Origin of the sequence: Pseudothauera rhizosphaerae, from assembly GCF_004801305.1 — a bacterium.
In the GTDB taxonomy this organism is placed as follows: domain Bacteria; phylum Pseudomonadota; class Gammaproteobacteria; order Burkholderiales; family Rhodocyclaceae; genus Pseudothauera; species Pseudothauera rhizosphaerae.
In genome coordinates, this window is record NZ_SSOD01000004.1 from 55,643 (window position 1) to 169,589 (window position 113,947).

The 113,947-nt window shown below is 68.4% G+C and carries 104 protein-coding genes, 1 tRNA gene and 1 pseudogene (2 of these 106 cut by a window edge); 72 read left to right on the forward strand and 34 right to left on the reverse strand.

The features are described from left to right. Positions 1–20, reverse strand: the start of a protein-coding gene (locus E6O51_RS05900; protein WP_136384055.1) for a glycosyltransferase family 2 protein. It extends 727 nt beyond the left edge of the window; only the first 20 of its 747 coding nucleotides appear in the window; its start codon is at positions 18–20; the stop codon falls past the left edge of the window. After that, positions 1–1,710 carry an AMP-binding protein gene (locus E6O51_RS05905; protein ID WP_136384056.1) on the reverse strand — a complete coding sequence of 570 codons (1,710 nt, stop codon included), beginning with the start codon at positions 1,708–1,710 and terminating at the stop codon, positions 1–3. The genes E6O51_RS05900 and E6O51_RS05905 overlap by 20 nt, the downstream gene beginning before the upstream one ends. Before the next feature lie 14 nt (positions 1,711–1,724). Then, positions 1,725–2,273 (reverse strand): COG4648 family protein, encoded by a 549-nt coding sequence (locus tag E6O51_RS05910; RefSeq protein WP_136384057.1) that lies wholly within the window; start codon positions 2,271–2,273, stop codon positions 1,725–1,727. Further along, complete coding sequence (locus E6O51_RS05915) at positions 2,270–2,524, reverse strand: acyl carrier protein (protein ID WP_136384058.1); 255 nt, start codon at positions 2,522–2,524, stop codon at positions 2,270–2,272. The genes E6O51_RS05910 and E6O51_RS05915 overlap by 4 nt, the downstream gene beginning before the upstream one ends. 16 nt (positions 2,525–2,540) lie before the next feature. Further along, positions 2,541–2,801: a phosphopantetheine-binding protein gene (locus E6O51_RS05920; RefSeq protein WP_136384059.1), complete on the reverse strand. Its 261-nt coding sequence runs from the start codon at positions 2,799–2,801 to the stop codon at positions 2,541–2,543. Further along, entirely contained in the window at positions 2,798–3,583 is a 786-nt protein-coding gene (locus E6O51_RS05925) for a lysophospholipid acyltransferase family protein (protein ID WP_136384060.1), read from the reverse strand. The genes E6O51_RS05920 and E6O51_RS05925 overlap by 4 nt, the downstream gene beginning before the upstream one ends. Then, complete coding sequence (locus E6O51_RS05930; protein ID WP_211091336.1) at positions 3,580–4,275, reverse strand: beta-ketoacyl synthase chain length factor; 696 nt, start codon at positions 4,273–4,275, stop codon at positions 3,580–3,582. The genes E6O51_RS05925 and E6O51_RS05930 overlap by 4 nt, the downstream gene beginning before the upstream one ends. 87 nt (positions 4,276–4,362) lie before the next feature. Between E6O51_RS05930 and E6O51_RS05935 the strand changes: the two genes are divergently transcribed. Further along, positions 4,363–5,058 carry a 4'-phosphopantetheinyl transferase family protein gene (locus tag E6O51_RS05935; protein ID WP_211091337.1) on the forward strand — a complete coding sequence of 232 codons (696 nt, stop codon included), beginning with the start codon at positions 4,363–4,365 and terminating at the stop codon, positions 5,056–5,058. Between the two features lie 16 nt (positions 5,059–5,074). Here E6O51_RS05935 and E6O51_RS05940 read toward each other — a convergent pair whose 3' ends face one another. The 5 genes from E6O51_RS05940 to E6O51_RS05960 are packed head-to-tail and all read right to left on the reverse strand — an operon-like array spanning position 5,075 to position 9,330. Then, positions 5,075–5,800 (reverse strand): UDP-2,3-diacylglucosamine diphosphatase, encoded by a 726-nt coding sequence (locus E6O51_RS05940; protein ID WP_136384062.1) that lies wholly within the window; start codon positions 5,798–5,800, stop codon positions 5,075–5,077. 29 nt (positions 5,801–5,829) lie between these two features. Then, positions 5,830–6,324: a peptidylprolyl isomerase gene (locus E6O51_RS05945; protein WP_136384063.1), complete on the reverse strand. Its 495-nt coding sequence runs from the start codon at positions 6,322–6,324 to the stop codon at positions 5,830–5,832. 48 nt (positions 6,325–6,372) lie between these two features. Further along, positions 6,373–6,933 carry a peptidylprolyl isomerase gene (locus tag E6O51_RS05950; RefSeq protein WP_136384064.1) on the reverse strand — a complete coding sequence of 187 codons (561 nt, stop codon included), beginning with the start codon at positions 6,931–6,933 and terminating at the stop codon, positions 6,373–6,375. 40 nt (positions 6,934–6,973) lie between these two features. After that, positions 6,974–8,191 carry a L,D-transpeptidase family protein gene (locus tag E6O51_RS05955; protein WP_230976709.1) on the reverse strand — a complete coding sequence of 406 codons (1,218 nt, stop codon included), beginning with the start codon at positions 8,189–8,191 and terminating at the stop codon, positions 6,974–6,976. Beyond that, the gene (locus E6O51_RS05960; protein ID WP_136384065.1) at positions 8,188–9,330 is read right to left on the reverse strand and encodes a nuclear transport factor 2 family protein; all 1,143 of its coding nucleotides are present in this window, start codon (positions 9,328–9,330) and stop codon (positions 8,188–8,190) included. The genes E6O51_RS05955 and E6O51_RS05960 overlap by 4 nt, the downstream gene beginning before the upstream one ends. A gap of 211 nt (positions 9,331–9,541) precedes the next feature. On the opposite strand from E6O51_RS05960, the gene cysS reads away from it, so the two are divergent. Continuing rightward, complete coding sequence (cysS, locus tag E6O51_RS05965) at positions 9,542–10,927, forward strand: cysteine--tRNA ligase (protein WP_136384066.1); 1,386 nt, start codon at positions 9,542–9,544, stop codon at positions 10,925–10,927. A gap of 46 nt (positions 10,928–10,973) precedes the next feature. Here cysS and E6O51_RS05970 read toward each other — a convergent pair whose 3' ends face one another. The 4 genes from E6O51_RS05970 to grpE all read right to left on the reverse strand — a co-directional run bounded on the left by E6O51_RS05970 (position 10,974) and on the right by grpE (position 16,170). Beyond that, positions 10,974–12,113, reverse strand: coding sequence for an ABC transporter substrate-binding protein (locus tag E6O51_RS05970; protein WP_168735197.1), 1,140 nt, complete (start codon positions 12,111–12,113; stop codon positions 10,974–10,976). Positions 12,114–12,339: 226 nt separating this feature from the next. Then, positions 12,340–13,464 carry a molecular chaperone DnaJ gene (dnaJ, locus tag E6O51_RS05975; protein ID WP_136384068.1) on the reverse strand — a complete coding sequence of 375 codons (1,125 nt, stop codon included), beginning with the start codon at positions 13,462–13,464 and terminating at the stop codon, positions 12,340–12,342. A gap of 98 nt (positions 13,465–13,562) precedes the next feature. Further along, on the reverse strand, positions 13,563–15,491 hold the full coding sequence (dnaK, locus tag E6O51_RS05980) for a molecular chaperone DnaK (protein ID WP_136384069.1): 1,929 nt from the start codon (positions 15,489–15,491) through the stop codon (positions 13,563–13,565). A gap of 103 nt (positions 15,492–15,594) precedes the next feature. Beyond that, the gene (gene grpE, locus E6O51_RS05985) at positions 15,595–16,170 is read right to left on the reverse strand and encodes a nucleotide exchange factor GrpE (RefSeq protein ID WP_136384314.1); all 576 of its coding nucleotides are present in this window, start codon (positions 16,168–16,170) and stop codon (positions 15,595–15,597) included. A 163-nt stretch (positions 16,171–16,333) separates the two neighbouring features. Between grpE and E6O51_RS05990 the strand changes: the two genes are divergently transcribed. Further along, the gene (locus E6O51_RS05990; RefSeq protein WP_136384070.1) at positions 16,334–17,698 is read left to right on the forward strand and encodes a protein kinase domain-containing protein; all 1,365 of its coding nucleotides are present in this window, start codon (positions 16,334–16,336) and stop codon (positions 17,696–17,698) included. A 14-nt stretch (positions 17,699–17,712) separates the two neighbouring features. Here the strand turns inward: E6O51_RS05990 and E6O51_RS05995 are convergent, their stop codons facing one another. From E6O51_RS05995 to hrcA, 3 genes are all read right to left on the reverse strand, one after another. After that, complete coding sequence (locus E6O51_RS05995; protein WP_136384071.1) at positions 17,713–18,753, reverse strand: hypothetical protein; 1,041 nt, start codon at positions 18,751–18,753, stop codon at positions 17,713–17,715. A gap of 81 nt (positions 18,754–18,834) precedes the next feature. Then, positions 18,835–19,920 (reverse strand): ferrochelatase, encoded by a 1,086-nt coding sequence (gene hemH / locus E6O51_RS06000; RefSeq protein WP_136384072.1) that lies wholly within the window; start codon positions 19,918–19,920, stop codon positions 18,835–18,837. Positions 19,921–19,953: 33 nt separating this feature from the next. Continuing rightward, positions 19,954–20,982, reverse strand: coding sequence for a heat-inducible transcriptional repressor HrcA (gene hrcA / locus E6O51_RS06005; RefSeq protein ID WP_136384073.1), 1,029 nt, complete (start codon positions 20,980–20,982; stop codon positions 19,954–19,956). An 80-nt stretch (positions 20,983–21,062) separates the two neighbouring features. Here hrcA and E6O51_RS06010 point away from each other — a divergent pair, with 80 nt between their 5' ends. Next, positions 21,063–21,947 (forward strand): NAD kinase, encoded by an 885-nt coding sequence (locus E6O51_RS06010; RefSeq protein WP_136384074.1) that lies wholly within the window; start codon positions 21,063–21,065, stop codon positions 21,945–21,947. A gap of 13 nt (positions 21,948–21,960) precedes the next feature. Continuing rightward, positions 21,961–23,619 carry a DNA repair protein RecN gene (recN, locus tag E6O51_RS06015; protein WP_136384075.1) on the forward strand — a complete coding sequence of 553 codons (1,659 nt, stop codon included), beginning with the start codon at positions 21,961–21,963 and terminating at the stop codon, positions 23,617–23,619. Positions 23,620–23,657: 38 nt separating this feature from the next. Here the strand turns inward: recN and fur are convergent, their stop codons facing one another. Then, a complete protein-coding gene (gene fur, locus E6O51_RS06020) occupies positions 23,658–24,092 on the reverse strand; it encodes a ferric iron uptake transcriptional regulator (RefSeq protein WP_136384076.1) in 435 nt (144 codons plus the stop codon). A 136-nt stretch (positions 24,093–24,228) separates the two neighbouring features. On the opposite strand from fur, the gene E6O51_RS06025 reads away from it, so the two are divergent. The 15 genes from E6O51_RS06025 (at position 24,229) to greA (ending at position 44,631) form a co-directional block, all read left to right on the forward strand. After that, positions 24,229–24,654: an outer membrane protein assembly factor BamE gene (locus E6O51_RS06025; protein ID WP_136384077.1), complete on the forward strand. Its 426-nt coding sequence runs from the start codon at positions 24,229–24,231 to the stop codon at positions 24,652–24,654. Between the two features lie 46 nt (positions 24,655–24,700). Next, entirely contained in the window at positions 24,701–25,507 is an 807-nt protein-coding gene (gene dapB / locus E6O51_RS06030) for a 4-hydroxy-tetrahydrodipicolinate reductase (protein ID WP_136384078.1), read from the forward strand. A 3-nt stretch (positions 25,508–25,510) separates the two neighbouring features. Then, complete coding sequence (locus E6O51_RS06035) at positions 25,511–28,054, forward strand: response regulator (RefSeq protein WP_136384079.1); 2,544 nt, start codon at positions 25,511–25,513, stop codon at positions 28,052–28,054. A 170-nt stretch (positions 28,055–28,224) separates the two neighbouring features. After that, complete coding sequence (locus tag E6O51_RS06040) at positions 28,225–28,779, forward strand: sigma-70 family RNA polymerase sigma factor (RefSeq protein WP_136384080.1); 555 nt, start codon at positions 28,225–28,227, stop codon at positions 28,777–28,779. 5 nt (positions 28,780–28,784) lie between these two features. Then, on the forward strand, positions 28,785–29,804 hold the full coding sequence (locus tag E6O51_RS06045; protein ID WP_211091338.1) for a FecR domain-containing protein: 1,020 nt from the start codon (positions 28,785–28,787) through the stop codon (positions 29,802–29,804). 305 nt (positions 29,805–30,109) lie between these two features. Further along, entirely contained in the window at positions 30,110–32,692 is a 2,583-nt protein-coding gene (locus E6O51_RS06050; RefSeq protein ID WP_168735198.1) for a TonB-dependent siderophore receptor, read from the forward strand. Positions 32,693–33,051: 359 nt separating this feature from the next. Next, positions 33,052–34,659 (forward strand): PepSY-associated TM helix domain-containing protein, encoded by a 1,608-nt coding sequence (locus tag E6O51_RS06055; RefSeq protein WP_136384082.1) that lies wholly within the window; start codon positions 33,052–33,054, stop codon positions 34,657–34,659. Further along, the gene (locus tag E6O51_RS06060; RefSeq protein WP_136384083.1) at positions 34,656–34,967 is read left to right on the forward strand and encodes an iron transporter; all 312 of its coding nucleotides are present in this window, start codon (positions 34,656–34,658) and stop codon (positions 34,965–34,967) included. Before E6O51_RS06055 ends, E6O51_RS06060 begins: the two co-directional genes overlap by 4 nt. Then, entirely contained in the window at positions 34,964–35,797 is an 834-nt protein-coding gene (locus tag E6O51_RS06065) for a DUF3325 domain-containing protein (protein ID WP_136384084.1), read from the forward strand. Before E6O51_RS06060 ends, E6O51_RS06065 begins: the two co-directional genes overlap by 4 nt. Continuing rightward, a complete protein-coding gene (locus tag E6O51_RS06070) occupies positions 35,794–36,153 on the forward strand; it encodes a hypothetical protein (RefSeq protein ID WP_136384085.1) in 360 nt (119 codons plus the stop codon). The genes E6O51_RS06065 and E6O51_RS06070 overlap by 4 nt, the downstream gene beginning before the upstream one ends. A 19-nt stretch (positions 36,154–36,172) precedes the next feature. Continuing rightward, entirely contained in the window at positions 36,173–37,357 is a 1,185-nt protein-coding gene (locus E6O51_RS06075) for an efflux RND transporter periplasmic adaptor subunit (protein ID WP_230976710.1), read from the forward strand. Next, complete coding sequence (locus E6O51_RS06080) at positions 37,351–39,342, forward strand: ABC transporter permease (RefSeq protein ID WP_136384087.1); 1,992 nt, start codon at positions 37,351–37,353, stop codon at positions 39,340–39,342. Before E6O51_RS06075 ends, E6O51_RS06080 begins: the two co-directional genes overlap by 7 nt. Positions 39,343–39,735: 393 nt before the next feature. Next, positions 39,736–40,878, forward strand: coding sequence for a glutamine-hydrolyzing carbamoyl-phosphate synthase small subunit (gene carA, locus E6O51_RS06085; RefSeq protein ID WP_136384088.1), 1,143 nt, complete (start codon positions 39,736–39,738; stop codon positions 40,876–40,878). A 52-nt stretch (positions 40,879–40,930) separates the two neighbouring features. Further along, positions 40,931–44,158, forward strand: coding sequence for a carbamoyl-phosphate synthase large subunit (carB, locus tag E6O51_RS06090; protein ID WP_136384089.1), 3,228 nt, complete (start codon positions 40,931–40,933; stop codon positions 44,156–44,158). Further along, positions 44,155–44,631, forward strand: coding sequence for a transcription elongation factor GreA (greA, locus tag E6O51_RS06095; RefSeq protein ID WP_136384090.1), 477 nt, complete (start codon positions 44,155–44,157; stop codon positions 44,629–44,631). The genes carB and greA overlap by 4 nt, the downstream gene beginning before the upstream one ends. A 35-nt stretch (positions 44,632–44,666) precedes the next feature. On the opposite strand, the gene E6O51_RS06100 is transcribed toward greA, so the two are convergent. Continuing rightward, complete coding sequence (locus E6O51_RS06100; RefSeq protein ID WP_136384091.1) at positions 44,667–45,137, reverse strand: YhbY family RNA-binding protein; 471 nt, start codon at positions 45,135–45,137, stop codon at positions 44,667–44,669. Between the two features lie 90 nt (positions 45,138–45,227). Here E6O51_RS06100 and rlmE point away from each other — a divergent pair, with 90 nt between their 5' ends. From rlmE to E6O51_RS06165, 13 genes are all read left to right on the forward strand, one after another. Continuing rightward, complete coding sequence (rlmE, locus tag E6O51_RS06105) at positions 45,228–45,845, forward strand: 23S rRNA (uridine(2552)-2'-O)-methyltransferase RlmE (protein WP_136384092.1); 618 nt, start codon at positions 45,228–45,230, stop codon at positions 45,843–45,845. 132 nt (positions 45,846–45,977) lie between these two features. Beyond that, positions 45,978–47,873 carry an ATP-dependent zinc metalloprotease FtsH gene (ftsH, locus tag E6O51_RS06110; RefSeq protein WP_136384093.1) on the forward strand — a complete coding sequence of 632 codons (1,896 nt, stop codon included), beginning with the start codon at positions 45,978–45,980 and terminating at the stop codon, positions 47,871–47,873. 67 nt (positions 47,874–47,940) lie between these two features. Beyond that, positions 47,941–48,768: a dihydropteroate synthase gene (gene folP, locus E6O51_RS06115; RefSeq protein ID WP_136384094.1), complete on the forward strand. Its 828-nt coding sequence runs from the start codon at positions 47,941–47,943 to the stop codon at positions 48,766–48,768. Between the two features lie 152 nt (positions 48,769–48,920). After that, complete coding sequence (gene glmM, locus E6O51_RS06120) at positions 48,921–50,273, forward strand: phosphoglucosamine mutase (protein WP_136384095.1); 1,353 nt, start codon at positions 48,921–48,923, stop codon at positions 50,271–50,273. A gap of 50 nt (positions 50,274–50,323) precedes the next feature. Beyond that, positions 50,324–51,325, forward strand: a complete 1,002-nt coding sequence (locus tag E6O51_RS06125) for a D-cysteine desulfhydrase (protein ID WP_136384096.1) — start codon at positions 50,324–50,326, stop codon at positions 51,323–51,325. 104 nt (positions 51,326–51,429) lie between these two features. Further along, positions 51,430–52,233 (forward strand): cystine ABC transporter substrate-binding protein, encoded by an 804-nt coding sequence (gene tcyJ, locus E6O51_RS06130; protein WP_136384097.1) that lies wholly within the window; start codon positions 51,430–51,432, stop codon positions 52,231–52,233. Continuing rightward, positions 52,230–52,892 carry a cystine ABC transporter permease gene (gene tcyL / locus E6O51_RS06135; protein WP_136384098.1) on the forward strand — a complete coding sequence of 221 codons (663 nt, stop codon included), beginning with the start codon at positions 52,230–52,232 and terminating at the stop codon, positions 52,890–52,892. The genes tcyJ and tcyL overlap by 4 nt, the downstream gene beginning before the upstream one ends. Then, entirely contained in the window at positions 52,892–53,647 is a 756-nt protein-coding gene (gene tcyN / locus E6O51_RS06140) for an L-cystine ABC transporter ATP-binding protein TcyN (protein ID WP_136384099.1), read from the forward strand. The genes tcyL and tcyN overlap by 1 nt, the downstream gene beginning before the upstream one ends. 168 nt (positions 53,648–53,815) lie before the next feature. Further along, positions 53,816–54,841 carry a substrate-binding domain-containing protein gene (locus tag E6O51_RS06145; protein ID WP_136384100.1) on the forward strand — a complete coding sequence of 342 codons (1,026 nt, stop codon included), beginning with the start codon at positions 53,816–53,818 and terminating at the stop codon, positions 54,839–54,841. Positions 54,842–54,957: 116 nt separating this feature from the next. Continuing rightward, positions 54,958–56,334, forward strand: a complete 1,377-nt coding sequence (gene pstC, locus E6O51_RS06150; RefSeq protein ID WP_136384101.1) for a phosphate ABC transporter permease subunit PstC — start codon at positions 54,958–54,960, stop codon at positions 56,332–56,334. 18 nt (positions 56,335–56,352) lie between these two features. Beyond that, entirely contained in the window at positions 56,353–57,723 is a 1,371-nt protein-coding gene (gene pstA, locus E6O51_RS06155) for a phosphate ABC transporter permease PstA (RefSeq protein WP_136384102.1), read from the forward strand. Positions 57,724–57,731: 8 nt separating this feature from the next. Beyond that, a complete protein-coding gene (gene pstB / locus E6O51_RS06160; protein WP_456238943.1) occupies positions 57,732–58,553 on the forward strand; it encodes a phosphate ABC transporter ATP-binding protein PstB in 822 nt (273 codons plus the stop codon). A gap of 102 nt (positions 58,554–58,655) precedes the next feature. Continuing rightward, entirely contained in the window at positions 58,656–59,183 is a 528-nt protein-coding gene (locus E6O51_RS06165) for an arsenate reductase ArsC (RefSeq protein ID WP_136384103.1), read from the forward strand. Positions 59,184–59,284: 101 nt separating this feature from the next. Here the strand turns inward: E6O51_RS06165 and E6O51_RS06170 are convergent, their stop codons facing one another. The 6 genes from E6O51_RS06170 to E6O51_RS06195 form a co-directional block, all read right to left on the reverse strand. Beyond that, complete coding sequence (locus tag E6O51_RS06170) at positions 59,285–60,493, reverse strand: MFS transporter (protein ID WP_168735200.1); 1,209 nt, start codon at positions 60,491–60,493, stop codon at positions 59,285–59,287. A 55-nt stretch (positions 60,494–60,548) separates the two neighbouring features. Beyond that, a complete protein-coding gene (locus tag E6O51_RS06175; protein WP_136384105.1) occupies positions 60,549–60,779 on the reverse strand; it encodes a DUF2789 domain-containing protein in 231 nt (76 codons plus the stop codon). An 82-nt stretch (positions 60,780–60,861) separates the two neighbouring features. Continuing rightward, positions 60,862–62,622: an arsenical pump-driving ATPase gene (gene arsA / locus E6O51_RS06180; protein ID WP_136384106.1), complete on the reverse strand. Its 1,761-nt coding sequence runs from the start codon at positions 62,620–62,622 to the stop codon at positions 60,862–60,864. An 18-nt stretch (positions 62,623–62,640) separates the two neighbouring features. After that, complete coding sequence (gene arsD, locus E6O51_RS06185; RefSeq protein ID WP_136384107.1) at positions 62,641–62,994, reverse strand: arsenite efflux transporter metallochaperone ArsD; 354 nt, start codon at positions 62,992–62,994, stop codon at positions 62,641–62,643. Between the two features lie 19 nt (positions 62,995–63,013). After that, positions 63,014–63,493 (reverse strand): arsenate reductase ArsC, encoded by a 480-nt coding sequence (locus E6O51_RS06190; protein WP_136384108.1) that lies wholly within the window; start codon positions 63,491–63,493, stop codon positions 63,014–63,016. Beyond that, on the reverse strand, positions 63,490–63,870 hold the full coding sequence (locus E6O51_RS06195) for an ArsR/SmtB family transcription factor (RefSeq protein WP_136384109.1): 381 nt from the start codon (positions 63,868–63,870) through the stop codon (positions 63,490–63,492). Before E6O51_RS06195 ends, E6O51_RS06190 begins: the two co-directional genes overlap by 4 nt. Before the next feature lie 240 nt (positions 63,871–64,110). Here E6O51_RS06195 and E6O51_RS06200 point away from each other — a divergent pair, with 240 nt between their 5' ends. The 22 genes from E6O51_RS06200 (at position 64,111) to E6O51_RS06305 (ending at position 82,855) form a co-directional block, all read left to right on the forward strand. Beyond that, a complete protein-coding gene (locus tag E6O51_RS06200) occupies positions 64,111–64,698 on the forward strand; it encodes an NAD(P)H-dependent oxidoreductase (protein ID WP_136384110.1) in 588 nt (195 codons plus the stop codon). Positions 64,699–64,765: 67 nt separating this feature from the next. Next, positions 64,766–65,521, forward strand: a complete 756-nt coding sequence (gene tpiA, locus E6O51_RS06205; RefSeq protein WP_136384111.1) for a triose-phosphate isomerase — start codon at positions 64,766–64,768, stop codon at positions 65,519–65,521. A gap of 21 nt (positions 65,522–65,542) precedes the next feature. Next, positions 65,543–65,905, forward strand: a complete 363-nt coding sequence (gene secG, locus E6O51_RS06210; RefSeq protein ID WP_136384112.1) for a preprotein translocase subunit SecG — start codon at positions 65,543–65,545, stop codon at positions 65,903–65,905. A 63-nt stretch (positions 65,906–65,968) separates the two neighbouring features. Next, positions 65,969–66,053, forward strand: a tRNA-Leu gene (locus E6O51_RS06215). A 92-nt stretch (positions 66,054–66,145) separates the two neighbouring features. Beyond that, the gene (gene ndhC / locus E6O51_RS06220) at positions 66,146–66,520 is read left to right on the forward strand and encodes an NADH-quinone oxidoreductase subunit A (protein ID WP_136384113.1); all 375 of its coding nucleotides are present in this window, start codon (positions 66,146–66,148) and stop codon (positions 66,518–66,520) included. A 3-nt stretch (positions 66,521–66,523) separates the two neighbouring features. After that, on the forward strand, positions 66,524–67,000 hold the full coding sequence (locus tag E6O51_RS06225) for a NuoB/complex I 20 kDa subunit family protein (RefSeq protein WP_136384114.1): 477 nt from the start codon (positions 66,524–66,526) through the stop codon (positions 66,998–67,000). 19 nt (positions 67,001–67,019) lie between these two features. Next, positions 67,020–67,631 (forward strand): NADH-quinone oxidoreductase subunit C, encoded by a 612-nt coding sequence (locus E6O51_RS06230; RefSeq protein WP_136384115.1) that lies wholly within the window; start codon positions 67,020–67,022, stop codon positions 67,629–67,631. Continuing rightward, positions 67,624–68,877, forward strand: a complete 1,254-nt coding sequence (locus E6O51_RS06235; RefSeq protein WP_136384116.1) for an NADH-quinone oxidoreductase subunit D — start codon at positions 67,624–67,626, stop codon at positions 68,875–68,877. The genes E6O51_RS06230 and E6O51_RS06235 overlap by 8 nt, the downstream gene beginning before the upstream one ends. An 86-nt stretch (positions 68,878–68,963) precedes the next feature. After that, complete coding sequence (nuoE, locus tag E6O51_RS06240; RefSeq protein ID WP_136384117.1) at positions 68,964–69,443, forward strand: NADH-quinone oxidoreductase subunit NuoE; 480 nt, start codon at positions 68,964–68,966, stop codon at positions 69,441–69,443. A gap of 11 nt (positions 69,444–69,454) precedes the next feature. Continuing rightward, positions 69,455–70,759, forward strand: coding sequence for an NADH-quinone oxidoreductase subunit NuoF (gene nuoF, locus E6O51_RS06245; protein WP_136384317.1), 1,305 nt, complete (start codon positions 69,455–69,457; stop codon positions 70,757–70,759). Next, entirely contained in the window at positions 70,753–73,089 is a 2,337-nt protein-coding gene (nuoG, locus tag E6O51_RS06250) for an NADH-quinone oxidoreductase subunit NuoG (RefSeq protein ID WP_136384118.1), read from the forward strand. The genes nuoF and nuoG overlap by 7 nt, the downstream gene beginning before the upstream one ends. Continuing rightward, positions 73,089–74,138 (forward strand): NADH-quinone oxidoreductase subunit NuoH, encoded by a 1,050-nt coding sequence (gene nuoH / locus E6O51_RS06255; RefSeq protein WP_136384119.1) that lies wholly within the window; start codon positions 73,089–73,091, stop codon positions 74,136–74,138. The genes nuoG and nuoH overlap by 1 nt, the downstream gene beginning before the upstream one ends. An 11-nt stretch (positions 74,139–74,149) precedes the next feature. Then, complete coding sequence (nuoI, locus tag E6O51_RS06260) at positions 74,150–74,635, forward strand: NADH-quinone oxidoreductase subunit NuoI (protein ID WP_136384120.1); 486 nt, start codon at positions 74,150–74,152, stop codon at positions 74,633–74,635. 39 nt (positions 74,636–74,674) lie between these two features. Beyond that, positions 74,675–75,277, forward strand: a complete 603-nt coding sequence (locus tag E6O51_RS06265; RefSeq protein ID WP_136384121.1) for an NADH-quinone oxidoreductase subunit J — start codon at positions 74,675–74,677, stop codon at positions 75,275–75,277. A gap of 4 nt (positions 75,278–75,281) precedes the next feature. Further along, positions 75,282–75,587, forward strand: coding sequence for an NADH-quinone oxidoreductase subunit NuoK (gene nuoK / locus E6O51_RS06270; protein ID WP_136384122.1), 306 nt, complete (start codon positions 75,282–75,284; stop codon positions 75,585–75,587). Between the two features lie 14 nt (positions 75,588–75,601). Further along, entirely contained in the window at positions 75,602–77,617 is a 2,016-nt protein-coding gene (gene nuoL, locus E6O51_RS06275) for an NADH-quinone oxidoreductase subunit L (RefSeq protein WP_136384123.1), read from the forward strand. A 70-nt stretch (positions 77,618–77,687) separates the two neighbouring features. Beyond that, complete coding sequence (locus tag E6O51_RS06280; RefSeq protein WP_136384124.1) at positions 77,688–79,169, forward strand: NADH-quinone oxidoreductase subunit M; 1,482 nt, start codon at positions 77,688–77,690, stop codon at positions 79,167–79,169. A gap of 37 nt (positions 79,170–79,206) precedes the next feature. Beyond that, on the forward strand, positions 79,207–80,679 hold the full coding sequence (gene nuoN / locus E6O51_RS06285) for an NADH-quinone oxidoreductase subunit NuoN (protein ID WP_136384125.1): 1,473 nt from the start codon (positions 79,207–79,209) through the stop codon (positions 80,677–80,679). Positions 80,680–80,713: 34 nt separating this feature from the next. Beyond that, a complete protein-coding gene (locus E6O51_RS06290; protein ID WP_136384126.1) occupies positions 80,714–81,046 on the forward strand; it encodes a DUF2818 family protein in 333 nt (110 codons plus the stop codon). Then, positions 81,043–81,600 carry an NUDIX domain-containing protein gene (locus E6O51_RS06295; RefSeq protein ID WP_136384127.1) on the forward strand — a complete coding sequence of 186 codons (558 nt, stop codon included), beginning with the start codon at positions 81,043–81,045 and terminating at the stop codon, positions 81,598–81,600. Before E6O51_RS06290 ends, E6O51_RS06295 begins: the two co-directional genes overlap by 4 nt. A 134-nt stretch (positions 81,601–81,734) precedes the next feature. Continuing rightward, positions 81,735–82,181 carry an HIT family protein gene (locus E6O51_RS06300; protein WP_136384128.1) on the forward strand — a complete coding sequence of 149 codons (447 nt, stop codon included), beginning with the start codon at positions 81,735–81,737 and terminating at the stop codon, positions 82,179–82,181. 2 nt (positions 82,182–82,183) lie between these two features. Next, positions 82,184–82,855, forward strand: a complete 672-nt coding sequence (locus E6O51_RS06305; protein WP_230976711.1) for a class I SAM-dependent methyltransferase — start codon at positions 82,184–82,186, stop codon at positions 82,853–82,855. Here the strand turns inward: E6O51_RS06305 and E6O51_RS06310 are convergent. The 5 genes from E6O51_RS06310 to E6O51_RS06330 form a co-directional block, all read right to left on the reverse strand. Next, on the reverse strand, positions 82,826–85,141 hold the full coding sequence (locus E6O51_RS06310) for an EAL domain-containing protein (protein WP_136384129.1): 2,316 nt from the start codon (positions 85,139–85,141) through the stop codon (positions 82,826–82,828). The genes E6O51_RS06305 and E6O51_RS06310 overlap by 30 nt on opposite strands. Then, positions 85,134–85,508, reverse strand: a complete 375-nt coding sequence (locus tag E6O51_RS06315; RefSeq protein WP_230976712.1) for a response regulator — start codon at positions 85,506–85,508, stop codon at positions 85,134–85,136. The genes E6O51_RS06310 and E6O51_RS06315 overlap by 8 nt, the downstream gene beginning before the upstream one ends. 20 nt (positions 85,509–85,528) lie before the next feature. Next, entirely contained in the window at positions 85,529–85,918 is a 390-nt protein-coding gene (locus tag E6O51_RS06320) for a response regulator (protein WP_136384131.1), read from the reverse strand. Continuing rightward, a complete protein-coding gene (locus E6O51_RS06325) occupies positions 85,915–88,467 on the reverse strand; it encodes a response regulator (RefSeq protein WP_136384132.1) in 2,553 nt (850 codons plus the stop codon). Before E6O51_RS06325 ends, E6O51_RS06320 begins: the two co-directional genes overlap by 4 nt. Before the next feature lie 288 nt (positions 88,468–88,755). Then, entirely contained in the window at positions 88,756–89,763 is a 1,008-nt protein-coding gene (locus E6O51_RS06330; RefSeq protein WP_136384133.1) for a LysR family transcriptional regulator, read from the reverse strand. Between the two features lie 152 nt (positions 89,764–89,915). Between E6O51_RS06330 and E6O51_RS06335 the strand changes: the two genes are divergently transcribed. From E6O51_RS06335 to E6O51_RS06345, 3 genes are read left to right on the forward strand one after another with little or no spacing between them, the layout of a single operon-like run. After that, a complete protein-coding gene (locus E6O51_RS06335; protein ID WP_330997910.1) occupies positions 89,916–91,157 on the forward strand; it encodes an efflux RND transporter periplasmic adaptor subunit in 1,242 nt (413 codons plus the stop codon). 10 nt (positions 91,158–91,167) lie between these two features. Continuing rightward, positions 91,168–94,362: an efflux RND transporter permease subunit gene (locus tag E6O51_RS06340; RefSeq protein WP_136384134.1), complete on the forward strand. Its 3,195-nt coding sequence runs from the start codon at positions 91,168–91,170 to the stop codon at positions 94,360–94,362. A gap of 16 nt (positions 94,363–94,378) precedes the next feature. Then, complete coding sequence (locus E6O51_RS06345) at positions 94,379–95,872, forward strand: efflux transporter outer membrane subunit (protein WP_136384135.1); 1,494 nt, start codon at positions 94,379–94,381, stop codon at positions 95,870–95,872. Positions 95,873–95,941: 69 nt separating this feature from the next. On the opposite strand, the gene E6O51_RS06350 is transcribed toward E6O51_RS06345, so the two are convergent. After that, entirely contained in the window at positions 95,942–98,806 is a 2,865-nt protein-coding gene (locus tag E6O51_RS06350) for an adenosylcobalamin-dependent ribonucleoside-diphosphate reductase (protein ID WP_136384136.1), read from the reverse strand. A 464-nt stretch (positions 98,807–99,270) separates the two neighbouring features. Between E6O51_RS06350 and E6O51_RS06355 the strand changes: the two genes are divergently transcribed. From E6O51_RS06355 to E6O51_RS22215, 14 genes are all read left to right on the forward strand, one after another. After that, entirely contained in the window at positions 99,271–101,295 is a 2,025-nt protein-coding gene (locus E6O51_RS06355; protein WP_211091339.1) for a TonB-dependent receptor plug domain-containing protein, read from the forward strand. A 13-nt stretch (positions 101,296–101,308) separates the two neighbouring features. After that, positions 101,309–102,151, forward strand: a complete 843-nt coding sequence (locus tag E6O51_RS21805; RefSeq protein ID WP_168735201.1) for a molybdopterin-dependent oxidoreductase — start codon at positions 101,309–101,311, stop codon at positions 102,149–102,151. 40 nt (positions 102,152–102,191) lie between these two features. Beyond that, positions 102,192–102,755 carry a DUF2478 domain-containing protein gene (locus tag E6O51_RS06365; protein ID WP_136384137.1) on the forward strand — a complete coding sequence of 188 codons (564 nt, stop codon included), beginning with the start codon at positions 102,192–102,194 and terminating at the stop codon, positions 102,753–102,755. Beyond that, complete coding sequence (locus tag E6O51_RS06370) at positions 102,752–103,486, forward strand: ABC transporter substrate-binding protein (protein WP_211091340.1); 735 nt, start codon at positions 102,752–102,754, stop codon at positions 103,484–103,486. Before E6O51_RS06365 ends, E6O51_RS06370 begins: the two co-directional genes overlap by 4 nt. Before the next feature lie 9 nt (positions 103,487–103,495). Then, positions 103,496–103,798, forward strand: a complete 303-nt coding sequence (locus E6O51_RS22045) for a TroA family protein (RefSeq protein WP_211091341.1) — start codon at positions 103,496–103,498, stop codon at positions 103,796–103,798. Beyond that, positions 103,795–104,811, forward strand: a complete 1,017-nt coding sequence (locus E6O51_RS06375; protein ID WP_211091342.1) for a FecCD family ABC transporter permease — start codon at positions 103,795–103,797, stop codon at positions 104,809–104,811. Before E6O51_RS22045 ends, E6O51_RS06375 begins: the two co-directional genes overlap by 4 nt. Beyond that, complete coding sequence (locus E6O51_RS06380) at positions 104,808–105,602, forward strand: ABC transporter ATP-binding protein (RefSeq protein ID WP_136384138.1); 795 nt, start codon at positions 104,808–104,810, stop codon at positions 105,600–105,602. The genes E6O51_RS06375 and E6O51_RS06380 overlap by 4 nt, the downstream gene beginning before the upstream one ends. Then, positions 105,599–106,390 carry a class I SAM-dependent methyltransferase gene (locus E6O51_RS06385; RefSeq protein ID WP_136384139.1) on the forward strand — a complete coding sequence of 264 codons (792 nt, stop codon included), beginning with the start codon at positions 105,599–105,601 and terminating at the stop codon, positions 106,388–106,390. Before E6O51_RS06380 ends, E6O51_RS06385 begins: the two co-directional genes overlap by 4 nt. Before the next feature lie 62 nt (positions 106,391–106,452). Next, positions 106,453–107,508 carry a FecCD family ABC transporter permease gene (locus tag E6O51_RS06390; RefSeq protein WP_211091343.1) on the forward strand — a complete coding sequence of 352 codons (1,056 nt, stop codon included), beginning with the start codon at positions 106,453–106,455 and terminating at the stop codon, positions 107,506–107,508. After that, the gene (locus tag E6O51_RS06395; RefSeq protein WP_136384140.1) at positions 107,505–108,290 is read left to right on the forward strand and encodes an ABC transporter ATP-binding protein; all 786 of its coding nucleotides are present in this window, start codon (positions 107,505–107,507) and stop codon (positions 108,288–108,290) included. Before E6O51_RS06390 ends, E6O51_RS06395 begins: the two co-directional genes overlap by 4 nt. Before the next feature lie 205 nt (positions 108,291–108,495). After that, entirely contained in the window at positions 108,496–110,649 is a 2,154-nt protein-coding gene (locus E6O51_RS06400; protein WP_136384141.1) for a TonB-dependent receptor, read from the forward strand. Positions 110,650–110,689: 40 nt separating this feature from the next. Beyond that, positions 110,690–111,766, forward strand: coding sequence for an ABC transporter substrate-binding protein (locus tag E6O51_RS06405; protein ID WP_136384142.1), 1,077 nt, complete (start codon positions 110,690–110,692; stop codon positions 111,764–111,766). Positions 111,767–111,844: 78 nt separating this feature from the next. Continuing rightward, positions 111,845–112,897 carry a hypothetical protein gene (locus tag E6O51_RS06410; RefSeq protein ID WP_136384143.1) on the forward strand — a complete coding sequence of 351 codons (1,053 nt, stop codon included), beginning with the start codon at positions 111,845–111,847 and terminating at the stop codon, positions 112,895–112,897. Continuing rightward, a complete protein-coding gene (locus tag E6O51_RS22215) occupies positions 112,894–113,820 on the forward strand; it encodes a DUF364 domain-containing protein (protein WP_136384144.1) in 927 nt (308 codons plus the stop codon). The genes E6O51_RS06410 and E6O51_RS22215 overlap by 4 nt, the downstream gene beginning before the upstream one ends. A 41-nt stretch (positions 113,821–113,861) precedes the next feature. Here the strand turns inward: E6O51_RS22215 and E6O51_RS06420 are convergent. After that, positions 113,862–113,947: pseudogene (locus tag E6O51_RS06420) on the reverse strand (putative bifunctional diguanylate cyclase/phosphodiesterase); its annotated part runs 2,293 nt beyond the window's last position; the annotation flags it as partial.

Genomic DNA, 113,947 nt, shown 5'->3' on the forward strand with positions numbered 1-113,947 from the left:
CTATGGGGCGGCGTGTTCATGGGCATGCACGATGCGGCCGGAGGAGCAGGGCTCGTCGGCCAGGCGATAGACGAAGCTGAGCTTGGCGCGCGCGGCGTCCCAGCGCAGGGTCAGGGTGGCGCGGTCGCCGGGGCGCATCAGGCGCTGGAACTTGAGGTTCTCGATGCCCCCGACGCGCAGTTCGGGGCGGATGTGGGCGCGCGCCACCTGCAGCGCCCAGCCGATCTGGGCCACGCCCGGCACCACGGGGGTGGCGGGGAAATGGCCGGAGAAGAACGCCAGGTCGGGCGGCACTTCGAATGCGGTCTGCCAACTGCCGTCTTCGAGCGCCACCGGCGCTTCGAACTGCGGCTGGCGCGGCCGCGGGCCGGCGAGCGCGGCGAACTGCTGCTGGTTGAGCTTGCCTTGCGCGTTCCACGGAATCTGGCGCAGCAGCCGCCACACGCGCGGAATGGCGAGGGGTTCGACGCGGCCGGCCAGATGCCTGCGCAGCGCGCCGATGAGCGCACGCCGGCCGCCGTTGCGCAGGGCGTGCAGGCCGCCGGCGGACAGGCCGAGCAGGGCGGCGAGGCGCGGCGTGCCAGCGCTCAGGCCCACGCGCGCCTCGGCCACGTAGGGATGCGCTTCCAGCGCGGCTTCCACGGTGGGCAGGCCGATGCGTTTTTCCTCCAGCTTGACCACGCGGTCCAGTCGCCCCAGCAGATGCAGGCCCTGCGGGCCCAGTTCGGCGGCATCGGCGGTCTGTTCGCGCGCGCCGGCGGTCCATGGCGAGGCCACCCACAGGGCGCCGGCCGCGTCCGTGCCGGCTTCGACGCCGTCGAACAACTGCCAGGCGCCGGCGCCCTGGCGCGTCGCCACGATGCCGGTCTCGGTGCTGCCGTAGATCTCGGTGGGACGGCAGCCGCAGGCCGAGGCGATGTGGTCGGAGATGGCGGCGGGCAGGGGGCTGCCCGCCGTGTAGAGGGCGCGCAGCCGGCCGCACAGGCCGGCCCAGTCGATGCGCTCGCCGACGCGGCGCAGCAGCGCCGGGCTGGCGATCCACACGAAGCGCTCGTGGGCCAGGCTGGTGCGTTCCAGTTCTTCGGGGTAGTGGCGCTGGCGGCGGTCGATGGCGTGGCCGGCGCACAGGGGCCACAGCACGCGGAACGGCAGGCCGAACATATGGTGCGCGCCCACGCTGCCCAGTACGCACAGGGCTTCGTCGGCGGGCCAGCGTGTTGCGAGCGTGCGCACTTCGCTGGCGAGCTGTTGCCAGCTCTTGCGGATCTGCTTGGGCCGGCCGCTCGAACCTGAGGTATAGAGCACGAGCCCCGCGGCCGCCTCGTCCAGCATGCCGGCGGCCAGCGGCGGCGCATCCATCAATGCCTGCGGCGCGTGGGTGCGGCCGGCGGGCAGGGGCAGGTCGGTGTCGGTCAGCCACAGGTCCACGTCGGCATCGACGAGGGCGCAGGTGGGCGGGAGCACGTCGTTGGGAATCACCGCGACCACGCCGGCGCGCCAGCACGCCAGCAGTGCCGCGGCCAGTTCGGCGGCGTCGTCGAACCACAGCGCGGCACGCCGGGCGCCACGCGCCGCCAGGCCGCCGGCCAGGCCCAGGCTGCGGGCAACGAAGGCGGCATGGTCGAGCGCCGGGTCGCAGGCGACCGGGCGTTCGGCCGAAGGGGTGCGCAGCAGTTCGGTGGGGTCGATCCAGAGGGCGGGATGGGGCATCGGGGATATTGCGGTCAGGCGCGCGCGGCAGCCGGGCGCAGCAGCCATTCGCCGCCCAGCAGCAGGCCCATCAGGGCGTAGCTGGCGGCGCCGTTGTACCAGGTCCAGGCGCTCCAGGAACCCCACAGCGCGAGCGCGGCGGCGATGCCGCCATTGACGAGGAAGAAGCCGCACCACACCTCGGTGACGCGGCGCGTGTAGCGCACGCCGGCTTCCGGCAGGTCGGGGTGGCGCAGGCGGGCGAGGCGTTCGATGACGGGGCGGCCGTGCATCAGGCTGGCGCCGAACACGGCGAGCAGCAGGGCATTGACCATGACCGGATACCAGCGCAGCGCAGCCTGGGTGTCGGCCAGCGCGATGGCGGTGCAGAAGGCCAGCGCCAGGCCGGGCAGCCAGCGGCCGCCGAACTGGCCGGCCTCCGGGCGGCACAGGGCGCGCGTCAGCCACAGCGCGGCGGCGGCAGCGGCCAGCCAGCCCGGACGCACGTGCTCGAGGCTGAAATACACCGCGAACGGGTAGGCCACGCCCAGCAATGCGAGCGCCGCGCCCAGCGCGCGCTTCATGGGGCGGAGCCGATCTTCTGCCACACGGCGTCCACGACGTCCTGCACGGTGCGTACCGCGCGGAAATCGTCGGCCGCCAGCTTGTGGCCGGTCTCGCGCTTGATGTGATCGATCAGGTCGATGGCGTCGATGCTGTCGATTTCCAGATCGGTGTAGAGATTGGCCGCGGGCGTGATGCGCTCGGGCTCCAGTTCGAAGAGTTCGATCAGCGCATCGCGCAACACGGCGAAAACGTCATCCCGGGTCTGCATGAGGGACTCCCCTGTGTCAGGCGGCACGCTGGGCGGCCACGAATTTGCTCAGGTTGGCGACCGTGGCGAAGTGGTCGCGCATGTTGCGGGTCTCCGGGTCGATGACCACGCCGTACTTCTTCTGCAGCGCCAGGCCGAGTTCCAGCGCGTCGACGGAGTCCAGGCCGAGGCCGTCGCCGAACAGGTTGGCATCGTTGTCGATGTCTTGCGGTGCAATGTCTTCCAGCCCCAGCGACTCGATGATCAGGGCTTTGATTTCGTTTTCCAGTGCGGTCATTGTCTTGCGAGTTCCCTCTCGAAATATGCGTGCAGATGATCGTTCATCCTGCGCCCGGCTATGGGCAGCGGATGCCGCGAGGTCCAGTCGGCGGGATCGATGTCCTCGCCCACCTGGATGCTGTATTGCATCCGCCTCCTGGGTATGCGGTACCACGGTTCACCCTTGGTGAGGCTGCGCGGACTCATGCGGATGACCACCGGGGTGATGATGCGTGCGCCGCGCATGGCGATGGCGCAGGCGCCGCGGTGGAAGCGCGGCAGGCTGTCGCGCGGCGTCCGCGTGCCTTCGGGAAAGACGATCAGCGTATCGCCCTCGCGCAGCGCCGCTGCGGCCTGGTCGAGCATGTCCGTGCTCTCGTTGTTGCTGATGTAGCCGGCGGCGGTGATGGGGCCGCGCGTGAACACGTTTTCCACCAGGCCGTGCCTGACGATGCAGCTGGCACCCGCCACGTGGCCGATCAGGAACACCACGTCCAGCAGGGAGGGGTGATTGGCGATGATCATCTGGCCGGGCCGGCCGAGGCGCTCGGCTCCCCTGAAATCGACGGTCAGGATGCCCACCCGCACCATGAAGCGGATGAAGCAGCGGAACGACCAGGTGATGGCGGCTCGCGACCGGCACCGGCGCAACGCGGCGTCGCCGCCCAGCAGCCGCATGGGCGGGAACACGATGAAACGCAGCACCAGCCCCCCCAGGCCGAACAGGCTGAAGGCCATGCCGGTGGCGCACAGGCGCCAGAGCCATGCGTCCTGGCGCGGTTCGGAAAGCTCGGCACTCATGCGCGGTGGCGGGTCCAGGTCCAGCGGCGGGCGGCACGGTCATGCCGCCAGGCGGGGGTCTCGTTGATGAGGTGGCGCAGCAGGTTCAGCGGATGGGGCCAGTCAGGCTCATCGTCCACCGCCGCTGCGGCGGGCGTGGCGTCCGGTTCGACGCGCCACTGGGGGGCATTGCCGACGCGGAATGCCGCCGCATAGGAGAAGGGAACGTCGGTGATCCAGTGCGCATAGTCGGCGGGCGGGCGCTCTTCGGCCGCCACCACCAGGACGCGCGGCGAGTCGGCACGCAGCAGGGCGCAAGCTTCGATGAAGGCGTGTTCGAGCATGTCGGCCTCGCCCGCCAGGGCCACGCCTTCGGCGGTTTCCTTGCGGATGATGGACCACTGGCCGACGATGGCGTTGTGCACCGACAGGCCGAACGCGGTGGGCGAGAGCGGTTCGCCCGCGGCGAGCGTCTGCAGTTGTGCGAAGTTGCGATTGGTTTCGCCATGGCGCGAGGCGAAGACGATGGGCATGGGGTCCAGCCCGTCCGCCAGCGGCCAGGCGCAGTCGAACACCATCCGGGCCAGCGGGCTCAGGCGGCGGCGTTGCAGGGGAGGCAGGAAAGAGGTACCGGGCAGATCGGCAGCGCTCGTCCGGCCGGCAGGGCAATAGGGGAAACGGGCCCAGTGGCGCCAGTTGTCTTCGTCATGCAAACCGGGTGCCCACGCCTGCCATTTCTCGATTGAGAACGTAAACATGGCGTGCGATTATAAAGAACATTTCAAGGAAGTAACCGGATTTTGCAGACCGTAGCCGAGGGTAATCACGATGCCGGCATCCGTATCGCCTTCGGCGGTCCGGAACTGGAAGCTGCGTACGATGTACAGGCATTGAGCCGGGCCGACAGGCTGCGCGCATCGATGCCGCGGGCGGCGCGCGCCGAGCGTGACTGGCGCGTGAGCCGGGCGCTGGCAGCATGGCTGCGCCGGCAGGCGGGCCTGGCGGCGGATGCGCCGGTCAGTCTGAGCCACAGCCGGGCGCATGCCCTGGCAGCCGATGCGCCGCAGGGATTTGCGCTGGGCGTGGATGTGGAGCTGTGCCGTCCGCGCGATGCGGGGGCGCTGGCGCAATGGGTGTGCACGCCGGCCGAGCGTGCCCTGCTCGATGGCGTGGCCGATGCGGCCGCGCGCCTGGAGTATTTCTACGTGCTGTGGACGCTGAAAGAGGCGCTGCTCAAGGCAGCCGGACTGGATTTCCCGGCCGGCATGGCGACGGTGGGGCTGCGCCCGGCCGGCGAGGGCTGCGCCGGCACGGTGCTGCGTGCGCCGCCGGGGGCATGGGAAGCGGCAGTGTGCGGCCTGCCGGACGGCTGGATCGCGGCGGTGGCCTGGCGCCTCCCACCCGGTTTGCCGCCGGCCGAGCCCGCCGCGAGGCTGCGCTGGCTTGTTCCGGCAACCGGGGTGCGGATGCTGGGTGCCTGGCGTGCGGGGGGATAGGGTGCTGCGTGCGGCATCAGACGGCCAGTTCGCCCGTACGAAAGCACTCGCCGTCGAAGGCGAGATAGCGCGCCGTGGCGTGCCAGTCGGCGAGCACCCAGCGCTGGCACGCGTGGCCGTCTACCAGGTGTTCGTGGCAGGCCGGCCGATGGGTGTGGCCGTGGATCAGGGTGGGGTAGCCGTGCTCGCGCAGCAGGGCTTCGACCGCGGCACGGTTCACGTCCATGATCGCCATCGCCTTTTCCCGTTTGCCCACTTCGCTGCGCCGGCGCAGGTCCTCGATGAAGGCCTTGCGCTCGGCCAGCGGCCGGGCGAGGAAGGCGGCCTGCCAGGCGGGGTCGCGCACCTGGCGGCGGTAGGCCTGGTAGGGCAGGTCGTCGGTGCACAGGATGTCGCCGTGGCTCAGCAGCATGCGGGTCTTGCCCAGCACGAGCGGGAAGGGGTCGGGCAGCAGGGCCATGCCGGCCTGCGCGGCATAGGCTTCGCCGAGCAGGAAGTCCCGGTTGCCGGCCATGAAATGCACCGGGGTGCCGCCCTGCGCCAGCGCGCGCAGGGTGTCGGCGATCCGTCGGTTGAGCGGGGCGTCGCCATCGTCGTCGCCGGCCCAGTATTCGAACAGGTCGCCGAGGATGTAGAGCGCTTCCGCCTTGCGCGCAGGACCGGCCAGGAAGGCGAGGAGGGCGGCGGTGGCTTCGGGGCGTTCCTCGGCCAGATGCAGATCGGCGACGAACAGCGCCCGCACCGGCCGCGCCTTCGATCCGGGTGGGGAGATCAGACGACTTCCGCGCGCTGGATCACCACGTCCTCCACGGGCACGTCCTGGTGGAAGCCCTTGGAGCCGGTCTTGACCGCGCGGATCTTGTCCACCACGTCCAGGCCTTCGCTGACGCGGCCGAACACGCAGTAGCCCCAGCCTTGCAGGTCCTGGGAGCGGAAGTTGAGGAAGTCGTTGTCGGCCACGTTGATGAAGAACTGGGCGGTGGCGGAGTGCGGCGCCTGGGTGCGCGCCATGGCGATGGTGCCGCGTGCGTTCTTGAGGCCGTTGTCGGCCTCGTTCTTGATCGGCTCGCGGGTCGGCTTCTGGTTCATGCCCGGCTCGAAGCCGCCGCCCTGGATCATGAAGCCGTCGATGACGCGGTGGAAGACGGTGTTGTCGTAGTGCCCCGCCTCGACGTAGGCGAGGAAGTTCTCCACCGTCGCCGGGGCCTTGTCGGCGTCCAGTTCCAGGGTGATGGTGCCGAGGCTGGTGTGCAGTTTGACGGCCATGGGGGTTCTCCTCCGGGGGTTTGTTGGATTTTGGATTGCGGCGCGCGTTCAGTGGGTTTCGAGCACGCGGGCGCGCTTGACGATCACGTGCTCGGCCGGGACGTTCTGGTGGAAGCCGACGTTGCGCACCGGCAGCTTGCCGATCTTCTGCACCACGTCTAAACCCTGGGTGACCTTGCCGAACACCGCGTAGCCCCAGCCGTCGAAGGAAGGGTAGTCGAGGGATTCGTTGTTCACCAGGTTGATGAAGAACTGCGAACTGGCCGAGTGCGGTGCCTGGGTGCGGGCCATGGCGATGGAGCCGGCAACGTTCTTGAGGCCATTCCTGGCCTCGTTCTCGATCGGCGCGCGGGTCGTCTTCTGGTTCATCTGCGCGTCGAAACCGCCGCCCTGGACCATGAAGCCGTCGATCACGCGGTGGAACACGGTGCCGTCGTAGTAGCCGCTGGAAACGTACTCCAGGAAGTTGGCCACGGTCTTGGGCGCCTTGTCGGGATAGAGCTCCAGCACGATGCGGCCCTGGGTGGTGTCGAGTTCCACCTGAGGATTGGCGGCGCCGGCGGTGGCGATGCAACCGAGCAGGGCGAACAGGGCGAGCAGCTTCTTCATCGGAAAGCCTCTTGCGGATTGCGGGGATTCGGGATGGGGCTCAGACGCCGCCTTCGTAGACGACGCGCCACTGGCCGTCTTCCTTGGTCCAGTACTGGCGCTTGCGCATGGTGTCGGTATAGCCGGCGCTGCGGTAGGTCTGTTCGAAGGTGACTTCCACCAGGGACTCTTCGCCGGGCTGGCGGAACATGCTCATCTTGCCGATCTCGACCTTGACCCAGTCGCGCGCGTTCGCGACCCGCCGCTTGCGTGCCACCCACTCGGCGTAGCCCAGCTTGTCGCTGCGGAAGTCGCGCGAGTAGTGGGCCAGGTAGCGCTCTACGTCCAGGCTTTCCCAATCGCTGCGCCAGGCCTCGATGGCGTCGTTGAGCGCGCTGCGTTCGGCCTGCCAGTCGTCGAGGGACAGCCATTCGATGTCGTTGCTGATGATCACCGGGGTCAGGCCGGGCCGCACGAAGTTGCTCAGGCTGCTGAAGTCCTGGTTGGCCAGCACCACGCAGCCCTCGGAGGCGCGCGGCGGGCGGGCGTAGGTGTCGCTGGGCGTGCCGTGCAGCCAGATGCCGTAGCCGGTGCGGCCGAGGCGGCGGTCCCAGGTGTTGGGGTAGTTGATCGGGAAGGCGCCGCGGCCGTAGAAATCGGGCAGCTTGGCCGGGTCGATGAAGGAGGTGACGTGATAGACGCCCACCGGCGTCTTGTTGTCGCCTTCGAACTGCTTGGCCGAGCCGGCCTTGCCGTGGCTGGCGTAGTAGTCGGCGACGAAGCGCGGCTTGCCGTCTTCGTTGCGGTACACGTACAGCCGGGCGCGCTGCGTATCGACCACCACCGCATACTCCTGCTCGGGGCCCATCTGCAGCAGATAGCGCGGCACGTAGTCGGTTGCGCCCGGCCGTTCGCGGTAGGCGCGCAGGCGGGCGCTAGCCTCGTCGCGCAGTTCCTGCAGGCGTTCGTCCGGCGCGCTGGCGTTGCCGAAGGTGGAGATCGGCTGGGAGCGGGCGAGCAGCAGGTCGCCGCGGATGAGGTGGGCGAGGCGGAAGTTCGGATAGGCCTGCAGCAGGACCTGGGTGCGGTCCAGCGCGGCGTCCAGGCGGTTGGCCTCGATCTCGGCGAAGATCTGCCGCAGCGCGGCTTCCGGTCCGGCATCGGAGATCCGCCGGTCCTCGGGAGCGGCACAGGCCAGGCCGGCGCCCACGGCGACGGCCAGCATGCCGACCACGTGCGCGAGGCGGCGACGGGCGCTATCGGCCTTGATCCGTTTCATTTTCCGACCGTCTCCCGGGCGATGCGCCAGCGGTCCCCACGGCGGACCAGTTCCAGAATCTTGATGGTGTTGGCCTTGTAGTTCGAAGCGCGATAGCGCTGCAGAAAGCGGACCTCGGCGCGCTCGCCGTCGATGCGGACCCGCGGATTATCGATTTCCACGCTGATGCTGGCTGGTCGGGCGATGCGCTGGCGGCGTTCGTTTTCCCAATCGCTGCGCGCCCGCCCGCCCGGCACCTCGAAATCCTTGTCGTAGGCGGCGAGATAGCGGTCCACTTCCTTGCCTGCCCAGGCCGCGGCCCAGGATTGGACGGCGGCGAGCACCGCGTCCGTCTGCCCGGTCTCGGCGGCGGGCTTTGCGGCCGCCGGCGTCTGGACCGCGGCGGCCGTAGCGGTGGGCGGAGGTGCGGCTGGCGCGGCGCTCGCAGGTTTGGCCGGCAGCGCGCTCGACGCGACCGGTTCGGCGGCTGCGGGCGCTTGCGCCGGGCGGGCAGCAGGCGCAGCGCCGGGGGCGGGAGAGGCCGCCGCGGCCGGTTTCGCGGGGGCGGGCTTGGCGGATACCGGCTGTGCGGGTGCCGGCGTGGCGCTGGCCACGCTGAGCGGGGGCGTGGCGGCGGGTTCCAGCGTGCGGATGAGCGCCAGTGGCGGTTGCGTGGACCATTGGCCGGTACCTTGTCCGGCATCCAGCTTCAGGGCGCGATCATAGGCCTCGCTGGCCAGCCGGGCGTAGAGGTCGCCCAGGTTGGCGTGGGCGGTGGCATAGCTCGGGTGGGTGCGGATCGCCTGTTCGAGCGCGGTGCGCGCCTTGTCGTAGTCGCGCTGGCGGGCGTAGAGCACGGCCAGGTTGTTGTACGGCTCGGGCAGGTTCGGGAAATCCTCGGTGAGCTTGCGGAACACGGCGATCGCCTCGGCCGGACGGTCGAGCTCGGCCAGCGCGATGCCGCGCAGGAAACGCGCTTCGGCGTTGCGCGGATCGGCGGCGATCAGGCGGTCGGCGATGACGAGCGCGCGTTCATGCTGGCCACGCTGCAGCAGGTCGCTGACTTCGCGGTTGTCGTTGGCGGCACGTGCGGTGGTCGAAAAACCGAGCGCCACCACGACGGCCAGTGCGCCCAGCGCGGCAGAGGCACGGATTCTCATGTACTATAATGCATTGATTTTCGGGGGGCATGTCCCTGCAACTCAGCGGGCGATTCTACCAATAACCCTCGATATCCCACAATCGAGCCGCAGCGGCCCCCGGGTCGCCCCGCGGCACAGGCGGGTCCGCGGTCGGACCCGCTTTTTTACGGCCAGTTCTCAAGCGGCCGGCGGTACTGCGGTGGTGCGGCCGGTTTTTTCGGAAGATGTCATGCTCTCGCTTCACAATTCACTGACGAAAAAGAAGGAAGGTTTCACTCCCATCGAACCCGGCAAGGTCCGCATGTACGTGTGCGGCATGACTGTCTACGACTACTGCCATCTCGGCCACGCGCGCGTGATGGTGGTGTTCGACATGGTGGCGCGCTGGCTGCGCGCGAGCGGCTACCAGGTCACCTACGTGCGCAACATCACCGACATCGACGACAAGATCATCCGCCGCGCGGCCGAGAAGGGCGAGTCCATCCGCAGCCTGACCGACTGCTTCATCGCCGCCATGCACGAGGACGCCGCCGCGCTGGGCGTGCTGCGGCCGGATTTCGAGCCCCGCGCCACCGATTACGTGGCGCAGATGCAGCAGATCATCGACAAGCTGCAGAAGAACGGCCTGGCCTACGTGGCCGCCAACCGCGACGTGTGCTACTCGGTGCGCAAGTTCCGCGGCTACGGCAAGCTTTCCGGCAAGTCGCTGGACGAACTGCGTGCCGGGGAGCGGGTGGACGTGGCGGCGGACAAGCACGATCCGCTCGACTTCGTGCTGTGGAAGCATGCGCGCGAGGACGAGCCGGCGGAGGCCAAGTGGGCCTCGCCCTGGGGGACGGGGCGGCCGGGCTGGCACATCGAGTGCTCGGCGATGAGCTCGGAGCTGCTGGGCGAGCACTTCGACATCCACGGCGGCGGCCAGGATCTGCAGTTCCCGCACCATGAGAACGAGATCGCCCAGTCCGAGGGTGCGCACGGCCACACTTTCGTGAACTACTGGATGCACAACGGCTTCGTGCGTGTGGACGACGAGAAGATGTCCAAGTCCCTGGGCAACTTCTTCACCATCCGCGAAGTTCTGAAGAAGTACGACCCGGAGGTGGTGCGCTTCTTCATCCTGCGTGCCCATTACCGCAGTCCGCTGAACTATTCCGACGCCCATCTCGACGACGCGCGGCAGGCGCTGACCCGCCTGTACACGGCCCTTAAGAACGTGCCGCCGACGCCAGCGACGGCGGTGGACTGGGATGAGTCCCATGCGCAGCGCTTCAAGGCGGCGATGGACGACGACTTCAACACGGCCGAGGCGGTGGCGGTGCTGTTCGAGTTGGCCAACGAGGTCAACCGGAGTGCGTCGGGCACGCTGGCCGGCCAGTTGAAGGCGCTGGGCGGCGTGCTTGGCCTGCTCGAACGCGACCCGGTGGCCTTCCTGCAGGGCGGTGGGGCGGGTGGTGACACCGGCGAGGCGGCCGCGATCGAGGCCCAGATCGCCGCCCGTGCGGCGGCGAAGAAGGCGAAGAACTATGCCGAGGCCGACCGCATCCGCGCCGAACTGGCGGCGCGCGGCATCGTGCTGGAGGATACGGCGCAGGGCACGACCTGGCGCCGTGCCTGACGCGTGAAGAGCGGGATGCCCGTGCAGGGCATCCCGCCGACGGGCCTCAGCGCGTGAAGCTGCCGCGGCTGATGATGCTCAGGTCCACGAAGTCGAGGGCGACGTGGCGGCGCGGCGAGAACTGCAGGCGCAGGCCGCCCGCGTCCCAGTTGCCCAGATCCTGCAGCGCGTCGATCAGCCGGTCGCGGTTCAGCTCGCGGCCGGCCCGGCGCAGGGCCTCGGCGAAGGTCTTGGCGGCGAGATAACCTTCCAGCGCGGTGTAGGAATAGGACTGGCCCGCCTGCTCGGCCGCGCGGCGATAGTCGCGCACCACGGCGTGGTCGATGCGGAAGGGCGAGGGCACGACCTGGGCAATCACCAGGCCGTGGGCGTCTTCGCCCAGTTCGCGGATCAGTTGCTGGGCGCTAATGACCGACAGGCCGTAGAGCATCGGGCGTGCTTCGGTCGTCTGCAGGGCACGCATGAAGGCGGCAGAGCTGTTGCCGGCCGTCACCAGGATCAGGGCCGCGGGGTTGGCGGCGACCACGCGGCGGGCCGACTCGCCGGCGTCCGCACCGCCGGAAGCGATGCTGGAAACCACGGCGGGCCTCAGCTTGTGCCGGGCGAGCGCCTTCTCGGCGGCGTCCAGGCCGGCCTGGCCGAAGGGGTCGGCGTGATGCACGACGCCGATCGACTGCACGCCGATGTTCACCAGGTGCGACACCATCGCCTCGATCTCCTGCCCGTAGGATGCGCGCAGGTGGAAGACGTAGGGGTTGAGCGGCTCGCGCAGCATGTCGGCGCCGGTGTAGGGCGCGAAGAAGGGCACCTTGGCGCGGGTGGCCACCGGAATCATCTGCAGGCTGGGGCCGGTGCCGAAGCAGCCGAAGAGGGCGAACACGCCCTCCTTGTCGATCAGCGCGGCGGCATTGGCGGCCGCTTTTTCCGGGCTGTATTCGTCGTCCAGGGTGAGCAGCGCGACGCGCCGCCCATTGACGCCGCCCTTGCCGTTCAGTTCGTCGAAGTACAGGGTGGCGCCGGACAGATACTCCCGGTTCAGTTCGGCCAGCGGGCCGCTGAGCGCACCGGAGTGGCCGAGCAGGATGGTGTCCGCGGTGACTCCCTGTTGCGCCATGGCCGGCGCGGTGGGGAGCAGGGCGGTCAGACCGATCAGGGCGGTCCATGCGAGGGTGCGCAGCGGGGTCATGCGGTCTCCGTGTCTCTTGTCCAATGGTGGGTGGAGCGGCGGTGCCCGGCATGGCGCCGAAAGCTTTGGCATATGCGGCGTCGGTCGCCGTCTGTACATCTCCACGTGGCCGCGAGTATACCCAAGAACCGGCGCATTGGCATTGCACCATGCCAGAAGAATGGGCCAGCGCTCCCGCCGGATGCGGAAGCGCCGGCCCACGGGGACCGGTCGGTGACGCCCCGGGTCAGGGCGTGAAGAACTCGCGCACCTTGTCCATCCACGACTTGGCCTTCGGGTTGTGCCGGTCGGCGTCCGAACGCGACAGTTCCTCGAACTCGCGCAGCAGATCGCGCTGGCGCTCGGTGAGGTCCACCGGGGTCTCGATCAGCACGTGGCACAGCAGGTCGCCGTGGGTGTGCGAACGCACGTTCTTGATGCCCTTGCCGCGCAGGCGGAAGACCTTGCCGGTCTGGGTCTCGGCCGGGATCTTCAGCCGCGCCACACCGTCCAGCGTGGGAATCTCGATCTCGCCGCCGAGCGCCGCAGTGGTGAAGCTGATCGGCATCTCGCAGTGCAGGTCGTCGTGGTCGCGTTCGAACACGGGGTGCCGGCGGATGTGGATTTCCACGTACAGGTCGCCCGGCGGGCCGCCGTTGACGCCCGGTTCGCCGTGGCCGGCGTGGCGCAGGCGCATGCCTTCGTCGATGCCGGCGGGAATCTTCACTTCCAGCGTCTTCTGCTTCTTCACCCGGCCGGCGCCGTGGCAGGCGGTGCAGGGGTCGGGGATGATGCGGCCGCTGCCGTGGCACTTGGGGCAGGTCTGCTGGATGGAGAAGAAGCCCTGCTGGATGCGCACCTGGCCCGCGCCACCGCAGGTGGGGCAGGTCTTGGGCTGGGTGCCGGGCTTGGCGCCACTGCCGTGGCAGGTCTCGCATTCTTCCACGGTGGGGATGCGGATGGTCTTTTCGGCGCCGCGGGCGGCCTCTTCCAGCGAGATTTCCAGGTTGTAGCGCAGGTCGGCGCCGCGATAGACGTTGGAGCGCCCGCCGCCGCGTCCGCCGCCGAAGATTTCGTCGAAGATGCCGCCGAAGGCGTCCGAAAAGCCCTCGAAGCCCGCGCCGCCCGGGCCCGCCCCCATGGACGGGTCGACGCCGGCGTGGCCGTAGCGGTCGTAGGCGGCCTTCTTCTGCTCGTCGGAGAGGATCTCGTAGGCCTCCTTGGCCTCCTTGAACTTCTCCTCGGCGTCCTTGTTGTCCGGATTGCGGTCCGGGTGGTACTTCATGGCCAGCTTGCGGTAGGCCTTCTTGATCTCGTCGTCGCCGGCATCCCGGTTGACGCCGAGGACCTCGTAGTAATCCCGTTTGGACATGGTGGCTCGTTCAGGCTGAATTCATGCAAAGGCCGAACCCGCGCCGGAGGGGCGCTCCGGCAGGGGTTCGGCCAGCGGGTTGCCGCCCGGCGGGGCGCTTACTTGTCGTCCTTGACCTCGGTGAACTCGGCATCCACCACGTCGGCATCGGCCGTCTTGCCGCCTGCCGCTTCCGCGCCGCCCGCCTGGGCAGCGCCGGCTTCGGCCTGCGCCTGGGCGTACATCTTCTCGCCCAGTTTCTGGCTGGCCTTGGCGAGCGCTTCGCTCTTGGCGTCGATGGTGTCCTTGTCGTTGCTCTTGAGCGCCTCTTCGGCCTCCTTGATGGCGGCTTCGATGGAGGACTTCTCGCCGGCGTCGAGCTGGTCGCCGTGCTCGGAGATCGCCTTCTTCACCGAGTGGATCAGCCCGTCGAGCTGGTTGCGCGCATCCACCAGTTCGTGCGCCTTCTTGTCTTCCTCGGCGTGGGCGGCGGCGTCCTGCACCATGCGTTCGATCTCGGAGTCCGACAGGCCGGAGTTGGCCTGGATCTTGATCTTGTTTTCCTTGCCGGTGGCCTTGTCCTTGGCCGACACGTGCAGGATGCCGTTGGCGTCGATGTCGAAGGTGACTTCGATCTGCGGCATGCCGCGCGGCGCCGGCGGGATGTCGGACAGGTTGAACTGGCCCAGGCTCTTGTTGCCGCTGGCCATTTCGCGCTCGCCCTGCAGCACGTGGATGGTCACGGCGCTCTGGTTGTCGTCGGCGGTGGAGAACACCTGGCTGGCCTTGGTCGGGATGGTGGTGTTCTTCTGGATCAGCTTGGTCATCACGCCGCCCAGGGTCTCGATGCCCAGCGACAGCGGGGTGACGTCGAGCAGCAGCACGTCCTTGACCTCGCCCTGCAGCACGCCGCCCTGGATGGAGGCGCCCACGGCCACGGCCTCGTCCGGGTTCACGTCCTTGCGCGGCTCCTTGCCGAAAAACTCCTTCACCTTCTCCTGCACCTTGGGCATGCGGGTCTGGCCGCCCACCAGGATCACGTCGTCGATGTCGGAGACCTTGACGCCGGCGTCCTTGAGCGCGATGCGGCAGGGCTCGATGGAGCGCTCGATCAGGTCTTCCACCAGGGATTCGAACTTGGCGCGGGTGATCTTGATCGCCAGGTGCTTCGGACCGGTGGCATCCGCGGTGATGTAGGGCAGGTTGACCTCGGTCTGCTGGCTGGAGGAGAGCTCGATCTTGGCCTTCTCGGCCGCTTCCTTCAGGCGTTGCAGCGCGAGCACGTCGTTCTTCAGGTCGACGCCCTGTTCCTTCTTGAACTCGGTGACGATGTAGTCGATCAGGCGCTGGTCGAAGTCCTCGCCGCCGAGGAAGGTGTCGCCGTTGGTGGCCAGCACTTCGAACTGGTGCTCGCCGTCGATGTCGGCGATCTCGATGATGGAGATGTCGAAGGTGCCGCCGCCCAGGTCATACACCGCGATCTTGGAATCGCCCGGCTTCTTGTCCATGCCGAAGGCGAGCGCGGCCGCGGTCGGCTCGTTGATGATGCGCTTGACTTCCAGGCCGGCGATGCGGCCGGCGTCCTTGGTGGCCTGGCGCTGCGAATCGTTGAAGTAGGCCGGCACGGTGATGACCGCCTCGGTGACTTCCTCGCCGAGGTAGTCCTCGGCGGTCTTCTTCATCTTGCGCAGCACTTCGGCGGAGACCTGCGGCGGCGCGATCTTCTTGCCGCGCACTTCCACCCAGGCGTCGCCGTTGTCGGCCTTGGCGATAGTGTAGGGCATCAGGTCGATGTCCTTCTGCACTTCCTTCTCTTCGAAGCGGCGGCCGATCAGGCGCTTGACCGCGAACAGGGTGTTCCTGGCGTTGGTGACCGCCTGGCGCTTGGCCGGTGCGCCGACCAGGATTTCGCTGTCGTCGGTGTAGGCGACCACCGACGGGGTGGTGCGAGCACCTTCGGAATTCTCGATGACCTTCGGCTTGCCGCCTTCCATCACGGAAACGCAGCTATTGGTGGTGCCGAGGTCGATGCCGATGATCTTGCCCATGTCTGATGTCCTTCAGGTTCCTGGATGTTGGCGGCCGCGGCGGCGGCCGACTTGTTCCGAATATGGGGTGCGCCCGCGGGCTTTCAAGCCCGGTGCGGCGCCGTTACTGGGCCTTGGCCACCATGACCAGCGCCGGGCGCAGCACGCGTTCGTGCAGCAGGTAGCCCTTCTGCAGCACGTTGATCACGGTGTTCGGCTCGGCATCCGATTCGAGGGCGCCGATGGCCTGGTGCTTGTTCGGGTCGAATTTCTGCCCGAGCGGGTTCTCCTCGGTCAGGCTGGCGCTTTCGAAGGCGCCGGCCAGTTGCTTGAGGGTGAGTTCAACCCCTTCGCGCAGCTTCTCCAGCGTCTGGTTCTCGGTGGCGAGCGCGGCTTCGAGGCTGTCCTTGACCGGCAGTATCGCACCGGCGAACTTTTCGGCGGCGAACTTGGAGGCCTTGGCGATGTCCTCCTGCGCGCGGCGGCGCACGTTCTCGGTCTCGGCCTTGGCACGCAGCCAGGCGTCGTGGTGTTCGGCGGCCTTCAGTTCGGCCTGGCGCAGGCTCTCCTCCAGGCTCGGCAAGGTGTCGGTGCGGCCCTCCGGCGTGCCGGCTGCGCCCTCCGCCGCCGTCTGTGCCGCGGCATCGGAATGGTTTTCGAGGGTTTCACCGGATTGCGGCACCTTGTTCTGCTCCTGCATCGTCATCGACTCCCTTTGCTCACGATGGAACGCAAGCTTGGGGCGAGGGGCGGTATTTCAAGAGGGCGGCGCGGCTTTTTTTCGATTTCCGCCACCAGTTGGCACGATCCGGCCCGCTCGTGCCAAAATGGATTAGATTCGGGGTGACGAGCCTGCGCCGCACATGAGCAACGTTCCGCAGAACATAGGGAAGTACCGCATCGTTCGCGAAATCGGGCGCGGCGCGACGGCCATCGTCTATCTCGCGGAGAACCCCGCCTATCCGGAGCCGGTGGCGCTCAAGCACGTGCAGTTCGCCGATAAGGCGAAGGACGAGGCCAAGTGGAACCGCCGCCTGGTCAAGCTGCTGAAGGCGGAGAAGGCGGTCGCCTCCCGCCTCGACCATCCGAACATCATCCGCATCTTCGAGGCGGTGATCGAGCCCGAGCAGGCCTTCGTGGTCATGGAGTATTTCCCCGGCTGGTCGCTGGAACGCTTCTGCTCCTTCGAACGCCTGCTGCCCGTGCATCGCACCATCAGCATCGTCTTCAAGTGCTGCATGGCGCTGGACTACGCCTACCGCAACGGCATCGTGCACCGGGACATCAAGCCGGCCAACATCCTGGTGGACGAGCACGATAACGTGAAGATCACCGACTTCGGCCTGGCGCTGAACGTGGACAAGAAGGTCGATACCGACTCGACCTTCATCATGGGCGTGGGCTCGCCGGCCTACATGAGCCCGGAGCAGATCAAGAACTACCCCCTCAACCAGAAGACCGACCTCTATTCCCTCGGCGTGGTCCTCTTCCACATGCTCACCGGGCGCCTGCCCTTCCGTGCCGGCAACCCGGCCCAGTTGATCTACAAGATCATCAACGCCGACCCGCCCTCGGTGTCGCAGATCAACCCGGATGTGCCCGAGCAGATGGACGCGGTGATCCGCAAGGCGCTGGAGAAGGACCTGTACTCGCGCTACAAGAACGGTGCCGAGTTCGCCAAGGATCTGTCCGCGGTGCGCTACAAGATTCTCGACGACAAGTACGTGCCGCCGGACACCAGCCGCTTCTCCATGCTGCGCCGGCAGGTTTTCTTTACCGAGTTCGACGACATCGAGGTGTGGGAGGTGCTGCGCATCTGCGCCTGGCGCAAGGTGGACGAATTCACCACGCTGATGCGCGAGGGCGACGCGGACCAGCGCTTCGGCCTTTTGCTGGAAGGCGAGATCGAACTGTCGGTGAAGGACCGCAAGCTGACCACGCTGGGGCCGGGCGAGGTCTTCGGCGAAACCGCGTGGATGGACCAGCGCGATCACCGCCAGCAACTGAGCGCGGTCGCCACCAAGCCCTGCACCTACCTGGAAATCAACCCCGCGGCGCTCGCACTGGCGACCGACGAAGTGCGCGAGCTGTTCCGCAACCAGTTGTCCACCGTCGCGGTGCAGCGCCTGGGTGAGCTGGCCAGGCGGCTGGCGGAAGGGGCCGAGCCGGCCACGCGCGGAAACTACACCGCCACCGGCGGGCTGGACCTGCAACTGGTCGAGGACTGAACGGTCTTCCCGTTTCAGACGCTCAGGTCGATCTGGCTGAGCGTGCCGGCGCTGCCGTCCTCGTTCAGATAGATGCCCGACGAGCGCATCACTCCCAGCGTGTCGTTGGCCGCGCCGCGGATGTCGAAGGGCGTGGCCACGCGGCCCAGGTAGAGCGCGCCCACGCCCGCTTCGGCGAGGGTCTGCAGGCTGCCGGAGCCGTCGGCTGCGGGCCGCCATACGTGCAGGCGGGCGAAAGCGGCATCCGCCTCGTCTATCCAGCCGTTGCCGTCGTCGTCCAGCGCCGCCAGTTCGGCGAAGCCGTCGCCGCTCGTGGGCCCGAACAACTCGTTGCCATCATCGATGAGGCCGTTGCCGTTACGGTCGAAGGCGAGGAAGCCGCGCCCGCCGTCGAGCAGCGGCACGTCGTCCGTGCGGCCGTCGGCATCCAGATCGAACTCGAAGCGCAGATCGGACAGGGCGCCGGCAGGGCCGCCGAAGTCGAACACCAGCGGGTCCTGCAGCCGCCGCTGGGCGTCGCCGGCGCGGAGGCTGAAACTGGTCGATTCCACGTAGCTGCGCTGCATCTCGAAGCCCAGCTCGAAGCGGATCTCCTTCCCGTCCGCGGTACGCACTGTGCCGGCGGCCTGGAAGGCGACCTGCTCGAACTCGGCGTGGGTGGCGCTGTAGTCGTACTCGATGCCGAAGCCGGCGCTCGTCTGCGCATTTGCGGACGACGTGTTGGCGCCGGCTGCGCGGGGCAATTCGTCCGCCTGGAACAGGCGCACCGGGCGGCCGGTGAGGAATTCGAGCATCCGTACCAGCACGCGCAGGCTCGGGTCCAGCGCATCCTGCTCGTCGTCGGCGGTGCGCGCGGCGTCCGCCTCCTGCGCGGCCAGGGCATCCGGGGACAGGCTGACCTGGCTGGCGGCGGACGCCAGTGCCGTCTGCAGCGGATTGCTCCGGCGCTCGGCGGGGCGCTCGCCCACCCACATGTTCAGGCGCTCGGAAGACTGGGAATGGGTCATCGACAGATGCGAGGACTGCATCTGGATGTCTGCTGCGGCGATCTTCATGCCCGTGTCCCCCGGAAGTTGAAACGGCCCGAAGGTATTAACGGCCGGCGGCGGAAGAACTTGAGCGGGCCGCGGGCGGGTTCAGCCGCCGCGCGTAGCGGCGACCGCTGTCCTGCGTTCTGGGGTATCGGACAGGGGCGCTTCCAGCCAGTTGCCCAGGTGCGCACGGACGATGCGGCTCAGGGCATCGATCCAGGGATGGTTCTCGTTCAGGCAGGGGATGTACTCGAACTGCCGGCCGCCGGCGCCGATGAAGGCGGTGCGGCATTCCATGGCGATCTCCTCCAGGGTCTCCAGGCAGTCCGCCACGAAGCCGGGGCACATCACGTCCACGCGCTGCAGGCCCTTGGCCGCCAGCGCTTCCAGCGTGGGCTGGGTATAGGGCTGCAGCCATTCGGCGCGGCCGAAGCGGGACTGGAAAGTGAGCAGCACCTGGTCGGCCGGAAGCCCGAGTTCGGCGGCCAGCAGATCGGCGGTGCGCCGGCACTCCTGCGGATAGGGGTCGCCCAGTTCGGCCGCGCGCCGGGGGATGCCGTGGAAGCTCAGCACCAGCTTGTCGCCGCGGCCGTGTTTCACCCAGTGCTCCCCCACGCTGCGAGCCAGGGCGGCGATGTAGCCCGGATCGTCGTGGAAGCTGCGTACGTAGCGAATCTCCGGCAGGTTGCGCCACTGCGGCAGGCAGTGCGCCACCTCGTCCATGACGCTGGCGGTGGTGCTGGCGGCGTATTGGGGGTACAGCGGCATCACCAGGATGCGGGTGCAGCCGGCCGCGCGCAGCCGTTCCAGCACGGCGGGGATGGACGGCTCGCCGTAGCGCATCGCCCAATCCACGTGGAGGCCGGCGAGGCCCGCGTGCCCGAGGTAGCCGGTCAGCAGCCTGGCCTGGCGTTCGGTGTGTACCTTGAGGGGCGAGCCCTCCGGCAGCCAGACGCTGGCGTACTTCTCCGCCGATTTCCGCGGTCGGGTGGTGAGGATGAAGCCGTTGAGGATGGGCCACCACAGGGCGCGCGGTATTTCCACCACGCGCGGATCGGACAGGAACTGGCGCAGATAGGGACGCAGCGCGGCGGCGGTGGGCGCGGTCGGGGTGCCGAGGTTTGCCAGCAGCACGGCAGTGCGGGGCACATTGCCCTCGACGGCGGGCGGTTCGGGCCGGTAGCGGGCCATGGGGGTCCTTGCGATGGGGAACTGTACGGAGAATCAGTCGCGCGCCGAGAGCGCGTTGGAGAGCAGGCGGGCGGTGATGTCCACGATGGGGATCACCCGGTCGTAGGCCATGCGGGTGGGGCCGATGACGCCCACCGAGCCGACCACCTGGCCGTCCACCTCGTAGGGCGCGGTGACCACGCTGCAGCCGTCGAGCTGGGCCAGGCCGGATTCGCCGCCGATGAAGATCTGTACGCCCTCGGCGCGGTTGGAGAGGTCCAGCAACTGGAGCAGGCCGGTGCGCTTTTCGAACAGCTTGAACAGCTCGCGCAGGCGCGCCATGTTGGACGACAGCTCCTCCACGTCGAGCAGATTGGTTTCGCCCGAGATCACGTAGCTGCCCGCGCTGTCCCGGGTGGCCTCGGAGCCCGCCTCGACCGCGGCGGCCATCAGCTCGCTCATGTCGCTGCGCAACTGCTTGAGTTCCTCCTGCACCCGGCCGCGGATCTCGGCGAAGGCCAGACCGGCGAAGTGTTCGTTGAGATAGCTGGCGGCGCTGGCGAGTTCGTTCGTGCTGTAGGGCCGGCGGGTGAGCAGGATGCGGTTCTGCACGTCGCCCGCGGTGGTGACGATGATGAGCAGGATGCGCGTTTCGGACAGGCTGATGAACTCGATCTGGCGGATGCGCACCGCCTCGCGGCGCGGCACCACGACCACGCCGGCGAACTGGGTGAGGTCGGAGAGCAGGTGCGAGGCCGAACTGATCAGGCGCTGCGGCTGGTCGGGCAGCAACTGGCCGCGCAGTTCGCTGATGCGGGTCCTGTCGAGCGGCTGCACGGTGAGCAGCGAGTCCACGAAGAAGCGGTAGCCGCGGGCGGTGGGCACGCGTCCGGCGGAGGTGTGCGGGCTGGCGATGAAGCCCGCCTCCTCCAGGTCGCTCATCACGTTGCGCACCGTGGCCGGCGACAGTTCAAGGCCGGAATAGCGCGACAGCGCCCGCGAGCCGACCGGCTGGCCTTCGGCGATGTAGCGTTCGATCAGCGTCTTGAGGAGGATCTGCGAGCGGGCGTCGAGCGTGTTCATGGCGGAGGCAAATATAGCGCGGATCGTTGCTCGCTGCAGCGCTGCCAAGCGGCGGGACGGATGTGGTTTAATCGCGTTCCATGACACAGCGCTTCCAGACCGTCGCCCTGATCGGCAAGTACCAGAGCCCCGACGTGGCCGAATCCGTGCTGCGCCTGGCCGAGTTCCTGCGCGGCCGCGGGCTGTCGGTGTTGATCGAGCAGGGCACGGCGAGTTCCATCGGCGCGGGCAGCGGCTTCCCGCCCGCCACCTACGACGAGGTCGGCGCCCGCGCCGACCTGGCGGTGGTGCTCGGCGGCGACGGCACCATGCTCAACACCGCGCGCCGCCTGGCCGAGCACGAGGTGCCGCTGGTGGGCGTCAACCAGGGCCGGCTCGGCTTTCTCACCGACGTCGCGCGCGATGACGCCCTGGAGCGCATCGGTGAGATCCTCGACGGGCGCTATACCGCCGAGTCGCGCTCCATGCTCGACGCCGAGGTGCTGCGCGGCGGCCAGCGCGTGTTCCAGACCCTGGCGCTCAACGACGTGGTGGTGAACAAGGGCGACCTGGGGCGCATGATCGAGTTCGACGTCGCCATCGACGGCGAATTCGTCTACACCCAGCGCTCGGACGGCATGATCGTGTGCACGCCCACCGGCTCCACCGCCTACGCCCTGTCGTCCAACGGCCCCATCCTGCATCCGAGCGTGGGCGGCATCGCCATCGTCCCCCTGTGCCCCCACGCGCTGACCGCCCGCCCGGTGACCCTGCCGGACTCCTGCCGCATCGACATCAACCTGCTGCCGCCCCACGACGCGCGCGTGCATTTCGACGGCCAGGCCCGCTTCGACGCGCGCGCCGGCGACTGCGTGCGCATCACCCGTTCCGCCCTGCAGGTGCGCCTGCTGCACCCGGAGGGCTACAGCTACTTCGCCATGCTGCGCGAGAAGCTGCACTGGAGCGCCATTCCGCGCCATTCCTGAGAACCTTTCCGCCATGCTGCGCCGCCTGACCATCCGCGACTTCGTCATCGTCGACCGGCTCGAGCTCGACTTCGGAGCCGGTTTCGGTGCCCTCACCGGCGAGACCGGCGCCGGCAAGTCCATCCTGCTCGACGCCCTCGGCCTCGCGCTGGGCGACCGTGCCGACGCCACGGCCGTGCGCAACGGCCGCGAGCGGGCGGAGGTCAGTGCCGAGTTCGACCTGCCGGTCGACGCCGGCCTGGCCGCCTGGCTTGCGGAGCAGGCGCTGGAGATCGAGGACGACGTCCTCATCCTGCGCCGCGTGGTCGAAGCCGGCGGACGTTCGCGCGCCTGGCTCAACGGCACGCCGGTCACGCTGGCCCAGTTGCGCGAGGCCGGCGAATGGCTGTGCGACATCCATGGCCAGCATGCCCACCATGCCTTGCTGCGCGCCGACGCCCAGCGTGGCCTGCTCGATACCCAGGCCGGTGCCGGCGCGCTGGCCGCCGAGGTGGCCGTACACCACCGCGCCTGGCGGCAGGCGGCGGAGCAGCGCCAACGCGCTGAAGCGGACACTGCGGCCTCCGCCCGCGAACGCGAACTGCTGGCCTGGCAGGTGCGGGAGCTGGAGGAACTGGCCTTCGATCCGGCCCAATGGGCCGAACTGAACCAGGAGCATTCCCGCCTCGCCCACGCCGCCGGGCTGATGGCCGGCGCCGACGAAGTGCTCGCCGCGCTGGGCGACAGCGATCTGGCGGCCGCTCCGTTGCTCGCCCGCCTGGGCAGCCGCGTCGGCGAGATGGCCGGCATCGACCCGGGCCTGGACGAGGTGCGCGGCCTGCTGGCCGATGCCGCCATCCAGGCCGACGAGGCCCTGCACGCGCTGCGCCGCTACCGCGACCGGCTGGACCTGGACCCGGAACGCCTGGCCGAAGTGGAGGCCCGCATCGGCGCGGTCACCGACCTCGCCCGCAAGCACCGGGCGACGCCGGAGGAACTCCCCGGTCTGCTGGACGACTGGCGTGCCCGCCTGGAGGCGCTCACCGCCAGCGCCGATCCGGCCCGCCTGGCCGAGCGGGAAACCGCCGCGCGCAAGGCCTACGAGGTCGCCGCGGCCCGCCTGTCGGCGGCGCGCCGGCCGGCCGCGGAGGCGCTGTCGGCCGAAGTCACCGAGGCGATGCAGACCCTGGCCATGGCCGGCGGCAGGTTCGAGGTCGCGCTGGTGCCAGTCGCCGGCGGCTCGGTGCATGGCGACGAGGAGGTGGAGTTCCTGGTCGCCGCCAATCCCAGCCAGCCCGTGCGTTCGCTCGCCAAGGTGGCTTCGGGCGGCGAACTGTCGCGCATCGGCCTGGCCATCCAGGTCATGGCCAGCCGCGCTTCGGCCACCCCCACGCTGATCTTCGACGAGGTGGACGTGGGCATCGGCGGCGGCGTGGCGGAAATCGTCGGCAAGCTGCTCCACCGCCTCGGGCGCGAGCGCCAGGTGTTGTGCGTGACCCATCTGCCGCAGGTGGCGGCGTGCGCGGACTGGCAGTGGAACATCGCCAAGGCCGAGCGCGACGGCGAGGTACTGAGCCGGGTTTCGGTGCTGGACGGTGAAGGCCGGGTGGAGGAGATCGCCCGCATGCTGGGCGGGGTGAACATCACCGATACCACCCGCCGGCACGCGGCGGAGATGCTCGGGCAGGGGTGAGTTCCGCGGCGCGGCACGCGCTCGCGGGTGCCCGGCGCCTATTCCCTGCCGCGGTTGGGGCAGTCCTTCCTGATGCAGTCGGCGTACAGGTAGAGCGCGTGGTCCTTCATCTTGAAGCCGCGCTCCTCGGCCACCGCGTTCTGCCGGCGTTCGATCTCGGGGTCGTAGAATTCCTCGACCTTGCCGCACTGCAGGCACACGAGGTGGTCGTGGTGGCCGCCTTCGTGCAACTCGAACACCGCCTTGCCGGATTCGAAGTAGTGGCGTTCGAGGAGCCCGGCCTGTTCGAACTGGGTGAGGACACGGTAGACCGTGGCCAGGCCGATATCCATGCCTTCACCCATCAGCAGGCGATAGACGTCTTCGGCCGTCAGGTGACGCTGCTCCGATGTCTGGAACAGATCGAGGATCTTCAGGCGCGGGTAGGTCGCCTTGAGGCCGATATTCTTCAGGTTCTGGGAGTTTTCGGACATGATCGCCTGGGGAAGATGGCAGGAATCGGCACGGAGGCGCTGCTTGAGGCTCGGTGGCCCGACCCGCATATGATATATTTTTTGCCCTGACCTGAGAACGATGCGCCGTTTCGGCGCGCCAGCCAAGACACCATTCATGCGCCTTTCGCACCTTACGGCATCACTTGCCGCGCTCGGCCTGTTGGCCGGCTGCTCCTTCGGGACCGTCACCGATCATATCAGTCCGTACCGCATCGACGTGCGCCAAGGCAATTACGTGGACCAGGAAATGGTCTCCCAGTTGCGTCGCGGCATGACGCGCGACCAGGTGCGCTTCGTGCTGGGCACGCCGCTGGTGGTGGACATGTTCCGCAACGACCGCTGGGATTACGTCTATCGCTACGCGCCGGGGCGCGGCGGTGCGGAGGAAGCCCAGCAGCGCGTGCTGTCGGTGTTCTTCGCCGGTGACACGCTGGACCGCGTGGAAGGCGACATCCAGGCCGGCGACCCGCAGATCGCGGTCGAGGCGGGGCAGGGCGAGCGCAGCCGGGTCATCGAGATCGAGGCGCCGGCCAAGAAATGAGGCGTCCGTCCAACCTGCGGGCGCCGGCGCATGCCGAGGAAGACTGATGACGCAAGTACGTATTGCCATTGCCGGGGCGTCCGGGCGCATGGGCCGGATGCTGATCGAAGCGGTGCTGAAGGACGGGGAGGCGCAGCTTGCCGCCGCCTTCGACCGTCCCGGCACGCCCTTCGTCGGCCGCGACGCCGGTGAGATGGCGGGCGTCGCCAGCGGGGTTGCGATCGGCGACGACCCGCGCGCGGCCATCGCCGCCGCCGACTGCCTGATCGACTTCACCCGCCCCGAGGGCACGCTGATCCACCTGGCGCTGGCGCGCGAACTGGGCAAGGCCATGGTGATCGGCACCACCGGCTTCGACGCCGCCGGCAAGGCGGCCATCGCCGAGGCCGCGCGGGACATTCCGGTGGTGTTCGCGCCCAACATGGCGGTGGGCGTCAATGCGATGTTCAAGCTGCTCGAACAGGCCGCGCGCATCCTCAACGAAGGCTACGACGTGGAGGTCATCGAGGCCCACCACCGCTTCAAGGTGGATGCGCCCTCCGGCACCGCGCTGCGCATGGGCGAGGTGATCGCGCGCGAACTCGGGCGCGACCTGGAAGCCTGCGCCATCTACGGGCGCGAAGGCGTCACCGGCGAGCGCAAGGCCGAGACCATCGGCTTTTCCACGATCCGCGGCGGCGACGTGGTCGGGGACCACACCGTGCTGTTCGCCGGCATCGGCGAGCGCATCGAAATCACCCACAAGTCCGGCAGCCGCATGCCCTACGCGCTCGGCTCGCTGCGCGCCGCGCGCTTCCTCGCCGGGCGCAGGTCCGGACTGTTCGACATGCAGGACGTGCTCGGCCTGCGCTAGCCGATGACGGAGCCGCCGGCCGCCACGGCGGCCCTGCCCGAGGACCCGGCCGCGTTCAGGGCGCTGGCCGAAGCGCTCGCGGCCGAGCGCGATCGGGCGCTGGCGGAACTGGCCGAGGCGCGCGAACGCCTCGACCTGGCCATGCACCACACCGGCAGCGGGCTGTGGGACTGGGAACTGGCCAGCAATGCGCTGCATCTGGATGCCCACTGGCGCGCGCTGTTCGGCTACGCCGAGGACGAGATCGGCGCCAGCTTCGACGACTGGATGCCGTTCCTCCACCCGGTCGACCTCAGTACCGTCCAGGCCCTGCTGCGCGGCCATCTGCGCGGCGATCTGCCCTCCTTCCAGTGCGAGTTCCGCGTGCGCGCCCGCGACGGCGAGTGGAAGTGGGTGCAGGTGCACGGCCGCGCCGCCGTGCGCGGCGCCGATGGCCGCTGGCAGCGCGTCGCCGGGGTGTGGCGGGACGTCTCCGACGGCAAGCGCAAGGAACTCGAACTGCTGCAGGCCAAGGAGGCGGCGGAGGCGGCCAATCGTGCCAAGGGCGATTTCCTCGCCAACATGAGCCACGAGATACGCACGCCGATGAACGGCATCCTCGGCATGACCGACCTGCTGCTCGACTCGGACCTGGACGCCGAGCAGCGCGACTACCTGCAGACGGTCAAGTCCTCGGCCGAGGCGCTGCTCACCATCATCAACGACGTCCTCGACTTCTCCAAGATCGAGGCCGGCAAGCTCGCCCTGGAACGCATCGACTTCGCGCCCGAGGCCCTGCTCGCCGAGACCGTGCGCGCGCTGGCGCTGAACGCCCACCGCAAGGGCCTGGAGTTGTACTTCCATGTGGCCGGTGACGTGCCCGCCGTGGTGCGCGGCGACCCCGGGCGAATCCGCCAGGTGCTGCTGAACCTCGTCGGCAATGCGATCAAGTTCACCGAAGCCGGCGAAATCGAGGTCGCCCTGTCGCTCGCCGAGCGCAGCGGGGCTTCGGTGTGCCTGCGGGTCGCGGTGCGCGACACCGGCATCGGCATCCCGCGCGACAAGCAGGAAGACATCTTCGCCGCCTTTTCCCAGGCCGACAGCTCGACCACGCGCAAGTACGGCGGCACCGGCCTGGGGCTGGCCATCTGTCGCCGTCTGGTGGAACTGATGAACGGCCAATTGGAGGTTTCCAGCCGGGAAGGCTACGGCAGCACCTTCAGCTTCACCGCGCGCCTGGACGCCGTGGCCGAGGCCGTTGCGCCCGAGGTGCCCGACCTGCGCGGCGCACGGGTGCTGGTGGCGGCGGTGAACGGCGCCTTTCGCCGCCATCTCGTCGAACGCCTGGGCCGCTGCGGCCTGCGCGCGCTGGAGGCGGCCGACGGCCAGGCGGCGCTCGCCGCGCTCGCCGCGGTGCGGGACGGCAGCGATCCGGTGGACTTCGTGCTGATGGACGCCGCCATGCCTGCGCCGGGCGGTTTCGCGCTCGCCGCCCAGTACCGCACGGACACCGAGTGGCTGGACCGCATCGTGCTGATGCTCGACAGCCACAACCTGCGCCGGGACCAGCAGCGTTGCCGCGAGCTGGGTCTGAATACCCGTCTGTCCAAGCCTTTTGCCTGGGCGGACCTGCTGGACGCGCTGCGGGTCGCCCGTGCCGGCAACGCCGCTGAGGATACGCTGGCCTTTCTCGCCTTCGATCCCCAGGCGAGCCTCACCGGCACCGCGCTCGAAGAGGCGGAGCCGTCCGAGGCGCTCGCCGTGCTGCTGGTGGAGGACAACCCCATCAATCAGACCGTGGCCTCGCGCATGCTGGAGCGTGCCGGCCACCACGTCACCGTCGCCGGCAACGGCGAGGAAGCGCTGGACGCGCTCGACCTCGGCCAGTTCGACGTGGTGCTGATGGACGTGCAGATGCCGGTGATGGGCGGTATCGAGGCCACCCAGGCCATCCGCGCCCGCGAGGCGCGGCGCAGTTGGGCGATGTCGGGGCGCTGGCAGTCGATTCCCATCATCGCCATGACCGCCCATGCCATGGAAGGCGACCGCGAGCGCTGCCTGGAGGCCGGCATGGACGACTACGTATCCAAGCCGGTGCGCCCGGACGAGCTTTTCGCCGCCATGCGGCGGGCCTGCGCGCGGCGCGACGCGATGGTGGCCGTGCTGGACGACAACGCCGCCGACGCCAGCCTGCTGGAGCCCGCCGACGCCGCCCCGCCCAGGGACGACGCGGTGGCGGACCTGGCCCATACCTACGAACTGCTGGGCGGCGACGACGAGGCGGTGGCGCAGTTGCTCCAGCTCTTCTTCCGCGACCTGGGCGGCAACCTGGACGCGCTGCGCCGCGCCGGCGAGGAGGGGGACACGGGCCGCCTGTGCGAACTGGCCCACGCGCTCAAGGGCTCGGTGGGCATCTTCGGCGCGGTGCGCGCCGAGAAGGCGGCGCGCCGGGTCGAGGAACTGGCCCGTGCCCAGGACCTGCCGGCGTGCGCCGAGTCGGTCACCGCGCTGATCCGCGAACTGAACCTGCTTGCCAACAACCTGCGCCAGCATCTGCGGCACAACTGACCGCAAATCGGGCGCCGCAGCGCCGGGGATCGCTGTCGCCAAGTGCCGCCGCCCGTGGTTTCAGCCTGCCGGTGTTGCGGGATGGTTCGCGTTGAGGGAAGATTAATAATGGTTCTCATTAATATTTCCACCCGCACGAAGCAGTCGGCGTGCGGCTCGGTGACCGGCCCGTGAACGCTTCCGATTATCCGTTTCCCCCTTCCGTCGAAATCCTCTACTGCGACCACCACGACTGGCTGCACGGCTGGCTGCGCCGCCGCCTGGGCAACGCCGCCGATGCGTCCGATCTGGCACACGACGCCTTCCTGCGCCTGATCCTCAAACCGGCCTCGCGCGGATTCGACAGCTTCGGCGAAGCGCGCGCCTATTTGCGCGCCATGGCGCAGGGCATGTGCATCAACCTGTGGCACCGGCGCGAAATCGAGCAGGCATGGCTCGATACCCTGGCTGCCCGTCCGGAGGAATACGCACCGTCCGCCGAGCATCAGGCCATCGTGCTCGAAGCCCTGCACGAAATCGGCGCCATGCTGCTCGATCTGCCGCCCAAGGCGGCCCGGGCTTTCCTGATGGCCGCCGCCTGCCAGATGACCGACAAGGAAGTCGCCGAGGAACTCGGCGTGTCCACCCGCATGGTGCGCAAGTACGTGGCCCAGGCCATGCTGTGCTGCCTGCGTTCGCAGGCCCGGCAGACGCTGGATGATCTGTCGGCCGGTGGCCGCGCCTGAACGGGATGATTTCCGGCTCCGCCATTCCCGATACCGCCCAATCCGACCCCCCGCACGAGGCGATGGAGGCGGCGGCCGAATGGTACGCCCTGCTGCGTTCCGGCGAAGCCACCGGCGGCGACCAGGCCCGCTGGCAGTCCTGGCTGGCCGCCAGTCCCGACCACCGTCGTGCCTGGGGCTACGTCGAGACCGTATCCCGCAGCTTCGCGCCCTTGCAGGCCACCCCCGACCCCCGGCGCACCGCCGACAACCTGTGGGCCGCCAACGGCCGCGTCATCCGGCGCCGCCGGGCGTTCGCCGGCATCGCCGTGCTCGCCGGCTCCGGCCTGCTCGGCTGGGCCGGCTGGCGCCATGCCGCGCTGCCGGGCGTGGTGCTCGCCGGTCTGGCCGACCACCGCACCGGCACCGGCGAACTGCGCGAAATCGTGCTGGCCGACGGCACCCGCGTCTGGCTCGGTGCCGTCACCGCCATCAACGAAGACTACCGGGCCGGCCTGCGCCGTCTGAAGGTAGTGGCGGGTGAAATCCTCATCGATACCGCTCCCGATCCGGCCCGGCCCTTCGTCGTCGATACACCGCACGGCCGCCTGCGCGCGCTGGGCACCCGCTTCACGGTGCGCCTCGAAGACGGCGGCAGCACTTTCCTCGCCGTTTACCAGGGCGCTGTCGAAGTCCAGACCGGTGCCGGAGATGCCGCCATCGTTTCGGCGGGGCGGCAGCTTCGCTTTGCCGCCACGCTGGGCAGCCAGGAAACCGCCGATGCGGCGCGCGAAGCCTGGTCGCGGGGCGTACTGGTCGCGCGGGACATTCCGTTGGAACAGGTCGTGAAGGAACTGCGCCCCTACCGCACCGGCCACCTGGGCGTGGCGCCCGAAGTCGCCGGCCTGCGCGTTTTCGGCAGCTTTCCGCTGCGCAATACCGACGAAACCCTGGCCATGCTCGAATCCGCCCTGCCCATCCGCATCCAGCGCACGCTGCCGTGGTGGGTCAGCATCGAGGCGAAGGGCGAGGCGGCATCGCGGTAGCCGATATCACCGGCTGTCGGCTCCGCGGCATTGTTGTCGGCCGTTCCGGCGAACAACCTTCCGCGCCCCACGATTGAAAAATGCTGCGGCCGGTTCCGCTTTTCCCCCGCTCGATTGATTTACCGGGTGGAAGAGCAACACATCCGACGATCAACCAGCCACCCACGCGACACCTCGTGGTGTTCGTTCCCCATGGCCGCAAGCGGGTTTGCCCAGCACAGACCCGCTTGCGGCCATGTCCAGGCAGCCCGTTCGAATCCGGTGATGGCGACGCTCACAACGTCAATCCAGCCAAGGACCAGCCCATGAGCCGTACCGGTTCGACCCGACTCGCGCGCCAGCCGGCGCGCACCCACACGTTTGCCCGCCACCCGCTTGCGCTGGCCCTGCAACTCGCGCTGACCGGCGGCCTGCTCGCCACCCTTGCCTGGCCCGCCGAGGCGCGGGCGCAAGGCACGGCCACCGAACAGGCCGTCGCACGCCGTTACGATATTCCGGCCGGCCCCCTCAGTGCCGTGCTGACCCAGTTCGCCACCGAGGCCGGCATCTTCCTCGCCGGTGCCAGCGAACTCGCCCAAGGCAGGCAAAGCTCCGGCGTGCACGGCACCTACGACGTGCAGGGCGCGCTGGATGCCCTGCTCGCCGGAACCGGCCTGGAAGCCTTCCGGCAGACGGACGGAAAGTACGGGCTGCGGCCGGCACCAGTGATCGATAAGCGCGGCGAGGCCGTGCTGGCACCGGTGGCAGTGACGGCGGAGCGCGTCCGGGATGCCGTATCGGAAGGTTCCGGTTCCTATGCCGCGCGCGCCGCCTCCATCGCCAAGGGCAACCAGCGGCTCAAGGACATTCCGCAGTCCGTGTCCGTGATGACGCGGCAGCGGATCGATGACCAGAATCTCGCGACGGTGAATGAAGTGTTGCTGGAGGCGACGGGGATCGCCTCGGTGCAAACAGGGAATCCGCAAGGTGAAGGGCGCAGCAGCACCTATTTTTCCCGGGGCTACCAGATCGAGAACTACATGATCAATGGTGCTCCTGTGAATACAGGACGGGGGGAATACGGTGACAGCATTGCCAACGGCAGTTCGGGTATTTACGACCGAGTAGAAATACTGCGCGGTGCGGCGGGCCTGCTGGTCGGCAACGGTCAGCCGGGCGCGGTCATCAACCTGGAGCGCAAACGCCCCTTGGCGCAAGACCAGACGGGATTGCTGTTCAGCGTGGCTTCCTGGGACAAATACCGTGTGGAGGGGGACGTCAGCCGCGTGCTGAACGAAAGCGGCAGCGTGCGCGGACGGTTGGTGGCTTCCTACGAGGACAGTGACCGTTTCTGGAAGCTGACCAACTCCAAGAGCCCGCTTCTGTACGGGGTGCTGGATATCGATTTGGGCAGCAGGACCACGCTGTCGATCGGCGGCCTGTACGAGAAATACAAGGAAACCGGGCGCTGGGCGACCATACTGCAGGGCGACAAGCCGCTGCCCAATTTTTCCCGTTCAGACAACCCGGCGGGGCGTGACTGGACGTACTACGACAAGGAAAGCAAGGAGTATTTCGCCACACTGGAACATCAGTTCAATGACGATTGGAAGGCCAGGGCCAATTTCACCCATCAGACATCCACGGTAGAGTTCAAGTCGCATACCATTTACGTGTCGGCCGGCACATGGCCCAACTACCAGTTGCGCCAGTCCAACGGTTTGCAGGTGCTTTATCGCCTGCCGAGCGACACCACCAACATCGCATTCGATGGCAACGTGGTCGGCAATTTCGAATTGTTCGGCCGGGCGCATGAACTGGTCGCCGGTGCCAACTGGTTCAATACAAAAAGCGAAAATTATACGAACTGGTTCTATCCATGGCAGGATCGGCATAACACTTTCATCGACGTGCGCGAAGGTCTGAACGACAGCGATTATCTGCCCGATCCAGCCATTCCCGACACAGTCCGCCGCGGCGATAAAGTCGATAGTTCCCGGTATGGCGCCTATTCCACCCTGCGTCTGAGTCTGGCCGATCCATTGAAGTTGATCCTGGGGGCAAGGCTGAGTTATTACGATCACGAAGTCAGGAACTGGCAAACCGGCGTATTGACGCAGGATCGCCACGTCGATGCCGAACTGACGCCTTTTGCCGGCATTGTTTATGAGTTGACCGATCAATGGTCGGCCTATGGCAGTTATGCCGATATCTTCAATCCGCAATTTGGCCAATACACGGCTTCCGGCGGCAGCCTGGACCCGGTGATCGGCGCCAACTACGAACTGGGCATCAAGGGCGAACTCTACGGCGGCGCCCTCAACCTGTCGGCGGCACTGTTCCGCATCGATGAAACCGGGCGCGCGCAGGTCGATCCACGCTGGCCGGATGCCAACGTCGAACCTTGCCCGGGCAATCCGACTGGCGGCGTGTGCCACTACAACGGCGGAGAACGGCGCAGCGAGGGGGTGGAAGTCGAGGTCAATGGCGAACTGCTGCCGGGCTGGCAAGCGGGTATTGGCTATACCTACAACACGACCAAGGTGGTCAAGGACAGAAACAATTTCGACCTGCCCACCAATGCCCAAGGAAAACCCTACAGCCAGCAAACACCCAGGCATTTGCTCAGAGCCTGGAGCACTTATCGCTTTTCCGGAGACTGGGCCAGATTGCGCGTGGGTGGCGGCGTTTCCGCCCAGAGCGAGACCGCGGACAACTGGAATTATCGCACCGAACCCGGGCGTTCCGTCTGGAGCCTGTTTGGCGCGTATGAAATCGACAGAATCTGGTCCGTGGCCGCCAATATCAACAATGTCTTCGACAAGGAATATTACCTGACGGGCAGTGCGGGAATCGGTCGCTGGGGTGAACCGCGCAGCATCAGCGTCAGCCTGCGCGGCAAGTTCTGAACTGCCATTGCCCGGACAGGACCGGCCGCATCGCCCCGATGAAAAACGGGTCGGCCGGCATTCCCGGAGTATTCGAACAGGGCTTCGGGAACGCGCAATGGATAGTTGGCCATGTCGATCCTCCTTTGCCGGAGACAGAATATGTCGTTGATAAGACTCGCCTGGCGTGAGCAAGGTCGGGCGGAAGCGTTTCGCCGCGCTGGCGAAATCCGCCGTGTCGTGCAATACCGCGAACGAAGCGCCCCCCCGGCTGCGGGTGGCGGAAACCCGTACGTTGGTGTCGAGAGCGATCCGTTTCATATCGAATACGGTCTTGCTCGAGGTGAGGGGCATCGAGCCTTCCGGGAAAAGAGGCGGTCATGAAGGAGCATTTCCGCCAGAGCATGGCCTGGCTGCACACCTGGGCCGGACTGGTCGCCGGCTGGGTGTTGTTCTTCGTTTTCGTGACCGGTTCGGCGGCCTACTTCCACATGGAAATCACGCGCTGGATGCAGCCGGAGATGCCGTTGCGCTCCCAAGCGCAACACCCTCCGGCCGCCACGATGGTCAAGACGGCCGTCGATTTCCTTGCCCGGCAGCCCGACGCGGCCCGCGCCTGGACCATCACCCTGCCGGCGAACGGAGAGCGGATCGGATGCGGTACGTCGTGCGGCGGCCTGTTGCGGGGCTATCCCTCGGACCTGAAGGTTTCCTGGGCGGACCGGAAGGAATGGCTGCACGGCGTCACCGGCCGCCTCTTGCCGCTGCCGCCGGTATCGCGCGCCACGGAAGGCGGCGATACCTTTCTTCACATGCATTACATGCTGCACTACGTGAACCAGGGCGAACTCATCGTCGCCCTTTGCACCATGCTGGCGTTGCTGGCCGTGATTACCGGCGTGATCGTGCACAAGAAGATCTTCAAGGATTTCTTCACCTTCCGTGCCGGCAAAGGCCAGCGCTCGTGGCTGGACGCGCACAACCTGACCGGGGTGATGGCCCTGCCGTTCTTCGTGATGGTTCTGTACAGCGGGCTGCTTCTGCAGGGCTACATGCCCAAGCCGCTGCTATCCCCACCCAAAGCGGAAAAGGCGGCAGCGCCCGAAGTGCTTGCGCCACCCCGGACGGTCGATCTGGCCGCCATACCGGCCACGCGCATCGTCGAGCAGGCGGAAAGCCGGCTGGGGCAGGGCGAGATTGGCAAGGTCGCCTTCAAACAGTCGGGTGGTGAAGTGCCGAGCGTCGTGGTCTCGCGGCACTGGGGCGTCGAGAACCCCTTCTCCAAGGAAGAGGCCCTTGCCAAGCGCCGGGCGGGGGAACTGCACTTCAATGCCGAGACGGGGGAGCTGTTGCCGAATGTTCTGGATGCGGCTCCTGCATGGGAAGGTCGCTGGTGGTTGGTGGCGGCACATTATGGTTGGTTCGCCAGTGCGCCTTTGCGCTGGCTGTATTTCCTCTCCGGCCTGCTCGGGTGCGCGATGATCGCCACCGGCATGGTGCTGTGGGCGGTCAAGCGCCGCGCCCGGCACGAGAAGGAAGGCAGCGTGCCGCCCTTCGGCCTGCGGCTGGTGGAGCGCTTGAACGTCGGTGTGCTAGTCGGCCTGCCGGTGGGCGTGGCGGCTTACTTCTGGGCCAACCGCCTGCTGCCGGTGACGATGTTCGAACGCGCCGACTGGGAGGTCCATGCGCTGTTCCTGACCTGGGCCTGGGTGTTGCTCTACGCGATGCTGCGTCCGACCGGAAAGGCGTGGACGGAAACCCTGTGGCTGGCAACGGCGGCCTTCGGGCTGATTCCGCTGCTCAACTGGCTGACCACCGACAAGCACCTGGGCGTGACGATCCCGCATGGCGATTGGGTGCTGGCGGGCGTCGATCTGACGATGCTGGCGCTGGCGGCGCTGTTCGGGGCGGTGGCGTGGAAACTGGGACGCAAATGGTCAACGCAGACCGGATCGAAAGCGTTCGCGCTTCAGGAGGCGAGCGCATGACGCTGCCCTTGCTCGACCATTCGGGTGCCCCTGTCCGCTACCGTCTGAGCGTGGCCTCGCGGGTACTGGCGGCGATCGTGGGCGGCTACGCGCTGGCCGCCGCGATCCAGTTGCTGCTGACGCTGGTTTCGCCGGTGGAGCCGGCCGCTATGGGCGCCAATCTGGTGATCTTCGCCATCCATGCGGCCATCCTGCTGTGGGTCTTCCATACCCGCAGCGCGACCCGCGCCTGGGTCTGGCCGATCGGCTGGACGGCGGTGGTGTATGGCGTGTGCTGGCTGCTGCTCCGGCTAGGCGGTGCCGCATGATGCCGATCCTCCCTTTCTGGTGGGATGCGCTTGGGCTGCTCCTTTGCCTGGGCGGTCTCGCGCTACTGGCGCTGGCGAGCGAACGGGAAGGCAAGGTGCTGCTGCACCGGCCAGCGACGGCGCGCGAGCGTTTTGTTTTCCGCCTGTCCGGCTGGCCCTTGCTGGTGGCCTCGCTGGCGCTGGCCGTGCAGGGCTGGTGCGGCAACTTCGGGCCTTTTCTGTGGTTCGGCTGGCTGACGGTGGCGGCGCTGGCGGTAGCGTTCTCCATTGCCTACTGGCCATGGCGCTCACAGCGCAAACCCCTTGGCGCCGGGCGAGCGGCTCCGCCGGTGCCGGCCGGGCCATCGACGGGCACGGTTGGGGCCCGGCATGTCGTGCTGGTATTCGGCCTGATCGTGCTGCCGGCTGGTTTCGGCTGGGCTTTGTGGCAGGCGCCGGTGCATCCGCTGCTGCGCGCCGATGCGGTACGGGGGCAGGTGGGACCGTGGTCCTTCACGCTGGTGGAGGAAGAACAGAAAGCGCCCGAGACGACGCCCAGCGGCGTGCCGGTGAAACATCTGATGCTGCGCTTCTGCGATGCCTGCGACGCGGAAATCCGTACCGCCTATCTGAAACTGCGCCCGCCGCGCCCGCCGTTGGCCCTCGGGACGCGCTTGGTCGGCGAACGCTGGGAGCGCGAGGCGACGCTGGCGATTCCACCGGGCCTCCAACCCCGGGATCGGCTTTGGCTGACGGTGGTCGGCAAGGATGGCCAGGTTAACCAGACCGCGCTGGACGTGGCACGGGTTTCGCCGGCCGCCGCGCGCTTCATCGGGGAGAAGACGCCATGAGACGTTCTTGCGTGTTTGCCGCCGCCTGGCTGCTCGCCCTGCCGGCGATGGCGCACAAACCGGACCAGTCGAACGTCCCGGTATGCCGTTGCTGGAACGAAGGCGCGGAGGTGAGTTGCCAAGCCGGCCGGGCCATGGCCGGCACCTGGGGCCATGTCCGCATCGAAGTGCGCGCCTACGACGGAACGCTCGTGCATACGACCAAAGCCGATGCCAGCGGAAAGGCGCGCTTCCGTCGCCCCGAGGGCGAGTTCTACCTGCTGGTGGGCGACAAGCCGGGAGAGGCGGTGGAAGTGGATTGGCGCGATGTGGACGCCGCACCGTCCCGAGCGGCGCTCGCCTCGACGGCGCCATGAGCGTCGAGGTCGAGCAGCGGTGAGCCGGCCCAAGGGACGTTCCGCCGGACGCTGGGGTATCGCCATCGGCGTGACCGGCCTTTTCGCGCTGGCGCTGTGGTGGGCTTTCTTCCGCACCGTGGAAACCATCGAAACCGTACCGGTGCGCCGGGCGGACATCGAGAACGCGGTGACGGCGCTCGGCGTGCTGCAGCCGCAGCGCTACGTGGATGTGGGCGCCCAGGTCTCCGGCCAGATCGAGCGCATCGCCGTGAAGCCGGGCGATCCGGTGAAACAGGGCGATCTGCTGGTGGAGATCGACCCTGCCCTGCAGCAGGCGACGGTGCGGACCAACCGCGCCACGCTGGCGAGCCTGCGCGCGCAACTGGCCGAGCAGGAGGCCCAGCGCGACTTCGCCTCGCAGCAGGCCGAGCGCCAGCAGCGGCTGCTGGCCGAGGATGCCACCACGCGAGAAGAGGTGTTGAGTGCGCTCACCGCGCTGCGCGTCACCGAAGCCCGCATCGCCAGTCTGGGCGCACAGATCGAAGGGGCGCAATCGACCCTGGAGGGCAACGAAGCCCTGCTCGGCTACACCCGTATCTACGCGCCGATGGACGGCACCGTCGTCACGCTGGATGCCCGCGAGGGGCAGACGCTGAACGCGACCTACCAGACGCCCAACCTGCTGCGCATTGCCGATCTGTCGCGGATGACGGTATGGACGGAAGTCTCCGAAGCCGACGTGGGCCGCATCCGTCCCGGCATGCCGGCCTATTTCACCACGCTGGGCCTGCAGGACGAGCGCGGCGAACCGCGCCGCTGGCAGGGCACGCTGCGCCAGGTACTGCCCGCACCGCCGGCCCAGGGAGGAACAAGCAACGCTCAGAACACCGTTCCGGCCGGCAAGGTGGTGCTCTACACCGCGCTGTTCGACGTGGATAACGCCGACGGCGCGCTGATGCCGCAGATGAGTGCGCAGGTCTTTTTCGTACAGGCCAGCGCAAGGAATGTGCTGGCTGCGCCCCTGGCGGCACTCCAGCCGGTGGCCGGGCAGGCCGACCTTTTTACCACCGGGATTCTGGCGGACGGCGACGTTCTGGAGCGCCGGGTCAGGATCGGGGTGCGCGACCGCCTGTACGGGGAAATCCTGGACGGACTTGCCGAAGGCGAGGTGCTGGTGACGGGCATCCAGCGCACCCGGGCCTCGCGGAGATTGCGATGGTAGCGGCGGCAGCGGAATCGGAACCCCCGCCGCTGATCGAACTCGCCGACATCCGCAAGTCCTACGGCGGGGAGGGCGGCGAGGCGAGCGTGGAAATCCTGCACGGCATCTCGCTGACCATCCGGGTCGGGGAGTTCGTCGCGCTGGTGGGCGCGTCCGGCTCGGGCAAGTCGACGCTGATGCACATCCTCGGCTGCCTGGACAAGCCGACCTCGGGCCGCTACCGCTTCGCCGGGCGGGACATCGCCGGGTTCGATGCCGACGAACTCGCCTGGCTGCGCCGGGAAGCCTTTGGCTTCGTGTTCCAGGGCTACCACCTGATCCGCACGCTCGATGCGCTGCACAACGTGCAGGTGCCGGCGGTCTATGCCGGCATGTCCGCCGCCGAGCGCGAGGCGAGGGCAGCAGTCCTGCTCGAACGCCTGGGCCTGGCCGGACGCGCCGGCCATCGGCCCAATCAACTGTCCGGCGGACAGCAGCAGCGGGTGTCCATCGCCCGTGCGCTGATGAACGGCGGCCACGTGATCCTGGCCGACGAGCCGACCGGGGCGCTCGACAGCAAGAGCGGCACCGAGGTCATGGCCCTGCTGCGCGAACTGGCCGACGCCGGGCATACGGTGATCGTGATCACCCACGATCCGCAGGTGGCGGCACAGGCACGGCGCGTGGTGCGCATCAGCGACGGGCACCTCGTCGGCGATACGATGAACGAGGGGGCGAACGGGGCGGTGGAAGCGGCTGCCGTGCCGCCCTCTCTCGACAGTGCGCACTTCATGGAACGCATGGCGCTGGGTGTGGCCCATGGCGCCTCGTGGGTGGCCGATGCGCGCGAGGCGGTCGCCGGCGCGTGGCGCACCTTGTGGGTGAGCCGCTTTCGCACCGTGCTGACGCTGCTGGGCATCGTCATCGGCGTGGCCTCCGTGATCGTGCTGATGGCGGTCGGACAGGGGGCGAGCGAGCAGATGCTGGAGAAGATGGCTGCCTTCGGCAATACGCACCGCATGTCCATCCGCCCCGGCACGGATAGTGCGCGCGGCGTGCGCGGCTTGTTGAGCGTGGTGGACGTGCAACTGGTGCGCGACGTGCCCAACGTGGACATCGCCATGCCGTTTCTGACCGGCAGCGCGATGCTGCGAGCGGGCAACGTGGATGCCTTCACGCAACTGTGGTCCACGAGCCACGAGGGCATGCGGCTGTTCAACTGGAGTCTGGCCCGGGGCATCTTCTTTTCCGCAGCGGACGAGGCGCAACTGGCAACCGTGGCCGTGCTCGGCAAACAGGCGAGCGAACGCCTCTTCGCGGACACGGACCCCGTCGGCCAATACGTGCTGGTCGACAACGCGCCTTTCCGCGTGATCGGCCAATTGGCGGAAACCGGCGATGCCGATGGCGACAACCTGGTGGTCATCCCGTTCTCGACGGCGAGCCGGCGGGTGCTGGGGACGCCGTATCCGGGGCTGATCCAGGTGAAGGTGCACGACCCGGACCGGATCGGTCAGACAGTCGAAGACATCACGGCCGTGCTGGAAAAGGCGCACCGCGTGCGCGACTTCAACATTGCGAACAATCCGGCCAGAGCCCGTGCGCAGAACGAGGCCACCCGTCAGCAGAACCTGCTGCTGGCGCTGATCGCGGGCATCTCGCTGGTGGTGGGCGGCATCGGCGTGATGAACATCATGCTGATGGCGGTCAAGGAGCGCACCAGGGAAATCGGCATCCGCATGGCGACCGGTGCGCGCCAGCGCGACATCCAGCGCCAGTTTCTGACCGAGGCAGTAATGGTGTCGCTGGTCGGCGGCGCGGCCGGGGTGGCGGCCGGCCTGGCCGTCGGCGTGGCGCTGATCCTGTGGGACGTGCCGGTGATCTTCTCGATCCGGGCGATGCTGCTGGCCTTCGGCTGCGCGGTGGCGACCGGGCTGGTCTTCGGCTTCATGCCGGCCCGGCAGGCCGCGCGGCTCGATCCGGTGGTGGCTCTGGCGGGGGAGTAGGGCGGAAATGAAGCGCTCGGCGGCAGCGCGCTCAGGCATCCTGCGAGTGCTCGAAGCGTCCCCGTCGCCCCTGTCGGCGAAAGACTTGTGCCGCATCCGGATGGCAGGGGTATGTACGTGGGCAGCGGCACGGTCCATCGGATACTCGGCGAACTGGTGGCTGCCGGTCTGGCCATTGACGCGCATCGGACGGGTATCCCCGAACGGCCCTCGACATACGGCAGCCTTCGCCGTCCGCGTTGCCTAAGGCGCCGAAAAACAATACAATCTCAAGCATTTGAAGCGGGATTGGCCGAGCGGCTCGTCCCGTTTTTTCACATATGGGCCGAACGGCGCCCGGTCCTGCCCGCGCCCGGCCAGCCCCGGTTTCCGGTTTCAATCCAGGAGTATCTCGTGACTGCTTTCCCGCCCGCCCTTCTTGCGCTTGCCGACGGGACGGTCTTCCACGGCAAGGGTATCGGCGCGGCAGGCAGCACGGTCGGCGAGGTGGTGTTCAACACCGCCATGTCGGGCTATCAGGAAATCCTGACCGACCCCAGCTATTGCCGCCAGATCGTAACGCTGACCTACCCGCACATCGGCAACACCGGTGTGAACCCTGAAGACGTCGAGGCCGGCCACGTGCATTTCGCCGGCCTGGTGATCCGCGACCTGCCCATCCTGGCTTCCAACTTCCGCATGGAGCGCACCCTCGACGCCTACCTGAAGGCGGAGAACGTGGTCGCCATCGCGGGCATCGACACCCGCAAGCTCACCCGCGTGCTGCGGGAAAAGGGCGCCCAGGCGGGCTGCATCGTCACCGCCGCGGCGGGCGAGGCGCTCAACGCCGAGGCGGCGGTGGCCCAGGCGCGCGCCTTCCCGGGGCTGGCCGGCATGGACCTGGCCAAGGTGGTGAGCGCAACCGAAACCTACCCCTGGAGTCAGGGCGAATGGGTGCTGGGGCAGGGCTACACCGCGCCGGACCAGACCCGCTTCCACGTGGTGGCCTACGACTTCGGCGTCAAGTACAACATCCTGCGCATGCTCGCCAGCCGCGGCTGCCGCCTGACCGTGGTGCCGGCGCAGACCCCGGCGAAGGACGTGCTGGCCCTCAAGCCCGACGGGGTGTTCCTGTCCAACGGCCCCGGCGACCCGGAACCCTGCGACTACGCCATCGAGGCGATCCGCGAGATCCTCGCCGCCCGCGTGCCCACCTTCGGCATCTGTCTGGGCCACCAGTTGCTCGCGCTGGCTTCGGGGGCGAAGACGCTGAAGATGAAGTTCGGCCACCACGGCGCCAACCATCCGGTGAAGGACGTGGATACCGGCCAGGTGCTGATCACCAGCCAGAACCACGGCTTCGCGGTGGACCCGGCCGGCCTGCCGGCGAACCTGCGGGTCACCCACGTGTCCCTCTTCGACGGCTCCAACCAGGGCATCGCCCGCACCGACGTGCCGGCCTTCTCCTTCCAGGGCCACCCGGAAGCCAGCCCCGGCCCGCACGACGTGGCCTACCTCTTCGACCGCTTCATCAAGCTCATCGAAGCGGCCAGGTAAGACAGCATTCCGGCGGGCCGCGGCCCGCCGTCACCGAATCCGAGACAAGGCAATGCCCAAGCGTACAGACATCCAGTCCATCCTGATCATCGGCGCCGGCCCGATCATCATCGGCCAGGCCTGCGAGTTCGACTACTCCGGCGCCCAGGCCTGCAAGGCGCTGCGCGAGGAAGGCTACAAGGTCGTGCTGGTGAACTCCAACCCGGCGACCATCATGACCGACCCGGGCACCGCCGACGTGACCTACATCGAGCCCATCACCTGGCAGGTGGTGGAGCGCATCATCGAGAAGGAACGCCCGGACGCCATCCTGCCCACCATGGGCGGCCAGACCGCGCTCAACTGTGCGTTGGACCTGGCCCGCAACGGCGTGCTGGCGAAATACGGCGTGGAACTGATCGGCGCCTCGGAAGAAGCCATCGACAAGGCTGAGGACCGCCTCAAGTTCAAGGATGCGATGACCCGCATCGGCCTGGGTTCAGCGCGTTCCGGCATCGCCCACAGCATGGAAGAGGCCTTGCAGGTGCAGGGCGGCATCGGCTTTCCGGTGATCATCCGCCCCAGCTTCACGCTGGGTGGCACCGGCGGCGGCATCGCCTACAACATGGAAGAGTTCCACGAGATATGCAAGCGCGGCCTGGAGGCGAGCCCGACCAACGAACTGCTGATCGAGGAATCCCTGCTGGGTTGGAAGGAATACGAGATGGAAGTCGTGCGCGACCGCGCCGACAACTGCATCATCGTGTGTTCCATCGAGAACCTGGACCCCATGGGCGTGCATACCGGCGACTCCATCACCGTCGCCCCGGCCCAGACCCTGACCGACAAGGAATACCAGATCCTGCGCAACGCCTCCATCGCGGTGCTGCGCGAGATCGGCGTGGATACCGGCGGCTCCAACGTGCAGTTCGCCATCAACCCGAAGGACGGTCGCATGATCGTCATCGAGATGAACCCGCGGGTGTCGCGTTCTTCCGCCCTGGCGTCCAAGGCCACCGGCTTCCCCATCGCCAAGATCGCCGCCAAGCTGGCCGTGGGCTACACCCTGGACGAACTCAAGAACGACATCACCGGCGGCGCCACGCCGGCTTCCTTCGAGCCCTCCATCGACTACGTGGTCACCAAGGTGCCGCGTTTCGCCTTCGAGAAGTTCCCCCAGGCCAACGACCGCCTGACCACGCAGATGAAGTCCGTGGGCGAGGTCATGGCCATGGGCCGCAGCTTCCAGGAATCCTTCCAGAAGGCCCTGCGCGGCCTGGAAGTGGGTGCCTACGGCCTGGACGAGGTGGAAACCGACCGGGAGGACCTGGAACACGAACTGGTCAATCCCGGCGCCCAGCGCATCTGGTACGTGGGCCAGGCCTTCCGCGAGGGTTACACGCTGGAGCAGGTGTTCGGTTTCACCAAGATCGATCCCTGGTTCCTCGCCCAGATCGAAGACATCGTGCTGACCGAAAAGGCCCTCGTCGGCCGTTCCCTGAAGGCGCTGCAGGCGGCCGAACTGCGCGCCCTCAAGCAGAAGGGCTTCTCCGATCGCCGGCTGGCGAAGCTGCTCGGCGCCGACGAAACCGCCGTGCGCCTGCACCGCCACACCCTGGGCGTGCGCCCGGTATTCAAGCGCGTGGATACCTGCGCGGCCGAGTTCGCCACCTCCACCGCCTATTTGTATTCCTCCTACGAGGAAGAGTGCGAGGCGCGCCCCACCGACAAGAAGAAGATCATGGTGCTGGGCGGCGGCCCCAACCGCATCGGCCAGGGCATCGAGTTCGACTACTGCTGCGTGCATGCGGCGTTGGCCCTGCGCGAGGACGGGTACGAGACCATCATGGTCAACTGCAACCCGGAAACCGTATCCACCGACTACGACACCTCGGACCGCCTGTACTTCGAGCCCATCACGCTGGAAGACATCCTGGAGATCGTGCATATCGAGAAGCCGGTGGGCGTGATCGTGCAGTTCGGCGGCCAGACCCCGTTGAAGCGCGCCCAGGCCCTGCAGGACAACGGCGTGCCCATCATCGGCACCACGCCGGACATGATCGACGCGGCCGAGGACCGGGAACGCTTCCAGAAGCTGCTCACCGACCTGGGCCTGCGCCAGCCGCCCAACCGCACCGCGCGCACGCCGGAAGAGGCGGTGCGTCTGGCGGCCGAGATCGGCTACCCGCTGGTGGTGCGTCCGTCCTACGTGCTGGGCGGCCGGGCCATGGAAATCGTCCATGAGCAGAAGGACCTGGAGCGCTACATGCGCGAGGCGGTCAAGGTCTCCAACGAATCCCCGGTGCTGCTGGACCGCTTCCTCAACGACGCCACCGAGGTGGACGTGGATGCCCTGTCCGACGGCCAGCAGGTCATCATCGGCGGCATCATGGAGCACATCGAGCAGGCCGGCGTGCACTCGGGCGACTCCGCCTGCTCCCTGCCGCCCTACACGCTCTCCGCCGCGCTGCAGGACGAGCTGCGCCGCCAGACCGAGGCCATGGCCCGCGCGCTGAACGTGGTCGGCCTGATGAACGTGCAGTTCGCCATCCAGGGCGAAGGCGACAACGCGCTGGTGTACGTGCTGGAAGTCAATCCGCGCGCCTCGCGCACCGTGCCTTTCGTCTCCAAGGCCTGCTCGCTGCCGCTGGCCAAGGTGGCCGCGCGCTGCATGGCCGGCCAGAGCCTGGCCAGCCAGGGCGTCACCGGCGAGATCGTGCCGCCGTACTACGCGGTCAAGGAGGCGGTGTTCCCCTTCGTCAAATTCCCCGGCGTGGATACCATCCTGGGGCCGGAGATGAAGTCCACCGGCGAGGTCATGGGCGCGGGGCGCAGCTTCGCCGAAGCCTTCGTCAAGAGCCAGCTCGCCGCCGGCATCCGCCTGCCCCAGGCCGGCACCGTGTTCATCAGCGTCAAGCCCACCGACCGCCCGGCGGCGGTGGAGGTGGCGCGGGAACTCCACGAGCTGGGCTTCCGCCTGGTCGCGACGCGCGGCACCGGCGGCGCCATCGAGGCCGCCGGCATCCCGGTGGCGGTGGTGAACAAGGTCACCGAAGGCCGTCCGCACATCGTGGACATGATCAAGAACGAGGAAATCGCCCTGGTCATCAACACGGTGGAGGAAAAGCGCCAGGCCATCACCGACTCGCGCTCCATCCGCACCAGCGCGCTGGCCGCCAAGGTCACCGTATACACCACCATCGAGGGCGCCCGCGCCGCCTGCATGGGCATGCGCCACCTGGCCGGCCTCGAGGTGTATTCCCTGCAGTCCCTGCATGCCGAACTGAAGCAAAGCCGATGAGCAAGACACCCCTGACCGTTGCCGGCGCCGAAAAGCTGCGCGCCGAACTGCACCGCATGAAGACCGTGGAACGCCCCAACGTGATCGCCGCGATCGCCGAGGCGCGCTCCCACGGCGACCTCTCCGAGAACGCCGAGTACGAGGCGGCCAAGGACCGCCAGGGCTTCATCGAGGGCCGCATCATGGAGCTGGAAGCCAAGCTCGCCACCGCCCAGATCATCGACCCCAAGCTGCTCGACGCCGACGGCCGCTGCGTGTTCGGCGCCACGGTGGAGCTGGAGGACATGGAGTCCGGCCAGGGCGTGACCTACCAGATCGTCGGCGACGACGAGGCGGACATCAAGGACAACAAGATCTCCATCAGCTCGCCCATCGCGCGCGCGCTGATCGGCAAGTACGCCGGGGACATCGCCGAGGTGCAGGCCCCGGGCGGCGTGCGCGAGTACGAGATCGTGGACGTGCGCTACGTCTGACCCGGGCCGTTGCGGCGCGTGGGGGAAGCGGGCGTCTACTTCTTGCGGCTCGGTCCCGCACTGCGCTTGAAGCGCGTGCCGGCGCCGCTGCGGGCAGGGTGCTTCTTCGCCTGCGCGGCCTGGGCCAGGGCTGCACGGCGCGCGGCGGCGGCAAAGCCGGCGGCCGACTTGGCGGTGGAGGGGCGGGCGGCGCGTCCGCTCTTGGGCGCGGCGGCAGTGGCGGCCGGGGCTTCCTCGCGGCGCTGGCGCCAGACGATCAGGATGTTGCCGATGTGCTGCACCGGCGCCGCGTCCAGCGCTGCGCACAGATCATTCAGCAGTGCGTCGCGCTGCGTGCGCTCGGTGCCGTATACGCGCACCTTGATCAGTTCGTGGGCCTGCAGTGCGCGCTCGATTTCGGCCAGCACCGCCGGGCTCAGGCCGTTGGCGGCGATGCTCGCCACCGGGCTGAGATGGTGGGCGCGGGCGCGCAGGTCGCGGCGCTGCGCAGGGGTGAGTTCAGTCATGGGTATTCTCGATTCAGGGCATCAGCGGCGAAGCCCCCGCCTGGCGGCCGGGGGCTTCGCAAGGCAGGGATTCTACTCCGATCTTCAAACATGAAGCGAACCAAGACCAGCAAGGCCTGGATGCGCGAACACGTGAACGACGCCTTCGTCCAGCAGGCGAAGGCGCAGGGCTACCGTTCGCGGGCGGCATTCAAGCTCGCCGAGATCGACGACCGCGACCGTCTGCTGCGCCCCGGCGCGGTGGTGGTGGACCTGGGTGCGGCGCCGGGTTCGTGGAGCCAGGTCGCAGTGCAGCGCATCGGGCCGCAGGGGCGGGTGTTCGCGCTCGATCTGCTGCCCGTGGAGCCGATCAAGGGCGTCGAGTTTCTGCAGGGCGACTTCACCGACGACGCGGTGGCGGCGTGCTTCGAAGAAAGTCTGCAGGGCGCGGCGGTGGACCTTGTAATGTCGGACATGGCCCCCAATATGTCGGGGGTGCCCACCGTGGACCAGGCGCGTTCCATCCACCTGTGCGAACTGGCGCTGGACTTCGCGGCGCGGCATCTCAAGCCGGGCGGCAACTTCCTGGTCAAGGTCTTCCAGGGCGAGGGCTTCGACGACCTGCGCCGGCAGATGCAGGAGGTCTTCCGCACCGTGCAGGTGCGCAAGCCCAAGGCGTCGCGCGACCGCAGCGCCGAGGTCTACCTGCTCGGAACGGGGCGGAAGTAGGGCACAAGCAGGGCTGTTGCGCGTCTTGCGATTGTTATTGTTGATGGTGGCGATTGGTTTGCGGGTGGGAACGTTCGCCACTAGAATGGGTCACTCTTGCGTCTGCCCCAACCGGGCTCTCGGGGAAATACGTTGAACAATCTCTTCAAGAATCTCGCCATCTGGATGGTGATTGGCATCGTGCTGATGACGGTCTTCAACCAGTTCAACGAACGCCAGGTGGCGCCGAACACCATGGAGTACTCCCAGTTCATGGAGGAGGCCAAGGCCGGGCGCGTCTCCAAGGTCACGGTGGATGGGCGCACGCTGCGCGCCAGCACCCAGGACGGGCGCTCGATCACGGTGTATACCCCCGGCGTGCAGGACATCTGGATGGTCTCCGACCTGATGCGCTACGGCGTCACGGTCAATGCCTCCAAGCCCGAGGAGGAACAGTCCTTCCTCGCCAGCATCTTCATCTCCTGGTTCCCCATGCTGCTCCTGATCGGCGTGTGGATCTTCTTCATGCGCCAGATGCAGGGCGGCGGCAAGGGCGGCGCGTTCTCGTTCGGCAAGAGCAAGGCGCGCATGCTCGACGAATCCGCCAACTCCATCACCTTCGCCGACGTCGCCGGCTGCGACGAGGCCAAGGAGGAAGTGGGCGAACTGGTGGAATTCCTGCGCGATCCTTCCAAGTTCCAGAAGCTCGGCGGGCGCATCCCCAAGGGCGTGCTGATGGTCGGCTCGCCCGGCACCGGCAAGACCCTGCTCGCCAAGGCCATCGCCGGTGAAGCCAAGGTGCCGTTCTTCTCCATCTCCGGTTCGGACTTCGTCGAGATGTTCGTCGGCGTCGGCGCTGCGCGCGTGCGCGACATGTTCGAGCAGGCCAAGAAGCATGCCCCGTGCATCATCTTCATCGACGAGATCGATGCGGTCGGCCGCCAGCGCGGCGCGGGCCTGGGCGGCGGCAACGACGAGCGCGAGCAGACCCTGAACCAGTTGCTGGTGGAAATGGACGGCTTCGAAGGCACGGCCGGCGTCATCGTCATCGCCGCTACCAACCGTCCGGACGTGCTCGACCCGGCGCTGCTGCGCCCGGGCCGCTTCGACCGCCAGGTGGTGGTGCCGCTGCCGGACATCCGTGGCCGCGAGCAGATCCTCAAGGTGCACATGCGCAAGGTGCCCATCGCTCCGGACGTGGACCCCCACGTGCTGGCGCGCGGCACGCCGGGCTTCGCGGGCGCGGACCTGGCCAACCTGGTCAACGAGGCGGCCCTGTTCGCCGCGCGCGCCAACAAGCGCCTGGTGGATATGGACGACTTCGAGCGCGCCAAGGACAAGATCATGATGGGCGCCGAGCGCCGTTCCGTGGTCATGCCCGAGGAAGAGCGCCGCAACACCGCCTACCACGAATCCGGCCACGCGGTGGTGGCCAAGCTGCTGGACAAGACCGATCCGGTGCACAAGGTCACCATCATCCCGCGCGGCCGCGCGCTGGGCGTGACCATGCAACTGCCGGCCGAAGACCGCTACAGCCAGGACCGCGAGCGCCTGCTGCAGATGATCGCGGTCCTGTTCGGCGGCCGCATCGCCGAAGAGATCTTCATGAAGCAGATGACCACCGGCGCCTCCAACGACTTCCAGCGCGCCACCGACCTGGCCCGGCGCATGGTCACCCAGTGGGGCATGTCGGACACGCTCGGCCCCATGGTGTACGGCGAGGAGGAAGGCGAAATCTTCCTCGGCCGTCAGGTCACCACCCACCGCAACGTGTCCGAGAGCACGATGCAGAAGGTGGACGCCGAGATCCGCCGCATCATCGACCAGCAGTACGCCCTGGCGCGCAACCTGATCGAGACCCACCGCGACAAGGTCGAGACCATGGCCCATTCGCTGCTCGAATGGGAGACCCTGGACGCCGACCAGGTGAACGACATCATGGACGGCAAGCCGCCGCGTCCGCCCAAGCCCACGTCCGTGCCGGTCAAGCCGTCGTCGGACAGCGGCACCGGCGGCGAGCAGCCGAACGCTCCTGCGCCGGCTGCCTGAACGGCGCGGCAATCGATTCAGCCCGCGGGCCGGCCATGCCGGCCCGTTTCCTTTGGATGAGCCCCAAATGACGACGTTGCAGTGCGGACGTTTCCGCCTCGACCTCACCCGCCCGCGGGTCATGGCGATCGTGAACCTGACCCCTGATTCCTTTTCCGGGGACGGTGTGGGCGACGATCTGTCCGCCGCGCTGACCCGGGCCGAGGCGGCCGTCGAGGCGGGCGCCGATCTGCTGGACATCGGCGCCGAATCCACCCGCCCCGGTTCCGACCCGGTGCCGGAGGAGGTGGAGATCGCCCGTATCGTGCCGGTGGTGAAGGCGCTGCTTCCCTGGCAGGTGCCGATCTCGGTGGATACGCTCAAGCCCGCGGTCATGCGCGCGGCACTCGATGCCGGCGCGGATCTGATCAACGACGTAAACGGCTTCCGCGCACCCGGCGCGCTGGAGGCGGTGCGGGAAGGCGACGCCGCCCTGTGCGTGATGCACATGCAGGGCGAGCCGCGCACCATGCAGGCCAACCCGGTGTATGCGGACGTGGTGGGCGAGGTCGCCGACTTCCTCGCCGCACGGGTGGACGCCCTGTGTGCGGCCGGCGTGGACCGGGCGCGCCTCGTACTCGACCCCGGCTTCGGCTTCGGCAAGACCTTGCAGTACAACCTGGCGCTGTTCCGCGGCATCGAACGCCTGACTGCCACCGGGCTGCCGGTGCTCGCCGGGCTGTCGCGCAAGTCCATGCTGGGCGCGATCACCGGCCGTCCGGTGGACCGCCGCCTGGGCGCCAGCGTGGCTGCCGCGCTGCTCGCGGTGCAGCACGGCGCGCGCATCGTGCGCGTGCACGACGTGGCGGATACCGTGGATGCGCTCAAGGTGCTGGCCGCCGTACAGACGGGGTAGGAGCGGGCTTGCCCGCGATGCGGCGGTTCCGGGTGTTAATGACGCCGCATCGCGGGCGAGCCCGCTCCTACCTCCTGCCGCATCGATCACTGCGGCCCGCCCGGCTTGCTGCCATAATTGCGGCCTTTCCATCGAAGGGCAGCGGAGACGGCATGGGACGCAAGTATTTCGGCACCGACGGGGTGCGCGGCCGGGTAGGGGAGGCGCCGATCACCCCCGAGTTCGTCATGCGCCTGGGCTATGCGGCGGGCGTCACCCTGGTGGCGCGCGAACACCTGCCCCACGGCGAGCACCCGGCGGTGCTCATCGGCAAGGACACGCGCATCTCCGGCTACATGCTGGAGGCCGCGCTGCAGGCGGGCTTTGCGGCCGCCGGCGTGGACGTGATGCTGGCCGGCCCGGTGCCGACCCCGGCGGTGGCCTACCTCACCCGCGCGCTGCGCCTGCAGGCCGGGGTGGTGATTTCGGCCTCCCACAATCCCTTCTTCGACAACGGCATCAAGTTCTTCTCCGCCGGCGGCACCAAGCTGCCGGACGCGGTGGAGGCGGAGATCGAAGCCCGCCTGGAGCAGCCCATGGGCTGCGCCGACGCGGCCCGGCTGGGGAGGGCGCGCCGCATCGGCGACGCGGCGGGGCGCTACATCGAATTCTGCAAGAGCACCTTCCCCAACGAACTGGACCTGCGCGGCCTGCGCATCGCGCTGGACTGCGCCCACGGCGCGGCCTACCACATCGCCCCGGCGGTGTTCCACGAACTGGGCGCCGAAGTGCTGCCGGTGGGGGTGGAGCCCAACGGGCTCAACATCAACGACGGCGTCGGCGCCACGCGGCCGGACAATCTGCGCCAGGCCGTGCTGGCCCAGGGCGCGGACCTGGGCGTCGCGCTGGACGGCGACGGCGACCGCCTGATCATGGTGGACCGCGGCGGCGAGATCTACGACGGCGACAAGCTCCTCTACGTGATCGCCGCCGCCCGCCACGCCGAAGGCCGGCTGGACGGCGTGGTCGGCACGCTGATGAGCAATCTGGGCTTCGAGCACGCCATCGGCCGTCTCGGCGTGCCCTTCGCCCGCGCCCGGGTGGGCGACCGCTACGTGCTGGAACTGCTGCACGAACGCGGCTGGAAGCTGGGCGGCGAGAACTCCGGCCACATCATCTGCCTGGACCGCCACAGCACCGGCGACGGCATCGTCTCCGCGCTGCAGGTGCTGGCCGCGCTGCGCCAGCAGGGCCGGACCCTGGCCGAAGCCTGCGCCGATCTGGTGTTCTATCCCCAGCGCCTGATCAACGTGCGCCTGCCCGCCGGTTTCGACTGGCAGGCAGACCGCGCCATCGCCGCGGCACGCGAGACGGCGGCAGCCGAACTGGGCGAGGGCGGCCGCGTGCTGCTGCGTCCCTCCGGCACCGAGCCGCTGCTGCGCGTGATGGTGGAAGGGCGCGACGGCGCCCAGGTGGAGCGCCTGGCCGAGGCGATCGCCGGGGCGGTGCGCAGCGCGGTGGAGTAGGCGCCGGCATCGGCGCCTAGAATGAATCTTCCGCTCATCGAGGAGCCGCCATGCCCGCCACCGCCCTTGCGCGCTTCCGGCGCCTGGAACTGATCCCCCAGGCCACTCCCCTGCAGAGGCTGCCGCGCCTGTCGCGCCACCTCGGCCGCGAGGTGTGGATCAAGCGCGACGATCTGACCCCGCTCGCCCTCGGCGGCAACAAGGCACGCAAGCTGGAGTTCCTCGCCGCCGACGCGCTGGCCCGGGGTGCCGACGTGCTGGTCACCGCGGGGGCCATCCAGTCCAACCACGTGCGCCAGACCGCGGCGGTGGCCGCCCAGTTCGGCCTCGGCTGCCTGGCCCTGCTGGAAAACCCCATCGGCACCGCCGACGCGAACTACCTGGGCAACGGCAACCGCCTGCTGCTCGATCTGTTCGGTACCGAGGTGGAACTGGTGGCCGACCTCGACAACGCCGACGAACAACTCGGGGCCGCCTGCGAACGCCTGCGCGCCGCGGGGCGCAGGCCCTACCTGGTGCCGATCGGCGGCTCGAATGCGCTCGGTGCGCTGGGCTATGTGCGTGCCGGCCTGGAACTGGCCGAACAGATGGCGGCCAGCGGCCGCGACTTTGCCGCCGTGGTGCTCGCCTCCGGCAGCGCCGGCACCCATGCCGGCCTGGCGCTGGCCCTGGAAACGATGCGCCCGGGCACGCGCGTGGTCGGCGTCACCGTGTCGCGCCCGGACGCGGCCCAGCGCCCCAAGGTGGAAGGCCTGCTGCAGCGTACGGCCGGGCTGCTCGGCGTGGCGCTGCCCGGAAGCTTGCGCATCGAACTGTGGGACCAGTACTTCGCGCCGCGCTACGGCGAGCCGAACGCCGCCGGTCTGGCGGCGATCCGCCTGCTGGCCGGCCAGGAAGGCGTGCTGCTCGATCCCGTTTACACCGGCAAAGCCTTCGCCGGCCTGCTCGGCGGCCTGGAGCGCGGCGCCTTTCCGGGCGACGGGCCGCTGCTGTTCCTGCACACCGGCGGCGCGCCGGCGCTGTTCGCCTATCACCCGGCCGAGGGGCGCTGATCGATTCACCAAAAAGGAATATATAGATAATTTTTTATTAGTTTTGCGCATAAGGATTTCGCCCTAGAGTGAGCCGACCCTTCATCGCCTGCACGAGGTTCGCCATGAAATTCTTCTCCTCCCTGCGCCGCCGTTTCCTGCTCGGCAGCCTGGGCCTGCTGCTCGGTGCCGGCCTGGCCGGTCCCGGTTTCGCCGCCGATCTGCTCGATACCATCAAGCAGCGCGGCGTGGTCAGGATCGGTCTCGAAGGCACCTACCCGCCCTTCAACTTCCAGGACGAGCAGGGCAAGCTGACCGGCTTCGAGGTGGAATTCGCCGAAGCGCTGGCCAAACAGTTGGGCGTCCGGGCGGAGTTCCAGCCCACCAAGTGGGACGGCATCCTCGCCGCGCTGGAATCCGGCCGTCTGGATCTGGTCATCAACCAGGTCACCATCGGCGAGGAGCGCCGCAAGAAATACGATTTCTCCAAGCCCTACACCTATTCCGGCATCCAGGTGCTGACGCGCAAGGGGCAGGAAAACCAGTTCCCCACCCCGGCGTCGCTGAAGGGCAGGAAGATCGGCGTGGTGCTGGGCACCAACTACGAGCAATGGCTGCGCGAAAATGCTCCGGGCGCCGACATCCGCACCTATGACGACGACCCGAGCCGCAACCAGGATCTGCGCATCGGCCGCCTCGATGCCATCCTGGTGGACCGCCTGAATGCCGCCGAGATCATCCGCCTGACCGGCGACACGCTGGCCCTGGCCGGCGAACCCTTCTCGCGCCAGGAGGCGGGCATCCCGCTGCGCAAGGGCAATCCCCAGTTGCTGGCGGCGATCGACGGCGCCATCGACGCGCTGCGCGCCGACGGCACCCTGAAGCGCATTTCGGAGAAGTGGTTCGGCATCGACGTGACCAGCCGATGATCAGCCTGCAACTGATCCAGGACTCCGTGCCCTTCCTGCTCAAGGGCGCGGGATGGACGGTGGTGCTGAGCCTGGGCGGCATGGCCTTCGGCCTGCTGCTCGGCTTTTCCCTGGCGCTGATGCGGCTGTATGGCTACCAGCCGCTGCGGTGGCTGTCGCGCATCTACGTGTCCTTCTTCCGCGGCACGCCCCTGCTGGTCCAGTTGTTCATGATCTACTACGGCCTGCCCCAGCTCGGCCTCCAACTGGAACCGCTGCCGGCCGCGCTGATCGGCTTTTCGCTCAACATGGGGGCGTACACCTCGGAAATCCTGCGCGCGGCCATCGCCTCCATCGACCGCGGCCAGTGGGAAGCCGCCGCCAGCATCGGCATGAGCCGCGCGCAGACGCTGTACCGCGCCATTCTGCCCCAGGCCGCGCGTACCGCCCTGCCGCCGCTGGGCAACAGCTTCATCTCCCTGGTCAAGGACACCGCCCTGGCCGCCACCATCCAGGTTCCGGAACTGTTCCGCCAGGCGCAGTTGATCACCGCCCGCACCTTCGAGATCTTCACCATGTATCTGGCCGCGGCGCTGATCTACTGGCTGATGGCCAGCGTCCTGGCGCACTTCCAGGCGCGCCTGGAGGCCCGGGTCAACCGGTTCGAGCAGGATTCCTGATGATTTCCGTCCGCAACCTGAAGAAGGCTTTCAAGGGCAGCGAGGTGCTCAAGGGCATCGATCTCGATGTCGCCCCCGGCGAAGTGGTGGCGATCATCGGCCCCAGCGGTTCGGGCAAGACCACGCTGCTGCGCTGTCTCAATCTGCTGGAGGAGCCCTCTGGCGGGAAGATCCGGGTGGGCGCCATCGAGATCGACGCCGACAGGCCGCTCAAGGGGCAGTCCGGGCTGATCCGCAAACTGCGCCAGCACGTCGGCTTCGTGTTCCAGAGCTTCAACCTCTTCCCCCACCGCACCGTGCTGGAGAACGTCATCGAAGGCCCGGTGCAGGTGAAGAAGGAGGCGCGCGCCCAGGCCGTGGAGCGCGCTCGCGCGCTGCTGGCCAAGGTCGGCCTGGCGGGCAGGGAGGACGCCTGGCCCAGGCGCCTCTCCGGCGGGCAGCAGCAGCGCGTGGCCATCGCCCGGGCGCTCGCCATGCAGCCGGACGTGATCCTGTTCGACGAGCCGACCTCGGCGCTCGACCCCGAACTGGTCGGCGAGGTGCTGGCGACCATCCGCGACCTGGCCGAGGAGAAGCGCACCATGGTCATCGTCACCCACGAGATGAGTTTCGCCCGCGACGTGGCCGACCGGGCGATCTTCATCGATCATGGCGTGATCGTGGAGCAGGGCGAGGCCAGGGCGCTTTTCAGCGCGCCGCGGGAAGAGCGCACCCGGCAGTTCCTGAGCAAGTTCCTGCTCGACCGCCAGGCCTGAGCCCCGGCGTTCCGGCCGGGTTCACCCGCCGCGCTGCGGGTGATGCATCCATTTCGTGACATTTAACAGAACTGTCATCGTTGCTGCGGATAATCCGTTCCGTTCCCGCTCAGGCGGGAGCCCGCCCCGGACGGGAAAGCCGAATTCACGAGACTGGAGAATCCGTACATGTTCAACAAGAGCTTCATCGCGGCCGCCGTCGTGGCTGTCGGCGCCTCGTTCGCTGCGCCGGCCATGGCGCGCGACAACCTGCAGATCGCCGGTTCGTCCACCGTGCTGCCGTTTGCCAGCATCGTCGCCGAGGAATTCGGCAACGCCTTCCCGCAGTTCAAGACGCCGGTGGTCGGCTCGGGCGGCTCGTCGGGCGGCCTGCGCCAGTTCTGCCAGGGCGTGGGTGCCAACACCATCGACATCGCCAATGCCTCGCGTCCGATCAAGTCGGCGGAAGTCGATGCCTGCAAGAAGGCCGGCGTCGGCAAGATCATCGAAGTGCAGATCGGCTACGACGGTATCGTGTTCGCCTCGCGTGCCGACAAGGGCAGCTTCGCGCTCGAACCCCGGCACGTCTTCCTCGCCGCCGGCGCCCAGGTGCCGCAGGGCGGCAAGCTGGTTGCCAACCCCTACACCCGCTGGTCGCAGATCGACAAGTCCCTGCCCGACCAGGAGATCGTGCTGGTGATCCCGGCTTCCAACCACGGCACCCGCGAAGTGTTCGAAGAGAAGGTGACCCACGCCGGCTGCGACGCGCTGCCGGAAGTGAAGGCGCTGGACGGCGACGCGAAGAAGAAGGTGTGCAGCAGCCTGCGCCAGGACGGCCGCCTGATCGAGATCGCCGGCGACTACACCGAGACCCTCGCACGCCTGCAGGCCCAGGGTGATGCGGTGGGCGTGTTCGGCCTGAGCTTCTATGACCAGAACCGCGACCGCCTCAAGGTGGCCACCGTCAATGGCGTGACGCCCAGCCTGCAGACCATCGGTTCCGGCCAGTACCCGGTGTCCCGCCCGCTGTTCTTCTACGTCAAGGGCGAGCACATCGGCGTGATCCCGGGCCTCAAGGAATATGCCGAGTACTTCCTGAGCGAGCAGGTGTCCGGCTTCGGCAGCCCCCTCGAAGCGGCCGGTCTGATTCCGCTGAGCAACGACGAGCGCGGTAAGATCCTCGCCAACGTGCGCAACGGCAAGACCGTCCAGTAACACCGGCATGCTGGTAAACGGCCGGCGCGGGTTGGGCCGGCCGCCGCAACGATCGCCCCGAATTCGCGCAGCAGCGCGGTTCGGGGTGATTGCCGAATGCCGACAGCGGAGTTCGAATGAATAATTGGGTATTGATCTGCGTGCTGCTGATGCTGATGGCGCTGGCCTATCAGTTCGGCCTCGCGCGCAGCCGGTCGGTGGCCGGGCAGGGCGCCGCGCGCATGCACTCGCGCCCCGGCTACTACGGCCTGCTGGTGGCCCTGTGGTGCGGCCTGCCGGCCCTGGCCGTGTTCCTGCTGTGGACCCTGTTCGAGCCGGGCATCATCCGCTCGGTGGTGCTCAACCAGTTGCCGCCGGATCTGGCGGGCCTGCAGGGCAACGAGCTGGAAGTGCTGCTGCGGCGCATCGAGCAGATCGCCTCGGGCTTCGGCGTTTCCGATCAGCCGGCCGCTTTCGAGCTCGCCGCCGCCGAGCGCATGCGCAGCCTGCAGAACACCGGCCGCCTGGCGATGATCGCCAGCATGGCGGTGCTGTGCGTCGCCGGCCTGGTGTGGACGCTGCGCCGCATCGACCCGCAACTGCGGGCGCGCAACCAAGTCGAGTCGGTGTTCCAGGCGCTGCTGGTGATCAGTTCCACGATCGCCATCCTGACCACCATCGGCATTGTGCTGTCCATGGTCGGTGAGGCGCTGCACTTCTTCCGCTTCGTCAATCCGGCCGAGTTCTTCTTCGGCACCGTGTGGAATCCGCGCTTTTCCACCACCGGCGCCGCCGACCAGGGCCAGTTCGGCCTGCTGCCGCTGCTGTGGGGCACGCTGATGGTCAGCATCATCGCGCTGCTGGTCGCCGTGCCGGCCGGCCTGATGACCGCGGTGTACATGGCCGAATACGCGCCCGCGTGGCTGCGCGCCGTCGCCAAGCCGGTGATCGAGGTGCTCGCCGGCGTGCCGACCATCGTGTACGGCTTCTTCGCGCTGATCACCGTCGGGCCGTTCTTCTCCGTCCTGGGGCAGACGGTGGGCATAGACATCCGCGCCACCAGCGCGCTGACCGCCGGCGTGGTGATGGGGATCATGATCATCCCCTTCGTGTCCTCCCTGTCCGACGACATCATCACCCAGGTGCCGCGGGCCATGCGCGACGGCTCGCTGGGGCTGGGGGCGACCAAGTCCGAGACCGTCCGCAAGGTGGTGCTGCCGGCCGCGCTGCCGGGCATCGTCGGCGCCTTCCTGCTGGCCGCGAGCCGGGCCATCGGCGAGACCATGATCGTGGTGCTGGCCGCGGGCAACAGCCCGATCCTGCACGCCAATCCGTTCGAGGCGGTGTCCACCGTGACGGTGACCATCGTCAACCAGCTCACCGGCGATACCGACTTTGCCAGCCCGCAGTCGCTGGTGGCCTTCGCCCTGGGGCTGACGCTGTTCGTGATCACCCTGTCGCTGAACATCGTCGCGCTCTACATCGTGCGCAAGTACCGCGAACAGTACGAGTAAACCGTGGAAACAGAATCCATGCACAACGACGACGCTTCCGCCCCGCGCACGGACCCGTCCACCCAGCGCCGCCTGGTGGAGCGTTCCCTCGCCCGCCGCCACGGCGCCGAGAAGCGCTTCCGTGCCGCCGGCCTCGCGGCGGTGTTCTTCGGCCTGGGGATGGTCGCGCTGCTGTTCGCCAGCATCCTGGCCAAGGGCGTGCCGGCCTTCTGGCAGGCGACGGTGGTCACCGAAGTGTATTTCGACCCCGAGATCATCAAGGTCGATCCGCGCCCGGTGGCCCAGCCCGGCGAGACGCCCGCGCAACTGCACGAGCGCGAGATGGCCTGGCAGACCCAGCTCACCATGGCGAACTGGAACCGCATCATCGAGAACACGCTGGCCGCCCATCTGCCCGAAGTGACGGACGCGCGCGCGCGCGCCCGGCTGCGCCAACTGGTCACCAGCGGCGAACGTTTCGTGCTGCGCGACAGGGTGATCGCGGACCCGGCGCTCATCGGCCAGCGCCTGACCCTCAAGCTGCTCGCCGACGCCAACGTGGACGTCTGGCTCAAGGGGAACATCGACCGCAGCCTGCCCGACAGCCAGCAGCAACTGGCGCCCGACGTGCGCGCCTGGGCAGACCAGTTGCACGAGCGCGGCGTGATCCAGATGAAGTTCAACACCACGCTGTTCGGCAACCCGGATTCGCGCAGCTCGCTCGCTTCCGCCGGCCTGGCCGGGGCCTTCGTGGGGTCGCTCTTCATGATGGCCATTGTCATCCTGCTCGCGGTGCCGGTCGGCGTGGCGAGCGCGGTCTACCTGGAAGAGTTCGCACCGCGCAACCGCTTCACCGACCTGATCGAGGTGAACATCAACAACCTCGCCGCGGTGCCGTCCATCATCTTCGGCCTGCTCGGCGCGGCGGTGTTCATCAACTGGTTCCACATGCCCCTGTCGGCTCCCATCGTCGGCGGCCTGGTGCTGTCGCTGATGACCCTGCCGACCGTCATCATCGCCACGCGCTCGACGCTGCAGGCCATCCCGCCGTCCATCCGCCAGGCCGCGCTCGGCATCGGCGCCTCCAAGGTGCAGATGATCCTGCACCATGTGTTGCCGCTGGCCCTGCCGGGCATCCTCACCGGAGCCATCATCGGCGTCGCCCAGGCCATCGGCGAAACCGCTCCGCTGCTGCTGATCGGCATGAGCGCCTTCGTCGCCGCGGTGCCGGCGACGCCCTTCGATCAATCCACCGCGCTACCGGTGCAGATCTATTTGTGGCAGGGTAATGAACTGCGCAACTTCTTCGAAGCGCGCACCTCTGCCGCCATCATCGTGCTGCTGGGCCTGATGCTCAGCCTGAACGCGCTCGCCATCTGGCTGCGCAAACGATTCGAGAAAAGGTGGTGAGTATGAAAATGGAAGATACCGTCATGCGTGCAACGCTGGTCAACGCCGAAAAGTTCGTGGGTGTGGCCAACGGCGCGCTCAAGATGGCCGCGCGCGACGTGCGCGTGTTCTACGGCGAATCCGAAGCCCTGCACGGCGTGGATCTGGACATCTACGAGAACGAGGTGCTGGCCTTCATCGGCCCCTCGGGCTGCGGCAAGTCCACCTTCCTGCGCTGCCTGAACCGCATGAACGACACCATCGACGGCTGCCGCGTGACCGGGCGCATCGAACTCGACGGCGAGGACATCTACGACCGGTCGCTGGACGTGGTGCTGCTGCGCGCCCGCGTCGGCATGGTGTTCCAGAAGCCCAACCCCTTTCCCAAGTCCATCTACGAGAACATCGCCTACGGTCCGCGCCTGCACGGCCTGGCCAGCGGCCGCGCCGAGCTGGACGATATCGTCGAGCGCAGCCTGCAGCGCGCCGGCCTGTGGGAAGAGGTCAAGGACCGCCTCGAACAGCCTGGCACCGGCCTGTCGGGCGGCCAGCAGCAGCGCCTGTGCATTGCGCGCGCGATCGCGGTGAGCCCGGAAGTGATCCTGATGGACGAGCCGTGTTCCGCGCTCGACCCCATCGCCACCGCCAAGGTGGAGCAACTGATCACCGAACTCTCCGAGACCTACACCATCGTCATCGTCACCCACAACATGCAGCAGGCCGCGCGCGTCTCCCGGCGCACCGCCTTCTTCCACCTCGGCAACCTGGTGGAGGTGGACGACACCACGAAGATCTTCACCAGCCCGTCCGACGGCCGGACCGAGGACTACATCACCGGCCGCTTCGGTTGATGCCGCGGGGGCGCCGTTGGCGCCCTTCGTTTTCCCCTATAATTCAATATTCGTTGAATCGTTAAAATCATCCGCGCCACTTCCTATCCGGAGGATTCATCCATGGCAGACGAACCCATCTACAACGTCCTGTTCTTGTGTACCGGCAATTCGGCGCGCTCCATCCTCGCCGAAGCCATCCTCAACCGTGAAGGCAGGGGCCGCTTCCGCGCCTGGTCGGCCGGCAGTCACCCCGCGGGCGCCGTGCATCCGCTGGCGCTCGAACTGCTCGCCAGGCTCGACCACCCGGTGCACGGCCTGCATTCCAAGAACTGGGACGAGTTCGCCGCGGCGGGAGCGCCGGAGATGGATTTCGTCATCACGGTGTGCGACAAGGCCGCCGGCGAAGTCTGCCCGGTGTGGCCGGGCCAGCCCATGACCGCGCACTGGGGGATGCCCGATCCCGTGGCCGTGGAGGGTTCGGACAGCGAGCGCCACCTCGCCTTCGCCGACACCTACCGCATGCTGCGCAACCGCATCGGCATCTTCCTGAGTCTGCCCCTGGCGAGTCTGGACCGCTTCAGTCTGAAGTCGCGCATGGATGCCATCGGCTGGACGCACGGCGAGGGGGCGGAGCGGGCCGATGGCTGAGGCGTGCGCCGTGTTCCCGCTTTCGCGCCGCCTGGGCGCGGAAGGCCCTGGGCGCGCTGCTGTTCGGCATCCTCGGCGGCCTGGCTGCCGGCAGAGGTAGCTCACCGCCGTCCGTCCACGGCCATCAGATAGGCTGCCAGGGCCACGCCGACGACTGCCGCGAGCAGCGGCGCCATGGGCGCGTAGCCGTTGCCGTTGGCCAGCAGCAGCGCGACGGCCAGCGGCGCCGCGGCCTTGGCGAAGAAGGCCGGGCGGGCGATGCGCCCCATGAGGCTGCCGTAGGCGTCGCGGCCGAAGAGTTCGGCCGGCACGGTGCCGCGCACGATGGTCATGGCGCCGTTGGCCGCGCCGTACAGCAGCGCGAAGGCGAAGGCCAGCCAGGGTGCCGTGCCGGCCGCCCACAGCAGCAGCATCGCCAGCAGCATGGCGCCGAAGGACAGCATGCCGACCCGGATCGGCACCAGGCGGCGGGCGAAGGCCAGCTCCGCCACGCGCCCCGCGACCTGGGCCGGGCCGATCAGGCTGGCGGCCAGGATGGCCTGGGCGGCCGGCAGCCTGGTGGCGCCCAGGGCGCCGACCACGTGGGCGCCGATGGCCGAGATGGCGAAGGACGAGACCGCGAAGGCCGTGCACAGCCACAGGAAGCGCGGCCCGGCTGGAGCGTCCGCCTGCGGCGCGGGCGTGTCCGGGCCGGCCGATGGGGCCGCCGGCACGGGCGCCCCCTGCAGGCCGAACCAGAACAGCGGCAGCACCACCAGCAGCAGAATGGCGGCGAACACCCCCAGCGTGGCGCGCCAGCCGAGCGTGCTTTCCAGAGACCAGGCCAGCGGCCAGTAAACCGTGCTGGCGAAGCCGCCGAACAGGGTCAGGGCGGTGAGCGCCTTGCGGTAGGCCTTGCCGGCCACCTGGGAGAGCGCCGGAAAGGCGGCGTCGTACAGCGTGGCGGCCATCGCCAGTCCGGCGAGCAGCCAGCCGGCGAACAGGGTCACCGGCCCCTGGGCGAGCGCCAGCACGGCCAGCGCCAGCGCCCCCAGCACGCTGCCGCCAGCCAGCACGCGGCGTCCGCCCAGGCGGTCGATGGCCCGTCCCACCCACGGCGAGGCCAGGCCGGAGGCGCCCAGCGCGGCCGAAAAGGCGCCGAACACCAGACTGCGCGACACGCCCAGCCCTTCGGCCATCGGCCCCGCGAGCACCGCCACGCTGTAGTACAGGCTGCCCCAGGTGGCGATCTGCGCCAGCCCGAGGGCAATGACGATGGCGGCGAGGTGGCGGGAGCGTGGAGCCGTGGAGGAGGGGAGCGGGGCGGACATGGACGCAAGCATACCTGCTCCGTTCCGTCGCCGGCCGGGCTCCCCGTTGCCGGCGTCAGCGCAAGGCCGCGTTCAACTGGTCGACCAGTTCGGCCCAGTCCGCATCCTCGCCCAGTTCCTCGCGCAGGAAGGCGGCCTGCGCCGGAGTCCAGAAAGGCGCGTCGGCCAGTTCCACATCTTCCGGCAGCGGGCGGTGGGTGGTGATGAAGCGCGTGATCGCCGCGGCGTCGCCGGGCAGTCCGAGCTGGGCGAAGAGATCGCTGAACGCGTGGTTGGAGGTTTCCATGCCGGTTTCTCCTCGGAAGGCGGAATTTCTGGTGTCCGATTTCACCATAGCGCACCCCGGCAGAGGTGGCGGGGCCGCCGTTTCAGTCTGCGGCCAGCGCTGCCAGGCGGTCGACGCCCACCGGTTCCACGGCCTGCAGCGGCACCAGGGCGAGGCGGCGGGCGTGTTCGCGGCGCACCGTGTCGATCTGCGCCAGCTCGGCGGCGGCGCGGCGGGCGAGCAGGGGGCTCGCGGGCTGGGCGGCGGCCAGGCTGTTGTTGATGATCCATGCCCAGGGCTCGATGCCGGCGCGGCGCAGATCGTGCTGCAGGCGCGCGGCCTCCAGCACCGGGGTGGTTTCGGCCAGGGTGACGATCAGCACCCGGGTGCGTGCGGGATCCCGCAACTGCATCATCGGCGTGGTGTAGTGGGCCACGCCGCTCTTGTCCATGTGGCGCACCATCTCGCGGTGGTAGGCGCCGGCGGCGTCGAGCAGCAGCAGGGTGTGGCCGGTGGGCGCGGTGTCCATGACCACGAAGCTGCGTCCGGCTTCGCGGATGATGCGGGAGAAGGCCTGGAACACGGCGATCTCCTCGGTGCACGGTGAGCGCAGATCCTCTTCCAGCAGCGCGCGGCCCTGCTCATCCAGATCCCCGCCCCTGGTGGCCAGCACCTCGGCCCGGTAGCGCTCGGTTTCCGCGTGCGGGTCGATGCGGCTCACGGTGAGCGCATCCAGGCTGCCTTCCAGGGTCTCGGCGAGATGGGCGGCCGGGTCGGAGGTGGTCAGGTGTACGGCCAGGCCGCGGCGGGCGAATTCCACCGCGACGGCGGCGGCCAGCGTGGTCTTGCCCACGCCGCCCTTGCCCATCAGCATCACCAGGCCGTGGCCGGCGGCGGCGATGTCGTCCACCAGCGCCGCGAGGCGCGGCAGGCCGTCGGCTGCCGCAGGGGCGGGCGCCGGCGGCGCGGCTTCGCCGGATTCCCCGGCGAGCAGCGCGCGCAGTGACGGCAGCCCGACGAGGTTGTAGGGCTTGAGCGCCACCCGGTCGCAGGGCAGCGCCGCCAGCGCGGCGGGCAGGGCGGCGAGCGCATCCGCCTCGCGCGCGGCGATGGCCGCGGCCAGCGGGTCGGCGCCGGCCTCCGTGTCCGGCAGCACACCGTTGACGACGAGGTATTGGCGGCCGAGGCCGAGGGCGGCCAGTTCCTCATGGGTGCGCGCCACCTCCCGCAGGGTGGAGGCCTGGGCGCGCGCCACCAGCACCAGCCGGGTGCGTGCCGGGTCGGCCAGCGCGTCCACGGCGGCGCGGTACTTCCGCCGCTGCTTGTCCAGCCCGGCCAGGGGCCCCAGGCAGGAGGCGCCGTTGTCGCTGCTTTCCAGAAAGCCGCTCCACGCGCCGGGCAGTTGCAGCAGCCGTATGGTGTGGCCCGTGGGCGCGGTGTCGAACACGATGTGCTCGAAGTCGGCGAGCAGGGCCTGGTCGGTCAGGAGGCCGGTGAATTCGTCGAAGGCGGCGATCTCGGTGGTGCAGGCGCCGGAGAGCTGTTCCTCGATGCCGCGCACCACGTCGTCCGGCAGCACGCCGCGCACGGGGCCGACGATGCGCTCGCGGTAGGCCCCGGCGGCGGCCTCCGGATCGATCTCCAATGCGGTCAGGCCGGGCACCGCGGCGATCGGCACCAGCGCGTTGCCGATCTCCTGGCCGAATACCTGGCCGACGTTGGAGGCCGGGTCGGTGCTCACCAGCAGCACGCGCCGTCCCGCATCGGCGAGGCGCACCGCGCCGGCGCAGGCGAGGGAGGTCTTGCCCACGCCGCCCTTGCCGGTGAAGAACAGGAAGCGCGGCGGCTGGTCGAGGAAGCGCATCGCGGTCTCTGGTCGGGTTCAGCAGCAACCGCCGCAGCAGGTACTGCCTTCGCCCCTGGGTTGCAGGGTGGGCAGGCCGGCCCAGCGCGCCAGTTCGGTACGGCTGGGGTAGCGGCCGGCCAGCGCCACTTCGCCATCCACCAGCACCAGCGGCAGGGCGTCCTGGCCGGAGCGTTCGAGGAAACCCCTGACCACGGCGTTGTCGGCAAAGGCGAGCGGCTGTTGGGCGAGGTTGAAGCGTTCGACCGGCAGACCCTGCTGCCGAGCCCAGTCGAGGTCGGCGGCGGCGGTGACCAGGGCCTGGCCCACCTCGGTGCCGCACACGCCGGTGCTGCAGCACAGGGCGGGGTCGAAGATCTGGATGGTTTTCATGGTGGGGATTCCTTTCAGGTCAGGGCAGCAGGGTGCCGATGCGGGCCAGTTCGGCCTTGAAGGCGGCGGGGTCGCGCCGCGCCAGGTCGGCGGGCAGGGCGAGGAAGGCTTCGATGCGGGCGCGCAGGATGCGGTAGGCGCGCTCGAAGGCGGCGTCGATCTCGGCATCCGTGCCGGTGGCCTTGGCCGGGTCGTCCACGCCCCAGTGCGTGCGCGGCACCGGCGCGAGATACACCGGGCAGGCTTCGCCGGCCGCGCCCGCGCACACGGTGACGACCACGTCCGGCGCGGCGGGCAGCTCGTCCCACGACTTGCTGCGGCAGCCCTCGGCGGGGATGCCTTTCCGCGCCAGCAGCGCCAGCGAACGCGGATGCACGTAACCCGTGGGCCGGCTGCCGGCGCTCGTGGCGCGCATGCCGGCCGGGGCGAGGGCGTTGAAGGTGGCCTCGGCGAGGATGGAACGGCAGGAGTTGCCGGTACAGAGGAAGAGGATGTTCATGCCTTGCAGCTTCCGTCGTGTTTGCAGGCGAGCCTGGGCAGGAAGGCGTCCACCCCCGGCACTTCGGCGCGCAGGCCGGCGCATTCTTCCGGGTTGCCGCCGCAACAGTTGGCGGTGAGGTAGGCGATGGTGTCCAGCATCAGCGGGATGTTGGCGCGGTAGCGCTGGAAGCGCCCTTCCTGCTCCACGGTGACCAGCCCGGCGGCGAGCAGGGCCTTGAGGTGGAAGGACAGGTTGGTGGGCGGTACGTCCAGCGCCGTGGCGATCTCGCCGGCGACCCGGCCCGGACTGCCTGCCTGCACCAGCAGGCGGAACACGTCCAGGCGGACGCCGGAGGAGAGGGCTTCGAAGACCTGCAGGACGGCGGTTTTTTCCATGGCGGCAAGAAACGCTTTGACATTTCAATAAAAGTTGAATGATTGTGAGCGTGCCGTCGGGCGGTGTCAACGCGTCACGCCGCGTACGGCGGAACGATGCCGGGCGTCGAGCGCCGCCTTCAGAACCGGGCCGAATCCGGTCATCATGCCGTCATCGGCATCGTGATACCGATGGACGGCCGCCGCGATGGCGGCGGCAGCGCACGCATCGTGCGCCGGGCGAGACGGGGGAGGTCGGACATGGGCAGGCACATCGCAATCATCCAGGGGCATCCCGACCCGGGCGGCGGGCGCTACTGCCACGCGCTCGCCGCGGCCTATGCGGACGGGGCGCGGAGTGCCGGCCATCGCGTAGACCTCGTCGACGTGGCGCGGCTCGACTTTCCGCTGCTGCGCACCAAGGAGGATTTCGAGCACGGCGCCGCGCCGCCGTCCGTGGCCGTGGCGCAGGCCGCCATGGCTGCGGCCGACCACCTGATCCTGGTCTATCCGCTGTGGCTGGGCGACATGCCGGCACTGCTGAAGGCCTTCCTGGAGCAGAGCTTCCGCCCCGGTTTCGCCTTCGGTCCCCAGCAGCCCGACGGCAAGCGCGAGGGCGGCGGCCTGCGCGGCAAGTCGGCCCGCATCGTGGTGACGATGGGCATGCCCGCGTTCGCCTACCGCTGGCTCTACGGCGCGCATTCGGTGAAGAGCCTGAGCCGCAACGTGCTGGGTTTCTCCGGCATGCGCCCGGTGCGCGTGTTGCTGGTCGGCACGGTCGAGGCCCGCCCCGCGGCCCGCCAGCGCTGGCTGGTGCGCATGGAAGGGTTCGGACGGCGGGCGCAATGAGGGCGGCGATTTGCCGTCCGCCCGGCCGGCCCTTATAATTCGCGGGTTTTACCGACTGGAACTTCGCGTGGCCGACAAGCTCGTTGCCGGAAACTGGAAGATGCATGGCAGCCTGGCGGCCAATGCGGCACTGCTGGGCGGGCTGGCGTCGGCCGGCGAGTTGGGGGTGTCGTGCGCGGTCTGCGTGCCGTACCCTTACCTGGCGCAGGCGCGCCAGTGCCTGGAGGCTGCGTCGATCGTGCTGGGGGCTCAGGACGTCAGCGAGTTCGCCGCGGGGGCCTACACCGGCGAGGTCAGCGGGGCGATGCTGGCCGAGTTCGGCTGCCGCTACGCCATCGTCGGCCATTCCGAACGCCGCGCGCTGTTCGGCGAGGACGACGCCACGGTCGGGCGCAAGGCGGCCGCGGCGCTGGCGGCGGAGCTGGTGCCCATCGTCTGTGTCGGCGAGACGCTCGCCGAGCGGGACGCCGGTGCCACGCTCGCGGTGATTCGCCGCCAGCTCGATGCGGTGGCCGCGGTGCTCGGCGGCGCGGCACTCGCGCGTGTGGTGCTGGCCTACGAGCCGGTGTGGGCGATCGGTACCGGTCGCTCCGCGACGCCGGTCCAGGTCGGTGAGGTGCATGGGGCGATCCGCGCCTGGCTGGGCGAGCGCTGCGCGCAGGCGGCGGCCGTGCCCATCCTGTACGGCGGCAGCGTCAAGCCGGACAATGCGGCGGAGCTTTTTGCGGTCAAGGATGTCGACGGCGGGCTGGTCGGAGGTGCCTCGCTCGTCGCGGAAGATTTTCTCGCCATTTGCCGCGCGGCGGCGAAGGCGCAAACCTGAAACATATTCGCAAGGTCAGTGATGAACAGCTTTATTTTTTCCCTGGTGCTCACGATTCACGTCATCGTCGGTCTGGCCGTGATCGGTCTGGTGCTGATGCAGCATGGCAAGGGGGCCGACATGGGGGCGGCGTTCGGCAGCGGCGCTTCCGGCAGCCTGTTCGGATCGTCCGGTTCGGCCAATTTCCTGAGCCGCACGACGGGCGTGCTGGCGACCGTTTTCTTCATCACCAGCCTGGGGCTCTCCTACATCGCCGGGAACCAGCCGGCGGCGCCGACGAGCGTGATGGAAGGGGCGGTGCCGGCCGTTGCGCCGGCGACCGGGGAGGTGCCCGCAAACGGCCAATCCACGCCGGATTCGCGCTCACAGGCGATCCCCGAATAGTCTATAAACGAAGTTTGCGCACCGAGGAAAAACCCGTATAATCCCGGTGCTGTAACAAGACGTGCCGACGTGGTGAAATTGGTAGACACGCCATCTTGAGGGGGTGGTGGCGAAAGCCGTGTGAGTTCGAGTCTCACCGTCGGCACCAGAATTCGGAGGCGCCCGCGCAAAGCGGGCGTTTCCACGCAGAGCGGTATAAAAAAACAACGAACTCATTTAAGAAACGGGGGTTGTTTCGCAATGCTGGATAATTATTTTCCCGTTCTGGTCTTCATTCTCGTGGGCCTGGGTTTCGGCATTGTTCCCATCCTGCTGGGCCGCATCCTGGGGCCCCACCGCCCGGACAGCGCAAAGCTGTCACCCTATGAGTGCGGCTTCGAGGCGTTTGAAGACGCCCGCATGAAGTTCGACGTCCGCTACTACCTGATCGCCATCCTTTTCATTCTCTTCGATCTGGAGATCGCCTTCCTCTTTCCGTGGGCGGCCGTGTTCCAGGAATTCATCGCGGCCGGCGAGCACGTGTGGTTCGTGTTCGGCTCGGTCATGGTTTTTCTCGCCGTGCTGGTGATCGGCTACATCGTCGAGTGGAAGAACGGCGCACTCGACTGGGAGTAATGCATGAGTATCGAAGGCGTCTTCCGCGAGGGTTTCGTCACCACCTCGCTCGATGCGGTGATCAACTGGACGCGCACCGGTTCGCTGTGGCCGGTGACGTTCGGCTTGGCCTGTTGTGCGGTCGAGATGATGCACTCGGGCATGTCGCGTTACGACCTCGACCGTTTCGGCATCATCTTCCGCGCCAGCCCGCGGCAGTCCGACCTGATGATCGTCGCCGGCACGCTGTGCAACAAGATGGCACCCGCGCTGCGCAAGGTGTACGACCAGATGCCCGAGCCCCGCTGGGTGATTTCCATGGGCTCCTGTGCCAACGGCGGCGGCTACTACCACTATTCCTATTCGGTCGTGCGCGGCTGCGACCGCATCGTGCCGGTGGACGTCTACGTGCCGGGCTGTCCGCCCACGGCCGAGGCGCTGCTCTACGGCATCTTCCAGTTGCAGAACAAGATCAAGCGCACCAACACCATTGCGCGCTGACAACAGGTAGGCAAAGTCCATGAGTGCCAAACTGGAAAGACTGGCCCAGACGCTGCGCGAGATCCTCGGCGACACGCTGCAGAGCCTGGTGAATGATCGCGGTGAAGTCACCATCGAGGTGGCCGCGGCCGATTACCTGCGGGTGGCGCAGACGCTGCGCGATCATGCCGACCTGCGTTTCGAGCAACTGATCGACGTGTCGGGGCTGGATTACGCTGCCTACGGCAACGGCGCGCACGAAGGCAGGCCGAAGCGCTTCGCTGCCGCGGCCCATCTGCTGTCGATCAAGCACAACTGGCGCCTGCGCCTGCGTGCCTTCGCCGACGACGATGCCTTTCCGGTGCTCGATTCGCTGGTCGGCGTGTGGCCTTCGGCCAACTGGTACGAGCGCGAGACTTTCGACCTCTACGGCATCATGTTCAGCGGCCATCCGGACCTGCGCCGCATCCTCACCGACTACGGCTTCGTCGGCCACCCGTTCCGCAAGGATTTCCCGGTATCCGGCCACGTCGAGATGCGCTACGACCCGGAAGCCGGCCGCGTGGTGTACCAGCCGGTGACCATCGAGCCGCGCGAGAACACCCCGCGCATCGTGCGCGAAGAGAACTACGGGGACGTCGGCCATGGCTGAGATCCGCAACTACACGATCAACTTCGGCCCGCAGCACCCCGCGGCCCACGGCGTGCTGCGCCTGGTGCTGGAACTGGACGGCGAGGTCGTCGAACGCGCCGACCCGCACATCGGCCTGCTCCACCGCGGTACCGAGAAGCTCGCCGAGACCCGCACCTGGGTACAGTCCGTGCCCTACATGGACCGCCTCGACTACGTGTCCATGATGTGCAACGAGCATGCGTACTGTATGGCCATCGAGCGCCTGCTGGGCCTCGAAGTGCCGCTGCGTGCGCAGTACATCCGGGTGATGTTCGACGAAATCACCCGCATCCTGAATCATCTGATGGGCATCGGCAGCCACGGGCTGGACATCGGTGCGATGACCATCATCCTCTACACCTTCCGCGAGCGCGAAGACCTGATGGACGTCTATGAGGCGGTGTCCGGCGCGCGCATGCATGCGGCCTACTACCGTCCGGGCGGCGTCTACCGCGACCTGCCCGAGCGCATGCCGCAGTACGAGGTCAACCGCTTCAAGAACGAGAAGACCGTGCGTGAACTGAATGCCGCGCGCGGTGGTTCGCTGCTGGATTTTCTCGAGGATTTCACCGAGCGTTTCCCGGGCTATTGCGACGAGTACGAAACCTTGCTGAGCGACAACCGCATCTGGAAGCAGCGCACGGTCGGCATCGGCGTGGTGTCGCCCGAAGAGGCGCTGGAGCGCGGCTTCTCCGGCCCCATGCTGCGCGGCTCCGGCATCGCCTGGGATTTGCGCAAGAAGCAGCCCTACGAGGTCTATGACCGGGTCGATTTCGACGTGCCGGTGGGCAAGAACGGCGACTGCTACGACCGCTACCTGTGCCGCATGGAAGAGATGCGCCAGTCCAACCGCATCATCAAGCAGTGCATCGAGTGGCTGCGTGCGAACCCGGGGCCGGTGATCACCGACAACCACAAGGTCGCCCCGCCGCCGCGGGAGCAGATGAAGGCCAACATGGAAGAGCTGATCCACCATTTCAAGCTCTTCACCGAAGGCATCCACGTGCCGGCCGGCGAAGTGTACGCCGCGATCGAGCACCCCAAGGGCGAGTTCGGCGTGTATGCGGTGTCCGACGGCGCCAACAAGCCCTACCGCCTGAAGCTGCGCGCCCCGGGGTTCGCGCACTTAGCGGCGATGGACGAACTATCGCGCGGCCACATGATCGCCGACGTGGTGGCGATCATCGGCACGATGGACATCGTGTTCGGCGAGATCGACCGCTAGCGCGGGGCAGGCGAGGGAAGGATGGCGGCCCCGCCGACGGACGGGGCAGACGGGAACAGGCAGGCTGACGGGAAGACGAGTACGCAATGCTGAGCCAGGAATCACTCCAACAGATCGATCGCGAGATCGCCAAGTATCCGCCGGACCAGAAACAGTCCGCGGTGATGTCGGCCCTGCGCATCGCCCAGGTCGAAAAGGGCTGGCTGGCCAACGAGACCATCGAGTTCGTCGCCGGCTACCTCGGCATGCCGGCCATCGCCGTCTATGAGGTGGCGAGCTTCTACAACATGTACGACCTGCATCCGGTCGGGCGCCACAAGATCACCGTGTGCACCAACCTGCCCTGTGCCCTGTCCGGCGGCGTGCATGTGGCCGAGTACCTGAAGGAAAAGCTCGGTATCGACTTCAACGAGACCACGCCCGACGGCAAGTTCACGCTGAAGGAAGGCGAGTGCATGGGCGCCTGTGGCGACGCCCCGGTGCTGCTGCACAACAACCACCGCATGTGCAGTTGGATGACCCGCGAAAAGATCGACCAGATGCTGGCCGAACTGGATGGCAAATGAGCACGCAAGGCATGATCCTCGCCGGCTGTGACGGCGACCGCACCTGGCGGCTCCAGGACTACGTCGCCCGCGGAGGCTACTCGGCGCTGAGGAAGATCGTCGCCGACAAGACCCCGCAGGACAACATCATCGCCGAGCTGAAGGCCTCGGTGCTGCGCGGGCGCGGCGGCGCGGGCTTCCCGACCGGCCTGAAGTGGAGCTTCATGCCGCGTTCCTTCCCGGGTGACAAGTACCTGGCGTGCAACTCGGACGAGGGCGAGCCGGGCACCTTCAAGGACCGGGACATCCTGCGCTACAACCCCCATGCGGTCATCGAGGGCATGGCCATCGCCGCCTACGCCATGGGCGCGGCGCGCGGCTACAACTACATCCACGGCGAGATCTTCGAGATCTACCAGCGCTTCGAGGAAGCCCTGGCGGAGGCGCGCGAAGCCAAGCTGATCGGCCGCAACATCCTCGGCTCGGACTTCTCCTTCGAGCTTTTCGCCCACCACGGCTACGGCGCCTACATCTGCGGCGAAGAAACCGCGCTGCTGGAATCCATCGAGGGCAAGAAGGGCCAGCCGCGCTTCAAGCCGCCTTTCCCGGCCAGCTACGGCCTGTACGGCAAGCCCACCACCATCAACAACACCGAGACCTTCGCCTCGGTGCCCTTCATCCTGAACATGGGCGGCGAGGCCTTCCTGAACCTCGGCAAGCCCAACAACGGCGGCATGAAACTGTTCTCGGTGTCCGGCCACGTCAATCGCCCGGGCAACTACGAGATTCCGCTCGGCACGCCGTTCTCCGAACTGCTGGAGATGGCCGGCGGCGTGCGCGGCGGGCGCAAGCTGAAGGCGGTGATCCCGGGCGGCTCCTCCGCCCCGGTGCTGCCCGCGGACGTCATCATGGGCTGCACCATGGACTACGACTCGATCTCCAAGGCGGGGTCGATGCTCGGTTCCGGCGCGGTCATCGTCATGGACGAGACCACCTGCATGGTCAAGGCGCTGGAGCGCCTGTCCTACTTCTACTACGAGGAATCCTGCGGCCAATGCACGCCGTGCCGCGAAGGCACCGGCTGGCTGTACAAGGTCGTCCATCGCATCGAGCACGGCGAAGGCCGGCCGGACGACCTGGACCTGCTGAATTCGGTCACCGGCAACATCATGGGCCGCACCATCTGTGCCCTGGGCGACGCCGCCTCCATGCCGGTGCAGAGCTTCATCAAGCACTTCGCCTCCGAGTTCGAGTACCACATCGAAAACAAGAAATGCCTCGTGCCGCCCGAAGTGCAGCACGCCGGCAGCAACATCTACGTGAGCCCGTCATGCTAGAAATCGAAATCGACGGCCAGCAGGTATCGGTTGAGGACGGCAGCACCGTGATGGATGCCGCCCACCAGGCCGGCATCTACATTCCGCACTTCTGCTACCACAAGAAGCTGTCCATCGCGGCCAACTGCCGCATGTGCCTGGTGCAGGTGGAAAAGGCGCCCAAGCCGCTGCCGGCCTGTGCCACGCCGGTGACCGCCGGCATGAAGGTGTGGACCCATTCCGAGGCCGCGGTGAAGGCGCAGAAGGGGGTGATGGAGTTCCTGCTCATCAACCACCCGCTGGACTGCCCCATCTGCGACCAGGGCGGCGAATGCCAGCTCCAGGATTTGGCCGTGGGCTACGGCGGCGTGGCCTCGCGCTACCAGGAAGAAAAGCGCGTGGTGTTCAACAAGAACCTCGGCTCGCTCGTCTCCACCGACATGACCCGGTGCATCAACTGCACCCGCTGCGTGCGCTTCACTGTCGAGATCGCCGGCGAGATGGAACTGGGCCAGGCTTTCCGCGGCGAGCACGCGGAGATCATGCCCTTCATCGAGAAGACGGTGGATTCCGAGCTCTCCGGCAACATCATCGACCTGTGCCCGGTGGGCGCGCTCACCTCCAAGCCCTTCCGCTTCTCCGCCCGCACCTGGGAAATGTCGCGCCGCCGCTCGGTGAGCCCGCACGATTCCCTGGGCGCCAACCTGATCGTGCAGACCAAGCACGACGTGGTGAAGCGCGTGCTGCCGCTGGAGAACGAAGAGCTCAACGAATGCTGGCTGTCCGACAAGGACCGCTTCTCCTATGAAGGCCTCAACAGCGACGAGCGCCTGACCACCCCGCTGATCAAGCAGGACGGCGAGTGGAAGGCGGTGGACTGGCAGGCCGCCCTCGAATTCGCCGCCAGCGGCCTGCGCGGCATCGCGAAGGACTATGGTCCGGCGGCCATCGGCGCGCTGGGTTCGCCCCACGCCACCGTGGAAGAACTTCATCTGCTGCAGAAGCTTGCCCGCGGGCTGGGCTCCGGCAACGTGGATTTCCGCCTGCGCCAGACCGATTTCCGCGCCGACGCGGGCCGTGCCGGTGCGCCCTGGCTGGGCATGAAGGTCGCCGAGACGGGCGAGCTGGACCGCCTGCTGGTGGTGGGCAGCTTCCTGCGCAAGGACCATCCGCTCCTCGCCCAGCGCGTGCGCCAGGCCACCAAGCGCGGCCTGCTGGTCAGCGTGGTGGGCCCGAACGCCGAGGAGTGGCTGCTGCCGGTGCGCGCCCGCGCCCTGGTCGCGCCCTCGGCCCTGGTGGATACGCTGGCCCAGATCGTCGTCGCGCTGGCGGCGGAGAAGGGCGTGGCCATCGATGAACGCCTGAGCGGGTTTCCCGCGCAGGCCGGCGACGACGCGCGCGCCATCGCCGCCAGCCTCGCCTCCGGCCGCAAGGTCGCGGTGTGGCTGGGCAACCTGGCGGTACAGGACCAGCGTGCGGCCGAGCTGCAACTGCTCGCCAACGAAATCGCCCGTCTGGCCGGCGGCACGGCCGGCGTGATCGGCGAGGCGGCCAACAGCGTAGGCGGCTATCTCGCCGGCGCGGTGCCGTCCGCCGACGGCCTCGATGCCCGCCAGCAGATCGAACAACCCCGCAAGGCCTACGTGCTGCTGGGCGCCGAGCCCGAGCTGGACTTCGCCGATCCGGCCGCGACCGTGGCCGCCCTGGGCGGCGCCCAACTGGTGGTGGCGCTGTCGGCCTTCGTCTCGCCCAGCCTGCGCGAGGTGGCCGACGTGCTGCTGCCGGTCGCGCCCTTCGCCGAGACCTCCGGCACCTTCGTCAATGCGGAAGGCCGCGCCCAGAGCTTCGTCGCCGTGGCGCGTCCCCAGGGAGACACCCGCCCGGCGTGGAAGGTACTGCGCGTGCTGGGCAACGTGCTGGAGCTGGCCGGCTTCGACTACAACGATTCGGAAGCGGTGCGCGACGAGGCCCTCGCGGGCGACATCGCCGCGCGCCTGGACAACCGTGTCGACGGCGTCGCGCTGTCGGCGGTCGCCGCCCCGGCGGGTGCCCTGGAACGTGTCGCCGACGTGCCCATCCACTTCGCCGACCCGCTGGTGCGCCGTGCGCCCGCGCTGCAGCGCACGCGAGACGCAGCCGCCCCGGTGGCGCGCGCGAGCCGCGCCACGCTGGCCGCGCTGGGCTTGGCCGGCGGTGAGCGCGTGCGCCTGGCGCAGGGCGCGGCCCGCGCCGAACTGACGATCGTCGCCGACGACAAGCTGGCCGACGGCTGCGTGCGCGTGGCCGCGGCCCATCCGGACACCGCGACCCTCGGCGCGTTGAGCGGCGCAATCAGCGTGGAGCGTATCTGATGGAAGCAATGCTGGAACCGGTGGCGCAGTTCTTCGGCCCGACCTGGCCGCTGGTGTGGACCCTGGTCAAGATCGTCGCCATCCTCATCCCGCTGATGACCTGCGTGGCCTACATGACGTACGCCGAACGCAAGGTGATCGGCGCCATGCAGGTGCGCAAGGGCCCCAACGTGGTGGGGCCGCTGGGCCTGCTGCAGCCGATCGCGGATGCGCTCAAGCTGCTGTTCAAGGAAGTGATCGTGCCCAGCGGGGCGAACAAGGGGCTGTACATCATCGGCCCCATCCTCGCCCTGGCGCCGTCGCTCGCCGCGTGGTCGGTGGTGCCGTTCGGCGACGGGCTGGTGCTGGCCGACGTCAATGCGGGCCTGCTGTTCCTGCTCGCGATCATCTCGCTCGAAATCTACGGGGTGATCATCGCCGGCTGGGCGTCCAATTCCAAATATGCCTTCATCGGCGCCATGCGCGCCTCCGCGCAGATGGTGTCCTACGAAGTGTCGATGGGCTTCGCGCTGATCTGCGTGCTGATGATCTCCGCCAGCCTCAATCTCACCGACATCGTGACCTCCCAGGGCAGCGGGCGCTTCCACGACATGGGCCTGGGCTTCCTGTCGTGGAACTGGCTGCCGCTGCTGCCGATGTTCGTGGTGTATCTGGTGTCGGGCATCGCCGAAACCAACCGCGCACCCTTCGACGTGGTGGAAGGCGAGGCGGAAGTGGTGGCCGGCCACATGGTGGAATACTCCGGCATGGCCTTCGCGCTGTTCTTCCTGGCCGAATACGCCAACATGATCCTGGTCTCCATCCTGACCTCGATCCTGTTCCTCGGCGGCTGGCTCTCGCCGGTGGGCTTCCTGCCCGACGGCTTCCACTGGCTGGCACTGAAGACCGCGGCCATCCTGTTCGTCTTCCTGTGGGTGCGCGCCACCTTCCCGCGCTTCCGCTACGACCAGGTGATGCGCCTGGGCTGGAAGGTGTTCATTCCCGTCACCCTGATATGGGTGGTTGTCGTGGCGGTGTGGATGATTTCCCCGCTGTCGATCTGGAGGTGATAGGAAAGATCATGGGTGCCAAGGATTTCATCGGCAGTCTGTTCCTCAAGGAACTGCTCAAGGGCATGCAGCTCACCGGGCGGCATCTGTTCTCCCGCAAGATGACCATCATGTTCCCGGAGGAGAAGACGCCGCAGAGCAACCGCTTCCGCGGCCTGCACGCGCTGCGCCGCTATCCCAACGGCGAGGAACGCTGCATCGCGTGCAAGCTGTGCGAGGCGGTCTGCCCGGCGCTGGCGATCACCATCGAATCCGCCCAGCGCGACGACGGTTCGCGCCGCACCACGCGCTACGACATCGACCTGACCAAGTGCATCTTCTGCGGGTTCTGCGAGGAAGCCTGTCCCGTCGATGCCATCGTCGAGACGCGGGTGTTCGAGTACCACGGCGAACGGCGCGGGGATCTCTACTACACCAAGCAGATGCTGCTGGCGGTGGGCGACAGGAACGAAGCGCAGATCGCCGCGGACCGGGAACAGGACGCCAAGTACCGTTAAGGAGAAGGCGCCCGCCGCGGGCGGGGCCGCACACACGACATGGATTTCAAGACTTTCGTCTTCTACGTTTTCAGCGCGATCCTGGTGTTCGCCGCGCTGCGCGTGATCACCTCGCGCAACCCGGTGCATGCGGTGCTCCACCTGGTGCTGGCCTTCTTCACCGCGGGGGGCATCTGGCTGCTGCTGCAGGCCGAGTTCCTCGCCATCGTGCTGGTCATGACCTACGTGGGCGCGGTGATGGTGCTGTTCCTGTTCGTGGTGATGATGCTCGACATCAACCTCGACCGCCTGCGCGAAGGCTTCTGGAGCTACCTGCCGGTGGGCGCGCTGGTGGGCATCCTGCTGGTGGTCGAGATGGCCATCGTGCTCGGCGGGCGCTACTTCGGCCTGGACGCGATGCCCAATCCGCCGGCCGCCACCGAGGGTTACAGCAACACCCGCGAACTGGGGCTGGTGCTCTACACCGAATACGTCTATCCGTTCGAACTCGCCTCGCTGGTGCTGCTGGTGGCGATGATCGCCGCGGTCACCCTGACCCTGCGCAAGCGCAAGGGCCTCAAATACATCAGCGCGAGCGAGCAGGTGGCGGTCAAGCGCGAAGGCCGGATCGAGGTGGTGAAGATGCCGGCGGAAAAGGAATAACACCATGCTCTCGCTCTCCCACTACCTCATCCTGGGTGCGATCCTGTTCGCCATCGGCGTGGTCGGCATCTTCCTGAACCGCAAGAACCTGATCGTGCTGCTGATGGCCATCGAGCTGATGCTGCTCGCGGTGAACATGAACTTCGTCGCTTTCTCGCACTACCTGGGCGATCTCTCCGGGCAGGTATTCGTTTTCTTCATCCTCACCGTCGCGGCGGCCGAATCGGCCATCGGTCTGGCGATCCTGGTGGTGCTGTTCCGCAATCTGCGCACCATCCACGTGGATGATCTGGACAGCCTCAAGGGTTAAGGGAAGCGGCGCACATGACCGACATGCAAATGCTCTATCTCCTGGTGCCGCTGGCACCGCTGGCCGGCGCCATCCTGGCCGGCCTGTTCGGCAAGGCGATCGGCCGCACCGGCGCGCACGTCGTCACCATCCTCGGCGTGGCGGCGGCCTTCGTCGCCTCGGTGGTGATCTACCAGGACGTGGCCGCGGGCAACACCTTCAACGGCACGGTCTACACCTGGATGCAGGCCGGCGGCATCAGTTTCGAGATCGGCTTCCTGATCGACTCGCTGACCGTGATGATGATGCTGGTGGTGACCTTCGTGTCGCTGATGGTGCACATCTACACCATCGGCTACATGCACGAGGACCCCGGCTACCAGCGCTTCTTCAGCTACATCTCGTTGTTCACCTTCTCCATGCTGATGCTGGTGATGTCGAACAACTTCCTCCAGCTCTTCTTCGGCTGGGAAGCGGTGGGCCTGGTGTCCTACCTGCTGATCGGCTTCTGGTACGAGCGCCCGACCGCCATCTACGCCAACCTGAAGGCCTTCCTGGTCAACCGCGTGGGCGACTTCGGCTTCCTTCTCGGCATCGGCCTGATCGCCGCCTACACCGGCAGCCTGAACTACGCCGAGGTGTTCGCGCTGGCCGACAGCCTGGCCGCGCAGGACATGGCCGTGACCGGCTGGCCGCTGATCACCGCGATCTGCATCTGTCTGTTCATCGGCGCGATGGGCAAGTCGGCCCAGGTGCCGCTGCACGTGTGGCTGCCGGACTCCATGGAAGGCCCGACCCCGATCTCGGCACTGATCCACGCCGCGACCATGGTGACCGCGGGCATCTTCATGGTGGCGCGCATGTCGCCGCTGTTCGAACTGTCCGACGTGGCCCTGTCCTTCGTGCTGGTGATCGGCGCCACCACGGCGCTGTTCATGGGCTTCCTCGGCATCGTGCAGAACGACATCAAGCGCGTGGTGGCCTATTCCACGCTGTCCCAGCTCGGCTACATGACCGTGGCCCTGGGCGTGTCGGCCTACTCGGCGGCGGTGTTCCACCTGATGACCCACGCCTTCTTCAAGGCGCTGCTGTTCCTCGGCGCCGGCTCGGTCATCATCGGCATGCACCACGACCAGGACATGCGCAACATGGGCGGGCTGCGCAAGTACATGCCCATCACCTGGATCACCTCCCTGCTGGGCTCGCTGGCGCTGATCGGCTTCCCCTTCTTCGCCGGCTTCTACTCCAAGGACTCCATCATCGAGGCGGTGCACGCGGCGAACATCCCCGGTGCCGGCTACGCGCTGTTCTGCGTGCTGGCGGGCGTGTTCGTCACCGCGTTCTACTCCTTCCGCATGTACTTCCTGGTCTTCCACGGCGAGGAGCGCTTCGGCAAGAACCACCACGACCACGAAGGCGACCACGACGACGAGGAGCCCGCGGGCGACCATCATCACGGCCTCGCTCCCGGCCAGAAGCCGCACGAATCGCCCTGGGTGGTCACCCTGCCGCTGGTGCTGCTGGCCATCCCCTCGGTGCTGATCGGTTTCTTCACCATCGAACCCATGCTGTTCGGAGAATGGTTCAAGGACGTGATCTTCGTCGGCGACAACCACGTCGGCCTCAAGGAGCTTGCGGAGAGCTTCCACGGCCCGCTGGCGATGGCCATCCACGGCCTGCAGACCGCGCCGTTCTGGCTGGCGATGGGCGGCGTGGCGCTGGCCTGGTTCTTCTACATGAAGCGCCCGGACATCCCGGCCGCCATCCAGCGCACCTTCCGTCCGCTGTACACGCTGCTGGACAACAAGTACTACTTCGACCGCTTCAACGAGGTGTTCTTCGCCGCCGGTTCGCGCCTGCTGGGCCGCGGCCTGTGGAAGGGCGGCGACCAGGCATTGATCGACGGCGTGGCGGTCAACGGCACCGCCAGGCTGGTGGGCTGGGTGGCGCAGGCCAGCCGCCTGTTCCAGACCGGCCACATCTACCAGTACGCCTTTGCGATGATCATCGGCGTATTCGTGCTGCTCACCTTCTGGTTCAACCGCGGTTGAGCGCGGAACCGGCGGATATTGGATAACGACAAGGGCGCCACCGCGGCGACGCACTGAACGGAAAGTTACGATGACGGGAATGCCTCTCCTCAGCCTCGCGATCTGGATTCCGATCCTCGGCGGCTTGCTGGTGCTCGCCACCGGCTCGGATCGCAACGCGCCGCTGGCGCGCATCCTGGCCCTGCTGGCCGCGCTGGCCGGATTCCTGGTGACCATCCCGCTCTACATCGGGTTCGACACCTCCACCGCGGCGATGCAGTTCGTCGAGCTTTCCCCGTGGATCCGTCCGTTCAACATCAACTACCACCTGGGCGTCGACGGCATCTCGGTGCTGTTCGTGCTGCTGAACGCCTTCATCACCTTCATCGTGGTCATCGCCGGCTGGGAAGTGATCCGCGACAAGGTCGCCCAGTACATGGCGGCCTTCCTGATCATGTCCGGGCTGATGAACGGCATCTTCTCGGCCCTGGACGGCGTGCTGTTTTACGTCTTCTTCGAAGCCTCGCTGATCCCGCTCTATCTCGCCATCGGCATCTGGGGCGGCCCCAACCGCGTGTATGCGGCGATCAAGTTCTTCCTCTACACCCTGGTCGGCTCGCTGCTGATGCTGGTCGCGCTGCTCTACCTGTTCATGCAGGCCGGCGGCAGCTTCGCCATCCTCGACTGGCACCAACTGCCCATCGGCATGACCGCCCAGACGCTGATCTTCTTCGCCTTCCTGGCGGCCTTCGCGGTCAAGGTGCCCATGTGGCCGGTGCACACCTGGCTGCCGGACGCCCACGTGGAGGCGCCCACCGGCGGCTCGGTGGTGCTGGCCGCCATCGCGCTGAAGCTCGGCGCCTACGGCTTCCTGCGCTTCTCCCTGCCCATCGTGCCGGACGCGGCCAGCGAATACGCACCGCTGATCATCGCCCTGTCGCTCATCGCGGTGGTGTACATCGGCTTCGTCGCCCTGGTGCAGACCGACATGAAGAAGCTGGTGGCCTACTCCTCTATCGCCCACATGGGCTTCGTCACCCTGGGCTTCTTCATGTTCAACCAGCTCGGCCTGGAAGGCGCGCTGGTGCAGATGATCTCCCACGGCTTCGTGTCGGGCGCCATGTTCCTGTGCATCGGCGTGCTGTACGACCGCATGCACAGCCGCAACATCGCCGACTACGGCGGCGTGGTGAACAAGATGCCCAAGTTCGCCGCCTTCTTCATGCTGTTCTCCATGGCCAACGCCGGCCTGCCGGGCACCAGCGGCTTCGTGGGCGAGTTCATGGTGATCCTGGGCGCGGTAGACTTCAATTTCTGGGTTGCCTTCCTCGCCGCCACCACGCTGATCCTGGGCGCGGCCTACACCCTATGGATGTACAAGCGGGTGATGTTCGGCCACGTGGCCAACGACCACGTGGCCGAGCTCGACGACATCAACGCGCGCGAATTCGCTTTTCTCGCCCTGCTCGCCCTGTGCGTGCTGGCGATGGGCGTCTATCCATTCCCGTTCACCGAAGTGATGCATGCCTCGGTCGATGAACTCCTGCGGCACATTGCCGTGAGCAAGCTCTGAGCGAGCAGGCGAATACCCTTTACGGACCGGTCAGAAGATGAATTTCGTAGTCCCCGACTTCTACCCCGCAGCGGCCGAGATCTTCGTCGCCGTGATGGCCCTCGTGATCATGCTGGCGGCCGCCTTCGCCCGCGGCGTGCGCTGGCTCGCCTACGCGCTGGCGCAGATCACGCTGATCGGCGCGGCCTTCATCACCATCTTCGTGACCATGAGCGGCGAGGTCGTGCATACCTTCAGCGGCATGTTCGTGGGCGACCTGCTGGGCGACTTCCTCAAGCTGCTGATCTACTTCTCGGTGGCCATCGCGCTGCTGTACGGCCGCGGCTACCTCGCCGACCGCAAGCTGGACCGCCCCGAGTTCTACCTGTTGGCCGTGCTGATGACCCTGGGCATGATGGTCATGGTGACCTCCAACCACATGCTTACCCTTTACATCGGCCTGGAGATGATGTCCCTGGCGCTCTACGCCATGGTCGCCTTCGACCGCGATTCCGCGCGCTCCACCGAAGCGGGGATGAAGTACTTCGTGCTCGGCGCGCTGGCCTCCGGCCTGCTGCTGTACGGCATGTCCATGGTGTACGGTGCCACCGGCGCGCTCGACTTCGGCAGCATCCACGAGGCGCTCTACTACCAGTCCGCCAACAAGACCGTGCTGCTCTTCGGCCTGGTGTTCCTGATGGCCGGCATCGCCTTCAAGCTCGGCGTGGTGCCCTTCCACATGTGGGTGCCGGACGTCTATCAGGGCGCGCCCACCGCGGTCACGCTGCTGATCGCCACCGCGCCCAAGCTCGCCGCCTTCGCCATGGCCGTGCGCCTGCTGGTGTTCGGCCTGTTCGAACTGGTCGAGCAGTGGCAGGCCATGCTGATGTTCCTGGCCGTGCTGTCCATCATCCTGGGCAACCTGGCGGCCATCGCCCAGAGCAACATCAAGCGCATGCTGGCTTATTCGGGCATCTCCCACATGGGCTTCATGCTGCTGGGCCTGCTCGCCGGCGTGGTGGACGGCGACCGCCACTACGCCTTCGGCGCCTACAGCTCGGCCATGTTCTACGCCGTGTCCTACGTGATCATGAGCCTGGCTTCCTTCGGCATGGTGCTGCTGCTGTCCCGCGCCGGCTTCGAGGCCGAGAATGTGGACGACTTCAAGGGCCTCAACAAGCGCAGCCCGTGGTTCGCCGCGATGATGATGATCATCATGTTCTCCATGGCCGGCATCCCGTTCTTCATCGGCTTCTTCGCCAAGCTCGCGGTGCTGCAGTCGGTGGTCGCCGCCGGCCACGTCTGGCTGGCGGTGCTGGCGGTGATGATGTCCGTGATCGGTGCCTTCTACTACCTGCGCGTGGTCAAGGTCATGTACTTCGACGAGCCGGTGGACACCGCGCCCATCCACGCCCCGGCCGACGTGCGCGTGCTGCTGTCGGTCAACGGCCTGTCGGTCGCCGCGCTGGGCCTGGCGCCGCAGGGCCTGATGTATCTGTGCGGCATCGCGCTGCTGGCCTCGCTGGTCTGAGCGGGGCCGTCCTGACGAACGAGGCGGGCGGGGCATGAGCGGGAACGCGGGCGTCTATATCCTCCTCGCGCTGGCCTTCGTGGCCGCCAATCTGCCCTTCCTGTTCGAGCGCATCCTGTTCGTGCGCCGTCCGGCCGGGGGCGCCAAGAACTTCGCCTGGCGGCTCTTCGAACTGCTGCTGCTGTACCTGCTGGTCGGCGGCCTTGCCCACATGCTCGAAACGCGCAGCCACGGCGGCGCCTATCCGCAGAACTGGGAGTTCTACGCCACCACGCTGAGCCTGTTCGTGGTGTTCGCCTATCCCGGCTTCATCTATCGTTACCTCTGGCACGGCAACAGGCGGCGCACGGCCGCCGTACAGGGATGAGCGAAGCTCCGCAGCCCGATCCCCTCGAAGAACGGGAGCTGGCCTCCGAGCCGGTCTTCGACGGCCGCCTGCTCAAGGTCCGGCGCGACACCGTGCACCTGCCCGACGGCAAGCAGGGTGTGCGCGAGTACATCCGCCATCCCGGGGCCGTGGCCATCGTCGCCGTGCTGCCGGACGGGCGGCTGATCTTCGAGCGCCAGTACCGCTACCCCCTGCGCCGCGCCTTCCTGGAGATACCCGCCGGCAAGATCGATCCGGGCGAGGACATCCTCGCTTGCGCGGTGCGCGAACTGCGCGAGGAGGCCGGCTACCGGGCGGACGAATGGCAGTACCTGGGGGTCATGCACCCGTGCATCGGCTACTCGGACGAGCGCATCGAACTCTTCCTCGCCCGCGGCCTGACCCACATCGGCAACGCCCTCGACGAAGGCGAGTTCCTCGAACTGCTGACCCTGAGCCTGGCGGAAGCCGAAGCGGCTGTGCACGGCGGCCGCATCACCGACGGCAAGACCATCGCGGCGCTGTTCCGCGCCCTGCCGCTGCTGCGCGGCTGAGCGTCTCGCCCGCAGAGGGGCTGATACACTCCGTGGGGGGCCTTGGCCGCGATGGGGCGGTTCCGGGTACAAATGGCGCCCCATCGCGGCCAAGGCCGCTCCTACAGATGCCAACAACGACAACGGAGACCCTCATGCCCATGTTCGTCGACACCACCCCGCCCGGACAATGCCTGTTCTGTCGCCTCATTGCCGGCGAGATCCCGTCCGCCCGCGTGTATGAGGACGAACTGACCCTTGCCTTCATGGACATCGGCCAGTGCAATCCCGGCCATGTGCTGGTGGCGGTGAAGCGCCACGCGGCCAACCTGCTCGAACTCACCGAGGAAGAGGCGGGCGCGGTCATGCGTACCGCCCGCCGGGTGGCGCTGGCGGTGCGCGATACCTTCGACCCGCCCGGCCTCACGCTGCTGCAGGCCAACGGCAGGGAAGGGGATCAGACCGTATTCCATTTCCACATGCACGTGGTGCCGCGCCACGCGGACGACGGCATCGCCCTCACCTGGCCGCGCAAGGAACCGCCCTTCGCGGTACTGCAGGACTACGCCCAGCGCCTGCACGGTGCGCTCGCCGGCGCCTGAGCGTGCTGCCCGCCTGCCCCCTGTGCCGCAGCGCGGACACCCGGTCGCTGCTGCAGGCGGACGGGCGCGACTACCTGCGCTGCGACGGCTGCCAACTGACTTTTCTCGACCCCTCCCAGCGCCTCGATCCTGCGGCCGAGCGCGCCTTCTACGATACCCACTGCAACGAGCCGGACGATCCCGGCTACCGCCGCTTCCTCGCCCGTCTCGCGGACCCGCTGATGGCGCGGCTGGCGCCCGCCAGCGAGGGGCTGGACTACGGCTGCGGACCCGGGCCGGCGCTGGCGGCGATGCTGGAGGAGGGCGGCCACCGCGTGGCCTGCTACGACCCGTACTACCGCCCGGATACCGGGGTGCTCACGCGGAGCTACGATTTCGTCACCTGCACCGAGGTGGCTGAGCACTTCCGCGACCCGGCCGGCGAGTTCGCCCGCCTGGCGGCGCTGCTACGCCCGGGCGGCTGGCTCGCGCTGATGACCTGCTTCCAGACCGACGACACGCGCTTCGCCCACTGGCACTACCGGCGCGATCCCACCCACGTGGTGTTCTACCGCGAGGAGACCTTCGCCTGGCTGGCGGCGCAACTGGGCTGGACGCTGGAAGTGCCGGCCAAGGACGTGGCGCTGCTGCGCCGGCCGGCCCCTTCAGCGCACCGCCCGGCCGCTTGCCAGTAACTCGCTGACGCGATGTGACAGCTCGCGGTTCTCGCGGTTGAGTTCGTACATCCGGAAGGCATCGCGCAGGCTTTCCAGCAGGACCTGGTCGTCCCACGGTTTGGTCAGGAACTTGTAGATGGCGCCGCGGTTGACCGCGTCGATCACCGAACTGAGTTCGGTATAGCCGGACAGCACGATGCGGATGACGTTGGGGTGCAGCTTGCGGACCCGGCGCAGGAATTCCGTGCCCGTCATGCCCGGCATGCGCTGGTCGCAGACCACCACGCCCACGCGGCCGGTGGCGAGCACCTCGAAGGCGTCGTCGAGCCTGGCACAGGTCTGTACCTCGATCTCGGTGGGGCGCAGCAGCCGGCGCAGTGCGGCGAGCACGCTCGGCTCATCGTCCACCAGCAGCAGCACCCGCCCGGAATCGACGGCCGGCGGCGCGAGGCGGCGGTCCTCGTACAGGAGCGCTACGAAATCGTGCGCCGGCAACGGCCGGCTGAAGTAGTAGCCCTGGATCTCTTCGCAACGCAGTCCGCGCAGGTAGCCAAGCTGTCCCTCGGTCTCCACGCCCTCGGCGATCACGCTGATCCCCAGGCTGTGGGCCATGCCCACGACCGCCTGGACGATGGCGGCATCGTGCGGATCCGAGGTGATGTGGGTGATGAAGCTGCGATCGATCTTGATGCGCGAAACCGGCAGGCGCTGCAGGTAGCTGAGCGAGGAGTAGCCGGTACCGAAGTCGTCGAGGGAGTGGCTGACCCCCTGCCCGCGCAGCCGGTCGAGCGTCCGCGTCACCGCCTCCGCGTTGCGCATCACGATGCTCTCGGTGATCTCCAGTTCCAGCCAGCGCGCCTCCAGGCCCGTCTCGGTCAGCACCCTCCCGACCAAGGCGCCGATGTCGCCATCCTGGAACTGGCGGGCCGAGAGGTTGACCGCGACCCGCAGCGGCGGCAGGCCGGCATCCTGCCAGTGGCGCGCGTTGCGGCAGGCTTCCTCCAGCACCCAGGCGCCCACCTGGACGATCATGCCCGTCTCTTCGAGCAGGGGGATGAACTCCAGCGGCGGCACCAGGCCGTGCCCCGGGCGGAACCAGCGCAGCAGCGCTTCCGCGCCGACCACGCGGCCGCTCTCGAGGTCGACCTGGGGCTGGTAGTGCAACTGCAACTGGCCGCGCTCGAGGGCATGCCGCAGTTCGCCCTCGAGCGCGAGCCGGTGCTGCCAGCGCGTGTCCAGCTCGGGGGCGTAGATGCGATAGTGGTCGCCGGAGTCCTGCGCGGTACCGGCCGCGATCAACGCGGCCTTCAGCACCGCCTGGGCCTCTTCGCCATCCTGCGGGAATAGTGCGATGCCGATGAAGGGATCCAGGAACACTTCTCGCCCGTCGACGTGAATGGCGTCGGCGAGGGCCCCGCCGACCTTCCTCGCGGTCTCCTCGACCACATGGACGCCGTCGGCTCCCTCCAGGACGAGGGCGAATTCCGCCTCGGTCACGCGTCCGACCAGCGCCGTCGGCAGCATGTCTTCCAGACGGGCGGCGACGGCGCGCGCCAGCTCCGGCCCGTGGGCCTGGCCCAGCACCTGCAACACACCGTGATAGCTGCGCAGGTTCACCACCAGCACCGCGACCGGCCCGGCGGCACAGCGGCCGGCGAGGCGCTGGATCCATAGTTCGCGGCCGGGCAGGCCGGTCTGCGCGTCGTAGTAGGCGAGGTACTGGATCTTGCTCTCGGCCACGGCGCGCTTTTCTTCGCGGCGCATGACCTCGAGGGCGAAGGAGACGTCTCCCGCAACCTCGGTCAGCAGGACCAGGCGGCCGGTATCGAACGCCCCCGCTTCGGCCGCGGCGATGACGAACGCGCCTATCGTGCGGCCTTCCTGCATCAGCGGGAAGGCCGCCACCGCGTGCACGGCCGCCGCCTCGAACACGGCGCGCCAGGGCGCCAGGCGCCCGTCGCCGGCGACGTCGTTGATCACGCAGGCCCGCTTGTCGCCGATCGCCATCATGCTCGGCACGTTCGCCCCGGTCCCGCCGCCGGGTGGGGCCGAGAGGTCGATGGCGACGCCCGCACGCGCGACCGCGAGGACATGCCCGCTCCCGGGATCGAGGACATCGACCCAACTGGCCGCGAAGCCGCCGTCCTCGACGGCGATGCGGCAGGCGGTCACGTAGAGGTCGTGCGGATTGTCGACACGGACGATGCTGCGGTTGATGCGGCTCAGCATCGCGTAGAGCCCGAGCACGCGCTCCATCTGCGCATGCACGGCGTCGATGTCCCCCGTGCGCTCGGCATCAGTCATCGCGATCTCCCGCGCCGCCCAACAGCGCCGTCAGGTGCGCCTTCAACTGCCAGCGATCGATCGGCTTGGCGACGATGTGTTCGATCCCCGCACCGGCCAGGCGCCGGCGGGAAGCCTCGTCGTCCAGTGCGGTGACCACGATCAGCGGCACATGGCGGAGCACCGGATGCACCTTGAGCCGCCGCACGACCTCGAATCCATCCATGCCCGGCATCATGACGTCGAGCAGGATGGCGTCCGGCGCCTGCGCGGCAATGTCCGCGAGCGCCTCCCCGCCGGAACTGAAACTGCGGACGACGTAGCCGTCTGCGGCGAGCAGCGTTTCGAGCAGTTTGCGATTGAGCGCGTCGTCGTCGACGATCAGCACCGTTCTGGATCGGGTTCCTGTCATGGTGGCGTTCCTCCGGCAACCCCCAGCCGTCGGGTCACCTCGGCGAGAAAGCACTTGTAGTCGATCGGTTTGGTGATGTAGCCGTCGCAGCCGGCTTCGAGAATCCGGGTCTCCTCCCCCTTCATCGCGAACGCGGTCAGCGCCACCACCTGGATGCCCCGGGTGGCGGGATCGGCCTTCAGCACGCGGGTCGCGTCCAGCCCGTCCATGCCGGGCAACTGGATGTCCATCAGCACCAGTTGGGGCATCCGTTCCCGTGCCAGCGCAATGCCTTCCGCGGCGGTCGTTGCGCTCAGGACGCGATAGCCGGCGTGTTCGAGCAGCATCGCCGCCAGCTTCATGTTGGCCGGGTTGTCCTCGACCACGAGTACGGTCGGCGCGTTCATGCGGGCGCTCCCTGGCGTTCGGAGAAGAGCGCGCGGCGCACCTCGGCGGCGAAGCGCTCGCGGGTGAACGCCGATTTTTCGAGGATGGCCGTGACGTGGCCGTTGATCAGATCGCGATCCGCCGCGCTGAGGTCCTTGCTGGTGACGACGATGACCGGAATCGCCGCGGTGTCCGCGTCGGTCCGCAGCGCCTCGACCACGTCGAAGCCGCTGACGTCGGGCATCAGCAGGTCCAGCACCAGCAAGTCCGGCCGCTCACGCCGCGCGAGTTCGATGCCGTCCCTGCCGCCATCGGCCCGCAGCACCGTACCGACGATGCCGGCGAGGCACTCGGTCAGCAGCTCGACCACCATCGGGTCGTCGTCGATCACCAGCACCTTCGCGGTCGGCATGGACGGGCTGCGAAAGCCGATGCGATCGAGGGCGGCGGCCAGCTCGTCGCGGCTGACCGGTTTCTGCAGCACCTGCGCCGCCCCGAGCGAAACCCCCTTCTCCGCATCGGCGACGATGGACACGATCACCACCGGCACGTCGGCCCACGGCGACCCGGCCGACTTGATCCGCGCCAGGTATTGCCAGCCATCGACGCCGGGCAGCAGCACGTCGAGGACGATGAGACAGGGCTGCCGCCCGCCCAGCGCCGCCGGCGCCGACTCCGCATCCCCGGCCAGCGCCACCTGGAAGCCTTCCCCGTCCAGGTGCAGGCGCAGCAGTTCGGCCGCGCGGGGGTCATCCTCGATCACCAGCGCCAGCGGCCGGCCGTCGTCCTGCGGCGGCGGGGCGTCCCTTTCCCCGTTCGGGACGTCCCGCCACGGCAGCCATACGGTGAAGCGGCTGCCGCGGCCCGGCTCGCTCGCCAATGCCACGGTTCCGCCATGCAACTGGACGAGCTTCATGACCATGGCCAGGCCAAGGCCGGTCCCCTCGTAGCGCCGCGCCAGCGAGGCGTCGAGCTGGCTGAACGGCTGGAACAGCCGCGACGCGTCTTCAGGCGCGATCCCCATCGCGTCGTCGTCGACGTCGATCCGCAGGAACTCCGTGAATTCCCCCATCGGCGGCGGCCCCATCACCGTGGACGGCCGGTCGGGGCGCCAGTGCTCGATCTCGTCGCGGCCGGCGCGGCGGGCCGACAGGCCGACACGGCCGCCCTCGGCAGTGAATTTGACGGCGTTGGACAACAGGTTGTAGAGGATCTGCTTGGTCTTGCGCGGATCGAGCAGCAACGCGCCCAGCCCGGGCTCGATCTCGCACGTCAGCGCGATGCGGTGGTTCGCCGCCTTCTCGCGAACGATGGACAGACCACTCTCGAGCAGCGTGCCGACCTCGACCGTCTCGAGGTCGAGCGACATCTTGCCGGCCTCCACCTTGGACAGATCGAGAATGTCGTTGATCAGCGCCAGCAGGTGGCGTCCGCTGGTGTAGATGTCGGTGACGTATTCGCGCTGCTGCTCGCTCAGCGGGCCGCTCAGGCCGTCCTTGAGGACGTCCGAGAAGCCGATGATGGCGTTGAGCGGCGTGCGCAGCTCGTGCGACATGCTGGCGAGAAATTCGGACTTGCGCTCGCTCGCTTCCTCCAACTGGCGGTTCTTGTCCGCGAGTTCGCGGTTGAGGTTCTCGAGCTCGGCCCCCAGCCGGCGCGAAACCGTCGATTTCTCGCGTTCCCGTCTGTGCGACTGGACGAGCTGCGTATAGAGCTCGCCGTTTTCCAGCAGCAGCACCACGAGCACGAAGCTCGCCGCCAGCAGTCCGTAGATCCTGCCCGCGTAGAAGCCGAGATCGAAACGCCCGCCGTTGAACACCGCCGCCAGTCCGATATCGAACAGCCACGCGCAGGCCACGACCATCAGCCACAGGTCGAGCACCGAATGCGGCCGCCTGCGCCACAGCGCGACCAGGCCCAGCAGACTCGACGCCCAGGTCGCGCCCACCACCACCTTCATCGCGGGCGTGTAGCGGTTGCCGCTCATGATCTCGGGCAGCAGTCCCTTGCCCGCCGTCGCGAGGAGCACCGCCACGGCGCCGAGGACGAACACCGCCCCGAGGCTGGCGAGGATCTCGCGGCCGGCGCCCTGCGTATCCGCGCGCGCCGGCGGCCTGTCCTTGATCGCCGCGTAGCCGATCAGGAACAGGGGAAAGCCGCCGTGCCAGAACATGTAGAGCCAGGCGGTCGTCTGCGGTCCGGCCCCGAGCAGGCCATCGGCGGCGAACAGTCCGGGGAAGGTCAGGGCGTGGATGACCGCCATGCAGGCGGTATACAGGTAGCCTGCCGCGAGCACGGCCAGCGCACGCGAACGGAGGATCCTGAACTGACCGTACAGCAGTACCGCGGTGATGAGGTCGTTGATCACCAGCGCCGACTGGTAGACCGGGATGAATGCCCAGACCTGGGGCAACTGGACCCTGGCGAACGGCACCGCCGCGACGAACAGGACGAACGAAACCGCGACGGTGGCGGCGGCAAGCCGCCGTTGCCCCCGCCCGGGACGCAGCGTGGCGAGGAATGCCCCCCTCCCATGGTCGAACTCGTGCTCTTTCGCGCCTTCGTTCAATCGCACAGCTCCACGTCGCCCCGTCGGGGCTGATGCCGAATATCAGAATAGTCCGCCGAAATGCCGTCGACAACGTTCCAGGTCTGCCAAATGGCATATTCCGGCGCGCGCCTGCGGCGGAATGCCGCACACGCAACACCTTCCTTCGCCAGCATCGCGCTTCTTGGGCGCAGCGCAAGCGACCCGCGGCGCTCCGTCCCCACCGGCCCGGACGACCGTACTCGAAGATCACGGCGGGAACAATCGGGGCCAACCCGGCCACGCCGCCCGCTGACGGCGGCAGCCCGTCTACAGCACGCTTTCGGCCAGGTTCTGCTGATCCACCAGCGAACGCAGGGTGTTGCCGCCTGCCCGGCACTCGTAGCTGCAGCAGTAGTCCACCGCCGCCTGTCCGCCCAGTTGCGGGCAGGCGGCGAAGAGTTCGGCCACCCAGTCCACGAAGGCGCGCACCTTGGCCGACAGATGGCGGTTGGCGGGATAGACCACCGAGATCGGCAGCGGCGACGGCTGCCATTGCGGCAGCACCTCGCGCAGGGCGCCGGATTCCAGGTGGGGCAGGGCCATGAAGCGGGGCGCCTGCACCAGGCCGAAGCCCTGCAGCGCGCAGGCGAGGTAGGCGTCGCTGTCGTTGACCGATACCACGCTGCGCATCTTGACCTCGGTGACCACGCCGTCCACGACGAAATCCCAGTCGATGCCGCGCCCGGTGAGGCTGGAGAAGTAATGCACCGCGTGGTGCCCGGCGAGCTCGGCGATGGTGCGCGGTTCGCCGTAGTCTTCCAGGTAGTTCGGTGCCGCGCAGGTGACGCCGAAGAGGGTGCCGATGCGGCGCGCCACCAGCGAGGAATCCGGCAGGCTGCCGATGCGGATGGCGCAGTCCACCGCCTCGCGCACCATGTCCACCGGCCGGTCGCCCATGCCGATGGCCAGCTCCAGTTCGGGGCAGCGCTCGTGGAACTCGCACAGTTGCGGGATCAGCACCAGGCGGCCGATCGCGGCCGGCACGTCGATGCGCAGCCGGCCGCGGGGCTGACGCGCGGCTTCGCGGAAGGAGGCTTCGGTCTCCTCCACGTCGGCCAGGATGGCGACGCAGCGCTCGTAATAGGCGGCGCCGTCCTGGGTCAGGCTCAGGCGCCGCGTGCTGCGGTTGAGCAGCCGCACCTGCAGCAGGCGTTCGAGGTTCTGGATGATGGTGGTGACGGTGGCGCGCGGCAGCCCGAGGCTGTCGGCCGCGCGCGAGAAGCTGTTGGCGTCCACCACGCGCGTGAACACCTGCATGGCCTGAAAGCGATCCATTCCCTCTGCTCCTTGCTCCTGCCCCGCGGTCCGGTCGGTGGCTGAATTATCCGTCAATCCGTAGTGCGATTATTCGCCGTCTGCGAATAGTGTTTCCGAATCCGGCACATTTATCCGGGCCGGAACAACACCCAAGATTGATGCACTGCGGCATGACCGAAGCCGGCGCCGCCATCCCCGACAGGAGCAACACGATGTCCTTTCCGCGCAAACCCTATCTCCTCGCCATCGCGGCCGCAGTGCTGCTCGCCCTGGGCGGCCTCGCCACGTTCGGCGTGCAGTCCGACGCCCAGGCCACCGCCGCGCCGCCGCCCAGCCCGGTCGACGTCGCCACCGTCGCCAGCCGGCAGATCACCGACTGGCACGGCTACTCCGGCCGCCTCGAAGCGGTCGACCGCGTCGACATCCGGCCGCAGGTCTCCGGCACCCTCACCGCGGTCCATTTCCACGACGGCGCGCTGGTGAACAAGGGCGATCCGCTGTTCACCATAGACCCCCGGCCCTACGCCGCCGCGCTCGAACAGGCCCGCGCCCAGCTCGCCGCCGCCGAGGCGCGCGCCGCCTACACCGCCGGCGAACTCGCGCGCGGCGAACGGCTGATCACCGATAACGCCATCGCCCGGCGCGACTACGAAGAAAAGCAGAACGCCGCGCGCGAGGCCGAGGCCAATCGCCTGGCCGCCCGCGCCGCGCTGGAGTCGGCCCGCCTCAACCTCGAATACACCCGCATCACCGCGCCGGTGGCCGGCAAGCTGTCGCGCGCCGAAGTGACCGTCGGCAACGTGGTCGCCGCCGGTCCGGGCACGCCGCCGCTCACCACGCTGGTGTCGGTGGCGCGCATGTACGCCGCCTTCGACGTGGACGAGCAGAGCTTCCTCGCCCTCATCAACGGCCGCCAGGGCGAGGCCGGCGTGCCGGTGCACCTGGGGCTGGCCAACGAGGACGGCTATCCGCGCACGGGCACGGTCAGCTCGGTGGACAACCGCATGGACACCTCCAGCGGCACGATCCGCGTGCGCGCGCTGTTCGACAACCCGGACGGCAGCCTGCTGCCCGGCCTCTACGCCCGCATCCGGCTGGGCAGCAGCGCGCCGCGCAACGCCCTGCTGATCGACGAAAAGGCGATCGGCACCGACCAGGACAAGCGCTTCGTGCTGGTGGTCGATGAATCCAACCGCACCGCCTACCGCGTCGTCACGCTGGGCGCGGCGCAGGGTCCGCTGCGGGTGGTGGAGAGCGGCCTGCAGGCGGGCGAGCGCATCGTGGTCAACGGCCTGCAGCGCGCCCGCCCCGGCCAGACCGTGCAGCCCAACCCGGTGGTGATGTCGGGCGAGGCCGCGCCGGCCATGCCCGCCGCCGCCGCGAACGATGCCGGCAGCGCCGGCAGGAGCTGAGCGAACCGCCATGAACATCTCGAAATTCTTCATCGACCGGCCCATCTTCGCCGGCGTGCTGTCGGTGCTGATCGTGCTCGGCGGCCTGCTGGCGATGTTCCAGCTGCCGATCTCCGAATACCCGGAAGTGGTGCCGCCCTCGGTGGTGGTGCGCGCCCAGTACCCCGGCGCCAACCCCAAGGTGATCGCCGAAACCGTGGCCTCGCCGCTGGAGGAAGCGATCAACGGCGTCGAGGACATGCTCTACATGCAGTCGCAGGCCAACAGCGACGGCAACCTCGCGCTCACCGTCCATTTCCGCCTCGGCATGGACCCGGACAAGGCCCAGCAGCTGGTGCAGAACCGCGTCTCGCAGGCGCTGCCGCGGCTGCCCGAGGACGTGCAGCGGCTCGGCGTGACCACGGTGAAAAGCTCGCCGACGCTGACGCTGGTGGTGCATCTGATCTCGCCCGACGACCGCTACGACGCCACCTACCTGCGCAACTACGCGGTGCTCAACGTCAAGGACCGCCTGTCGCGCATCCAGGGCGTCGGCGAAGTCAGCATCTGGGGCGCCGGCAACTACGCCATGCGCGTGTGGCTGGACCCCAACAAGGTCGCCCAGCGCGGGCTCACCGCCAGCGACGCGGTGCGCGCCATCCGCGAGCAGAACGTGCAGGTGGCGGCCGGCGTCATCGGCGCCTCGCCCACGCTCGCCGACGTGCCGCTGCAGTTCTCGGTGAATGCGCAGGGCCGGCTCAGGACCGAGGTCGAATTCCGCGACATCGTGCTCAAGACCTCGGCCGACGGCGGCGTCACGCGGCTGGGCGACGTCGCCCGCGTCGAGCTGGACGCGGCCGAATACGGCCTGCGCTCGCTGCTCGACAACAAGCCCGCCATCGGCATGGGCATCATGCAGGCGCCGGGCGCCAACGCGCTGGCGGTGTCGGAGCAGGTGCGCGCGGCCATGGCCGAGCTGAAGCAGGACTTCCCCCAATCGGTCGACTACCGCATCGAGTACGACCCGACCCAGTTCGTGCGCGCCAGCATCAAGGCGGTCATCACCACGCTGCTCGAAGCGGTGGCGCTGGTGGTGCTGGTGGTCATCCTGTTTTTGCAGACCTGGCGCGCCTCCATCATCCCGCTGCTGGCGGTGCCGGTGTCCATCGTCGGCACCTTCGGCCTGATGCTGGCCTTCGGCTACTCGATCAACGCGCTGTCGCTGTTCGGCATGGTGCTGGCGATCGGCATCGTGGTGGACGACGCCATCGTCGTGGTCGAGAACGTCGAGCGCAACATCGCCGCCGGCCTCGGCCCGCGCGACGCCACCTACCGCGCGATGCAGGAGGTCAGCGGCCCCATCATCGCCATCGCGCTGACGCTGGTGGCGGTGTTCGTGCCGCTCGCCTTCATGACCGGGCTGACCGGCCAGTTCTACAAGCAGTTCGCCATGACCATCGCCATTTCCACGGTCATCTCCGCCTTCAACTCGCTGACGCTGTCGCCGGCGCTGGCCGCGCTGCTGCTGAAGGGCCACCACGACCACGGCCAGGCCGACTGGCTGACGCGCGCGATGAACCGCGCGCTCGGCGGCTTCTTCGCCCGCTTCAACCGCGCCTTCGGCCGCGCTTCGGAAGACTACGGCCGCGGCGTCGCCGGCGCGATCACGCGCAAGAGCAAGGTGATGGGCGTCTATGCGCTGCTGCTGGCGCTCGCCGTGGGCGTGTCCTGGGTGGTGCCCGGCGGCTTCGTGCCGGCGCAGGACAAGCAGTACCTCATCAGCTTCGCCCAGCTGCCCAACGGCGCCTCGCTCGACCGCAGCGAGGACGTCATCCGCCGCATGGGCCAGATCGCGCTGGAACAGCCCGGCGTGCAGAGCGCCATCGCCTTCCCCGGCCTGTCGATCAACGGCTTCACCAACAGCTCGTCGGCCGGCATCGTGTTCGTCACGCTGAAGCCCTTCGCCGAGCGGCGCGCGCCGGAGCTGTCCGCCGGCGCCATCACCGCCGCGCTCAACGGCAAGTTCGCCGCGATCAAGGATTCCTTCATCGCGGTGTTCCCGCCGCCGCCGGTGATGGGCCTGGGCACGCTGGGCGGCTTCAAGCTGCAGATCGAGGACCGTGGCGCGCTCGGCTACGCCGAACTCGACGCCGCCGCCAAGGCCTTCATCGCCGCCGCGCAGAAGGCGCCGGAACTCGGCCCCAGCTTCACCAGCTACCAGATCAACGTGCCGCAGCTCGACGTCGACCTCGACCGGGTCAAGGCCAAGCAGCTCGGCGTGTCCGTCACCGACGTGTTCGACACCATGCAGATCTACCTCGGCTCGCTCTACGTGAACGACTTCAACCGCTTCGGCCGCGTCTATCAGGTGCGCGCCCAGGCCGACGCGCCCTTCCGCGCCCGGCCGGAGGACATCGGCCAGTTGAAGACGCGCAACGCCGCCGGCGAGATGGTGCCGCTGTCCTCGCTGCTGCGGGTGAGCAACGGCTTCGGCCCGGAGATGGTGGTGCGCTACAACGGCTACACCGCCGCCGACATCAACGGCGGCCCGGCGCCCGGCTATTCGTCCGACCAGGCCCAGGCCGCGGCCGAGCGCATCGCTGCCGAGACGCTGCCGGCCGGCATCAAGTTCGAATGGACGGACCTCACCTACCAGAAGATCCTGGCGGGCAACGCCGGCATCTGGGTGTTCCCGATCAGCGTGCTGCTGGTCTTCCTGGTGCTGGCCGCGCAGTACGAAAGCCTGACGCTGCCGCTGGCGGTCATCATGATCGTGCCGATGAGCATCCTCGCCGCCCTCACCGGAGTGTGGCTGACCGGCGGCGACAACGACATCTTCACCCAGATCGGGCTGATGGTGCTGGTGGGGCTGTCGGCCAAGAACGCCATCCTCATCGTCGAGTTCGCCCGCGAACTGGAACTGCAGGGCAGCACGCCGAAGGAGGCCGCCATCGAAGCCAGCCGGCTGCGGCTGCGCCCCATCCTGATGACCTCCATCGCCTTCATCATGGGCGTGGTGCCGCTGGTGCTGTCCTCCGGCGCCGGCGCCGAGATGCGCCACGCGATGGGCATCGCGGTGTTCTTCGGCATGCTGGGCGTGACGCTGTTCGGCCTCTTCCTGACGCCGGTGTTCTACGTGCTGCTGCGCAGCCTCGGCAAGGGCAGCAAGCTGCACACCGCCAGCCCCCACGCGGCCCCGATCCCCGCGCCCCACCTCGCATCCTGAGCACGGAGCCGACGACATGAGAACCCGATACACACGCATCCCGCTGCTGCTCGCCGCCCTGCTGACGCTCGCCGGCTGCTCGCTGGCGCCGGTCTACGAACGCCCCGCGGTCGCCACCCCGGCCGCCTTCAAGGAAGCCGACCCGGCGCTCGAAGCCGACGCCGCGGCGCGCTGGAAGACCGCCGCGCCGGCCGAGGACCGGCACCGCGGCGAATGGTGGCGCCTGTTCGGCGACGACACCCTGAACGCGCTCGAAGCCGAGGCGCTGGCAGCCAACCAGGACCTCAAGGCCGCCGCCGCCCGCCTCGCCCAGGCGCGCGCGCTGGAAGGCAGCGCCCGTTCCGAGCGCATGCCGCAGGTCGACGCCGGCTTCGGCCCCACCCGCCAGCGCCCCTCGCCCGCCTCGCAGGGGCTGGACGAGGATGCCTCGGTATCGCCCAACACCCTGTGGCGCGCCCAGGCCGGCATCTCGTACGAAGTGGACCTGTTCGGCCGCGTCGCCTCGACGGTGGACGCCGCCGGCGCCGACACCCAGCAGCAGGAAGCCCTGCTGCGCTCGGTGCAGCTCGCGCTGCAGGCCGACGTCGCCCAGGCCTACTTCCTGCTGCGCGAACTCGACGCCGAGCAGGCGCTGTTCCGCGCCACCGTGGCGTTGCGCGGCGAAGCGCTGAAGCTGGTGCAGCGCCGCTTCGAGGCCGGCGACATCGGCGAGCTGGACGTGGCCCGCGCCCGCACCGAGCTGGCCTCGGCGCAGTCGGAAGCGCACGGCATCGCCCGCCGCCGCGCCGCGGCGGAACACGCGCTCGCCATCCTGCTCGGCAAGCCGCCGGCCGAATTCAGCTTCGCCGCGCAGCCGCTCGCCCGCATCGCGGTGACGGTGCCCGCCGGCCTGCCTTCGGCGCTGCTCGAACGCCGCCCCGACATCGCCGCCGCCGAGCGCGCCATGGCCGCGGCCAACGCCCGCATCGGCGCGGCCCGCGCCGCCTTCTTCCCACGCCTGTCGCTGACCGGCGCGCTCGGCTACGAATCCGCCGAACTCGGCGATCTGTTCCAGTGGTCGAGCCGGACCTTCCTGCTCGGCCCGCTGGCGGGCACCATGCTGTCGCTGCCCATCTTCGATGGCGGCCGCCGCCAGGCCGAACTCGACCGCGCCCGCGCGGTGTACGAGGAAGACGTGGCGCGCTACCGCCAGACGGTGCTGGGCGCCTTCCGCGAGGTGGAGGACGGGCTGGCCAGCCTGCGCCTGCTCGGCGGCCAGACCCGCGCGCAGGACGAAGCGGTGACGGCGGCCGAACGCGCCGCGCGGCTGTCGCAACTGCAATACCGCGAAGGCGCGGCGAGCTACTTCGAGGTCATCGACGCCGACCGCAGCGTGCTGCAGCAGCGCCGGGTGGCGGTGCAGCTCGACGGCGAGCGCGCGCGCTCGACGGTGGCGCTGATCCGGGCGCTGGGCGGCGGCTGGGACGCGGAGCCGGGCCGGCTGCCGCTGGCCGCCGCCGCGGCCGACTGAGCCGGCCGCCGGAAAAACAAAAGGCCGCGTGCTGGCGCACGCGGCCTTTCGCCGTGACGGCGGCCGGGGTCAGCCGCAGGTGCCCACCGCGCCGCAGGCGGTGCAGAAGTCGCAGCCGTCCTTGCGGATCACCGTGTGGTTGCCGCATTCGCTGCACAGCGCACCCTGCATCAACTGCGGCTCGCTGTCGTCCCGGGGCGACTCCAGGATGCCCATCTCGCGGGTCGGGTAGCCCTTTTCATCCAACACGCCGAGCATGGCGTAGCGGTGGATCATCAACTGGGCGATGTAGGCCACCGTGCTGGGGTAGTTCTGCTGGCGCTTGGTGCCGGGGATGAAGGCCATGAAGTCGCCGAGCGGCTCGGGGTAGTCGAGCAGCTTGCGCAGCTTCATGCCGATCCACGCCGGGTCCATGACGCGCATGTCGAGCGACAGGATGCGGGTCAGGCCGTCCAGGGCGCGCGGATAGTTGCCGGACAGCCACACCGAGTAGGGGCGGGTGACGCCGTCCGGCAGGGTGATTTCCTTCAGGCCGAGGACGAAATCCTCGCTGGTGGCCGGGTTGTAGATGTCCACCGTCCACGACAGCGTGCCGTCGGTGCCGGTCTTGGGCTCTTCCTGGCTGAACAGGGTCTCCAGCACCGGCGAGGCTTCCTCGGTGCCGAAGGCGTTGAGCTGCTCGCAGCGGTAGCGCACCACCTGGGCGAAGGCGGACACCGCGCCCGGCATCAGCTTCTTCTCGCCGTGGGGCGGGAAGGGCATCTCGAAGGACTTCTCGCCCACGGTGCGGGCCAGGGTGTCGAGCTTGAGCTTGAGCCAGCCGCGGTCGTTGGCGCGCATGTCCATGGACAGGGTCTTGGCCACCGCGCCCAGCCCGCGCGGCTGGTCGGCACCGTTCACCCACACCTCGAAGGGGAAGCTGCCGCCGTTGTTGCCGTCCTGGCCGACGAACAGCGCGAAGTCGCCGCTCGGGGTGTTGAGCATGTAGGTCCACGCCATGTTGCCGTCCGGCATCTCGGGGCGGCCCGGCCAGCGCAGGCTGGCGAGCACCGGGGCGGGCAGGCTCTTGATGGACAGGCGCTTGTTGGCGTCGGCGATCTCCACGTCGTGGGGCTGCTTCTGCCCGGTGGTGGGCGTCACCGACAGCACCGAACCCAGCACGGAGTTGGGGCGGTAGGTGGCCAGGCCCTTCAGGCCGGCCTTCCACGCGGTGAGGTAGAGGTCCTCGAACTCGGCGTAGGGGTAGTCCTCCGGCACGTTGACGGTCTTGGAGATGGAGGTGTCGATGTACGGGGCGACCACCGCCACCATGTCCTTGTGGGCCTGGGCGGAGATTTCCAGCGCGGTGACGAAGTAGGGCGGCAGCTTGGCCACGTTGCCGCCGGTGTGGCGGTACAGGCGCCAGGCGTAGTCCTCCACCGCGTACTCCTTGAAGGTGCCGTCGGCCATGCGCTTCTTGCGCGTGTAGGTGTAGGAGAAGGGCGGTTCGATGCCGTTGGAGGCGTTGTCGGCGAAGGCCAGACTGATGGTGCCGGTGGGCGCGATGGACAGCAGGTGGGAGTTGCGGATGCCGTGCTTGCGGATCTTGTCCTTCACGTCGGCCGGCAGGCGCGAAGCGAAGTTGCCGCCGGAGAGATACATGTCGGCATTGAAGAGCGGGAAGGCGCCGCGCTCGCGCGCCAGTTCCACCGAGGCCAGGTAGGCGCGGTTGCGCATGTACTCGGAGATCTGGCGGGCCACTTCGCGCGCTTCCGGCGTGTCGTAGCGCTTGGCCAGCATGATCAGCGTGTCGCCCAGGCCGGTGAAGCCGAGGCCGACGCGGCGCTTGGACTGGGCTTCGTTGGACTGCTGTTCGAGGGGCCAGTGGGTCACGTCGAGCACGTTGTCCAGCATGCGGATGGAGGTGTCCACGACCTTGCCGAAGGCGGGGTAGTCGAACTCGGCCTGCTCGGTGAACGGATTCTTGACGAAGGGGGTGAGGTTGATCGAGCCCAGGCAGCAGCAGCCGTAGGGCGGCAGCGGCTGTTCGGCGCAGGGGTTGGTGGCCTCGATGGTCTCGCAGTAGTACAGGTTGTTGTCCTGGTTCATGCGGTCCAGGAACAGGATGCCCGGCTCGGCGTGGTCGTAGGTGGAGCGCATGATCTGGTCCCACAGATCGCGCGCGCGCACCTTGCGGTACACCCAGGCGCCGTCGTCGCGCTGGTAGGCGCCGGCGGCCTTGAAGTCCTCGGCCGGTTCGGCCTTGTGCAGCAGCTCCACGTCGCCGTCGGCTTCCACCGCCTTCATGAAGAGGTCGGAGACGCCCACCGAGATGTTGAAGTTGGTCAGGTCGCCCTTGTCCTTGGCGTGGATGAATTCCTCGATGTCCGGGTGGTCGCAGCGCAGCACGCCCATCTGCGCGCCGCGCCGCGCGCCGGCCGATTCCACGGTCTCGCACGAGCGGTCGAACACGCGCATGTAGGACACCGGGCCGGAGGCGTTGGAATGGGTGCCCTTGACCAGCGCGCCCTTGGGGCGGATGGAGGAGAAATCGTAGCCCACGCCGCCGCCGCGCCGCATGGTCTCGGCGGCCTGCGCCAGCGCGGTGTAGATGCCCGGACGGCCGTCCACGGCCTCGGTGACCGAATCGCCCACCGGCTGCACGAAGCAGTTGATCAGCGTGGCCTGCAGCTTGGTGCCGGCGGCGCTGTTGATGCGCCCGGCGGGCACGAAGCCCTTTTCCTGCGCTTCGAGGAACTTGGCTTCCCAGTGGGCGCGCTTGTCCTCGGCCTCGACCGCGGCCAGCGCGCGCGCGACGCGCCGGCGCACTTCGGTGATCGTGGCTTCCTCGCCCTTGGCGTATTTCTCGATCAGGACTTCGCCGGAGATCTCTTGCGGTGCGAGCGTGGAGGCATCGGCCTTGCCGCCCGCCCGGGTGTGGGTCGTAGCGCTCATGTGGTGGGTCCGTTGTTGTGTGTTCGTGGGGGAGCTGAAACGTTGTGAAGCATAGCTCCAAATGCTTTCCGGCGCAAAAAAATAAAATTCAATAAAAACAATACGATATGCATTCATATCGTATGTCAACACATCTTTTGCTACTACATCTAGTAGCGCTCGTTGGCCGGTCGGAGAGGGGGGAAGTCTTGGAATTGCTGGGAAACGTGGGGCAAAGGCCTGCGCGGGTGGCGCCATGTCCTCTTCGCCGCCCATGTCCTCAAGGACGGTTTGAAGACGATCCGGCAGCAGTGAAAAGGCGCGATGGGCCTTTTTTTGATCTGCGTTATATCCATACGGATATTACGGATATTAAATGACTGCCAATGCATTCATCAGATTCTGTCTGAGCTTTCAGGCAAATCTCAGATTTTCTTCGAATACGCTGTATGTGTAAGAACACAACGATATCAGGGAGGGAATCGATGACGAACCGATCCGCACTGCCCACGATGCTGCCGCGCCGGCCGAACCTGCCGGCCCTTGCCGTTCTGACCGCCTTCTTCCCCGCCCTCGCGGCGGCGCAGGAAGAGGCCGTCGCCCGCCCGTTCGAACTGGGAGCCGTCACGGTCACGGCGACGGTCCCGCAGATCGGCGAGATCGGCGAGGACCAGGTGGCGTCGGTGGTCACGCGCAAGGAGATGCGGCAGTTCAACCGCGACAACGTCGGCGACGCACTGAACCTGCTTTCGGGCGTCACGGTCTCGAACATGCAGAAGAACGAGAAACGGATCTACGTGCGCGGCTTCGATTCCCGCCAGGTCGGGCTGTTCATCGACGGCATTCCCGTCTACATCCCGTACGACGGGCTGGTGGACCTGAACCGCTTCACCACCGCCGACCTCGCCGCCGTCCAGGTGGCGAAGGGCTTCAGTTCGGTGGCCTACGGCCCCAACACCCTCGGCGGCGCGATCAACCTCATTTCCCGCAAGCCGCGGGTCCGGCTCGAAGGGGACGCGTCGATCGGCTTCGGCGAAGGAAACGAGCGGCAGGCCTCGGTCAACGTCGGCACCAACCAGGGGCTGTGGTATCTCCAGGCGGGCGCTTCCTACATCGAGAGCGACAATTTCCGGCTGTCGTCGGACTTCCGCCCGACCGCCACCGAGAACGGCGGGGCGCGCAACAATTCCTATCGCAAGGACGACAAGCTCTCGTTCAAGTTCGGCCTGACGCCGAACGCCACCGACGAGTACACCCTCAGCTACTACAAGCAGAACGGCGAGAAAGGGCAGCCCCCGTCCACCAACCCGGCCTCGGCGCGCTACTGGCAATGGCCCTACTGGGACAAGGAAAGCCTGTATTTCATCTCGCGCACGGCGCTCGGCCAGTCGGAGACGCTGAAGATCCGGCTGTACATCGACAAGTACGACAACGCCCTCGACATGTTCACGGACGCCACCTACACGACGCGGAGCAGCAACGGCACCGGTCCCAGCGTCTATGACGACGAGACCAAGGGCGGCTCGGTCGAGCTGGAGTCGACGCGCTTCGCGTCGCAGACCCTGCGCCTGGTGGCGCACTACAAGGAGGACCAGCACGACAAGTTCGACAGATCGAGAGCGACGATCGCCGTCGAGGACTTCAACGACAAGCTCGTCTCGTGGGCGATCGAGGACAACATCCAGATCGGTCCGAACCTGATGCTGTCGCTCGGCGCGGCACGCCACCAGTTGCGCCCCGACACCCTCTACGATTCGACCAAGCCGGGCCTCACCCTGCCCGGCAAGAAGACGGCGAACGATGCCCAGGCGGGCCTGTTCTACGACTGGTCGGCGGCGGTCCGGCTGTACGCGACGGTCGCCAGGAAGACACGCCTGCCGACGCTCAGCGACCGCTATTCGCAGTCGATGAACACCTACATCGAGAATCCGGACCTGCAACCGGAGGAGTCCGTCAACTACGAGATCGGCTACCAGGGAACGCCCTGGGCCGGCGCCAAGGCCGAGGCGGCGCTCTTCTACAGCGACATCGACGACAAGATCCAGACCTGGTACAGCAGCGGCGCCTCGTGTACCGCTGCAAACAAGTGCCAGCGGCGCAACATCGGCAAGGTGCGCAGCAAGGGGATCGAACTCGGCCTGCGCAGCCCGCTGTCCTCCCGCCTCGAGCTGGGCGGCAACTACACCTACATCGACCTCGAGAACGTCAGCGATCCGGCCACCCGTGTCACCGACGTGCCCAGGCACAAGATCATCCTGCACGCCCTGTTCCGCCCGGTGAGCTCGGTCGACCTGGTCGCCTTCGCCGAGCGCGACAGCAGCAAGTGGGTCTCGAACACCGTGCGGCTGGACGGTTTCACCACGCTCAACCTGAAGGCCGTCTGGCGCCCGGCCAAGAACATATCGGGCGAAGCCGGCGTCAACAACGCGACCGACAAGAACTATGAACTGGCCGACGGTTTCCCGAACCCCGGCCGCATGTGGTTCGCCAACGCCACCTACACTTTCTGACGGGGCGGGCGACATGCGCATCGACCGGGCATCGGAAAACGTCGTCAGGGCCGCGCTCGCCGGCCTCGCCGCGGCTGCGGTACTGGTGGCCGCCGGGCCAGCCCACGCCACCGGCGGGCCGGCGCTGGCGCAGGACGGCGGCTGCCTCGTCTGCCATCGCGGCGCCGAGCAGCGGATCGGCCCCGCCTTCCGCGACGTGGCGGCCCGCTACACCGGACGGGCGGACGCCGAGACCGTCCTCGCCCGGCACATCATCGCCGGCACCGGCCCGGCCGGCCAGGGCTGGCAAAAGGAGGGCAGGGCGCGCCTGCCGGTCATGCCGGCGAACGGCAACGTGACGCCGGAAGACGCGCGCAGGCTGGCGCGCTGGATTCTCGGCGTCGGCGGCGAAGTGGTCGACCCGCGGCAATTCAGGAGCGCCAGCGTCGGCGTCTCCGGCCTCGTTGCGCACCCGCTCGACCTGGACGTCGCCGCGCTGCGCGCCTTTCCCGTGCGCCGCCTCGACCTGGCGCCGGCCGGCGGCCGGGCGGACGAGGGCAAGCCGCCGGACCGCTTCGCGGGTGTCCTGCTGCGGGACATCCTGGAAAAAGCCTCGGTTACCTTCGGCAGCCATTTCGACCTAAAGAAAACGGTCGTCGTCGCCACCGCCACCGACGGCTACCGGGTCGTGTTCACGTGGAGCGAGCTGTTCTCCTCGCCGATCGGCGACGGCGCGCTGGTGTTCTTCGAGAAGAACGGCCGGCCGCTCGCCGATGACGAAGGCAGCGTCGCCCTGCTCTCGGCGGGGGACGACAGCACCGCCTCGCGCTACCTCAAGTGGCTGAAAACGATCGAGGTGCGCAGGCTCGCCGACTGAGCGGAGCGCCGCCGCGCCGACCGATGATCAACGGGCCGTCATGAAAAAAGAAACCGCAATCGCTGCACTGCCCGAGCCGCCGACGGTGATGGCCATCCCCGCTGCCGCCATCGTGCATGCCCACCACGCCTCCGTCGACGGCCTTCTTGCCGATTTCGCATTCGGCCTGCGCAAGCGCGGCTGGCGCGTGTGCGGCATCGTCCAGCAGCACCGGGGCGAAGCCAAGGAGGATACGGTCCTCGTGGACCTCGACCACGGTCTTTCCTTTCCGCTCTTCCAGAAGCTCGGCGCCGGCTCGACCTCGTGCAGCGTCGACCCGGGCGGCGTCGCCGCCGCCAGCATCGCGTTGCGCCGTGCCCTCGACGAAGGTGCCGACCTGGCCATTGCCAACCGCTTCGGCGCGCTGGAAGCGGCCGGCGGCGGCTTCGCCGCCGAGATGCTGGCGCTGATGAGCGAGGGCCGGCCGCTGCTCACCGTCGTCGCCGACGACTGGCTGCGCGACTGGCGCTGGTTCACCGGCGGCTGCGGCAGCGAGCTGCCGGCCAGCCCGCCGGCGCTCGAAGAGTGGTTTGCCGGCGTCGTCGGCGCGGGGGAAAAGCGATGAAGCGCCGCACCCTGCTCGGCGCCCTGGCCGCGGCCCCGCTGCTGCCGCTGCTTGCCGCCCGCGCCGGCGAGGGTGCGACGAGCACCGTCGCCGCCACCTTCGGCCGCCTGCCGGCCCCGGCCGACGTCCGCCGCGTCTTCGCCGGCGGCGCGCCGGCCAGCGCGCTGCTCGCCGTGCTCGCGCCGGAGAAGCTGCTCGGCTGGCCGTGGAACGTTTCCGCCGAGGCGCGCGCCTGGCTGCCGCCGGCGGTGCGCGGGCTGCCCCAGGTCGGGCGGCTGGCCGGGCGCGGCAGCACGATGTCGAACGAAACCCTGCTGCAACTGCAGCCCGATCTCATCCTCGACGTCGGCACCGTCGACGCCACCTACCTCTCCGCCATGCAGCGCGTGGCCGAGCAGACCGGGCTGCCGTGCGTGCTGGTGCACGGGCGGCTGGCCGAACATCCGGCGCAGTTGCGCGAGGTCGGCCGCCTGCTCGGCGTCGCCGCGCGCGGCGAACGGCTCGCCGCCTGGGCCGAGGAGACCATCGCGCTGGCCGGGCGCGTGCGCGCCGCGGTGCCGCCGGAAAAGCGTCCGCGCGTCTATTACGCGCGCGGCGCCGGCGGGCTGGAAACCGGGCTGGCCGGCTCGATCAACATGGAGACGATCGACTTCGCCGGCGGCCGCAACGTCGCCGCCGAGTCCGGCCGTGGCGGCATCGCCAAGGTTTCGCTCGAACAGGTGCTGGCCTGAGACCCGGACGTGATCGTCACGCAGGACCGCGAATTCGCCCGCCGCGTGCTCGACGATCCGCTGTGGCGGCCGCTCGCGGCCGTGCGCGAGCGCCGCGTGTACCTGGCGCCGACCCGGCCCTTCGGCTGGCTCGACGTGCCGCCGAGCGTGAACCGCCTGATCGGCGTGCGCTGGCTGCTGGCGCTGCTCCACCCCGGCCGCGGCGACGACGCGGCGTCCCTGCGCGCGGCCACGGCCGACTTCTACCGGCTGTTCTACGGCGTCGAGCCGGGCGCGGCGGCGTTCGACGCGCTGCTCGGCGGCGAGGCATGAGCATTCCCGTGCGCCCTGCCGCCGCCTGGCTGGCGGCCTCCGCTGCGCTGCTGGCGGTGCTCGTCACCGCCTTCGCCGTCGGCAAGTTCCCGGTGGCGCCGGGCGACCTGCTGCGCTCGCTCGCCGGCCGCCTCTCCGGCACCGGCTCCGGCCTGCCAGCGGCGGTGGATACCGTGGTGTGGAACATCCGCCTGCCGCGCGTCGCCGCCGGCGTCGTGGTCGGCGCCGTGCTCGCCGCGGCCGGCGCCGCCTACCAGGGCATGTTCCGCAACCCGCTGGTGTCGCCGGACATCCTCGGCGTCTCGGCCGGCGCCGGGCTGGGCGCGACGCTCGGCATCTACCTCGGCCTGCCGCTCGCCCTCGTGCAGGGCATCGCCTTCGTCGGCGGCCTCCTCGCCGTCGCCTTCGTCTGGCGCATCGCCGCGCTGGTACAGCGGCACGATCCGGTGCTCGTCCTCGTGCTCGCCGGCGTCGCGCTCGGCGCGCTGCTCGGCGCCGGCATCTCGCTGGTCAAGATCATCTCCGACCCGTACACGCAGTTGCCGACCATCACTTTCTGGCTGCTTGGCGGCCTCAACGCGGTGACCCCGCACGACCTCGCGGCGACCGCGCCGGCCATGCTCGCCGGCCTGCTGCCGATGGCGCTGCTGCGCTGGCGCATCAACCTGCTCAGCCTCGCCGACGAGGAGGCGGCGGCGCTCGGCGTCGACGTCGGCCGCCTGCGCCTCGTCCTCGTCGCCGCGGCGACGCTGTCCACCGCCGCCGCCGTGTCGCTGGCCGGCATCGTCGGCTGGATCGGGCTGGTCGTGCCGCACGTCGCGCGGCTCTTGGTCGGCCCGGACTTCTTGCGCCTCTTGCCGGCCTCGCTGCTGCTCGGCGCCGGCTTCCTGGTCGCCACCGACACGCTGGCGCGCACCGTGGCGCCGATCGAACTGCCGCTCGGCATCCTCACCGCCGTGGTCGGCGCGCCGTTCTTCCTCTGGCTGCTGGCGCGCGCCGGGAGGCAAGCATGAGCGCCGCCGTCGAGGCCCGCGACCTGGCCATCGGCTATCCGGGCCGCCGCGTCGGCGCCGGCATCTCGCTCGGCATCCGCGCCGGCGAGGTGCTCTGCCTGCTCGGCCCGAACGGCAGCGGCAAGACGACGCTGTTCAAGACCCTGCTCGGCCTGCTGCCGCCGCTCGCAGGCGAGGTGCGCGTGCTCGGCGAGCCGGTCGCCGACTGGTCGCGCGCCGCCTTCGCGCGCAAGGTCGGCTACGTGCCGCAGGCGCACGCCGGCATCTTTCCGTTCACCGTCGAGGACATCGTGCTGATGGGCCGCGCCGCGCGCATCGAGCGCTTCGCCGCGCCGTCGCGGCACGACCGCGAGATCGCCGCCGACTGCCTGGCGGCGCTCGGCGTCGACCACCTGCGCACGCGCATTTACACCGAGATCAGCGGCGGCGAGCGGCAACTCACGCTGATCGCCCGCGCGCTGGCGCAGGAGCCGGCGCTCCTGGTCATGGACGAGCCGACGGCGAGCCTCGACTTCGGCAACCAGATCCGCGTCCTCGACCACATCGGCCGGCTGCGCAGGCGCGGCATCGCCGTGTTCATGTCCACCCACCAGCCGGAGCACGCGCTGCGCGTCGCCGACCGTATCGCGCTGCTGGCGCCGGGCCGGCTGGCCGGCCTCGGCGCGCCGGCCGAAGTGGCGACGCCGGACGCGCTCGCTGCGCTCTACGGCGTGGACGCGGCGGCCGTCGCCGCCAGCCTGCCGGCGTTCTCCCGATTCCCCCAGCACCGACCCGAGAGGCACGCATCATGAGCATCGCCGCCATCGACTTCGGCCGCCTCTACCGCGACCACCTCGCCGCCGCCAACCGCAACCCGAAACCTGCCGGCACCTGGGATGCGCGCGCCGGGGACATGAACCGCAAGACGCTGAAGAGCCGCTACGTCGACGAATTCATCGGCCGCATGGATCTCGCCGGCGCGCGCACGCTGCTCGACGTCGGCTGCGGCACCGGCACCATCTGCCTGCCGCTCGCCGAACGCCTGGAACGCGTGATCGGCCTCGACTTCAGCCGCGGGATGCTCGACGCGCTGCTCGACAACGCGGCGGCGCTCGGCCGCAACAACGTCGAGGCCCTGCACCTCGCCTGGGAGGACGACTGGGCGGCGGTGCCGGCCTGCGACATCGTCGTCGCCTCGCGCTCGACCACGGTGGCCGACCTGGAAGCCGCGCTGCACAAGCTGAACGACAAGGCGAAGCGGCGGGTGTACCTGACCCACCTGGTCGGCGGCCGTTTCGTCGATGCCGCGGTGATCGAGGCCGTCGGCCGCGACCTGCCGGCGTTGCCGGACTACATCTACGCCGTGAACATCCTGCACCGCATGGGCATCCACCCGCGCCTCGACTACATCGAGGCCGAGGGCCGGCTGAGCGGTGCGGCCGGTTTCGACGAATTCGCCGCGCGCGTCGGCTGGGCGCTCGGCGAACTCTCCGCCGCCGAGCGCGAACGCCTGCATGCGTGGTACCTGCGCCAGCCGGCGCCGATCCCCGGCGTACCGATGCGCTGGGCTTTCATCTCCTGGGACAAGCGGCCGGGTTGAACGGAAACCGGGACACCCCATGACCCCCGACACGCACACTTCTTCCGCGCCGGCGCCGCAACATGGCTGAAATGGCCTCCACGCGTCCGGCGCCCGCCACCGCCCCGGCGACCGTGCGCACGCGCTGGCTCGTCGCGCCCCTGCTGGCACTGGCGGCCACGCTGGCCGCGCTGTCGTTCGGCCGCTATCCGCTGCCGCCGTGGGAGCCCGTGCGCTTCCTGCTCGCCGCCGCCGGCTTCGTCTCCATGGAGCCGGACCGCTACGCGCTGCTCTACAACCTGATCGTCGAAATCCGCTTGCCGCGCGTGCTGGCCGCGATCCTGGTCGGCGCCTCGCTGTCGGTGTCCGGCGCAGCCTATCAGGCGCTGTTCCGCAATCCGCTGGTCTCGCCAGGGCTGCTGGGCGTGCTGGCCGGCGCCTCCGCGGGGGCCGCGCTGGGCATCCTGCTGGAGGGCCACTGGCTGCTGGTCCAGACCAGCGCCTTCGTCATGGGGCTCGCCGCGGTCGGCATCGGGGTGGGCATCGCCCATCTGTTCGGCGGCGGCTCGATCATCATGCTGGTCCTCGGCGGCATTCTCAGCGGCGCGCTGTTCACCTCGCTGCTCACGATGGTGAAGTACATGGCCGACCCCTACAGCCAGTTGCCGGCCATCGTCTATTGGCTGATGGGCAGCCTCGGGCAGGCCAGCATCGACGACATGGCCTGGGCCGCTCTGCCCATGCTGGCCGGCATCCTCATGCTCTGCCTGATGGGACGCGCGCTGGATGCGCTCTCCATGGGCGACGACGAGGCGCGGGCGCTGGGCGTACCGGTGACGGCGGTGCGCCTGACCACCATCGCCGCTGCGACCCTGATCTCGGCGCTGACGGTTTCCATCGCCGGCATGATCGGCTGGATCGGCCTCGTCGTGCCGCACATCGCGCGCCTGCTGGTGGGGCCTGGCAATGCCCGCCTGCTGCCGGCGGCGGCGAGCCTGGGCGCCGCCTTCCTGCTCTTTGCAGACGGCCTGGCGCGCAACCTGTTCGCCACCGAACTGCCCATCGGCATCGTCACCGAACTGCTCGGCATCCCGGTCTTCCTGCTCGTGCTGCGCCGCGTGCGGCGGGGGTGGACATGAGCATCGCCGCCCGCGACATCCACTTCGCCTACCGCGGCCGTCCCGTCCTGACGGGCGCCAGCCTGGCGCTGAGCGCCGGCGAACTGGTCTGCCTGCTGGGCAGCAACGGCGCCGGCAAGAGCACGCTGCTCAGAATCCTGCTCGGCCTGCAACGGCCCGGCCGGGGCGCCGTGACGGTGGACGGCGAGCCGCTGGCCGGCTGGCAGCGCCGGCAACTGGCGCGGCTGGTCGCCTACGTGCCCCAGGTGCACGTCGCGCCCTTCCCCTACACGGTGCGCCAGGTGGCGCTGATGGGGCGCCTGCCGGCCACCGGCCTCCTCAAGGCGCCCGGTGCCGCCGACCGGGCCTGCGTGCAAGGCATCCTCGAACACCTGGGCATCGCCCATCTCGCCGAACGCGCCTACACCGAGATTTCCGGCGGCGAACGGCAACTGACCCTGATCGCCCGGGCGCTGGCGCAAGAGGCGCGCCTGCTGGTGATGGACGAACCCCTGGCCGGACTCGACTACGGCAACCAGGTCCGCCTCCTGGACCGGCTGGAACGGCTCGCCGAGGAGGGCTACGGCGTGCTCATGACCACCCACGACCCCAACCAGCCGCTCACCGGCTGTCAGCGGGTCGCCCTGCTGGTGGACGGGCGCATCACCGCCGACGGCCACCCCGGCGAGGTACTGACCGCGGCGGCGATCCACCTGCTCTACGGCGTGCACGTCGAACTGCTGCACGCCACCGACGGCCGGCGCCTGGCCTTCCGGCCGACAGGCAGGAGGGTGATCGCATGAAATCACGGTGTGCTTTTGCCCCTGCGGGGCAGCCCCTCTCCCCCAGCCCCTCTCCCGCGAGGGGAGAGGGGAGCTTCGTCCCCGGAACGTCCGGAGACGCGGGTTTTCTCCCTCTCCCCTCGCGGGAGAGGGCCGGGGAGAGGGGGCGCGGCCCAGGGCTCGACGCCTTGCCATTGCAGTTTCCAACCTGTCCAAGGAGTATGTGATGCACTGTCTTCGTCCCGTCATGGCAGCCTTGCTCTTGCTGCCCGTCGTATCCACCGCCCATGCCGACGGCCCCAGGGTTCTGTCCGAACTGGTCGTGCATCCCGAAGGCTTCACCGAGCAGGAGCGGGAGACAGCCACCAGCGCTTTCACGATCACCGAGGAAACCATCAAGCGGTCTTCCGCGCAGAACCTGAGCGAGTTGCTGATCGAGCAGGGTTTCTCCGTGGAGGCCACCCCGACCGACCACGGTGAGAACACGACGCTGATCCGTGGCTTCCACACCGAGCATCTGATGACCGAGGCCAACGGCAAGCTGCTGATCCTCATCGACGGCCGGCGCTCCGGCGTTGCCAATACCCGGCAGATATCCCTGAACAACGTGGAGCGGGTCGAGGTGCTGCGCGGGCCCGAAATGTTCAAGTACTCCATGGGGTCCCCCGGCGGCATCATCAACGTCGTCACCAGGCGGGGCGGGCCGGAATACTTCAGCGGCTCGGCGCGGATCGGCCTCGGCAGCTACGACGCCTACCGGGCCGGCGTGGATCTGAACGGCCGCGCCGGCCGGTTCGACTACACCTTCGGCTACGAACACGGCACCGTGCGCCGCGACTACAAGGACGGCCGCGGCGACAAGGTCCACAACACCCGCACCGACGCCACCGAGCGCCTCAACTTCAACCTCGGCTACACCTTCAACGAGCGGCACCGCATCGGCATCGACGGCTACCACTACAACGTGGACAAGGCCCACCGGCCGTCCTACGTCGACGAGGAAGGGGAAATCCGCAACAACAGCTATACGGACCGCAAGACCCAGTTGCTCTACCTGAACTATGAAGGCGCCACCGAAGACGGCCGCCTGTCGTGGAAAGCGAACGTCGGGCAGGGCAAGGACATCTACGAAACCTACGATGCCGCATCCCGATATCCGAAAGGGCAGGAGGCCGATACGGACCGGGCCCAGGGCAGCCTGACCTATGTCTCCACGCTGTTCGACGTCACCGGCGGCGTGGACTACATCAAGTACGAGCTCGAGAACTCGTCCACCGCCCGCAGCAACTTCCTGCGCCCGGGCGGGCTCGATCCCCAATGGGCGGGCCTGGGCTATCCCATGCATCCCACCAGCACCACCACCCTCTGGGGCGCCTACATGGTGGGTACGCTCAAGCTCCAGGACGGGGCGCTCAACCTGTCGGGCGGCCTGCGCTACGAGCACGCGAGCGCCAAGGATCTGTCGGTCGGCGACGAGCATTACGACAGGGTCCCTTACTTCACCAGCAGAGGGATCACCTCGCGGGACCAGTTGCCCGCCCGCCGCAGCTTCCACCACGTTTCGCCGACCGTCGGCGTGTCCTGGCTGCCGGTGGATGGACTCAAACTGCGGGCCAACTACACCCAGGGCTGGCGGGCGCCGTCGGGACGGCAGCTCTTCGCCAGCAGCTTCTACGAGGACTACGGCGCACCCGGCGACCCCCGGCTCAAGCCCGAGTTCACCGACGCCTACGAAATCGGCTTCGACCTGGCGCGTACCGACTGGCGGCTGTCCGGCACCTACTTCTATTACGAGATCAAGGACAACGTCTATATCTACCCGGGCGTGCGGCCCGGCGGCGGCACCCCGCAAGGGCGGGTGGTCATGAACGTCGACAGGCGCATCCAGGAAGGGGTGGAAATCCAGGCCAGCGCGGACGTGGCCGGCCTGCTCGGCTACCGCAGCGTGGAGCTGCGCCCCTACCTCAACGTCACCCACATGACCCGCAAGAAGGAAGTCATCGACGAGGGCGGGCCGGGGCTGCTGGGCAAATGGTGGCCCATCGCCCGCATGCCGGACACCACCGCGAGCTACGGCATCCGCTTCAGCCATCCGGCCTCGAAGTTCTCCGGGAACCTGAACTTCAGCTTCTACGGCAAGCAGTACGGCGGACGCTCCAACGTCGGCGACGGTCCGCTGGTCGGCTTCGGCAACTTCACCGTGGCCAACCTGAGCCTGCGCAAGCGCCTGTGGGAAGCGGGAGAGCGCAGCAGCGTGGACCTGAAGGTGGACATCAACAACCTCTTCGACGAGACCTACTCCTATCTCGGCCGGATTCCCCAGGATGCCTACGCCTATCCCGGCCGCAACCTCCACGCCACGCTGATCTACAACTTCTGAACCGGCCATTCCGGGGGCGCGGGCGCCGAAGGAGGATTCGATGCTGAACGGATGCGGAAAACTGCGTTTCCGGATCCCGGCGCTGGCGCTGCTCGCGTGCGGCCTGGCCTGCGGCGCGGCAGCGGCGGACGCTCCGCCGGACTGCGCCGCGAGCGGCCCGCATGCACGCGCCGTCGTCGACATGGCCGGCCGGACCGTCACGCTGCCCCCGACCGTGAACCGCATCGCCACCGTCGGGTCGGTGCCGGTCATCAACGGCTATCTATTCACCCTTGGCGCGGGGCGGGCCATCGTCAATGGCCTTCCCCCGCGCTTCACACAGTCGAACAGATGGTGGCTGCAGACCGCCATCGCCCCCTACCTGGCCGATCGTCCGGTGCTGCAAGGGCAGATCAGCAGCGAGGTCGACCTCGAAACCCTCGTCGAACTCGCCCCGGACCTCGTCATCACCATGGACCGGCCGCGGGTCCGGGTGCTCGAGGCCGCGAGGATTCCCGTCCTGTTCATCGAATGGAAGGATGCCTCCGACATCCGCGCGAACATGCACATTCTGGGCTGCGCGCTGGATCGCCGGCCCCAGGGCGAGGACTACCTCCGCTACCTCGACGACACGATGCGCCGCATCCGGCAGGCCCTGGCCGGCACATCCCGGGCGGGGCGGCCGAAAGTGCTGTATTTCAGCCCGAACACCATGGCGACACCCTTGGACATCGCCAACTGGTGGATCGAGGAAGCTGGGGGCGAGAGCGTCACGGCCGGGCTGGCGAAGGGCGGCACGGCACACTATTCCCATGAGCAGCTATTGCTGTGGAATCCCGACATCCTCATCGTCAATTCGCCCGAGCAGGAGACGGCCGTCTACCGGGACGAGCGATTCGCGAAACTGCGTGCCGTCCGGAACGGACAGGTCTACGTCACGCCGACCGGCGCCCATGCATGGGGGCAGAGAACCGTCGAACAGCCCCTGACCGTGCTGTGGGCCGCCAAGCTCTTCCATCCCGCCCTGTTCGCGGACGTCGACCTGAGCAGGGAGATGCGCACCTTCTACCGGCGCTTCTTCGACTACCCGCTCACCGACGAGGAAGCCCACACCATCCTGATGAGCCGCCCCCGGTGATGCGCAGCAGGAAACCCTTGATATCCCGAACGGCAGCCTGCGCGGCCTGCCACCGCTTGAACCACCAGGAGCAACCCCATGGACACGAACGCCTCCCCCATTGACCTCGCCGGTCTCGATGCACCCCCGGCGGCACGGGCCATCCACCGCATCGTCGACGGCTTCAAATCCTTCCAGGCGCTGCGCGCGGGCTTCGCCAGCGGCCTCTTCGACTGGCTGGATCGGCACGGTCCCGCGGAAAAATCCGCCATCTCGGCGGCCACCGGCCTGCGCGGCGCCCACCTCGGCGGCTTCCTGCAGGCGCTCGAAGACCTCGGCCTGCTCGCAAGCCGGCATGGCACCTACACCCTGGCCCCCGACCTGCGTTCGGTCCTGGTTTCCAGCTCCCCCTGGTGCCGGGCGGCGGAAATCGAGGCGCTGCTCCAGCCGGCCCGCGGCTGGCCGGATCTGCACGCCTTTCTCACGGAGGAAGGCGGGCCGGCCCCGACGCCCGAAGCCGCTGCCATGCCCCCCGCCATTGCACTGCATCCCTTCCTGAGCGAAGCCTTGCGGCTGGCCGACACGCTCGCCGCGCGCTGGCGGCGGAACGGCACGACACCGCGCCGCCTGCTCTGCTTCGACGCCGGCGACGGACTGGCCGCCGCCGCACTCTGCCAGACCCTGCCGGACCTCGACGCCGCGGTCGTGGTCGCCCCCGCGGCGGTCGCCAGGACCCGGGCCGTGCTCGACGCCTGCGGCCTCGCCGGGCGTACCGCCGTGCACGCCGGCAGCCCGCTCGAACCGCCGGCATCCGGAACCTACGACTACGTGCTGTTGTTCCACGCCCTCTATCCGGTGCGCAAATCCACCGCCGACGCCCTCGCCGCCACGGCCGCGCGGCTGGCGCCGGGCGGCGGGCTGTGCGCGGCGCACTGGTTCTGCCTGGAAGCCTGCGAGACGGCACCGGGGGGGCTGCGCGACCTGGACAAGGCGGTGCTGACCGACAGTCACCCGCTGTGCCACCTCGAACAGTTCAGCCAGAGACTGGAGAACGCCGGCCTCGTCGATACCGGGTATAGCGACCTGCCCGGCGAATACGGCAACACCAAGCTGCATTTCGCCCGCCGTCCGGACAGCGGAGAACAAGCATGAACCAGGCGCCGAACCCCGTCGAACGGCCGGACACCCTGCTCGCGGACCTGCACGCCACCGTGCTCGCCCGCCTCGGCACGGAGGCCGGCCTCCTGACCATCGAGCGCGCCGTGCTCGGCATCTTCTTCACCGGCGTGAAGCTCTCCAACGGTGCCGGCGGCCTGTGCGCGACGCCGATCAAGAGCGTGCCGGAGGCGGTGTGCTGCCCGAGTTCGGCAAAAGCCATGCCGACGCCGGGCAAGATCGCCGGACGCCCCGCCGTGCAGGTACTCGAGGACCTGTACCGCCCGCAGGACCTGCGCCGGACACTGGCCATCGCCACGCTCAACGCACTGGCCGAAACACTATGGCTGCGCGAGGGCGGACCGGCCGGGGCCGAGTTGCTCGACGGCGATGCCTTCGATGCGCTCACCATCGAACCGGGACAGCGCGTCGCGCTGGTCGGCGCCTTCCCGCCCTACATGCGCGAACTGCGCCGGCGCGGCCAGCCGTTCCACGTCCTGGAGATGGACCCGGCCACCCTCAAGCCGGAAGAGCTGCCGTTCTACGCGCCCGCCGCCCAGGCGCCGGAAATCGTGCCGCAGGCCGACGTCTTCATCACCACCGGCACGACGCTGATCAACGGCACGCTCGACGGTCTGCTGCACCTGCTGCGGCCGGGGGCCGAGGCGGCGGTGATCGGGCCGACGGCGACGCTGATCCCCGAACCCTTCGCCCGGCGCGGCGTCACCGCCGTCGGCGGCACGCGCGTGCTGGCCGCCGACGAACTGCTGGACCTGCTCGCGGAAGGGGGTTCCGGCTACCACTTCTTCGGCAAGACGGTGGAGCGCGTGACGCTGCGCCTGCCGCCCGCTCCCGTGCCGGTGCGTTCGCGCAGCCACCCGGCGAAGTCGCCGGCCGACAGCGGGCGGGAGAACAGATAGCCTTGGAACTCGTGGCAGCCGGCTTCGTGCAGCAGGCGCCATTGGGCCTTGCTCTCGACGCCTTCGGCGACCACGGTGAGGCCGAGTTCGCGGCCGATGGAGATGATGGCGCGGGCGAGGATGGCCT

Bases quoted from the DNA above. Each gene is read 5' to 3' on its own strand.
- E6O51_RS06295 (WP_136384127.1), top strand. From the start codon at position 81,043: ATGAGCGAAGCTCCGCAGCCCGATCCCCTCGAAGAACGGGAGCTGGCC.
- glmM (WP_136384095.1), top strand. From the start codon at position 48,921: ATGGGACGCAAGTATTTCGGCACCGACGGGGTGCGCGGCCGGGTAGGG.
- nuoI (WP_136384120.1), top strand. From the start codon at position 74,150: ATGGGTGCCAAGGATTTCATCGGCAGTCTGTTCCTCAAGGAACTGCTC.
- E6O51_RS06065 (WP_136384084.1), top strand. From the start codon at position 34,964: ATGATGCCGATCCTCCCTTTCTGGTGGGATGCGCTTGGGCTGCTCCTT.
- E6O51_RS06330 (WP_136384133.1), bottom strand. From the start codon at position 89,763: ATGGATCGCTTTCAGGCCATGCAGGTGTTCACGCGCGTGGTGGACGCC.
- E6O51_RS06300 (WP_136384128.1), top strand. From the start codon at position 81,735: ATGCCCATGTTCGTCGACACCACCCCGCCCGGACAATGCCTGTTCTGT.
- secG (WP_136384112.1), top strand. From the start codon at position 65,543: ATGAACAGCTTTATTTTTTCCCTGGTGCTCACGATTCACGTCATCGTC.
- E6O51_RS06230 (WP_136384115.1), top strand. From the start codon at position 67,020: ATGAGTGCCAAACTGGAAAGACTGGCCCAGACGCTGCGCGAGATCCTC.
- E6O51_RS06145 (WP_136384100.1), top strand. From the start codon at position 53,816: ATGTTCAACAAGAGCTTCATCGCGGCCGCCGTCGTGGCTGTCGGCGCC.
- E6O51_RS06070 (WP_136384085.1), top strand. From the start codon at position 35,794: ATGAGACGTTCTTGCGTGTTTGCCGCCGCCTGGCTGCTCGCCCTGCCG.
- E6O51_RS06290 (WP_136384126.1), top strand. From the start codon at position 80,714: ATGAGCGGGAACGCGGGCGTCTATATCCTCCTCGCGCTGGCCTTCGTG.
- E6O51_RS06400 (WP_136384141.1), top strand. From the start codon at position 108,496: ATGCACTGTCTTCGTCCCGTCATGGCAGCCTTGCTCTTGCTGCCCGTC.
- hemH (WP_136384072.1), bottom strand. From the start codon at position 19,920: ATGGCCCGCTACCGGCCCGAACCGCCCGCCGTCGAGGGCAATGTGCCC.
- dnaJ (WP_136384068.1), bottom strand. From the start codon at position 13,464: ATGTCCAAACGGGATTACTACGAGGTCCTCGGCGTCAACCGGGATGCC.
- E6O51_RS06175 (WP_136384105.1), bottom strand. From the start codon at position 60,779: ATGGAAACCTCCAACCACGCGTTCAGCGATCTCTTCGCCCAGCTCGGA.
- E6O51_RS06310 (WP_136384129.1), bottom strand. From the start codon at position 85,141: ATGACTGATGCCGAGCGCACGGGGGACATCGACGCCGTGCATGCGCAG.
- E6O51_RS05955 (WP_230976709.1), bottom strand. From the start codon at position 8,191: ATGAAACGGATCAAGGCCGATAGCGCCCGTCGCCGCCTCGCGCACGTG.
- carB (WP_136384089.1), top strand. From the start codon at position 40,931: ATGCCCAAGCGTACAGACATCCAGTCCATCCTGATCATCGGCGCCGGC.
- greA (WP_136384090.1), top strand. From the start codon at position 44,155: ATGAGCAAGACACCCCTGACCGTTGCCGGCGCCGAAAAGCTGCGCGCC.
- E6O51_RS06235 (WP_136384116.1), top strand. From the start codon at position 67,624: ATGGCTGAGATCCGCAACTACACGATCAACTTCGGCCCGCAGCACCCC.
- arsA (WP_136384106.1), bottom strand. From the start codon at position 62,622: ATGCGCTTCCTCGACCAGCCGCCGCGCTTCCTGTTCTTCACCGGCAAG.
- E6O51_RS06345 (WP_136384135.1), top strand. From the start codon at position 94,379: ATGAGAACCCGATACACACGCATCCCGCTGCTGCTCGCCGCCCTGCTG.
- nuoE (WP_136384117.1), top strand. From the start codon at position 68,964: ATGCTGAGCCAGGAATCACTCCAACAGATCGATCGCGAGATCGCCAAG.
- tcyL (WP_136384098.1), top strand. From the start codon at position 52,230: ATGATCAGCCTGCAACTGATCCAGGACTCCGTGCCCTTCCTGCTCAAG.
- tcyJ (WP_136384097.1), top strand. From the start codon at position 51,430: ATGAAATTCTTCTCCTCCCTGCGCCGCCGTTTCCTGCTCGGCAGCCTG.
- hrcA (WP_136384073.1), bottom strand. From the start codon at position 20,982: ATGAACACGCTCGACGCCCGCTCGCAGATCCTCCTCAAGACGCTGATC.
- fur (WP_136384076.1), bottom strand. From the start codon at position 24,092: ATGTCCGAAAACTCCCAGAACCTGAAGAATATCGGCCTCAAGGCGACC.
- pstA (WP_136384102.1), top strand. From the start codon at position 56,353: ATGCACAACGACGACGCTTCCGCCCCGCGCACGGACCCGTCCACCCAG.
- E6O51_RS06405 (WP_136384142.1), top strand. From the start codon at position 110,690: ATGCTGAACGGATGCGGAAAACTGCGTTTCCGGATCCCGGCGCTGGCG.
- E6O51_RS06035 (WP_136384079.1), top strand. From the start codon at position 25,511: ATGACGGAGCCGCCGGCCGCCACGGCGGCCCTGCCCGAGGACCCGGCC.
- E6O51_RS06200 (WP_136384110.1), top strand. From the start codon at position 64,111: ATGGGCAGGCACATCGCAATCATCCAGGGGCATCCCGACCCGGGCGGC.
- E6O51_RS06365 (WP_136384137.1), top strand. From the start codon at position 102,192: ATGAAAAAAGAAACCGCAATCGCTGCACTGCCCGAGCCGCCGACGGTG.
- E6O51_RS05905 (WP_136384056.1), bottom strand. From the start codon at position 1,710: ATGCCCCATCCCGCCCTCTGGATCGACCCCACCGAACTGCTGCGCACC.
- E6O51_RS06335 (WP_330997910.1), top strand. From the start codon at position 89,916: ATGACCGAAGCCGGCGCCGCCATCCCCGACAGGAGCAACACGATGTCC.
- dnaK (WP_136384069.1), bottom strand. From the start codon at position 15,491: ATGGGCAAGATCATCGGCATCGACCTCGGCACCACCAATAGCTGCGTT.
- grpE (WP_136384314.1), bottom strand. From the start codon at position 16,170: ATGCAGGAGCAGAACAAGGTGCCGCAATCCGGTGAAACCCTCGAAAAC.
- E6O51_RS06125 (WP_136384096.1), top strand. From the start codon at position 50,324: ATGCCCGCCACCGCCCTTGCGCGCTTCCGGCGCCTGGAACTGATCCCC.
- E6O51_RS05910 (WP_136384057.1), bottom strand. From the start codon at position 2,273: ATGAAGCGCGCGCTGGGCGCGGCGCTCGCATTGCTGGGCGTGGCCTAC.
- E6O51_RS06165 (WP_136384103.1), top strand. From the start codon at position 58,656: ATGGCAGACGAACCCATCTACAACGTCCTGTTCTTGTGTACCGGCAAT.
- E6O51_RS05945 (WP_136384063.1), bottom strand. From the start codon at position 6,324: ATGGCCGTCAAACTGCACACCAGCCTCGGCACCATCACCCTGGAACTG.
- E6O51_RS06390 (WP_211091343.1), top strand. From the start codon at position 106,453: ATGGCTGAAATGGCCTCCACGCGTCCGGCGCCCGCCACCGCCCCGGCG.
- nuoH (WP_136384119.1), top strand. From the start codon at position 73,089: ATGGAAGCAATGCTGGAACCGGTGGCGCAGTTCTTCGGCCCGACCTGG.
- E6O51_RS05950 (WP_136384064.1), bottom strand. From the start codon at position 6,933: ATGAAGAAGCTGCTCGCCCTGTTCGCCCTGCTCGGTTGCATCGCCACC.
- E6O51_RS22215 (WP_136384144.1), top strand. From the start codon at position 112,894: ATGAACCAGGCGCCGAACCCCGTCGAACGGCCGGACACCCTGCTCGCG.
- E6O51_RS06280 (WP_136384124.1), top strand. From the start codon at position 77,688: ATGACGGGAATGCCTCTCCTCAGCCTCGCGATCTGGATTCCGATCCTC.
- E6O51_RS06265 (WP_136384121.1), top strand. From the start codon at position 74,675: ATGGATTTCAAGACTTTCGTCTTCTACGTTTTCAGCGCGATCCTGGTG.
- ndhC (WP_136384113.1), top strand. From the start codon at position 66,146: ATGCTGGATAATTATTTTCCCGTTCTGGTCTTCATTCTCGTGGGCCTG.
- nuoF (WP_136384317.1), top strand. From the start codon at position 69,455: ATGATCCTCGCCGGCTGTGACGGCGACCGCACCTGGCGGCTCCAGGAC.
- E6O51_RS06395 (WP_136384140.1), top strand. From the start codon at position 107,505: ATGAGCATCGCCGCCCGCGACATCCACTTCGCCTACCGCGGCCGTCCC.
- pstB (WP_456238943.1), top strand. From the start codon at position 57,732: ATGGAAGATACCGTCATGCGTGCAACGCTGGTCAACGCCGAAAAGTTC.
- E6O51_RS06350 (WP_136384136.1), bottom strand. From the start codon at position 98,806: ATGAGCGCTACGACCCACACCCGGGCGGGCGGCAAGGCCGATGCCTCC.
- E6O51_RS06170 (WP_168735200.1), bottom strand. From the start codon at position 60,493: ATGTCCGCCCCGCTCCCCTCCTCCACGGCTCCACGCTCCCGCCACCTC.
- E6O51_RS06410 (WP_136384143.1), top strand. From the start codon at position 111,845: ATGGACACGAACGCCTCCCCCATTGACCTCGCCGGTCTCGATGCACCC.
- rlmE (WP_136384092.1), top strand. From the start codon at position 45,228: ATGAAGCGAACCAAGACCAGCAAGGCCTGGATGCGCGAACACGTGAAC.
- E6O51_RS21805 (WP_168735201.1), top strand. From the start codon at position 101,309: ATGCGCATCGACCGGGCATCGGAAAACGTCGTCAGGGCCGCGCTCGCC.
- E6O51_RS06195 (WP_136384109.1), bottom strand. From the start codon at position 63,870: ATGGAAAAAACCGCCGTCCTGCAGGTCTTCGAAGCCCTCTCCTCCGGC.
- E6O51_RS05970 (WP_168735197.1), bottom strand. From the start codon at position 12,113: ATGACCCCGCTGCGCACCCTCGCATGGACCGCCCTGATCGGTCTGACC.
- E6O51_RS06380 (WP_136384138.1), top strand. From the start codon at position 104,808: ATGAGCGCCGCCGTCGAGGCCCGCGACCTGGCCATCGGCTATCCGGGC.
- E6O51_RS06055 (WP_136384082.1), top strand. From the start codon at position 33,052: ATGAAGGAGCATTTCCGCCAGAGCATGGCCTGGCTGCACACCTGGGCC.
- dapB (WP_136384078.1), top strand. From the start codon at position 24,701: ATGACGCAAGTACGTATTGCCATTGCCGGGGCGTCCGGGCGCATGGGC.
- E6O51_RS06045 (WP_211091338.1), top strand. From the start codon at position 28,785: ATGATTTCCGGCTCCGCCATTCCCGATACCGCCCAATCCGACCCCCCG.
- arsD (WP_136384107.1), bottom strand. From the start codon at position 62,994: ATGAAAACCATCCAGATCTTCGACCCCGCCCTGTGCTGCAGCACCGGC.
- E6O51_RS06370 (WP_211091340.1), top strand. From the start codon at position 102,752: ATGAAGCGCCGCACCCTGCTCGGCGCCCTGGCCGCGGCCCCGCTGCTG.
- E6O51_RS06190 (WP_136384108.1), bottom strand. From the start codon at position 63,493: ATGAACATCCTCTTCCTCTGTACCGGCAACTCCTGCCGTTCCATCCTC.
- nuoK (WP_136384122.1), top strand. From the start codon at position 75,282: ATGCTCTCGCTCTCCCACTACCTCATCCTGGGTGCGATCCTGTTCGCC.
- E6O51_RS06340 (WP_136384134.1), top strand. From the start codon at position 91,168: ATGAACATCTCGAAATTCTTCATCGACCGGCCCATCTTCGCCGGCGTG.
- E6O51_RS06320 (WP_136384131.1), bottom strand. From the start codon at position 85,918: ATGAACGCGCCGACCGTACTCGTGGTCGAGGACAACCCGGCCAACATG.
- cysS (WP_136384066.1), top strand. From the start codon at position 9,542: ATGCTCTCGCTTCACAATTCACTGACGAAAAAGAAGGAAGGTTTCACT.
- pstC (WP_136384101.1), top strand. From the start codon at position 54,958: ATGAATAATTGGGTATTGATCTGCGTGCTGCTGATGCTGATGGCGCTG.
- recN (WP_136384075.1), top strand. From the start codon at position 21,961: ATGCTGCGCCGCCTGACCATCCGCGACTTCGTCATCGTCGACCGGCTC.
- nuoG (WP_136384118.1), top strand. From the start codon at position 70,753: ATGCTAGAAATCGAAATCGACGGCCAGCAGGTATCGGTTGAGGACGGC.
- E6O51_RS06375 (WP_211091342.1), top strand. From the start codon at position 103,795: ATGAGCATTCCCGTGCGCCCTGCCGCCGCCTGGCTGGCGGCCTCCGCT.
- tcyN (WP_136384099.1), top strand. From the start codon at position 52,892: ATGATTTCCGTCCGCAACCTGAAGAAGGCTTTCAAGGGCAGCGAGGTG.
- E6O51_RS05915 (WP_136384058.1), bottom strand. From the start codon at position 2,524: ATGCAGACCCGGGATGACGTTTTCGCCGTGTTGCGCGATGCGCTGATC.
- nuoN (WP_136384125.1), top strand. From the start codon at position 79,207: ATGAATTTCGTAGTCCCCGACTTCTACCCCGCAGCGGCCGAGATCTTC.
- E6O51_RS06060 (WP_136384083.1), top strand. From the start codon at position 34,656: ATGACGCTGCCCTTGCTCGACCATTCGGGTGCCCCTGTCCGCTACCGT.
- E6O51_RS05990 (WP_136384070.1), top strand. From the start codon at position 16,334: ATGAGCAACGTTCCGCAGAACATAGGGAAGTACCGCATCGTTCGCGAA.
- E6O51_RS05920 (WP_136384059.1), bottom strand. From the start codon at position 2,801: ATGACCGCACTGGAAAACGAAATCAAAGCCCTGATCATCGAGTCGCTG.
- E6O51_RS05925 (WP_136384060.1), bottom strand. From the start codon at position 3,583: ATGAGTGCCGAGCTTTCCGAACCGCGCCAGGACGCATGGCTCTGGCGC.
- E6O51_RS05995 (WP_136384071.1), bottom strand. From the start codon at position 18,753: ATGAAGATCGCCGCAGCAGACATCCAGATGCAGTCCTCGCATCTGTCG.
- nuoL (WP_136384123.1), top strand. From the start codon at position 75,602: ATGACCGACATGCAAATGCTCTATCTCCTGGTGCCGCTGGCACCGCTG.
- E6O51_RS06050 (WP_168735198.1), top strand. From the start codon at position 30,110: ATGAGCCGTACCGGTTCGACCCGACTCGCGCGCCAGCCGGCGCGCACC.
- folP (WP_136384094.1), top strand. From the start codon at position 47,941: ATGACGACGTTGCAGTGCGGACGTTTCCGCCTCGACCTCACCCGCCCG.
- E6O51_RS06385 (WP_136384139.1), top strand. From the start codon at position 105,599: ATGAGCATCGCCGCCATCGACTTCGGCCGCCTCTACCGCGACCACCTC.
- E6O51_RS06025 (WP_136384077.1), top strand. From the start codon at position 24,229: ATGCGCCTTTCGCACCTTACGGCATCACTTGCCGCGCTCGGCCTGTTG.
- E6O51_RS06355 (WP_211091339.1), top strand. From the start codon at position 99,271: ATGACGAACCGATCCGCACTGCCCACGATGCTGCCGCGCCGGCCGAAC.
- E6O51_RS06100 (WP_136384091.1), bottom strand. From the start codon at position 45,137: ATGACTGAACTCACCCCTGCGCAGCGCCGCGACCTGCGCGCCCGCGCC.
- E6O51_RS05960 (WP_136384065.1), bottom strand. From the start codon at position 9,330: ATGAGAATCCGTGCCTCTGCCGCGCTGGGCGCACTGGCCGTCGTGGTG.
- E6O51_RS06010 (WP_136384074.1), top strand. From the start codon at position 21,063: ATGACACAGCGCTTCCAGACCGTCGCCCTGATCGGCAAGTACCAGAGC.
- E6O51_RS06225 (WP_136384114.1), top strand. From the start codon at position 66,524: ATGAGTATCGAAGGCGTCTTCCGCGAGGGTTTCGTCACCACCTCGCTC.
- E6O51_RS06080 (WP_136384087.1), top strand. From the start codon at position 37,351: ATGGTAGCGGCGGCAGCGGAATCGGAACCCCCGCCGCTGATCGAACTC.